Consider the following 110,428-nt stretch of genomic DNA (forward strand, 5'->3'; position numbering starts at 1 on the left):
TCACCCCCACGGCGACAGCGCCTGTTACGAAGCCATGGTGCTGATGGCCCAGCCCTTCTCCTACCGCTACCCGCTGGTGGACGGTCAGGGCAACTGGGGTGCGCCGGACGATCCCAAATCCTTCGCCGCCATGCGTTATACCGAGGCGCGGCTGTCGCGCTTCTCCGAACTGCTGCTCTCCGAGCTCGGCCAGGGCACGGTGGAGTGGACGCCGAACTTCGACGGCACCATGAAGGAGCCTGTGGTGCTGCCCGCCCGCCTGCCCCACATCCTGCTCAACGGGGTGACCGGCATCGCGGTGGGGATGGCGACCGATATCCCGCCCCACAACGCCCGCGAAGTGGCCCACGCCTGCGTGGCGCTACTAGATAATCCCAACGCCGGTTTGAACGATCTGATGGCCCATGTGCAGGGTCCGGACTACCCGACCAATGCCGAGATCATCACGCCCCGCGATGACATCCGCAAAATCTACGAGACCGGCAAGGGCTCCATCAAACAGCGAGCGGTGTGGAGCGAAGAGGATGGCGACATCGTCATCACGGCGCTGCCCCATCAGGCCTCAGGCGCCAAGATCATGGAGCAGATCGCCGCCCAGATGGTGGCGAAGAAGCTGCCCATGGTGACCGATCTGCGGGATGAATCGGACCATGAGAATCCGACCCGTCTGGTGATCGTGCCGCGCTCCAACCGGGTGGACGTGGAGGGGCTGATGGCCCACCTGTTCGCCACCACGGACTTGGAGAAGAACTACCGGGTCAACCTCAACATCCTGGGTCTGGACAACCGACCCCAGGTGAAAGACCTCAAGACCATCCTCACCGAGTGGTTGAGTTTTCGCCGTGAGACGGTGCGCCGCCGCCTGCAGTATCGTCTCGACAAGGTGCTGGCTCGCCTGCACATCCTCGAAGGCTTGCTCATTGCCTACCTCAACATCGACGAGGTGATCGAGATCATCCGCACCGAGGAGGAGCCGGGCCGGGTGATGATGGAGCGCTTCAACATCAGCGAGACCCAGGCCGAGGCGATCCTCGAGCTCAAACTGCGCCACCTGGCCAAGCTCGAAGAGTTCAAGCTGCGCGCCGAGCAGAATGAACTGGCCGAAGAGCGCGACAAGCTGGAACTGATCCTGGGTTCCGAGCGCCGTCTCAGCACATTGCTGAAGAAAGAGATCCTGGCGGACGCCGAGAAGTACGGCGACGATCGCCGCACCCCGCTGGTGGAGCGCGCCACCGCCGTGGCCCTGACCGAGAAGGAGCTCACCCCGAGTGAGCCGGTGACCGTGATCCTCTCCGACAAGGGCTGGGTGCGCGCCGCCAAGGGCCACGACGTGGATGTGGAGGGCCTCTCCTACAAGGCGGGGGACAACTACCTCGCCCACGCCCATGGCCGCAGCAACCAGCAGGCGGTGTTCCTCTCCACCCTGGGGAGAACCTACTCCCTGGAGGCGCACACTCTGCCCTCCGCCCGCAGTCAGGGCGAGCCGCTCACCGGTCGCTTCGCGCTGGGGGCCGGTGAAGAGGTGCGTCATCTGGTGATGGGCAACGAGGGCGAGCCGTATCTGATCTGTTCTGACGCCGGTTACGGCTTCGTCTGCAAATATGACGACCTGATCGGTAAGAACAAGAACGGCAAGGCGCTGCTCACCGTGCCGGAAGGGGGCATCGTCATGGCGCCCCAGAGGATAGGCGCGCCGGACACCGATCTCTGCATGGCCATCTCCAACGAGGGGCGCATGCTGCTGTTCCCGCTCAATACCCTGCCGGTACTCGGCAAGGGCAAGGGCAACAAGCTCATCAGCATCCCGTCGGCGCGCGTGAAGGCGCGGGAGGAGTTTGTGGTGATGGCCGCCGTCATCCCGCAAGGCCAGTCGGTCACCCTGTTTGCCGGCAAGCGCAAGCTGACCCTCAAGCCGTCTGATCTCGACTACTACCGCGGCGAGCGCGGCCGCCGTGGCGCCAAGCTGCCCCGCGGCTTGCAGCGGGTGGATCGTATCGAGATTGAAACCGTCGTCGGCGCCGAGTCGGCAGCCGGGGAAGAACTAGCTTGATAAAAATAAAGTGGTGAAAGCCACTTTATTTTTAAAAATTAAGATGGAATTTAAAAGCAGAGGTTTCATATGGCAAAACCTAAAGTTTTTATTAGCTCAACATGTTTTGATCTACAGCAAATTAGAGATTCTCTTTGCACATTTATAAAGAGTTTCGGATTTGAGCCTGTTTTAAGTGAAAACGGAGATGTATTCTATCATCCTGATTTACATACACACGAAGCGTGTATAAATGAAGTGTCAAATTGTCAGGTTTTTCTTTTGATAATTGGTGGGAGATTTGGTGGGAAATATGTTTATGATAAATCTAAGTCGATAACTAACGCAGAGTATGATGCAGCAGTTAAAGCTAACATCCCTGTCTTTACCTATATTAAAAGAAATGTTTTAGATAATCATCATCTTTATCAGGAAAATAAAGACAAATCATTTATCGCAGAACTGACATTCCCTGCTATCGAGCAAAAAAAGGATGCTTTAAATATATTTGGTTTTATTAATCATGTACGTAAAGCATCTGTGAATAATGCCTATGAACCTTTTCGAGTTGGCAGGTGATATAGAAAACCACCTGCGTAAGCAATGGGCAGCTATGTTCTTTGATTTTTTAAAAAATAGAGAGATATCGAAACAAATAAACCATACATCCAAATCGGTTGACGCTCTAGTTATCACAACAGATAAGCTGGAAGCTCTGGTAACATCACTTTATATGTCTGTTGATAAGAAAAATGCACCAACTGAAATTGATTTAATACAAGCAAATTCAATGGCGAAAAGCTTTCTTGTTGAATATGTATCTGAATGTTATCCTGGAGTGGTTAATGCGGAAACTGAAGATGATTTAATTGCTTTATCAAAAATAGACCCTAAAAAAATGATGTGGCATGAGTATTTGAAATCTATCACTCTGCTAGAAAAAGTGGATGAAACTGGTGGTGTTGAATATCGTATTCCTTCAGAGCTGATTGATTATGAAGATTTTGAAGGCGACAGGTATTATACAGGGCTAGATATTGAGCCAGAAAACAAATATCAACGTGAAGCAGATTATCTGTATAGGAATGGACTGTGTAACCTTAATGAAGAACAAAGATTAAATGTTCTGAAAATGTTTTCAAAATTAAAAACATTTTTCTCATGAAACTTGTAGGGCCGTAGGTTTGATTAGCGAAGCGTAATCAGAAAAGAAGTCCAAGCAACATCCCCCTCATCCCCAACCCTTCTCCCGCGAGGGGAGAAGGGAGTGCTGGTCGTAGATATACCGGCTGGCGGCGACATAAGGGGGGATGCGTGGTTTAGCTGAAGACAGCAAGAGTACTAGAGTGGTGCGATATGTCCCCTCTCCCCTTGGGAGAGGGCAGGGTGAGGGGAGGTAATTGTTGGGTGCAATCAACAAGGTGAATTGCACCGCAGCATCTTAGTTATCGAAATTCCACTCGATGGGCAGCTCAAGATCGAAAACAAGCTGCTCCCCCTCGAGGGTAAATGCCACACTGGTCTGGTGCTGATCGTATTCGTCGATAAGCTGGCAGCTCTCGGCGAAGTTGGATTCGTAGTTAAGGCGTGCACTGCCTCCGGTGCGAGCATCGTCGAGTTCCACCTTCACTACCCGCAGCGGGTCTTTCTGGCTGAGCTTGACCCGGCTGTCTCCCACGTCCACCAGCCGCTCCAGCAGGGGGAAGAAGTCGTGCTTGTGGGCTTCTATCGCCCGGGCGATGGCCTGCTCCAGCTCGGCGCGGCTGGCAAGGGGGCCTGCCAGCTTGTAGCGGGTCTGTATCCTTTCCTGGGTCATGGTCTGCTCCTCTCGGGTGTTGCCTGTGACGGGGATGGCTCCGGCCGTGCTGGCTCCTGTTCACGCTCGGCAGCAAGTAGGGTGCAATGAACAATGTGAATTGCACCGCTATTTATCACCCCTGTATTGCCGGTGCAATGCGCTTCGCTTATTGCACCCTACGTCCTTTCTCTTTTGCCTGCTCGCGACCGGATAACCGGTGCGGCCGATGACGCTTCGCCAATCGACCCTACTTGCCTCTGTTTTATTTAAGGCTCTGTTACTGGTCGATGGCTTCTGCTGTAGTGGCTTGCTCTCCCCTTTGCCAATTGCCGCAGGTCAAGTAAGTGGCGGATTAGGCCCCCGCAAGTTGCCCCTACTCGCTAACCTTGAAGGGAGCAGCACAGTGCCAGGAGGCCAGACATGGATACGGAGAAAGCCATCGGGCTTATCGAGGCCCACGGGGCCTTTCACGGGGATCACTACAGCTTCAACAGTGACGAGTTCGTGCAGTGGTGTCGGGAGGATGCCCACCAGACCCTCAGCTTGGAGCAGGCCAATCACGAGCTTGCCCCTTTCTGCATCCGGGTCGGCTATGCAGAGCCGAGCAGGTCGTGGCGCTACTATCTCACCTGATGCCCATCCGATGCAGGCGAAGGCGAGGCAAGGGCCTCGCCTTTTCTATGGGCTGGATAATGGAAAAAGGAGCCGGCAGGGCTCCTTTCTTGTGATCATACCCCGGCCTGGGCACCATGCAGCAGCACCATGCCGGTAAACAGCAGCCAGTCGTTGATGATGTGCGCGCCGGTCGATACCCAGATGTTTTTGGTGATGATGTAGCCACTCAGCAGCACGATGCGGGCCGTGCCGATCACCAGAAAACATTGCAGAAAATTCCAGTCATAAGTGGGCAGGTGCAGGGCTCCGAAGATTAGAGCCGTCGATAGCCAGGCGATGAGGATGGCGGACTTGCGGGTCAGGCCGAGCTTCTGGTAACAACACCAGAGGATGGCCAGAAAAGGCAGGATGGAGATCACCTCCTCGCCGAAGAGCTGGGGCGCCGTCTTGAGATAAAAGAGGATACGCGCCGTATTGGACGCCTCTGCCAGCATGGCGTTGACCGGGTTTGCATTCAGCTGGAACAGGTGCTGCATGGCCATGGCAACGGCGATTGAGACCAGTATGTTGATGCCGGTAATCGCCAGCATCAAGAGACAATCCCGCCGCGTCGGCGTTCGAAACAGTGAGCGCCACCCTTTTTCCGCCACCATGGCGAGCACGGCCAGAGGAATGAGAGGGAACAGGAGTGCGGGCACAAAGCCCCCTGAGGTGGTCTTGAAAAAGTCGATGGGGGCGGAGAGTGCTGCAAACCCCAGGATGACCCCCAGCAGGATGAGAGCCCAGCCACGGGCAGACGGGGTGTGAGGATCCTGGCGATAGAGGGGGAAATCCCCGGCTCTCTTGCGCTCGAGCCCGAGGCGCTCACTGTCATTCAATACCGGCATTGCTGAAGGTTGATGCTCACCCATGGTGATCCTCGAGATGTCTATCCGTTGCTGTGCAGACAACCCTACACCAGAAAGGGGGGAAAGGGGCGCCGCTGGCTACAACACGCCAGGGGAATGGCACCGCCGCCAATCAGTTGTCGAAGTTCCACTCGATGGGCAGCTCAAGATCGAAAACAAGCTGATCCCCGTCGAGGGTGAAGGCCACGCTGGTCTGGTGCTGGTCGTATTCGTCGATAAGGCGGCAGCTCTCGGAAAAGTTGGATTCGTAGCCGAGGCGGGCAGTGCCGCCGGTGCGAGCCTCGTCGAGTTCCACCCCCAGCACCCGCAGGGGATCCTTCTGGCTGAGCTTGACCCGGCTGTCACCCACATCCACCAGCCGCTCCAGCAGGGGGAAGAAGTCCTGCTTGTTGGCCTCGATGGCCCGGGCGATGGCCTGCTCCAGCTCGGTGGCGCTGGCAAGGGCGGGAACCAGCGTGTAGCGGGTCTGGATGCTGTTCTGAGTCATATTGTGCTCCTTGGGGCAATGAACCTGCGTCGGCCATCAGCACGGTAGGCGGTGAACAAGGTGTGCTGCGACATAAAATGAGGTGGTGATTCATTCTGGTGGATAAAACCATCACAAAAAGCCGATGAAGGCAGCATATTACTTTTCGTCAGGCGGGAATGCGGCCATTGCGCACCAGAGCCCGGCGGATATTCTTGCACATCTTGCCGAAGCGGTTGAGCTCGTCGAAGCTGGGCGGGATGCCGCGATCGATCTGATATTGCCAGTAGCAGAGGTCCGTATCCACCAGCTCCATCAGCTTCTTGGGGCAGCCGATGCAGGTGTTGTCCGGCCCGCATTTGAAGGTATCCGGTTGATAGAGCGGAAATTCCGCCTTCACGGCGTCGATGATCTGCTGCATGGCGGTCATGCGGTCCGGCTTTCTGCTCACGGTCTGGCTCCCCGGCGGCTTGTATGGGGGAGTCATTATATCCCTGACAAAATGTGGGCCAATGACGCTTAGGAGGTAGTCCGCCTTGCGTGCACGCCACCGCGCCCCGGATCCTGCGCCTGCTTCCCCCCTGGTGGTCTCTTTTGTCAGGCGCCGTTTCGGGTCATGATGAAAGCCCCGAACGAACCACTTTTTGACTGACCCCTCTGGAGGTGCGATGAGACCCTGTGCCCTGCTGTTGCTTTTTCCCCTGGTGTGCCAGGCCGAGGCCAGTCCGAGTGAACCCGTGCAGGAAGGTACCCTGGCCAATCAGCAGCTGATCCGGGATGCCATGGTGGGGGTCGCATCCTGGGTGGCCACCAAGGGGTGTGACGCGCCGGAGCGCTTCGTGCCCGTGGTGTTGCAACTTCCCGAGGGGGAGCCGGGCAGTCGCCACTGGCAGGAGCGCTGGACGGTGACGGGCTGTGGCAACGACTATCCCGTGGTGATCGATTTTCGGGAGACCGGGATGCAGAGCGCCATGTGGACCATTGCCCGATAGGGTCGGCGCCGCCATCTGCGAGCTGCAAAAATGACAACGCCCGGCAAGCCGGGCGTTGTAACAGCGTGAAGGGGAAAGCCCGTCATCAGAAGTCGTGGTAGAGGGGCCAGCCGAGCAGGGGGTGGCGGATCCCGGCGCGCATCTCCATGTTGTCGAGCTTCTCCGGCGAGGCGTCCTCTTTTTGCAACTGCTGGTACTGACGCACAAACCCCAGGGTATGCAGCAGGTTGGGCACAAAGCCCGGGCTCAGCTCCTGACGCAGGGCGGCGGCCATGTCGGCGGGCAACGCGCTCAGCATCAGGGTGAGCTGGGCGGCGAGGTAGTCGGTGTCGTACCAGCCCTCGTCGAGCTCAATCTCCCGCGCCAGTTTGCGCTTGAGATCCTGCTTCACCCTGAGGGGGGCGGCGCCACTGCCCTTGCCGCAGAGGATGCGGTAGAGCAGCGCCTCGGCCAGTTTGTCCTCCATGGTGGGGTGGTCGCTCTCGCAGGCGAAGAAGTGCTGGTCGATGAGCTCCATCAGGCGGCTCTTGTTGTGTTCGGTCAGCGCCTTCTCGTACTCCTGCCACCCTTGCCACTCCTCCACATCGGGGGGGCTCGAGATCTTGTCCAAGAGCCGCGCATCCACGTCACCGTAGAGGCTGTTGCCAGCCTGCTTGGGGCTGACGGTGATGAGCATGGACCAGCCCTTCTGGAACGGCTTGATGGGGCCTTCCGGCGCCTGCAGCAGGGCCAGCGCCTTGGCCGGATCCCGCTGGGATAGCTCCTGCAACCCTAAGCTCACCACGCCGATGACGTCGTGGGCGGCCTGCTCCAGCAGGTGCATCTTGTACTTGTTGTAGTACTTGTCTGCGAATTTGAGGCTCATCAGCACCGCCTTGCCCTTGATGGCGGCCAGCTGTTGCTCGCTCAGCCGTTCATTGTCGCGGCCAAAGCGCAGCACCTGGGTCAGAAAGGGGCCCTGGTTGGCATCGCGAATGACTAACTGCATGAATGGGCTCCTTAATCCAGAAAGCTGAACATGTCGTCGACGTCACCGTACTCGTCTTCCTCGACCTTGTTCTTCTCTTTGGCCTGCATCACCAGCTCGGCGGCAAACTTGTTGATGATGCCGTCCCAGGTGGAGTGCTCGTTGCGCAGCAGCGACTTGATGGATTTTTCCACCTCGGGGGCCAGCTCGCGAATGAGCATCAAGAGGCTGCGCGGGTCGTCCAGCGCATAGTCGTGGCTGTCTTCGGCCTGCTGGCGCTCGCTGTAGCGCAGGGATTCTTCGAGATCTTCCTCTTCGGCGTGCAGCACGTCGCGATAGCCTTCGTCCTCTTCATAGCGATCGCCGCGATAGAACTCGATGAAGGGGATGGCGAGGTAGAAGAGACCGGCCGGATCCTCGGCCACGCACTCGAGGATCTCCCGCTGCTTGGCTTCGCTCTCCTGGGTGCGGATCAGGTAGTTGAGGAAGTCGAAGGTGTGCTGTTGCAGTTCGTCGGCGTTGTTCTTGATCGCCTCTTCCCAGTAGAGGGGCTGCTGGCAGACGATGTCGCGGATCCGCTCCGGGGTCATCAGCTCGGAGATGATGGAAGGGAAGGAGATGTCGTGCTGGCCGTTGATCTGGGTCAGGGTAACGATATCAATGTTTTCAATCACTTCTGCTAGCTGGTCGTCAGACATGGTCTTGGCGATCAGCTCGAACTTCTCGCTGGCCTGCTTCGGCTCGATGACGGCCAGCTCTTTGATCTCGATGGCGGTAATTTCTATCAGACTGTTGCTCATGCCTTGCCCCAATTAGAAACGGACTTCGTCGTACATATCCTGATCGCCGTCGTCATCACCATAGCGGTCACTGCCGCCGTGGTAGTCGGCGTCGGCATCTTCCCCGTCTTCCTCTTCTTCGTCCCGCAGCTCGTAATCGTCATCACCGCGGTGGCTGCCGCGGGGCAGCGGGTTGTCCAGGAGGAACAGCACGGCGCAGGCCTCCATCAGCTGATCTTCGCTCTGTGCCCGCACCGCCTTGACCAGCGGCAGGATGGCGTTGTTGAAGCCGACGCTCACCTTGAACTCGTCCCAGGAGGGCTGCTCACCGCTGGCGAGCCACTTGTTCCACTGCGACTTGGCCTTGGCCGGGAACTGCACCCGGCCATAGAGGGCGAGCGGCAGGTATTCGGGCATGAACTCCAGCATGCTCATGTCGGCCAGCAGCAGGGCCTTCATCTGGTCGGTGAACTGCTCGAGCCCCTTGGGGTCGTCCTGATCCCGGTAGGATTCGATGTTCTCGCTGGCATCGCTTTGCAGGGCCTTGAGCCGTGCCTGGTCCCATTTTTTTTGCATAGTCGCTCTTCTTGCCTGGTGGCTCAGGGGTAGAACTGGTCCCACATCTCCTGCATGGCAGCAGCGGGATCGGTCACGATGACGTTGTTGAAATCCTTGATAAAGGCGGCCCGCTGTTTCGGATCGGACAGCACTTCATAAGCCTGCTTTACCTGGTGCAGCCGGGCGGCTGCCTGCTCTTTCTCTTCTTCGCTCGCCCCGTGCAGCTTGTCGGGGTGGTACTGGTTCGACAGCCGTCGATAGGCTTTTTTGATGTCGTTTTCACTGGCGTTGGACTTGACGCCCAACACCCGGAAGTAGTTGTTCATGACGGATCCTGCCTCACTGGCATGGTGGAATTCATCCTGTGTCGACCTGGTGGCGCAATGTCGGCAAACCAGGCTCGGCAAAAACCGGAGATTTTAACGGAAAGCCGGCGCCTCTGCCATGAAAGTGCGGTCTTTCTGTACGAAAAGAGCGGGCGGTGCGAGATGGCGGCGGGGCTACACTGGCAGAGGGGGCTGCAGGCCCCGGCGTTGCCCGACCCCCTCTTGTCCGAACCATCCGGATTCTGCCGTCACAAGGAGTCATCGCCATGGTCAAGTCCGCGTTTTTCGTGCTCGCGCTGGCAGGCAGTGCCGCCTCTGCCAGCGACATATTGCCCGTCTCGCCGCTGATGGGGGATGTCACCAGGGCCCAGTTCATGGAGCGCGCCGCCCAGCGCTTTGCCCTTCAAGACAAAAACGGTGACGGCGTGCTGTCGGTTGCCGAGAAAGAGGCCAACCTGGCAAAGCTGGCTGGCGTGATGCAACAGGCTGGCAAGCCGGTCCCGGAGCGGATGAGCCAGCTCAAGCCGTCGCGGGAGACCACCAGGGCCCAGTTCATGGCGCGGCAGGAGGCGCTCTTCTCTCGCCTGGACAAGAACGGTGACGGGGTGATCGGGGAGTCTGAGCGTCTCGACATCAAGGCCAATCTGGAGAAGCGGGCGATGGAGGCCGCCCAATAGGGCGGGTTGTCAGCCCTCTGATGAAAAAGAGCCCGGTAGCGATACCGGGCTCTTTGCATCTCTGGCATGAAGGGGGCTACCAGCTTGCCCAGAGCAGCCGCAACCTGAGCCCCCAGGCGCTGCTCCAGCCGGTGGTGCTGCTCACCAGAGCCCCATCCTTGATGACGAGGAAGGTCGGCGTCACCCCCACCTGCCAGCGGGCGGCCAGATCCCCGGACTCGTCGTTGTGGGTGGGGAAGGTCAGCCCCTTCTTCGCCATCCCGGCGCGCAACGGTTCATCGCTGCCGGAGCGCAGGGCCACCGTCAGCACATTTTCGCCCTCCTGCCAGAGCTGTTCCACCGTGGGAGTGGTGAAGCGGCACACCCCGCACCAGCTGGCCCAGTAGTAGACCAGCAGGGGCTTGCCGCGGCTCTGCTCGGCCAGCGTGGTGGTGGTGCCGTCCTGCAGGGTGAAGGGAGCCTCCATGGCCCCCGCCGGCAGGGTGGGGCTGCGCCACAGATCCACCAGGATGGTGATGACGAGCGCCATCAGCAGCAGCCAGAGCGCCTCCTTGCCCCAGCGGCGCCAGCGGGGGGCCTTTATGCCTGCATCCTCGGCCATGGCTTAGCTCCGCTTGGCCAGCTCGGCTTTGACCAGCTGCTCCAGCTCGTCATAGGGAATGGCACCCGGCACCAGCTGGTTGCCGATAAGGGTCGCCGGGGTGCCTTGCACGCCGAGCAGGGTGCCGATGCGCAGGCTGTTGCGCAGCTCTTCGGTGGCCTTGCCTGCGGGCTTGAGGGTCAGGTTGTCGGTGGCGGCCAGCGCCTTGTTGATGTCCGTCTCGGTCAGCATCCCCTGCTTGCTCATGAGCTTGTCGTGCAGGGGGAGGAAGCGGGCAGGATCCTGTTGCCACAGGGTCAGGCTGTACTGGGCTGCCTTGGCGGAGGTCTGCCCCTTGAACGGCAGCAGCTTGATCACCAGCCCCAGATCGTCCGGATAGGCCGCGAGCAGCTTGGCGACCGCCGGGTCAAACTGCTTGCAGTAGGGGCAGTTGTAGTCGGTGAACAGCACCAGGGTCAGCTTGGGATGCTTGGCGCCGAGGCGCGGGCTGGTGGGGCTGTTGAACAGCACATCCTGGTTGCCCTTGATGAAGTCACCCATCTGGGCCTGCTGGGTCGCGGCGTTCTGTTTCTCCCAGGATTCGGCTGCCTCGTCGAGGATCCCGGGGTTGGCGATCAGGGTCTCGCGAATGAGCTCCTTGATGCGGGCCTCCTGCTCCGGGGTGAAGGGGGCGGCGTGCAGCGTGGGGGTGCCCAGGGTGGCGGCTACCAGGGCGGTGCAGAGGGTCAGGGTTCGCAGTCTCATGGCATTCTCCTTAGAAATGGGTGGCATCGGCCTGAACGAGGCCAGCCTTGTGCAATTTGGTCAGCAGATCGTCCTTGTCTAGCAGGGGCGACAGCGTGACCCCCTGCGGCAACTCCGGGCCGTAAATCTGGTTGAAGGGAACGGCGGCGGCGCCGCGCTGGCGCAGGAAGGCGGAGATGGCATCGCTCGGCCGGCTCCAATCGCCGCGAAGGGCCACCACGTCCGGGGCCGACAGGGCGCGCTGCACCTCGTCACGCAGCAGCACGTTGTATTTGTTGGCCTTGCAGGTGACGCACCAGTCGGCGGTGACATCCACGAAGACCCGCTTGTTCTGGGCCAGGGCGTCGGCGATGGCCTGTTCGGATAGGGGCTGCCAGGCGATGCGATCGACGCTGCCACCCCCTTTCACCGTGAGGGCGCCCCCCAGCAGCAGGGCGCCGCCGATGAGTGCCGAGAGAGAGAGGGCCAGCGTGAAACCGCGCAGGCCATAGCGCCAGAGGATGCCCATCAGCAGCGCCAGCACCATGGCGGCCATCAGCCAGCCGGTGGCCGTGCTGCCCAGATGGTTGCCAAGCAGGCTCGCCAGCCAGAGGCTGGAGCCCAGCAGCATCAGCCCGAGCAGGATGCGCAGTCGCTCCATCCAGCGCCCCGGTTTGGGCAGCCAGAGGGCGAGGCGCGGCAGGGCCGCCACCAGCAGCCAGGGCAGGCTCATGCCAAGGCCTAGGGCGGTGAAGATGAGCCAGAGCTGGCCGAGGGGCGCCGCCAGGGCAAAGGCCACCGCGGTGCCGAGGAAGGGGGCGGAGCAGGGGGTCGCGAGCAGGGTGGCGAAACTCCCCTGCAGGAAGTGACCGCCGAGCCCCTCGCCGCCGCGGGTGGCGAGGCGAGTGCTGAGATTGCTGGGCAACCTTATCTCGAACAAGCCCAGCAGGTTGGCGCAAAACAGCAGGGTGACCAGCACCATGAAGCCGATGAAACCGGCGCTCTGGAACTGGATCCCCCAGCCGACGGCTCCTTGAGTAGCGCGCAGCAGGCTGCTCATGGCTGCCAGCACCCAGAAGGAGGTGATTATCCCGGCGCTGGCGGCAAGGAACTGCTTGCGCACGTCTCCTTGTTCGCGCTCCTGCTGCTGCAACACGGTGCCGAGTTTCAGGGCCAGCACCGGCAGCACGCAGGGCATCAGGTTGAGGATGAGACCGCCGAGCAGCGCCGCCCCCAGCAGCCAGAGAAGTGGCTGCCCCGGGGCCGGCAGGGCGAGGGGATCGGCGATGGTGGCGCGGGTCTGCCAGGCCTGCTCGCCGCTACCGAGCAGCAGGCCGAGGGATTGGCCGCGCAAGTCTGGGGCATCCCCCTGCCAGCCGTCGCTGACCGGCACCCGGGCGATCAGGGTGGTGCCGCTTACCTCGAGCGCGGGCTTGCCGAACTCGGCCCCCTCCAGCGCATCGATGAAGAGCGCAGGCGTCTGCCAGCCCTCCGCCCGCTCGGCCCGCAGTTGCAGCTGGTTGTGCTGGTAGCCGAGCTCGACCCGGGTGTCGGCGGGCAGCGTCTGTGGCAGGGTGCTCATGGCCCGGGCCCAGGCGAAGTCGAAACCGGTCGGCGCCTGCCCATCCGCCGCCAGGGTGAAGGGGTAGTCGGTCAGGATGCAGACATTGCTGCAGGTGGAGAGGCGCAAGGTGCCCTTGAGCGGCTGCCCGGCCGGGTAGCCCAGGCTCAGGGGGAAGCGTACCTGCTCCTGATAGCCCTGGGTGCTGAGCCCGGCCACCTCGAAGGGACGCGGCGTGGGCCAGTGCCACTGGAAGTCGCCGACCGGCTCATCCCACAGGATCTGGGGCGCTATGCCCCCTTCACCCGGGCTGTGCCAATAGGTCTTCCAGCCTGACTCCAGCTGGACATCGAGCAGGATGCGGGTCTGATCCGGGACGCTGCGGTCGGCTTGCAGCCTGACCTTGGCGTGACTGTTCTGGGGGCGGGTGAGCCACCCCGTATCGCTGGCCAATCCGCTGGATTGCCACAGCAGGCTGCCCAGTAGCAGGGCCGCCTTGAAGAGATTCGACATGTGTTGGGTCTCGCAAAAAATGAGTGACAGCAGGCTGAAAAAGCGCGGCTGAACTCATTCCCGCCAGACGCAGAGGGTGAGGTGCAGTCGCCGCTCCGGCGGCGAGACATTGATGGGGGGAGGCAGTGCCGGCGCGCGCCGTGACAGGGGCACCAGCAGGGCAATCACGAAGGCGATGGCGAAGAAGAGTTGCTCCACGCACAGCAGACTGGCGGCGCTCAGCCACTTGCCGTTGAGCTGGCAGCTGTTGGGCTGCACACTGGCGGGCGTACTCTTGTCGGCCTGGTCGTCGGCTGAGGCGAACTGGGGCAGGGTCTGGCAACTCACGGCGTGATCGAGCAGGGCGAGGCGGGCCAGAGGCTGGGCCGCGCAATTGAGCACCAGCAGGCAGACCAGCAGCAGGAGTCGTGTCGCTGCGCGTTGTTGCAAAATCATGCTCGCCCCGTTCATCAAGATGGCCACATCCTAGCGGGCAATGGCGGGTGGGGCAAGCCGGGGTGGCCGGTGACGTCCGGGGCTGGTCGGTTCTGTCTGGCGAACGCTTGTTCGCTAAAAGGGGGACCAGTATACTGCGCCGAGTCAAATTCCGAGGTGTTCGATGCTCAAACTTGCCCGTGTGCTGCTGCTGGCACTGCTGCTCGTCTTCTGGTTCCTGTTCGGCCTGTTGCTTTGTCTGGTGCGCCCGCGCCACCCGAACAACGTCTATGTCTTCGCCCGCATGTATCATGCGGTCTGCCCGCTGATCGGCCTCAAGGTCCGGGTGACGGTGGCTGACGAGGTCAAATCGGTGGGACCTGCGGTCTACGTCTGCAATCACCAGAGCAACTACGACATCTTCACCGTGACCGGCGCCGTGCAGCCCGGCGTGGTGGCGGTGGGCAAGAAGAGCCTGCTGTGGCTCCCCTTCTTCGGTCTCATCTTCTGGCTCTCCGGCAACGTGCTGATCGACCGCTCCAACCGCTCCCGCGCCATCGGCACCATCGGCCAGGTGGTGGATCGCATCAAGCATCGCGGTACTTCCATCTGGATGTTCCCGGAGGGGACCCGCTCCCAGGGGCGTGGTCTGCTGCCGTTCAAGGCGGGGGCCTTCCACACTGCCGTCCAGGCCGAGGTGCCCGTGGTGCCCATCGTCTGCTCCAGCTACTTCGGTCAGGTCGATCTCAACCGCTGGGACAACGGCGAGGTGCTGCTGGAAGTGATGGCCCCGGTGTGCAGCAAGGAGCACGGCGCCGCCGGCATCCGCGAGCTCTCTGACACCTGCCGGGAGAAGATGGAAGCCAAGCTGGCGGAGCTGGATGGCAAGCTTGGCCATCGGCCGGCGGCCTGAGCCCGGTTGCAGAGAAGAGAGGGAGCCGCTGGCTCCCTTTTTTATTGGTGAAAATCACCATCTTGTTGGTTTTTTTCACCACGCCGTATCCGTTGAACATCCATCGTTAACTTTCATCTAATTGTAAATAAAGGAAAAAAGCATTCTGGCACGGCTCTTGTAATGTCATGGGAAGAGAGTGATACCCCATCAACAAGGAGCCAGACCATGAGCGTATTCAGCCGCCTGACCGACGTGATCAATGCCAACCTGCACAGCCTGCTCGACAAGAGCGAAGAGCCGGAGAAGATGCTGCGCCTGATGATCGAGGAGATGGAGCAGGTCCAGGTCGAGATGAGAACCCAGGCCGCCCGCGTCATCGCCGAACAGAAACAGTTGGAGCGCCATCAGCAGGCGCTGCGCAACCAGATCCAGGAGTGGGCAGCCAAGGCCGAACTCGCCATCCAGAAGGGCCGCGAAGATCTGGCCCGTGCCGCCCTCACCGAGAAGCTGGCGGAGATGAAGCAGTGCGAGCGGCTGGAAGAGGACAAGGCGCGGGTGGCCGAAGTGCTGGCCCAGCTCACCGCCGACAGCGAGCGACTGGCGGCCAAGCTGACCGAGGCGCGGGAGAAGCAGAAGATGCTGACCCTGCGCGAGCAGACCGCCCACAGCCGCATCCGCGCCCGTGCCCAGGTGGACAACCAGCGCATGCACGAGCTGGTGGCCCGCTTCGACGGCTTCCAGAACCGGGTCGATCAGCTGGAAGCCCAGCTGGAGGCGGCGACCCTGGGGCAGAATCCGTCCCTCGAGGCCCAGTTCCGCGAGCTGGAGCTGAACGACGAGATTGAGCGGGAGCTGGCCCGGCTCAAGGGTCAGAAGGTGGAGGCATAACCATGACACCCTGGCCCAAGGATCTCGCCCATCGCAAGCTGACCGGGGTCTGCGCCGGTCTTGCCAGAGGGCTGGGGGTGTCCAGAGTGACGGTGCGGGTGGTGGCCCTGCTCGCCCTGATCCTGATGCCGCCGCTGGCCCTGGCGCTCTATCTGGTGGGGGTGCTCGTCATGCCTCCCCGCCGTGAACTTCAACGCTGGCTGGGGTGATCTCCGGATCGCCCCGTCGGCAAGTGCAAGCCCGTGAGGAGCACAACATGCTGGAATTTATCGTCTTGATCCTGTTGCTGATCGGCATGGCGCTGACCGGATTCACCGTGCTGGCCATGCTGCTGGTGAGCGGGGTCTTCGTGCTGTTTGGCGCCCTGGCCGGCATGTTTGCCCTCATCATCAAGCTGGCGCCCTGGTTGCTGGTGGTGCTGGTGGTGTGCTGGCTACTCAGCAACAGGCGCAAGCAGTCGAACACCTACCGTTAAGCCTCCCTGCTATCGGATCCTTCCTTGGCCGCTGTTCCCAGCGGCCTTTTTTATGGCGCCGGGCTGGCGGGGGCCAAGCGGGTGCTCAGCCAGGGCTGGCTCCAGCCGTGCCAGAGTTCGGGGTCGAGCACCAGGCGCTCCTTGAACGCCTTGCTCTGCTGCTTGAGGCGGTACTCGAGGCGCAGCGCCTCGCGTTTGCCGGGGACCTCCTGCTGCCATACCAGGGAGAGGGGGCCCTTGCCGCGCAGGGCTCTGGCCCCCTTGCCGCTCTGGTGCTGACGCAGTCGCCGCTCGGGATCCGTGCTGATCCCCGCATAGAGTGCCCCGGTGCTGGTGCGCACCAGATAGACAAACCAGCGGGAGGGAGTGGTAGTGGCGAGGGTCACGAGGTGCGCCACCTGGCCCGCTGGCGCCCAAGCCGGTGCAGGGGCAGCAGGCTCACCAGCAGGCCGGCCCAGACGAAGGCAAAGCCCACGGATTTCACCGGATCCGGGATCTCGCCAAACCAGAAGAGGGCGAGCAGGAAGGCGAGGCTCGGCTCTATGTATTGCAGCAGCCCCACCGTGCTCATGGGCGTGCGCGCCACCGCATAGCAGAACAGCCCCACCGGCAGCAGGGTGGCGGGGGCGCTGCCCATCAGCAGCAGGCGATCGGTCCAGTCACCGGCCATAAACTGGCTGGTGCCCTGCAAGGTCAGCCAGCCGATGATGAGAAGGGCGACGGGCAACTGCACCAGAGACTCCAGATAGAGACTGGTACCGGCGTCCAGTCTCACCTTTTTCTTGATGAGGCCGTAGAGGGCAAAGTTGGCCCCCATCACGAGGGAGAACCAGGGTAGCTCGCCGTAAGAGAAGAGCATGTAGGCGAGCCCCGCCAGGGCGAGCGCCACCGCCAGGTGTTTTTGCGGGGTGAGCTTCTCTTTGAGGAAGAGCACCGCAAAAGCGATGTTGAAGAGCGGGGTCATGAAGAAGGCGAGGCTGGTGGCCAGCACCTGGCCCGTGGTCAGGCACCAGGTGAACATGCACCAGCTGATGGACATCACGGGGCCCGCCAGCAGCACGAGGCCGAGCTGCCGGGGATCGCCGCGCAGGGCCCCCCAGGGCACCCGCTGGCCGAGGAGCAGAAGCAGGCCTCCCAGCAGCACCACGGACCAGAGCACCCGGTGGGAAAGCAGTTCCCACATGTTGATCTCGGGCATGAACTGGTAATAGAGGGGCAGCATGCCCCACAGCACGAATGAGAGGGCCGCGCTGCCGGTGCCCATCCAGTTCTTCATCTCTCTCCGTTTATTAAACTAAACAATGGCGGCTGCATGATAAGTATCCGCCGCCCCTTTCACAAGCGGGAGCGGGGAGAAAACTCTGGTACTATCGGGCCCATGAACCGACTCGATCCCCTGTTTGAACAGATCCGGGCCTGCCGCCTGTGCGAGGCCCACCTGCCGCTCGGCCCAAGGCCGGTGATCCGCGGCAACGAGCGCGCCCGTCTGCTCATCATCGGCCAGGCCCCCGGCACCCGGGTACACGCCAGCGGCATCCCCTGGGACGATCCCTCCGGCGATCGGCTGCGCTTGTGGCTCGGGGTGGACAAGGCCACCTTTTACGATGAATCCCGCATCGCCATCATGCCCATGGGGCTCTGTTACCCGGGCAGGGGCAAGTCGGGGGATCTGCCGCCGCGCCCGGAATGTGCCCCCACCTGGCACGACAAGGTACTGATGCTGCTGCCCAACATCGAGCTGACCCTGCTCATCGGCCAGTATGCGCAGGCTTACTACCTGAGGGCGGCGGCGAAAGGATCGCTCACCGAGACGGTGCGACACTGGGCGGACTATGGCCCGGCCTGGTTGCCGCTGCCGCACCCATCCCCGCGCAACACCCTCTGGCTCAGGAAGAACCCCTGGTTCGAGCAGGCAGTGATCCCCCATCTGCAGCAGAGGGTCGCCCCCCTGCTTGACCCGGCAGGCTAGAGCGCCGGCTCGGCCTGGGGCTTGGGCTTGCTGCGGGCCATGGCGACCAGCGGCAGTATGATGCACAGGCACCCCAACAGCAGCGGCAGCCCCGGCTGTTCGTCAAACAGCCAGACCCCGATGGCGACCGCCATCAGCAGCCCGGTGTACTCCGCCGAGGCGATCTTGCTCGCCTCCGCCTTGCGATAGGCCATCACGCACAGCCCCGCGTAGACCATGATGAGCGCCGAGGAGCCGAAGGCGGGCCACCACATCTGCCATTGCCACTCGCCCCCTTCCCACCAGGCCAGCGCCAGGATGAAGGGCATGCTCAGCACATTGGTGAAAAACAGGGTCTGGGCGATGGGCTGCTGGAGCGGGATGCGCTTGATCAGCAGGTTGTTGACCGCCAGGGAGAGCGCCACCCCGAGCGCCGCCAGGGCGGCCCAGTTTACCTCGGTCGGGCGCAGCACGATGAGCACTCCGACGAAGCCGAGCAGCGCCGTCAGCACCTTCTGGCGCGAGAGTGCCTCCCCCGCCAGCCAGACCGCGAGCGGCACCATCAGCAGCGGGGCGGCATAGAAGAGGGCGTTGGCGGTGGCGAGCGGCAGCCGGGTGAGGGCGACCACCATCAGGCAGACACCGACGGCCCAGATATGGGCCCGCAGCAGGTGCCACTTGAGGGCTACCGGCGGGTTGCGCCGCCAGGACCAGAGCAGCCAGGGGGCGAGCAGCAGGGCCGCGGAGAGCTGGCGGAAAAAGACAAATTGGAAGATGGGCTGGTCCGGCTCCAGCACCTTGACCAGGGCATCGGAGAAGACCGCCACCATGTTGCCGAGCACCAGATAGAGGATGCCTATTCCGACTGCATTCATACCACCTCCAGATTCAGATGAGGGGAGGGTAGCCCGCGGCCTGTTATCCAGTAAAATGATAAAAAATCATCACGCATGAGAAATTTGGATAATGAAGCTGCCCCCCCTGCGCGCCGTTCAATATTTCGAGGTGGTTGCCCGCCTGCTGAGTTTTTCCCGCGCCGCCCTGGAGCTCAATGTCAGCCAGAGTGCGGTCAGTCACCAGATCCGTCTGCTGGAGGATTTTCTGGGGGAGCGGCTGCTGCTGCGCCAGGGGCGGCTGCTCTCCCTGACGCCCCAGGGGGAGATCTATTTCGAGGGGATCGCCGCCGGGCTGGTCCAGATTGCCCACAGCAGCGAGCAGTTGCGCGGGGGAGGCGAGATGCGGGTGCGGCTCGCGGTCTACAGCTCCTTTGCGGTGAAGTGGCTGATCCCGCGCCTGGCCGGGCTGCGCCAGCTCTATCCCGAGCTGGATCTCAGCCTGGAGATGGTGGCGGAAGATCCCGAGCTCTCCGACAGGGTGGCGGACGGTTTCATCACCGTCTCCCCCGAAGGGCCGGGCTACATGCACGATCTGCTCTATCGGGAGCGGCTGATGCCGGTGTGCAGTCGCCGGATGTGGCAGCAGGTGGAAGGGGAGTGGCCCGCCACCTTGTGGCAGTTGCCGCTGCTCTCCATCCAGGCTATCTACCGAGAGAAGGGGGAAGATTGGCGGCGCTGGGCCGAAATGGGGGGGCTGACCATTCCCCCCGAGGCGAGGGTGCACCATTTCAGCCATATCCTGCTCGCGCTGGAGGCGGCGAACTGGGACCAGGGAATGGCGCTCATCAATGACTACATGTTGCAGCCGGAAGATCCGCGTCTGGTGCGGCTGCCCCTGCACGCCCTCGAGACCGGCGACAACTTCTATTTCGTCTTCAAGCGCTCGCGCGCCCATGAACCCGCCATCAGCCGGTTGCGTCAGTGGCTGTGGCAGGAGTCGCAGGCGAGCCTGAGACCCGGGGAAAACGAGCCTCTCAGGCGCGTCTGAACGTGCTGGACGCCCTATGCAGAATGGACGACGCAGCCCACGACGGATGGGTCTGCTTCGGAGGGCCTGATGGCACTGGCGAGACCAGGGCCATCAGGAGCGGGTCAGGTGCGCTTGAACTGGCTCAGTACAAAGAGGGTGGTGGCGCAGACTACGACCGAGGGACCGGCCGGGGTGTCTTGATACCAGGAGAGGGCAAGGCCCCCCAGCACGGCGAGACAGCCTGTCAGGGCGGCAAAGCCGGCCATCTGCTCCGGAGTCTGGCTGAAGCGGCGGGCGGTGGCGGCGGGAATGATCAGCAAGGAGGTGATGATGAGCGCCCCGACGAACTTCATGGCCACGGCGATGACCAGGCCTATCAGCAACATCAGCACGCAGCGCAGCACATCCACCCGCACCCCTTCCACCCGGGCCAGCTCTTCCGAGATGGTCATGGAGAGCAGGGGATCCCAGAGTCGCCACAGGGTGAGCAGCACCAGGGCGCCGCCGCCGTAGATCCAGAGCAGGTCCATGGGCTGCACCGAGAGCAGGTCGCCAAACAGGTAGGCCATCAGGTCCACCCGCACGTTGTCCATGAAGCTCAGGGTGACCAGACCCAGCGACAGGGCGCTGTGGGCCAGAATGCCGAGCAGGGTGTCGGTGGCCACCTGCTGGTTGCGGCTCATGATGACCAGCAGCATCGCCATGGCGAGGCAGCAGACCACGACCGCCAGGGTGAGGTCCACCTGCAGCAGGATGCCGAGGGCGATGCCGAACAGGCAGGCATGGGAGAGGGTGTCGCCAAAATAGGCCATCTTGCGCCACACCACGAAGCTGCCAAGCGGCCCGGCCAGCAGGGCGATGCCGAGTCCGGCCGCGAGGGCGTATAACAGAAAGCTGTCCACGTGAAGATCCTAGTTGTTGCGAGAGGGCAGGCGGATGACGGGAGCCTGCGGTTCATGATGATGGTGTTCACCATCGCAGTGGTGATGGTGGGTATAGACCGCCAGCACCTCCCGCTCCGGCCGCCCGAACAGGCGGGCAAATTCCGGGTGGCGGGCCACGCTCTGTGGCTCGCCGTGGCAGCAGACGTGGCGATTGAGGCAGATCACCTCGTGAGTGCTGGCCATCACCAGGTGCAGATCGTGGGAGACCATCAGCACGGCGCAGTGGAACTCGGCGGCCAGCTGGCTGATGAGGGCATAGAGCTCGATCTGGCCGTTGATGTCCACCCCTTGCACCGGTTCGTCCAGCACCAGCAGCTCGGGTTTGACCAGCAGGGCGCGGGCCAGCAGCACCCGCTGCATCTCGCCGCCGGAGAGTTTCTGCATCCGGTTGTCCAGCAGATCCTGGGCACCGACCCGATTGAGCGCCTCCTCGATGGAGAGGCGGCTGTTCTTGCCAAGCTGCAGGAAGCGGCGCACCGTCAGGGGGAGGGTGGGGTCCAGATAGAGGCGCTGGGGTACATAGCCGATCCGCAGATCGCGGCGGCGAACGATGTCCCCCGAATCTGGGCTGAGCAAGCCCAGCACCAGCTTGCTCAGGGTGCTCTTGCCCGCCCCGTTGGGGCCGACCAGGGTGGTGATTTTGCCTTTGTTCAGGGTAAAGGAGACCTTGTCGAGCACGAGTCGTCCGTCAAATGAGAGACAGACCTCTTTCAGCTCCACCAGTTGGGTCATGACAGCTCCGGGGTTTACAGCCTGTGAGAGTTATAATATAACAGCGACGTTGGTTTGTTATATTATCACACACATACTCCCTGACGAGACCTCTATGCGAATTCTTGCTCTGATCACTGCCCTGATGGCGGTGAGTCTGCCTGTCCGTGCCCTCGAGGTGCTGACCACCATCAAACCCCTGGGCTTCATCGCGGCGGCGATCACCGATGGCGTGAGCGAGCCCGGGGTGTTGCTGCCCACCGGCGCGTCTCCCCACGATTTTTCCCTGCGCCCTTCCGACATGCGCAACATCAAGGAGGCCGATCTGGTGGTGTGGGTCGGTCCCGAGCTGGAAGGCTTCATGGCCAAACCCCTGGCCCGGCATCCTCATGTATTGACCCTGACCCAGGTTCCCGGCATGCCGCTGTACAACTATGCGACCCAGGGGGAACATGACGAGCATCACCATGACGACAAGGATCATGACCATGCCGCCCACGACCACGGCTCGCACGACGAGGGCCATGAAGGGCACCACCACGAAGGGGTGGATCCCCACATCTGGCTGGGTCCAACCCAGGCCAAGGTGATTGCCAAGGCGATTGCAACCGAACTGGGCAAGCTGGACCCTGCCAACCAGGCGCGCTATGCCGCCAATCTCGCGGCCTTCGAGGGCAAGGTGAACGCCCTGGACAAGGTGATCGCCGTGCAGATGGAGGCGGTGGATCAGAAGGGCTACTTCGTGTTCCACGAAGCCTATGGATACTGGGAGCGTCACTACGGCATGAGCTCCAAGGGACACTTCACCGTGAGTCCGGAGCGTCGCCCGGGAGCCAAGACGCTGATTGATATCCGCAAGGCGCTGGAAGAGAAAAAGGCGAGCTGCATCTACGCCGAGCCGCAGTTCTCCCCGGCGGTGATCGAGTCGGTTGCCCGCAATACCGGGGCCAAGGTGCTGCTGCTGGACGAAGTCGGCGAGCAGGTGCCGCTCGGTCCGGACGGTTATCCGCAATTCATGCAGCAATTGGCGGACGCCTTCGCCCAGTGCCGCTAGGCCTTGCCCGACATTGACGATAGAGGCGGCGCGGCCAACTATACTGACCTCCAGCATCTGATATGGAGTGTCAGTCATGAAATGGTTGCTCGTCTCTGTCTGCACGCTGACCCTGCTGGGATCCGGCATACAGGCATCCGGTCTTTCCGAACACATCGCCAGCCCGGAACTCAGGGCAAAAATGCAGGCGGTCTATGGCGCCAGAGCGATCCAGCGGTCCGAGGCCTTCTCTCGTCTGCTGACGCCAAGGGCCGGAACGACGGACCAGCAGAAGCTGGAGCTGGTGAATAACTACTTCAACAACCTGACCTACAGCGAGGATCCCAGACTGTGGGGGGATGATGATTATTGGGCCAATCCGCTGGAGTTCATCGGGGCGAGAGGAGGGGATTGCGAGGACTACAGCATCGCCAAGTACTACACCCTGATGGAGCTGGGGGTCGACGAGAAGAAGCTGCGGCTGGCCTATGTGAAGGCAATTCGTTACAACCAGTTCCACATGGTGACGTTGTACTTCCCGACCATCAAGTCAGATCCCCTGGTGCTGGACAACATCAATGGCCGCATCCTGCCGGGGAGCAAGCGCAATGATCTGCAGCCGGTTTACAGTTTCGATGCCAAAAGCATCTGGATCATGAAATCTCGTCGCGAGGGAACCCTGGCGGGGAGCGCCGATCGCCTGGCCCAGTGGACCTCGATGCAGAGCCGCTTCTCCAGCGAGCATTTGCGCTCCCCCCGTCGCCAGCTATAACTTGCCCGCCGCCTTCAACTCCTCGAAATATTTTGCCGCGCCCGGATGCTGTTCGACACTCAGCACCGGGCCAATCTTGTTACGCGCCTTGTGAAACAGGTTCGCATAGCCATAGGTCTGTTCGTTGAAACTGGTTTGCTGGCTCAGCATGGCCCGGGTCAGCCGATAGACCTCGTCATCCGGAGTGGCGGCATTGGTCACCAGGGTGGCGGCGATGGCGAAGGTCGGGGTTGCCTTGAGGTTGCCCGGGTAGATGCGTGCCGGCACCTGGCTGCGCTGATAATACCTGACCCCCTTGAGCAGCTGGTCCCTGACGGGCCCCTCGATCGCCAGGAAGCGCACGGCGCAGCGCTTGGCGGTGTCCAGCACGATGCGGTTGGGATGACCCATGACAAGGCCATAGGCATCGATCTGTTTATTGCACAACGCTTCGGAGAGATTGGCGACGCTCTTCAAATCGAGATCCTGCTCCTTTGCGCCCAGAACATTGAACAGGGCCAATGCCGTTTGACGAGTCCCTGAACTCTTCAGGCCCATGTCGATGGGGGCCAGCTTGAGCTGCTCCAGGGTGGTGATATCCCCATCGGCTCGCACCACTATGGTGAAAGGTTCGGCGTGGGTGGCAAAGAGCGCCCTCAGCTCGGGTTGTGGCTGGGCAGCGAAAGGCCCGGTGCCCTGGCTGGCCTGATAGAGCCAGTCGGACTGGACGAGCGCATAGGGTACCTCTCCCGTTTTCAGCTGGCGGAGATTTTCGATGGACCCGGAGCTGGCCTGTAGTTTGCAGGGCATCGTGGGGTCACTTTTTTTGGCCAGTCTGCAGAACTCCTTGATGACCTGGTAATAGATGCCTTGCTCCCCCCCGGTGCCTATGGTCATGGTGGTCGCGTACAGGGTCGGTTGCCACAGCAGGGCAAGCAGCAGCAGCGGGATCCTCATGATGCATTCTCCTGAGTGGCATAACCATCGATGCCCCAACTGCGCAGCGTGTCCACATCGCTCATGTCGCCGGCTTCCGCCAGCAAGGTGTAGCCGGAAGCATGGAGGCATTGGGAAAGCAGGTTCCAATAAAGGGGGGACTGGGTGAGCTGGCAACTGATGAAGACAGGTCTGATAGGGTCGAGCCTGGCCAGATTGTCGTTGTTCATCGGGATATTGCTGAACGCCAGCTCAATCCCCTGGGACTGGAGTGCAGTCAGTCGCTCCTCGGCCAGGGGAGGGAAGATAGCCAGATCCCAGCGCCAGTCCAGCGTCTTGCCACGAGCGCTGGCCAGCACGTGGGCAAACTGCGCCCAGTCTGGATGGCCGAGCAGGCTGAGAGGTAGCTGGAGCCCTTCCGCCTTCTGGGTCAGCCAGTCGTTGAGCAGCGCCCGAATTTCATCCGGCGAGCTGTCCGTGGTGGGGGGGTGCTTGGGTAACAGGCGGCTGTAGAGCCTGATACTCCCCTGAGTGGAGAAGAAATGCTGCTGATAGGTGTTGTCATTGGTGTCGACCAGACCAACGAGCTTCTGGTGGGTCGGGAGGGCGTCGTGCTTGCCAAGCTGGGTGATCTTCAGCCGTTGTTGCAGCAGGTCCCGTTTGCGTTCGGAGACCAGCTGGTTGATGGAGACGACGACTTCCTGCAATTCGCGAAGCCACGGGGTTGGCAGGTTGCCGCTGAACTGGCGTTTGCGGATCCGGGTTAGCTGCAAACTGACTTGTTCGAGGGGGTGCATCAGGCGGCGGCACACCCAGGTGATCACCAGGCTAAACACCAGCAGGCCGACGAGCAATGCGAGCCCGGTACGACTGATGGCATTCCACAGATGCTGGTAGGCGTAACCCTTGTGCCCCTCGAGCGTGAGGGTACCGAGAATACGCCAGCCGTCGGTCAACTCCTGCTCAATTTTGACCGGCGGCATGTCGATAACAGAGGGGAGCCAGCCTGGAATATTTTGCTGTGCGGTGTGGAACACCTTCTGGAACAGCACCTGGCCATCCGGATCCAGCAGAACGACGGAGTTGACGAAGCCTCCGTCGAACATGGCGTTCACTATGGTCTCGGCAAGGACCTTGTCATCGTTGAGCAGAGTGCCCTGCAGCACCAGCCCCAGTGCGGTGATGGCGGTTTCAAGGTTGGCCGACATTTGGTCGAGAATAGACTGTCGTATCGTCGTGATCTCCAGCACGAGCAGCAGCGCGGCGCCGATGGTGAAGAGGATTAGGATGATTACATTTAACAATTTTGCCAATGACATACCCACTCCATGGAGATGTTTTTGCAACATTTTCTGGGCCGGAGAGCACCACAACCGGACTTGGTTCTTAAAAATAGAAAAAAATGGCTGAAAATGACGATCATTTCTGCCCATGCTGGAAGGTTATGCATAAAATGTGAGTTTCGTGCATGGAGCTATGAACTTTTTGTAAGTATTTAGGTCTAAAAGCCAGATATTCGGTTTTTCATAATAAAAACTCATAAAAACAGACCCACAACCACCACCCTTAGATCTAATAACAGGATAGCGGATGAAACGTCTCCGTCCCTTGGTAGCCCAGGCTGCCAATTGGGAACCCCCGGTTCCCCGCAAGCATTTCTATGCCATGCTATTGCTCACGGCCATGACGCTGTCAGCGGTAGCCGTATTGCCAGCTCCCGGTGACATCCTGGAGCGGCCACTGCGTCTGGAGTTGCCGATCGCCACCACGGGCACCGCAACCAACGAAGACAACACCGACTTCAACGACATTCCGGATCACGAGCTGGTCGAGTCAGCCGCTCCCGAAGACGACATCCCGGCGGATGCCACGCCTCAATGGCAGGATTACCGGGTGCGTAACGGCGAGAACCTGACCACCATCTTCAACAACCTGGGGCTGTCCACCACCACCCTCTACAAGGTGTTGGATGCGGATGCCAAGAACAACCTGGCGCGTCTCAAACCCGGTCAGACCATCGAGTTGCTGATCGATCAGGACAACATTCTGCAGCAGCTGAAGATCCGCCTGAACATCAAGCAGACTCTGGTGCTGGAGCGTACCGACGACACCTATAGCGCCAACATGCTCAATGAAGAGGTGGAGTGGCAGCAGAAGAGCTATGACGGTGTCATCAACGGCAGCTTCTACGTCAGCGCCCGCAATGCCGGGATCCCGGCCAACCACATCCAGAAGATTGCCAACCTGTTCCAGTGGCGCCTCAACTTCGCCAAGGATTTGAAAAAGGGTGATAAGTTCAAGGTGCTGGTCCGTCAGGAGACGGTCGACGGCAAGAGTACGGGCAATACCCAGTTGCTGGGGGTCGAGGTGTTCAGCCAGGGCAAGGCCGTGTCAGCCTGGTTGTCGGAAGATGGCAACTATTATGACGGTCAGGCAAACAGCCTGGAGCGCGGTTTCCGCCGTTATCCGACTCACAGCCGTTACCGGGTCAGCTCCAGTTTCAACCCGAATCGCCGTCATCCCATTACCGGGCAGGTCCGGCCCCATGAGGGGACCGACTTTGCCTTGCCGGTAGGCACGCCCATCATGGCGACCGGTGACGGTGTGGTCCTCAAGGCAACCAGCCACCCGCTGGCAGGCACCTATGTCGTGATCAAGCACGGCCGTACCCTGATGACCCGTTATCTGCACCTGAGCAAGCTGCTGGTCAAGCCGGGCCAGAAGGTGAAGATGGGTGACAAGATTGCCCTCTCCGGCAACACGGGCCGCTCCACCGGTGCTCACCTGCACTACGAGGTGCGCATCAACAACCGCCCGGTGGATCCCATGAAGATCAAGCTGCCGATGGCGGAGCCGCTCTCCGGTAAGGACAAGCGTCAGTTCCTCGCCAAGGTGAAGAGCTACCGCAAAGAGATGGAGGCGGGCTGAACGGCTCCCTCCTGACGAAAAAGGCCCCGCCAACTGGCGGGGCCTTTTCATTGCAGAACGGCTTCAATAACCCTTGTCAAAGTCGATCCTGCCGTCCAGCTGCTGACCATCGATGAAGCGGATGTAGTTGCGGATGAAGATCTGGGCCACATCTTCCGGGAAGCTGTAGGCGCTGTTGTGGGGCGTCACGATGAGATTGGGCTGGAGCCAGAGCGGGCTGTCAGCGGGCAGGGGTTCCTGCTCGAACACATCGAGCACCGCCATGGCGGGCTTGCCGGTTTGCAGTGCCGCCAGCAGATCCCCCTCATGGACGGCATTGCCTCTGCCGACGTTGAAGAAGATGGCGCCCGGTTTGCAGTGGCTGAAGCGTTCGGCGGTGAAGAGATGGCGTGTCTCGCGGGTGGCGGGCAGCACGCTGACGATGACATCGGCCTGGGCCAGCATTTTGTTGAGTGCCGGCAACTGGTACACCTGATCGAACCCGGCACGTTCACGGCCACTGTGGCTGATGCCGAGCACCCTCATGCCAAAATGTTTGCCGGTGTGGGCGATATGCTGCCCGATGCTACCGGTGCCGAGCAGCAGCAGCGTCTTTCCCTTCAAGCCCTGATAGGGATGGCTCTGCCAGACGCCCTGTTGCTGCTGCTCGCGATAGAGTGGCAACTGGCGGGTCAGGCTGAGCAGATGGCCGAACACATACTCACTCATCAAGGGGCCGAAGATGCCGCGGACATTGGTGAGCAGGTAGTCGCGGCGGCAACTGGCGTCCAGCAGCACATCGACCCCGGCATAAGTCGACTGGAGCCAGCTGAGCTTGCCGGCCTTGGCCAGCAGCGGCTTGGCCCGGGCAGGCTCGGCCATCAGGATATGAGCGTCACCGATAAGCTGTTCGGCCTCGGCCTGATTGTCGGCCCGAAGAATGTGCAGATGGGGAAGATGGGCCGCCTTGAGCAGGCGTTCATAGTGGCTGTTGTCCTGACTCAACAGCAGCAGGGTACGTTGGCTCATACTCTTGTTCCTTATCGTGTTTATGGCAAGGCGAGAGGGATGCTGTCTCCATCTTACCCCAGTTGATCGGGCAAGATAGTCGAGCAGGGCGCTTTTTCATTTTTAGACGGGGCCCTCGTGGGCTACAATCTGCCCCACATTTTGCAAAGGATCCGACTCCAGTGTTTGGTGACAAGTTTTATAAGCGACTGGCCGAGCTGCAGCCCTGGCAGCAAACCGTCTATACCCTGGCGCTGGCAGAGCGCATGTACCCCAACTATGTGCTCTTTACCCAGGCCTCCGGTTTCGGGGATGCGAGGGCATTCCGTCACGCGCTGGATCAGATGTGGAACTACCTGACGGTCAAGGGATCCCGCGTCAATCTTGGTGCCATTCTGGAAGCGTTTGAAGTCTACATTCCCGATCCACGCAAGTTTGAATCCTACGGCGCCTATCCGGCACTGGACGCCTGCGTGGCGCTGGGTTGTGCCTACAACTCGGTGATCTGCCGGGTGGGGGAAGAGGCCAACGACGCCAGCCATGCGTCTGTCGGCACGGTCGCCGGCTTCATCGAGATGCTGGAAGAGCGGGATCTCAGCGATGAGGAGCTCTATGAGCACGAGTACATGGAGGCGGAGCTGGAGTTCCAGGTCGAACTGCTCAAACGGGTGGCCCATGAACGGGACAGCGATCGCATCCTTGCCATCCGCGCCTTCGCGGCCCAGGACGGCGTCTCCAACATCGGCATCAGCCTGGAGGCGTAATGCCATCGCGTTCTACCCATAAAAAAAGCTCCCGGTCGGGAGCTTTTTTTATGGGTGCGGTTCAGGCCCGCTCTTCGGTCAGGGGGCTGACACTCAGCACGGGGGCAGCATCGATACCGTCGGCATTCATCATGGCGGAGATGCGTTGCAGGGAAGAGAGCAACAACCCCTGCTCCCAGTTCTCCAGCGCCTGAAAGCGTTGAATGAAACTCTCCTGCAAGGGGGTCGGAGCCTGGGCAAGCAGGGCGCGTCCCGCGTCAGTGAGCGTCGCATGCACCTTGCGTTTGTCGGTTTCGCTGCGAATGCGCTGCACCAGCTGGCGGCTCTCCAGCCGGTCCATGATGGTGGTGGCGGTGGCCTGGCTCATGTTGGTGTGATCCGCCAACTGGCGCATGGAGATCTGGCCAAGCTCGTCGATACCCTTGAGCAGCAGGAGCTGGGGCGAGGTCAGGCCGGCTTCCTTGATCAAGCGCTTGGAGTGCATGTCGATGGCACGGATGATCTGGCGCAGGGCGATCAGCACTTCATCATGTTTTTCCATGGGGTCTGGGTCATCGCAGGGCTGTGGAGAGGCGCGAAATTCTCCGCCTAATCCATAACAAGGTCAATATGGTTTTTGATGTAATGATTTCAGCTCTAATGAATATTGTGTTAGGTTATCGGACAATTGCCCCATTCCAACCCGATATTTGAGGAGTGAAATCATGCATGACGACCTGGATATCAAGTCCCTGGTTGCCGACCTGCGTGTGGTCAGAGTTCGCTATGAACTGCCGGACACCGCGGCGTTTGTGCGTTATCAACCTGCTTATGACGAGGACCCCAACAACCTCAAGGTACACCACTACGATGGCGAGCTGCCGCTCTCTTGCAGCAACACAGGTTCTTTCAGTCTAAAGGAGTTGGTCAATGAGCTGCGCTATGCCTATGTGCTGGTTCACCTCTTCCCCGACGAGAGTGCCATGAACTTTTATCTGGCGGGTCTGGACAATGGGCTGGCACAGCTGGAGTTCATCGGTGGCTCCTATGACTTCAACCGCCTCTGGATAACCAGTGGTGTCTCCAATCTGGGGGTGCCCATGGCTATCTTCCTTGGCAAACGCCACGCAGTGAACGGCCAGCCGTCGGTGACCCTGGTGGATCACCGTGAGCAGGTGGCTGGTCGTCTGGCCTATCGCGCCATCGGCGGTGCCGGCGATCACGTGGGTGAAGACTTTTTCAACAACGACTAAGGAGGCCCGATGCGAGCAACCAAAGGGCTTTTGAAAGGCCTCAATCCCACCATGGCCATGACGGCCCTCACCGTCGTGACCCTCTTCCTGCTGTTCGGCGTCTTTGATCCGGATACCGCAGGCACCTGGTTTACCGGGGCCAAGGACACCATCATTGCTGGCTTCAAGTGGTATTACATCCTGGTGGTCGCCCTGTTCCTGTTCTTCGCCGTCTACCTGATGTTCAGCCGCTTTGGCAGCATCCGGCTGGGCGACGACGACCAGGTACCGGAGTTTGGCTACTTTGCCTGGTTTTCCATGCTGTTCAGCGCAGGCATGGGCATAGGCCTGGTGTTCTGGAGTATCGCCGAGCCCATGTATCACCTGCAGGGCAACCCCTTCATCACCGAAGGTATGACGCCGGAAGCGGCCCAGATCGCCATGCGCCTCACCTTCTTCCACTGGGGTCTGCACCCCTGGGCCATCTATGTGATCGTCGGCCTGTCGCTGGCCTTCTTCAGCTACCGGCGCAAGTTGCCGCTGGCTATCCGCTCCGTGCTCTACCCCATTCTTGGCGATCGTATCTACGGCTTCTGGGGCCATGCCGCCGACGTGCTGGCGGTGTTCGGTACCGTGTTCGGGGTGGCGACCTCCCTTGGGCTGGGCGTCTCCCAGATGAACACCGGCCTCAATCAGATGTTCGGCATGGGCGTGTCACAAGCGAACCAGCTCTGGCTCATCGGTGGCATCAGCCTGATTGCCACCCTGTCGGCCATCTCCGGCGTCGGGCGCGGGGTGAAGATCCTCTCCGAACTCAATATCTGGTTGAGCGTGTTCGTGCTGGGCCTCTTCCTGGTGCTGGGGCCGACCACCTACATCCTCAACGCCTATGTGCAGAACATCGGTGATTACCTGCAGAACATCGTCAAGCTGAGCTTCTGGACCAATACCGAAGCCAACGGTACCTCGGCCTGGCAGTCTAGCTGGACCGCATTTTACTGGGGCTGGTGGATCGCGTGGGCACCCTTTGTCGGCATGTTCATCGCCCGCATCTCCAAGGGCCGCACGATTCGTGAATTCGTGCTCGGTGTTCTGCTGGTGCCCTCCCTGCTCGGCATGTTCTGGCTCACCGTGTTCGGCGGGACTGCCATGAACCTGGAGCTGTTCGGTGGCGGCGGCGTGGTGGAAGCGGTCAATCAGGATGTCACCATGGCGCTCTACAAGACGGTGGAACTGCTGCACTGGGAGACCTTCGGCTGGATTGCCAAGGGGGTGCTGACCCTGCTTATCTGCACCTACTTCATCACCTCCAGCGACTCGGGCACGCTCGTGATTACGACGCTGCTCTCCATCGGCGATCAGGATCCCCCGGTGCTGCACCGCGCCATCTGGGGGCTGGGGCAGGGGCTGGTCGCGGCCATTCTGCTGGTCTCCGGCGGGCTTGCCGCCCTGCAGGCCGCCAGCATCATCGCCGCGCTGCCCTTCTCGGTCATCATGCTGGCCATGTGCTACTCCCTGATGCAGGGGCTCAAACAGGAGAGCCAGCACCAGTTCGAATACAGGCAGAAGCTCAAGCGTCATCCGGGGTCGGTCAATCTGAGCCTGATGGATCGCATCGGTCCGGGCTGATGACAGGTTCGGTCAAACGAAAGGGGAACCTCGCGGTTCCCCTTTTTCATGCCTGTTCGGCGGTCGGTAGCTACAGCATCTGCTTGAGTCGATAGAGCAGGTCAAGGGCCTGTCGCGGGGTCAGCTCGTCCGGGCGAACTGCTGCCAGCTCCTCCACCACAGGATGGGGTTGCGGGGCGAGAGTGACCGGAGCCGGACGGCTTTCGCCGGCGGCTACCGGAGTGGCACTCTCCAGCTCGTGCAGTTTGTGGCGGGCCTGGTGGATCACCGATTTCGGCACCCCGGCCAGCGCCGCTACCTGCAGGCCGTAGGATCGGCTGGCCGCACCTTCCTGCACCGCGTGCATGAAGGCGATGGTGTCGCCGTGCTCCACCGCATCCAGGTGGACGTTGGCCAGCCCGCTCATCAGCTCGGGCAGGCGGGTCAGCTCGAAGTAGTGAGTGGCGAACAGGGTGTAGGCGCCAATCTTGCTAGCCAGCTGCTCGGCGCAGGCCCAGGCCAGCGAGAGGCCGTCGTAGGTGCTGGTGCCGCGGCCAATCTCGTCCATCAGCACCAGACTGCGGGCGGTGGCGTTGTTGAGGATATTGGCGGTTTCGGTCATCTCCACCATAAAGGTGGAGCGGCCGGAGGCGAGATCATCCGACGCTCCGATGCGGGTGAAGATGCGGTCGATGGGGCCGATGCGGGCGCTGTCGGCGGGCACGAATGCGCCGATATGGGCCAGCAGCACGATGAGTGCGGTCTGGCGCATGTAAGTGGATTTACCGCCCATGTTGGGGCCGGTGATGATCAGCATCCGCCGCTCCCGCTCCAGCCGTATCGGGTTGGCGATAAAGGGGTCGGTCATCACCTGCTCCACCACCGGATGGCGGCCCGCCTCGATGAGGATCTGATCCTCGTCGATGAGTGTGGGGCAGCGATAGTCGAGGGTCTCTGCCCGCTCGGCCAGGTTGGCCAGCACGTCCAGCTCCGCCAGTGCGGCAGCAGACTCCTGCAGATCGCCGAGGTGCGGCAGCAGGGCGTCGAGCAGCTCTTCGTAGAGACGTTTTTCCAGCGCCAGCGCCTGGGCCTGGGCGGTGAGCACCTTGTCCTCGTACTTCTTCAGCTCATCGATGATGTAGCGCTCGTTGTTTTTCAGCGTCTGGCGGCGGATGTAGTGGGCCGGCACCAGGTGGCTGTTGGCGCGGCTCACCTCGATGTAGAAGCCGTGCACCTTGTTGTAGCCCACCTTGAGGGTGTTGATGCCGGTGAGCGCCTTCTCCCGCTCCTCGATGCGGGCCAGGCTGGCGGTGGCGCCATTGGCCAGATCCCGCAGCTCGTCCAGATCAGTGTTGAACCCTTCACGGATGACGCCGCCATCGCGGATGAGCACCGGCGGCACCTCCATCACGGCACGCTCCAGCAGATCGAACAGCTCGGGGAAGGTACTTGCCCGCTCGCGCAGCTGCTGCACCGCCTCGTGCTCGCTCTCCGCCAGCAGACGCTGCAACTCGGGCAGCTGAGCAAAAGCCTGCCGCAGCCGGGTCAGATCGCGCGGACGGGCCGAGCGCAAGGCAAGGCGCGCCAGCACCCGCTCCACATCGCCGACCTGGCGCAGCAGGCTCCCCAGCTCGTCATAGAGGTTCTGCTCGATGAGCTCCTTGATAGTGCTCTGGCGACCTTTGAGGATCACCCGATCGCGGATCGGCTGGTGGATCCAGCGCTTGAGCAGGCGGCTGCCCATCGGCGTGGCGGTGCAATCGAGCACGGCGGAGAGGGTGTTGTCGTGACCGCCGGCCAGATTCTGGGTCAGCTCCAGATTGCGGCGGGTGGCAGCATCCATGATGACCGCATGATCGGGCTGCTCCAGGCGCACGCTGCGAATGTGGGGCAGGGCGGTGCGCTGGGTGTCTTTCACGTACTGCATCAGGCAGCCGGCGGCGCACAGGGCGGTCTCGCTCTGCTCGACCCCAAAGCCCACCAGATCCTGGGTGCCGAACTGCTGGCACAAGAGCTTGCGGGCGGTGCCGAGCTCGAACTCCCACTCCGGGCGGCGGCGCAGACCGCGGCGACCCTCGACATGGTGCAGGAAGGCGAACGATTCGGGGTAGAGCAGCTCCGCCGGATTGGTGCGTTGCAGCTCCGCCAGCAGGGTCTCTTCTTTCTCGAACTGGTTGATGAAGAAGCGTCCGGAGCCGATGTCCATGGTGCCGTAACCGAAGCGGCGGCCATCGTGGTAGACGGCGGCGATCAGGTTGTCCTGCCGCTCGCTGAGCAGCGCCTCGTCGGAGACGGTACCCGGGGTGATGATGCGAATGACCTTGCGCTCCACCGGCCCCTTGCTGGTGGCGGGATCCCCCACCTGCTCGCAGATGGCGGCCGATTCGCCGAGCTGTACCAGCTTGGCGAGATACCCCTCGATGGCGTGATAGGGCACCCCGGCCATCGGGATGGGGCTGCCGGCCGACTGGCCGCGCTTGGTCAGGGAGATGTCGAGCAGCTGGGAGGCCTTGCGGGCGTCGTCGTAGAAGAGCTCGTAGAAGTCACCCATGCGATAAAACAGCAGGATCTCCGGGTTCTCGGCCTTGAGAGTCAGATACTGCTGCATCATGGGGGTGTGGGCGCTCAAGTTGGCGCCTGGCGCTTGGTATTGTGCTGTCATGTGCTATTCCAGAAGGTGCTCTTGCGGGCAAACGTCTGCCGTCATGGGTCTGAATCTGGGGGCCATTCTACATGCTCGAGGCAAGATGGTGAGGAGGAATCTCCGTCTTGGGGGCAAAGCCGGCATCCCGTCGCGGATCTGTGCATCCGGATGATGCTGACCAGAGTGGCCTGGGGGGAGCCTGGCCCAGAAGAGGCATGGGGGAGGAGAAATAGCATCCCCGCACGGATGCGGGGATGGGAGAGACGGGGAGAGTGTCGCCCTCAGTACATGGCTTCGTCGCCACTCAGCATCTCGTGCAGTTTGGCTTTCTGCTCGGGCGTCAGCACCCGGCTCACCTCAAACAGGTAGTGGGCGCGATGGTAGCGGACCTCGGCCTGTACGTCGCTGATGGTCTGCAACTGCTTTCTCGCCGCCACTTCATCCCATTTGCCGGACTTGATCATGTTGACGATGACGTCCTGGCCGATTGCGTCGAGCTTGATTGAGCCCAGCTCCCTGGTGGCCTGCTCGCGCAGCCCCTTGATCTGCTCCACCTGCGCGCTGGAGAGGTTCAGCTCCTGGGCCAGGGTGGTCTCGCTCTGCAGCTCTGCGGTGCCCTCGGTGGCAAAGGCATGGGTGGCGATACACATTGCGAGGGCGGTCATGGCGACGTTGAACGGATGCTTCATCCGGCTTTCTCCTTGGTCTGATGGGATGGAAACCGCATGCATGGCGGTGTTGGAACATGATAACGAGCAGCCATGTACTGGAGCTGAAGCGACGACAACTTGCTGACGCAGTGGCCCCGGGGTCGGTTGCCCGAGGAGCGGGGCAACTGCATAATGAGCGCCATATTTCGCCTGGAAGAGGCCGGAAGAGGACGCGATGATGGGACTTGAAGCAGAGATCTCCCGCTTATCCCGGGAATTGGGCGAGGCACTGCTGGCCAGAGGCTGGCTGGCCGCCACGGCAGAATCCTGCACCGGCGGCGGGGTTGCCACTGCCATCACGGATACTGCCGGCAGCTCTGCCTGGTTCGATCGCGGTTTCGTGACCTACACCAACGAAGCCAAACAGCAGATGCTCGGCGTCAGCATCGACAGCCTGTTGCGCCACGGCGCCGTCAGCGAACCCGTGGTGTTGGAGATGACCCGGGGCTGCCTGGCTCGCTCCGATGCGGGTATCTGCGTGGCCATCAGCGGTATCGCCGGGCCTGGTGGTGGCAGCGAGGAGAAACCGGTCGGCACTGTCTGGTTTGCCTGGGCAGATCGTACCGGTCGTCACCACTCCCTGCTTGCCCGTTTCGATGGGGATCGCCATCAGGTGCGCCAGCAGGCGGTCAGACAGGCCTTGTCCGGACTCCTGGCACTGCTCAAATAAATTGGGCTTGATACTGTATGCATAAACAGTATACTTAGCCCAACTTCACTTCTTACTCACGATTCCCAGCGGAGATTGGCATGGATCAGAACAAACAGAAGGCACTGGCGGCTGCGCTGGGCCAGATCGAAAAGCAGTTTGGCAAAGGCTCCATCATGCGTCTGGGCGACAGCAAGACCATGGATATCGAAGCCATCTCCACCGGCTCTCTCTCTCTGGACGTGGCGCTGGGGATCGGTGGTCTGCCGTGCGGTCGTATCGTCGAGATCTACGGTCCGGAATCGTCCGGTAAAACTACGCTGACCCTGCAGGTGATCGCCGAAGCCCAGAAGAAGGGCAAAACCTGTGCCTTCGTCGATGCGGAGCACGCACTGGATCCTATCTATGCCGCCAAGCTGGGCGTCAACGTTGACGACCTGCTCATCTCCCAGCCGGATACCGGTGAACAGGCACTGGAGATTTGCGACATGCTGGTGCGCTCCAATGCCGTCGACGTCATCATCGTCGACTCCGTGGCGGCCCTGACCCCGAAAGCGGAAATCGAAGGCGAAATGGGTGACTCCCACGTCGGCCTGCAGGCCCGACTGATGTCCCAGGCGCTGCGTAAATTGACCGCCAACATCAAGAACGCCAACTGCCTGTGCATCTTCATCAACCAGATCCGGATGAAGATTGGTGTCATGTTCGGCAGCCCGGAGACCACCACCGGTGGTAACGCTCTGAAGTTTTACGCCTCCGTGCGCCTGGACATCCGTCGTACCGGCGCCATCAAGGAAGGGGACGAGGTGGTCGGCAACGAAACCCGCGTCAAGGTCGTCAAGAACAAGGTGGCGCCACCCTTCAAGCAGGCTGAGTTCCAGATCTTCTATGGTGCCGGTATCTCCAAGGAGGGCGAGCTGGTGGATCTCGGCGTCAAGCACAAGCTGATCGACAAGGCGGGCGCCTGGTACAGCTACAACGGCGAGAAGATCGGCCAGGGCAAAGCCAACGTGATGAAGCTCTTCTCCGAAAACAAGGCACTGGCTGCCGAGGTGGAAGTGAAGCTGCGCGAGCTGCTGCTCTCCGGCACCGCGCCGGTGGAAGAGAAGGCCACGGCTGCCGAGTACGACGAGTTTGAAGCCGAAAACGAACAAGAGTTCGAATAAGGAATGAGGAAAGGCCGGGTTGATACCCGGCCTTGTTGTTTATGGCGGATGAATCTGTGAACGGAACGGGCGAGCCCGTCGAATTGACCTTTGAAGAGCAGCTGGCGGCCGCCCGTGCCTTTGCCATGCGCAGTCTGGCTCGCCGCGAAAGTGCGGAGTCCGAGCTGGCCAGACGCCTGCGTCAGAAGGGATTCGAGGAGGAGGTGGTCGCCGTTGTACTCGACCATTGCCGTGGCTATGGCTGGGTCAATAACGATCGTTACGGTGCCATGGCGGTGCGGGCCGGTGCGGCCAAAGGCCATGGTCCGCTCAGGATCCGCTTCGACCTGCGTCGCAAGGGGCTGGATGACACCCAGATCGAGGCGGCCCTGGATCAACCCGAGCTCGACTGGTTCGAACTGGCGCTTGCGTTGTTGTCGCGTCGGGCAAAGGCGACCGACTTTGCCGACTTCAAACTGCGCATGAAGTGGCTCAAATATCTGATGGGGCGTGGTTTTACCCAGGAGCAAGCCCGTTACGCCCTCTCAGCCATGCAAGGTGAGCAATAGTGGCGCGCCGAGGTTGGACCTATGGGCAGGATTTCCCTTGGTGTGCGGTGCGGCTGGAGGGGAATATCAGCCCTTCGCCGGGTCTGTCAATGATGGCCCTGTGGTCGAGCGAGGCATCCCGAAGCCCCGCTGTTGCGACGTGCTTGCGGGTGCTGCTGCCAAACGCTGGCCCCTTGGGGTCTATTTCACCCGCCAAGGGTCCCCACGTTTTACTTTACCCTGCAGAAAACTTACATTAATGCGGTTAAAAGTCCGTATTCGAATCAAGCAGGATTTTCCATGTACATGTCCACGTCAGAGATTCGCGCTGCGTTTCTCGAGTATTTCCGCACCCAGGGACACCAGGTTGTCTCTTCCAGCTCGCTGGTACCGCACAACGATCCGACCCTGCTGTTCACCAACGCAGGGATGAACCAGTTCAAGGACGTGTTCCTTGGCGCCGACAAGCGTGCCTATCACCGTGCCACCACGGCCCAGCGTTGCGTGCGGGCTGGCGGCAAGCACAATGACCTGGAAAACGTCGGCTATACCGCCCGTCACCATACCTTCTTCGAGATGCTGGGCAACTTCAGCTTCGGTGACTACTTCAAACAGGACGCCATCCGGTTTGCATGGGAATTCCTGACCGGTACCCTCAAGCTGCCCAAAGAGCGCCTGCTGGTGACCGTCTACGCGACTGATGACGAAGCCTTCGACATCTGGGAAAAAGAGGTCGGCGTGCCAGCCGATCGCATCGTGCGCATCGGTGACAACAAGGGTGCTCCTTATGCATCCGACAACTTCTGGGCCATGGGCGATACCGGCCCATGCGGTCCCTGCACCGAGATCTTCTACGACCACGGCGATCACATCTGGGGTGGCCCTCCCGGTTCACCGGAAGAGGATGGCGACCGCTTCATCGAGATCTGGAACGTGGTCTTCATGCAGTTCAACCGTCAGGCTGACGGCACCATGGAGCCGCTGCCCCGTCCGTCCGTGGATACCGGCATGGGTCTGGAGCGTATCTCCGCCATCATGCAGGGGGTGCACTCCAACTACGAAATCGACATCTTCCAGGCGTTGATCAAGAAGGCGGCCGAGATTGTCGGCACCACGGATCTGAGCAACCAGTCCCTGCGCGTCATCGCGGACCACATCCGTTCCTGCGCCTTCCTAGTGGCTGACGGAGTCATGCCCTCCAATGAAGGTCGCGGCTACGTGCTGCGCCGCATCATCCGCCGCGCCGTGCGTCACGGCCGCAAGCTGGGTGCTACCGACGTCTTCTTCTACAAGCTGGCTGCCGAGCTGGCCGTGCAAATGAAGGATGTGGCAGCGGAACTGATCGCCCAGCTGCCGCTGGTCGAGCGAGTGTTGCGCATCGAGGAGGAGCAGTTCGTCCGCACGCTGGACAGAGGTCTGCTGCTGCTGGAAGACGCCCTGGCCAACCTCGGTGATGCCAAGGTTATCCCGGGTGAAGTGGTGTTCAAGCTCTATGACACTTACGGCTTCCCGGCCGACCTGACCGCCGACGTGGTGCGCGAGCGCGAGATCGGCATCGACGAAGAGGGCTTCAAGGCCGAGATGGAGAAGCAGCGCGCCCGCGCGAAAGAGGCTTCCAGTTTCGGCGTGAACTACAACGACGTGCTGAAACTCGATTTCGAGACCCCCTTTACCGGTTACAAACAGCTGAGCCAGAGCACCCAGGTGGTCGGTATCTACAAGGATGGTGTCGAGGTCAATGGCCTCATCGCTGGTGAAGAGGCCGTGATCGTGCTGGCGGAGACCCCCTTCTATGCGGAGTCCGGCGGTCAGGTGGGTGACAGCGGCATCCTCAAGGTGGATGACGGCATCTTCGCCGTCACCGACACCCAGAAAGCGGGCAAGGCGATCATCCACAAGGGCTATCTGGAACTGGGTACCCTGGAGAAGGGAGCCGAGGTCGAGGCCGTGGTCGATGGCGACCGTCGTCAGGCCATCGCCCTTAACCACTCCGTGACTCACCTGCTGCACGCGGCCTTGCGCCAGGCGCTGGGTGAGCACGTGACCCAGAAAGGATCCCTGGTGGGCGCCGAGCGCATGCGCTTCGACTTCTCCCACTTCGAAGGGCTGACCATGGCGACCATTCGCCGGATCGAGGAGCTCGTCAACGCCCAGATCCGTGCCAACCACGAGGTGGCCACCCAGCTGATGGGGCTGGAAGAGGCCAAGTCAGCCGGTGCCATGGCGCTGTTTGGCGAGAAATATGAAGACGATGTGCGTGTGGTACGCATGGGCGACTACTCCACCGAGCTGTGCGGCGGTACTCACGCCAAGCGCACCGGTGACATCGGCTTCTTCAAGATCATTGCCGAGAGCGGCATCGCGGCTGGCGTGCGTCGTATCGAAGCGGTCACCGGCAAGAGCGCCATCGATCTGATGCACCAGCTGGGTGAACAGATCGAAGAGGCCGCCGCGTTGGTGAAGGGCGATCAGTTCTCCATCGCCGACAAGGTGCGCCAGGTACTGGACAAGGCCAAGATGATGGAGCGCGAGCTGGAACAGCTCAAAGCCAAGCTGGCGGCGCAGGCGGGTAACGACCTGCTGAGCCAGGTCATCGACATCAATGGCCAGAAGGTGCTGGTTGCCGCCCTGGAAGGGGTCGACCCCAAATCCCTGCGCGGCATGCTGGACGAGTTGAAGAACCAGATGAAATCCGGTGTCGTGCTGCTGGCAACCAGCAGTGATGGCAAGGTCAACCTGATCGCGGGCGTGACCAATGACCTGACCGGCAAGGTCAAAGCTGGTGAGCTGGTCAATCTGGTGGCCCAGCAGGTGGGTGGCAAGGGCGGTGGTCGTCCCGACATGGCACAGGCGGGTGGTACCCAGCCTGAGGCGGTGCCGGCGGCGCTGCAATCCGTTCACTCCTGGCTGGAAGAGCGCCTGTAAGCGGGCGAGGTGATCTGTGGCACTCTATGTACAGAAGTACGGTGGCACCTCGGTCGGCACGCTGGAGCGGATCGAGGCAGTTGCTGAGCGGGTTCAGCTGACCCGTGCCCAGGGACATGACGTGGTGGTGGTGGTCTCCGCCATGTCGGGCGAAACCAACCGGTTGCTGGGCATGGCCCAGCAGCTGGACCAGGATGCCAACCGGCGCGAGATGGATGTGCTGATCTCCACCGGTGAGCAGGTCACCATTGCACTGCTGGCGATTGCGCTCAACAAGCGCGGTTGCCCCGCAGTCTCGATGACCGGTGATCAGGTCCGCATCCACACCGATTCCGCCTATGGCAAGGCGCGCATCACCCGTATCGACACCGAGCAGGTGGAAGCCGCACTCGGTGCCGGCAAGGTGGTAGTGATTGCCGGTTTCCAGGGGCGCGATGAGCACAATGCCATCACTACCCTGGGCCGAGGTGGTTCGGATACCACCGCGGTGGCCGTGGCTGCGGCCATCAAGGCCGATGAGTGCCAGATCTTTACCGATGTGGACGGGGTGTATACCACGGATCCGCGCATCGAGCCCAAGGCGCGTCGCCTCGATACCATCACCTTCGAGGAGATGCTCGAGATGGCGAGTCTCGGAGCCAAGGTGTTGCAGATCCGTTCGGTCGAGTTTGCGGGCAAGTACCGCGTGCCGCTAAGGGTGCTGTCGAGTTTCGTCGACGGAGAGGGAACCTTAATCACATATGGAGGTGAGAGGATGGAAGCACCCCTGGTATCCGGCATTGCGTTCAATCGCAACGAGGCCAGCCTGACCATTCTGGGTGTGCCGGACAGGCCGACCGTGGCCGCGCAGATCCTGAATCCGATCAGCGACGCCAACATAGATGTCGACATGATAGTGCAGAACACCATGGGGGATGGCACCGCCGATTTCACCTTCACGGTGAATCGCGATGATTATCGCCGGGCCCGCGCCTTGCTGGAGGAGACCGCCAGCGAGCTGGGGGCCGCCTGTGTGCAGGGCAACGGAGAGATCGCCAAGGTCTCCATCGTCGGGGTCGGCATGTGGAATCATCCTGGTGTAGCGCGCACCATGTTCAAGGTATTGGGTGAGGAAGGGATCAACATGCAGCTGATCTCCACCTCTGAAATCAAGATATCCGTGGTGATTGACGAGAAGTACCTGGAGCTGGCCGTGCGTTCGTTGCACTCGGCGTTCGGGTTGGATCAAGAGCCTCATGAGCAGCCCTTGGGAAACGATCCCTGATTGATTTAGTTTCAACCATTTACCATATCGGTATCTTTGTAAGATAATGGCGCATATCGATATAAATACAAAACAGGATACAGGAGCAAGCGAATGCTTATTTTGACTCGTCGTGTAGGGGAAACCCTGATGATTGGTGACGAAGTAACCGTTACCGTACTGGGCGTAAAAGGGAACCAGGTTCGTATCGGTGTGAATGCACCGAAAGAGGTTTCCGTACACCGCGAAGAGATCTACATGCGGATACAGGCCGAGAAAGTCCCGGGCCAACCGAATTTCTAAGCCATTTCATGGCTGCCTGAAGGCGACATCCCGGATGTCGCCTTTTGTTTTTCAGGGGCCTGCAAATCGGCTTGCAGAGCGCGAAACTACTGGGTAAGTGTCGATATTGCTTGAATATTCCACTCTTTGGCCAAATGCTGAGCGAACGCTCTGTTTTCTCCAAAAAAGTGTTTGACTAAAAATCCCTGTGAAGTATTATCAGCCCCGCAAACGGAGAGGTGGCCGAGAGGCTGAAGGCGCTCCCCTGCTAAGGGAGTATGCGGCTTATACCCGCATCGGGGGTTCGAATCCCCCCTTCTCCGCCATTTTGCGCCCGTAGCTCAGCTGGATAGAGTACCTGGCTACGAACCAGGTGGTCAGAGGTTCGAATCCTCTCGGGCGCACCATATTTGACTATTGGAGTCATGTGTTGACCATCAGCAAGTCGGCACTAAAGAAGGCTTACTGTTGAGTAAGCTTTTTTTATCGTTTGAAAACAGGGCGCCCGTAGCTCAGCTGGATAGAGTACCTGGCTACGAACCAGGTGGTCAGAGGTTCGAATCCTCTCGGGCGCACCATTTCAAGTAATACAATGATTTATGAGCGCCCGTAGCTCAGCTGGATAGAGTACCTGGCTACGAACCAGGTGGTCAGAGGTTCGAATCCTCTCGGGCGCACCATGTTTAAAGCAGTGCAACAATTTATGAGCGCCCGTAGCTCAGCTGGATAGAGTACCTGGCTACGAACCAGGTGGTCAGAGGTTCGAATCCTCTCGGGCGCACCATATTTCAAGCAGTGCAACAAATTGTGAGCGCCCGTAGCTCAGCTGGATAGAGTACCTGGCTACGAACCAGGTGGTCAGAGGTTCGAATCCTCTCGGGCGCACCATACAGACAGCCTCGACGTCAGTCGGGGCTGTTTTTTTATGGGCGATATCCTCCTCCCCATCATGGGGTTGCCTCTCTCGTGTCCTTCTCCCTGACGCTCCCACGGGGGACGGTTCCCCCTTGCTGCACGTGCCCCCGGGTCACCACTCTCCACGTGTCTTGCCTGGCAGGCTGCTGACGCATCCCGTGGCCGTGCCTGTGGCGACCTGGGGGCCCGAACCATGCGCATCTATGCTGTACGGGGCTGGCGCCCTCTGGCGGCCTGCTGAGGCGTTTGGCTGGCAATAAAAAAGGATGCCGCGGCATCCTTTCATGTCTTCGTGGAGAGAATCAGCTTTTCAGCCACTTGCGGATGCGGTTGGCATCCCCGACAGGGGTGCGTTTGCCCACCGAGTTGAGCAGTACGATGGCGAGCTCCTGACGATCCGGTTTGGCACGCATCAGCAGGCAGCGGCCCGCTTCGTCGGTATAGCCTGTCTTGGAGAGGCGTACATCCCAGTCCGGGTTCTTCACCAGGGGGTTGGTATTGTTGAACATCAGGCTGTAGGCCGGCTTGCGAAAGCGCATCTCCCTGCTGGTGTCCTGGGTGAATTCACGGATCAGCGGCTGTCGATAGGCCGCAGAGAGGAGCTTGGCCAGATCCTGGGCAGTGGAGACGTTGCGGGTGGAGAGACCGGTGGAGTCATAGTAGCGGGTGTTGCGCATGCCGAGCTGTCTGGCCTTGTTGTTCATGGCGCGGATGAAGGCTTGGCGACCCCCCGGGTAGTGGCGGGCAAGCGCCGATGCCATGCGGTTCTCGGAGGACATCAGCGCCAGATGCAGGGCGTCGCGGCGGCTGACCTGGGTGCCCATGCGCACCCGTGAATAGGTGTGCTTGATGTTGTCCCTGTCGTTCTGATCGATGGTCAGTGTCTGATTGAGGTTCTGGCGGGCATCCAGCACCACCAGCGCCGTCATCAGCTTGGTGAGGGAGGCGATGGGGCGCACCCGGGTGGGGTTTTTCTGATACAGGGTCTTGCCGGTGTTGACGTCCATCACCAGGGCACTGCCCGATTTGAGCTGCAGCTTGGCCGGGTTGGGGGTCGCCAGGGCTGTCTGCGAACCCAGCAGCCCCATCAATCCACCTACCAGCGCGATTGCGCGAATCCAACACCCCATACAACCAACTCCATCCACAGCGAAAAAAGGCGCTAGATTCACTCATTTTTGCCCCTGCTTTACAAGAGCGAGCTGGGGGAATTCGCCACTATTTTCCATAAAAAAGGGCCGCCTGTGGGCGACCCTGTGGTTTGTCTCACTCTCTGGAGACGCCGGGCTTGCGTTTGCTCCACCAGCGCCAGACCAGAGCGATGAGGCCGCCCACCAGCAGCACGACCGGCAGGTAGAGAATGACGCTGAGAAATTGGGACTCATACTGCGCGGCCAGCTTGGTGTGGCTCAGGTAGTAACCCAGCCCGACCAGCGGGCAGATCCACATGATGGAGCTGATCAGGTTGACCACGAGGAAGCGCCCCTGGGGGATCTCGTTGGCGCCGACGATATAGGGGTAGGCGGTACGCACGAAGGCGATGTAGCGGGCGGTGATCAGGGTGATGATGCCGTACTTGTTGAGCAGGTAGTGCACCTTCTCCTTGTGCTTGTCATCGAGGTGGGACATCAGCCTGTGATACATCCGGGTGTGGCCGAGGAAACGCCCCTGCATGTAGCCAAGCCAGGTACCGACGAAGGTTGCCATGATCAGCAGCGGGACCACCGCCATCGGCAACACCCCCTGATAGATCAGCACGCCGGTCAGGATCAGCAGGGTATCCCCTGGCAGGAAGGCGGTGGGGATAAAGCCATTCTCGAGCACCAGGAAGGTCAGCAGGACGACATAGACCATGAAGACCATCTTGGGATCAGAGAGTGTCGCCAGATCCTGATGCATAAAGGCGTGAGCCAGGTGGTAAAACTGCTCCATACATGCAAACTCCGCAGGTTAGCTGGGTTGGTCGGTCAAGGGCATGGCAAGTACCTTGTCGATGCGCAGGCCGTCCATATCCACGATTTCCAGTTGCCACTGTTCCAGGGTGACCAGGTCTCCGGTCTGGGGAAGGCGGCCAAGGAGCAGCATGATAAGCCCTCCAAGGGTGTGATAGTGATGTTTTTCTTCTTCCGGCAGACGAACCAGCTCCAGACAGTCCTTCAATTCTGGCAGTGGAATGAGGCCGTCGAGCAGCCAGCTGCCGTCGGCACGCTGGAAGGCCCAGTTGTCTTCCCCATCTTCCTGCTGGAAGTCGCCGGCCAGGGTTTCCAGCAGATCCTGCTGGGTGACCAGCCCCTGCAGCTCGCCATATTCGTCCACCACCAGCACCATGTGCTCGGAGTGGGTACGGAAGTGGTTGAGCAGCTCCAGGCCATTGAGGGTCTCCGGCAGCAGGCTGCCGTCCTGGGTCAGCGCCGCCAGATCGATGGGCTCTCCCTTGATGTAGGCGTGCAGCACCTTGCTGACGTTGAGGATGCCGACGAGATCCGACAGGCTGCCGTCACAGACAGGGAAGAAGCTGTGGCGATACTCCACCAGACGTTGGAGGTTCACTTCCAGCGGCAGTGACAGGTCCAGATAGCGGATGTCGCTGCGCGGCACCATCAGGGAGGCCAAGCTGCGTTCGTCGAGGCGGAACACGTTGCGCAACATAGTGTGCTCATGGTCCTCGATCACCCCCGCTTCGGAGCCCTCCACCAGCATGGCGTGGATCTCCTCCTGAGTGACGTTGTTGCTGCTGCGCTGATCGACCCGCAGCAGCCGCAGGCTGGCGTTGGTGGAGGCGGAGAGCAACCAGACGAAGGGACGGGTCAGGGTCGCCAGCCAGAGCATGGGGCGGGCTACCAGACAGGCAATGCGCTCGGCGCTGAGCTGTCCGAGGCGTTTGGGCACGAGCTCCCCTACCACGATGGAGAGATAGGTGACCAGCACGACCACGATGACGGTGGCGAGCAGGCTGCTGCTCTTGGGGGAGAGCCCCCACTCCTGCAGCCAGAGAGCGAAGGGCTGGGCCAGCAGGGACTCGCCATAGATACCGTTGAGCAGGCCGATGCTGGTGATGCCGATCTGTACGGCGGAGAGGAAATGGGTCGGATCTTCCCCGAGCTTGAGGGCGATGGCGGCGGAGCGGCTCCCTTCGCTCGCCATTTTGGCGAGGCGTGCCTTGCGTGCCGTCACGATGGCGATTTCCGACATGGCGAAGACGCCATTGAGCAAAATCAATCCAAACAGGATCAATATTTCCATACTGCAGCAGCACTCCCGATAGAAAAGACCGCTGGCAGTGTAATGAATTTGCGGGCTCTGCGCTTGTGAAAGGAGGTGATTTGGCTCGTGAATTTTTGAATATCGCCCCGGCGCGAGGGATAAAACTGCGGGGCAGGAGAGGGAGCACTGAACCCCTGACATGAAAAAGCCCCCGATAAACGGGGGCTTGTCATGTTGCGCTGTGGCTTAGAGCGCGGCGATCTCGGCCTGCTGGGCTTCCAGCTTGGTCAGCTGGAGACGGTAATCTTCCAGCTTCTCGCGCTCCTTGATGATGACCGCTTCCGGCGCCTTGGCGACGAAGGCTTCGTTGCCGAGCTTGCCTTCGATGCGACCGCACTCGCCCACCAGACGGGCCACCTCTTTGGCCAGACGGGCCAGTTCGGCGTCCTTGTCGATGAGACCGGCCATCGGGATCATCAGCTCGGTGGCACCGATCAGCTTCTTGACCGACAGCGGGGCGGTTTCACCTGCGCCAAGCACGCGAATGGATTCCAGACGGGCCAGCGACTTGAGGAAGGCCTCGTTGTCAGCGGCGCGCTGGGCATCCTTGGCATCGCACTGGAGCAGCACGTTGAGGGGCACGCTCGGCGCCACGTTCATCTCGGCGCGGATGTTGCGGATGCTGACGATGAATTCCTTCACCCACTCCTGATCCGCCATCGCGGCTTCGTCCACCTTGGCGGCGTCGAACTCCGGGAAGGCCTGAATCATGATGGTGTCGGCGTGTACGCCAGCCAGCGGGGCGACCGATTTCCAGATGGTCTCGGTGATGAACGGGATGATCGGGTGGGCCAGACGCAGCAGGGTCTCGAGGACGCTGACGAGGGTGTGGCGGGCAGCGCGCTGCTCGGCCTCGGAGCCCTTGGTCAGTACCGGCTTGGTCAGCTCCAGATACCAGTCACAGAACTGGTTCCAGATAAATTCGTACAACACGCCTGCCGCGATGTCGAAGCGGTAGGTATCGAGGGCGGTGCGGAAGTCACGGATGGCCACTTGCAGCTGGGACTGGATCCAGCGATCCGCCAGGCTGAACTGCATCTCGCCACCATTTCCTTGCGAAGAGAAGCCGCAATCCTGATCTTCGGTGTTCATCAGCACATAGCGGGAGGCGTTCCACAGCTTGTTGCAGAAGTTGTTGTAGCCATCCAGGCGCTTCATGTCCCAGTTGATGTCACGACCGGTGGAGGCCAGCGCCGCCAGGGTGAAGCGCAGGGCGTCGGTGCCGTGGGCATTGATCCCTTCCGGGAACTGCTTGGCGGTGCGCTTGGCGATCTTCTCGGCCATCTGCGGCTGCATCATGTTGCCGGTGCGCTTCTCCAGCAGGTCTTCCAGGGAGATGCCGTCGATCATGTCGAGGGGGTCCAGCACGTTGCCCTTGGACTTGGACATCTTCTGGCCTTCTTCGTCACGGATGAGGCCGGTGATGTAGACGGTCTTGAACGGGACTTGCGGCTGGCCGTTCTCGTCCTTGATGAAGTGCATGGTCATCATGATCATCCGGGCAATCCAGAAGAAGATGATGTCGAAGCCGCTCATCAGCACGTCGGTCGGGTGGAAGGTCTTGAGTGCCTCGGTGTTGTTCGGCCAGCCCAGGGTGGAGAAGGTCCACAGGGCGGAGCTGAACCAGGTGTCGAGCACGTCTTCGTCCTGACGCAGCACGGTCACGGACGGGATGCTGTGCTTGGCGCGCACTTCCTCTTCGTTGCGGCCCACGTAGACGTTGCCGGCATCGTCATACCAGGCCGGGATGCGGTGACCCCACCACAGCTGACGGGAGACGCACCAGTCCTGAATGTCGCGCATCCAGGAGAAGTACATGTTTTCGTACTGCTTGGGCACGAACTGGATGCGGCCATCTTCCACCGCCTCGATGGCGGTCTTGGCCATCGGTGCCACGCGCACGTACCACTGGTCGGTCAGCATGGGCTCGATGGGGACGCCACCGCGATCGCCGTAAGGCTGCTGCAGCACGTGATCCTTGATCTCGGCCAGGAGGCCCAGCTCGTCCAGCTTGGCGACGATGGCCTTGCGGGCGGCGAAGCGCTCCATCCCGGCGAACTCGGTCGGCAGGGCGGCGTCATAGGCGGTGCTGGGGTTGCCATTGGTATCGACCACTTCGGCCTCGGCACGCACGTGGGCGTCCAGGGTGAAGATGTTGATCATCGGCAGGTTGTGGCGCTTGCCCACTTCGTTGTCGTTGAAGTCGTGGGCCGGGGTGATCTTCACGCAGCCGGTGCCCTTCTCCATGTCGGCGTGCTCGTCGGCGACGATGGGGATCAAACGATTCACCAGCGGCAGCAGGATGTGCTGACCGATCAGCGCCTTGTAGCGGGGGTCTTCCGGGTTTACCGCGACGGCGGTATCACCCAGCATGGTCTCCGGACGGGTGGTGGCGACGATCAGGTGATCCTGGCCTTCGGCAGTCTTGGCGCCGTTGGCCAGCGGGTAGCGCAGGTGCCACATGTGGCCCTTGATCTCGCGGTTTTCCACTTCCAGGTCGGAGATGGCGGTGTTGAGCTTGGGATCCCAGTTCACCAGACGCTTGCCGCGGTACATCAGGCCGTCTTCGTACAGGCGCACGAACACTTCCTGGACGGCGCTCGAGAGGCCCTCATCCATGGTGAAGCGCTCGCGCTCCCAGTCCACGGAGTCACCCAGACGGCGCATCTGACGGGTGATGGTGCCGCCGGACTCTTCCTTCCACTGCCAGATCTTGTCGATGAAGGCTTCCCGGCCGTAATCGTGGCGGGTCTTGCCCTCTTCTGCGGCGATCTTGCGCTCAACCACCATCTGGGTGGCGATACCGGCGTGGTCGGTACCCGCCTGCCACAGGGTGTTCTTGCCCTGCATGCGGTTGTAGCGGATCAGGGTGTCCATCAGGGTCTGCTGGAAGGCGTGGCCCATGTGCAGGCTGCCGGTGACGTTCGGCGGCGGGATCATGATGCAGAAGGAGTCTTTGCTGGTGTCGCCGTGGGGCTTGAAGTAACCCTGGGCTTCCCAGTGCTGGTAGAGCGCCTGTTCGATGGCGTTGTGATTAAAAGTCTTTTCCATGGTCTCGCCGTATTCTGGATGGATGGATGGATTCTGGTGTTGATTCGTCGTGGATCGAGGGTGGCACAGTCAGGGCTGCGCCGGATCCGGTGCGGCAAGGACGGGCTGATCCCTCATCTCGAGGGTATGGCCCGCCTGGCGATAGTGCTTGTAGCGCTCGCGGGCTTGCTGCTTTTGCGTTTCGTCAGTGGGGACAAAATCTACCACTTGAGCGAAGTGTCCTGCAAACAAAGGTGTCTGCCGGGCCAGGTTGATGAGGCAGGCATAGCGCCGCCGTGGCGGCTGATGGCCTATCTCCACCGGGGCCTGACCGCTCTCCCCCTGCAACTGGTGCGGCACGAAGCGATCGGGCGGCAACTGCCACAACAGCTCGTCCAGACGCAGGGCCTGGGCCTCGTCCTCGCACAGCAGATAGAGGTGACCTGCGCTCCAGCCATCGGCCGCAAGCTGGCAGGCGAGGCGCTCGACGGCGGAGGCATCCGCATCATCGGGCTGGCTCATCAGGTAAAAGGTCACTTGGCTCATCAGGTCGGTCCCGTTTGGCTGTGACGGACAGCGATTGGCCGTCTTCGGGAGCCGCGTCTGGCACGGACTTCCCGGATTCACTCAATGAAACAAGGAAGAGGCAGGCCTCTTCCTTGTGATACAGGGTAACGCCTTCTCGCATCGCTCTTCGAGTCGATGGGGAAGGGGATCACTCCTTGTCTTCGACGTCCGCCACGCCGGCCCGGTTGAGCAGGAACTGGGTCAGCAGTGGCACAGGACGGCCGGTGGAGCCCTTCTCCTTGCCGCTCTTCCAGGCGGTTCCTGCGATATCCAGGTGGGCCCAGTTGTACTTCTTGGTGAAGCGCGACAGGAAGGCGGCGGCGGTGATGGTACCGGCCGGACGGCCACCGATGTTGGCCATGTCCGCGAACGGGCTTTCCAGCTGCTCCTGATACTCGTCGAACAGGGGCAGGCGCCAGGCGCGATCGCCGGCCTGTTCGGAGGCGTTGAGCAGCTCGTGGGCCAGGGGGTTGTGGTTCGCCAAGAGGCCAGAGGTATGGTGGCCAAGGGCGATGATGCAGGCACCGGTCAGGGTCGCTACGTCGATCACAGTCTCGGGATCGTAGCGGTCCACATAGGTGAGGGCATCGCACAGCACCAGGCGGCCTTCGGCGTCGGTGTTGAGTACCTCGACGGTCTGGCCGGACATGGTAGTGAGGATGTCACCTGGGCGGTAGGCGTTGCCCCCCGGCATGTTCTCGCAGCCCGCCAGCACGCCGATGACGTTGATGGGTAGCTGCAACTGGGCCAGGGCGTGCATGGTGCCGAGCACGGAGGCGGCGCCACCCATGTCGTACTTCATCTCGTCCATACCGTCTGCCGGCTTGATGGAGATGCCGCCGGAGTCGAAGGTCAGCCCCTTGCCCACCAGCACGATGGGCTTGGCGTCGGCGTTGCCCTTGTATTCGATGATGGCCATCATGGCTTCGTTCTCGGAGCCACGGGCCACTGCCAGGTAGGAGTTCATGCCGAGCTCGGCCATCTCCTGCTCCCCCACCACCCTGGTGGTGATATTGTCATAGGCATCCGCCAGACGGCGGGCCTGGGAGGCGAGGTAGGCGGGATTGCAGACGTTGGGCGGCATGTTCGCCACGTCGCGGCAGATGCGCACCCCTTTCGCCACGGCCAGGCCGTGGTTGATGGCGCGCTCGCCTATGGTCAGTTCCCGACGCGTCGGCACGTTGAAGACCAGCTTGCGCAACGGACGGCGCGGTTCGGCCTTGTTGGTCTTGAACTGATCGAAGCTGTAGAGGCCCGCCTTGGTGGTTTCCACCGCCTGACGCACCTTCCAGTAGGTATCCCGACCCTTGACGTGCAGCTCGGTCAGGAAGCAGACCGCTTCCATGGAGCCGGTTTCGTTCAGGGTGGTGATGGTCTTGTTGATGATCTGCTTGTACTGGCGCTCGTCGAGTTCGCGCTCCTTGCCGCACCCGACCAGCAGTACGCGCTCGCTGAGCACGCCCGGTACTTGATGCAGCAGCAGCATCTGGCCCGGTTTCCCTTCCAGGTCGCCACGGCGCAGCAGCGAGCTGAGGTAGCCGTCGCTGATCTTGTCCAGCTGTTCGGCAACCGGAGAGAGGCGGCGGGGCTCAAAAACGCCGACCACGACGCAGGCACTGCGTTGCTTCTCAGGACTGCCACTCTTTACACTGAACTCCATGGAATCTCCTACATCCTAAAGACAAAAGGCACCATTTATTGAATAATGCGGTGCTTGTTGGGGTATCAGAGGCGGAGCGAACAGTCACAGGCTCCGCAGTTCAAACTGGTAAAAATCCAATATAGGGCCCTATTTTTCAGGCATTCGACTAAAAACACAAGTTTACTTGGGAATGACTGTGATCGTTTTCCGATATTTGTTCAGGGAGACCCTGAAAACCCAGCTGGCGGTGCTGTTCGTGCTGCTGCTTATCTTCGTCAGCCAGCAATTTATCCAGATCATTGGCGATGCCGCCGATGGTGAGGTGCCGACGCGCCTGGTATCCACCCTCCTGCTGCTCAACCTGCCGAATATGGCGTTGTTGATGCTGCCTATCAGTCTGTTTTTAGCCATTCTGTTTGCTCACGGTCGTTTGTACGCGGAAAGCGAGATGACGGTGATGCACGCGGTGGGTTTCAGTCACCGTTTCATCATGGGCAGCGCCCTGGTGCTGGCCTTGCTGACCGCCGCCGTCGCGGCGTTCAACACCGGCTGGGTCGCCCCCCAGGCCAAGGAACGGGAGTACCAGGTGATCGACGAGTTCAAGGCCGATCCCGGTATCTCTTTCCTGCAGGCCGGCCGCTTCATGGAGCTCGACAAGGGGCGCCTGGTGGCCTACATCCAGGATCTGAACGACAAGGGGTCGGAGTTGCAGAAAATCTTCGTGCTGCAACGGGCCGAGGGGGGCTCACCCCCGTCAGTGGTGGTGGCCAACGAGGGGCAGGTGACCGCCGACAGCAACGGCTTGCAGTGGCTGACCCTTAAGGATGGCTCGCGCTACGAGGGGCATTTCACCGGCAAGCAGTTCCAGGTCTCGGAGTTCCGTGAATACAGCCTGGTGATCCGCCAGCAGGAGATGGAGCGATCCAACCGCAAGGCGGCGGCCAAGCCGACCCTGGCATTGCTCGGCACCCAGGACAACCAGCTGATGGCCGAATTGCAGTGGCGCCTGTCGCTGCCCCTCTCCATCCTGGTGCTCACCTTCCTGGTGGTGCCGATGGCGCGGGTCAATCCCCGTCAGGGGCGTTACGCCAAGCTGCTGCCGGCCATCCTGCTCTATCTCTCCTATTTCCTGCTGCTCAGTGCCGCCCGGTCGGCCATCGACAGCGGGCGTCTGCCCCACTGGCCCGGGATGTTCCTGGTGCCCCTGGTCTATCTGCTGCTGATAGGGTTGCCTCTCAACCTGCAGGGCACCAGCTGGTGGAACGGGGTCAAAGGGCAATTGTTCAAGAGAAAGTCAGCGTGATGCTGCAACCTGGGAGTCTCTGCTGATGTTCGGCATTCTCGATAGATACATAGGCAGGGTCATCTTCATGTCGATCCTGCTGTGCGAGCTGACCCTGGTCGGGCTCGCCGCGCTCATCAAGTACGTGGAGCAGTTGAAGGCGGTCGGGGAAGGCAACTACGACATGCTCAACGCCCTCTACTACGTGCTGCTCTCCATGCCCAAGGAGGCGGTGCTCTTCTTCCCCCTGGCGGCCCTGCTCGGTGGCCTCATCGGTCTGGGCCAGCTCGCGACCAGCTCCGAGCTGGTGGTGATGCAGGCGGCGGGACGCTCCAAGATCAGCATCGTCATGGCGGCGCTCAAGACCGCCATTCCCCTGATGCTGCTGGTGGGGCTGATGGGAGAGTTCGTCGCACCGGCCGCCAAGCGGATGGCGGATGACATCAAGGCGGGGGCCATGTCGGAAGGGCGGCTTACGGTCTCGGCCTACGGGGTCTGGGCACGGGATGGCAACAACTTCGTCAACATCAACGGGGTGCGCAACGATGGCGCCCTGACCGGCATCACCCTCTACCGCTTCACTCCGTCCCGCAACCTGATCGACGTGGTGCAGGCGAAGGAGGGGGTGTTCGAGGATCACCACTGGCTGCTGAAACAGGTGCACATCACCCGGTTTGACGATCCCACCCGGATCCAGGACGAAGAGCATGCCCAGATGGCCTGGCAATCCGAGCTGACCCCCAAGCAGCTCGGGGTGGTCAGCATCGATCCCGAGAACCTGCCCATCTCGGGGCTGCGGGACTACATCGGTTATCTGGATGCCAACAAGCAGGATGCCGGACGCTACAAGCTGGAGATGTGGCGCAAGCTGCTCTCACCGCTCTCCGTGGTGGCCATGATACTGCTCGCCTCCTCCTTCATCTTCGGCCCGCTGCGTTCGGTGAGCATGGGGGCGCGGATGCTGATGGGGATCATGACCGGCTTCGCGGTCTATGTGAGCGACAGGGTGTTCGGCCCGGTCAGCCTGGTCTATGCGGTCCCGCCCATCCTCGCGGCCATCGCACCCAGCCTGCTGTTTGGCGGCATCTCCTTCTATATCCTGAGCCGCAAGCAGTAGCGGCCTGAAGGACGGCGGGTTGCTGACAACAGGCGGCCATTGCTCTCGATGCACCGTTTCCGTCAAGGTTCTGGGCTGCAAGCCGTCAGTTCTGGTCAACAAAAAGGGCACCTCGGGGTGCCCTTTTTCGTTGCCGTCTTGGGATCAGCGATTGAGCTGCTCCAGGTTTTCCGTCTTGCCGAGCACCACCACCTCGCACTCGGCCCAGATGTCCTGGAAGGCGCGGGGGCGGGCGCGATTGAACACACACAGCAGGTTGCCCAGGCCAAAGGCCGAGGTGGCGAGCCGGATCAGGGCCTGGGTGACGCGAATGTTGCTGCCGTCCAGGTTCTGGATGCGCAGGCGCCAGGCCCGCATTCCAATGGTCTGGCCGGCGCGGACCCAGAACCAGGTGTAGAAACCGCAGATGACGAAGGCCAGCCAGGCGCTGTAGAGGGGGCTGGTGAGCAGCCAGGCGGCATCCTTGCCCTCGGGAACGTGCGCCATGCCGGTGGCCAGCAGCAGGTGGGCCACTCCCATGCCGATGAAGCCGGCGATGATCAGCAGGGCAATCACCACCAGATAGTCATAGAGCAGGGCGCCGAGACGGCGCAGCAGACCGGCGGACGGATGCCGGGGAGTAGGCTGGAGAGGGGAGGGGGTCTTGCGCTTGGCCATGATGATTATTCCATTAATATGATGCGGGCATTCTATGTAACTGGCCTGGCATCGGCAAGGCGTTGAATAAATGAGCAAACAACGGTGGGGGCAAGAAAAACACCTTGCATGGCCAAGCGCCATTCGTATAATCCCTCGCAGCTGCCCGGGTGGCGAAATCGGTAGACGCAGCGGATTCAAAATCCGCCGTTGCAAAACGTGTCGGTTCGAGTCCGACCCCGGGCACCATTATTAAACCCTGTTTGGTCAACAGGTTAACGTGGCAGATGCGGCGTTATGTCTCCTGAGTCCTGCGGTTGAAAACCAAAACTTCGTGCAATTTCGTGCAAAGGGTTTCAACCATGGCAAACATTCAAAAAATCACCGGTAAGCGTGGCAGTAGCTATCGCGTACAGTTCATGAAAAATGGCCGTCGAATCGGTCAAACTTTCAACACCAAAAAAGCCGCCGAAGCCTTTATGGCGCAGCTCATTGTTTACGATGACATGGCCGATGCTTTGACGCACTCCAGCCTTTCCACAATCCTCATTGATTCCGCAATAACGGCATTTCTCGATCAGTACAAAGGCCGTGATCGTTCGATCATCCAACGTCTTAGTTGGTGGGCCGAGCACCTCCAAGGGAAGCCTGTCGGTAAGGTCACGCGCCAACATATCAAGTCTGCCCTAGATGTGCTGTCAAAGGGCAAGAAGTCCCCGGCTACCCTTAATCGCTACAAGGCGGCTATCTCCAGCTTGTTCGAGTGGTTCAACGAGCAGTACAACACCAAACACAATCCTGCCCGCGAAGTTCGCCAGAAGGCTGAAAACAATGGCCGTACCCGCTTTTTATCTGATGATGAGCTCTCCCGCCTGCTGAAAGCTGCCAGTGTTAGCAGATGGGAGCGGCTGCATCTGCTCATCCACATGGCGATAGCAACCGGTGCTCGTAGGAGTGAGTTAATCAACTTGAAATGGTCAGATCTTGATTTTCAGAGTAGGACTGCGCACTTGCCACGCACGAAGAATGGCTCGCAGCGCGTTTTGACGCTGACAGTCGCCGTTATTCAAGAGTTAATGCCGTTCCGTCAGGTGGGGGATGTCTATTTGTTCCCCCACACTGCGGCATTGCATGGACCGTTTGAACACTTCGATCACCACTGGAAAGCATGTCGAAAAGAGGCAGATATCACCGACTTCCATTTTCACGATCTGCGCCATACCTGCGCCTCCCTTCTCGCCAAGAATGGCGCCACCCTGTTGGAGATTGCCAACCACTTGGGGCACAAGACTCTTACGATGGTTATGCGATACGCCCACCTGTGTGTAGAGCATAAGGCTGCTTTGACTGAGCGCGTTTTCGGTGACATTGCGAGCATTCAAAAATGAAAAATGATTTATTGACGTTGGCACAAAGTGTACGAGAAGAGATGATATTGAATGGGAAAGACCCTCGGAGAGATAACTTACTGTTGTTTACTTCCGATAGAAACGATATCTCCATGAGTCGCGCGGCTCTTACCAACTACATCAGTCTTAAAAGTGAAGGCGCTTACATACCAGAGTGGCTTGATGACTTCATTAACCAGATAATTTTGAGAGTATATGAAAAGAGAGAGGCGTTGCCGACTTACGGTAAGCGCAGTAAGTGTCCCCGTGTGGCGGCTTTGGTGAAGGTAACTTATGAGCGTTGCTATATCGTGGATGGGCAGCGCGATACTAAACTTCGAGGTCTCATCGCTGCATGCTTGGAATGTGATCCACGAACGGTAAGTAACTATAAAGCTATGACTGGGTATGAAGTCGATATTTTTACCCATATCTTTAGGGACTCGTATCCTGAAAAGCGCACAAAGGTTGGACGCAATGCTATGCGACAGGAGATGCTCGATACCCTTGCAGAGCTGGCCAAGAAGAACTTCAATGTTGAACTAGCAGAGCTTGATCCTTCGCTTATTAGCCTTTTCTATACATTTCACCCATCGGCTAGGCCACGGCGAAAGGCACCTTGGATGCTCGCTCAAGAAACACTTGTGCGACCGCAGGAACAGTCAGGACTCCTTGAGTCAACCCTGCGATCTATTCAACCCGTTTTCCTCGAATTGATGGACTCGTATAAATCTTTTTCAGAAAAGTTATCCAAATTAGAAGAAGTTATTCTTGAGGCAGTTGAGAATGTAAACAAGCATCTATAGCACAATATGCTGAGAGGCTAAGACCGAAGTAAGATAACCATCCCGGGCACCATTAGGTGAGGTGTTTAATGGCGAGTTGACAGAGCTCATTTAATGCCCGGTTCAAACTGGAAGCCGCATCCCTAGTGATCGACTAGGGATATTCAGTCCACAAAGCTAGTCGTTCACTGGATGTTGGTGAAAGCGTACTTCGCCACTGGTTCAGCGTCGTCAGTTCGAACCCTGTAGGACTAATCCCGTCAGCAAAGTTGCCCACTACAATTCCATAAAATTCGGAAAAAAATCAGATTTCATTTCTTTCCAAATGGTTAGCTGATTTGTTGCATCCTGCATCTGACCAAACCGCAGTGACTCAAGACAACAAATTTAGGGGTATGAGATGACTAATCTCGAGCTTATTAGCATGACGCAGAACTTGGATAACTGGGTTCCGATGAGGCAATTGCCGAAAATCTATAAGCAATTTGGCTATTCGACACTTAAGACTCTTTTCTGGAAACGCGCCGACCGCCCCGGTCTGGAAAGGTGTAGCCGTCTGGTGGGGAAGCGCCTTTTTGTTAACGTGCCGTTGTTCGGCCTTTGGCTGGCAGGTCAATTGCCTGAACAGCAGTAGGTGACGGATGACGGAACCCACTGAAACCCAAGCACAGCGTGGCCCCCGTGCCAATGGCGTGCAGAATGTCGTGCAAATGACCTCCTTCACCAAATTTTCGGACCTGGAGAGCCTTCGCACCATCGTTATCCATACCGGGCATCAAGCAGACCCTAACACCGAACACCGCGAAATCTGGCAGCGCACCAATAACGTATCCATCCATGCCGCCGACCCTATCACCGGAGAGCAGGAGCCAGTCCAGAGTCTATACGTGAGCAACAAGCAACTGGAGGAAGGGGGCAAACTGTTTCAGATGGCCGATGGCGACATGACGACCAAGGTAATCATTCATATTCACGGCGCCCTCCCAGTCCAGAAGCTTCAACGGCTGGCCTCCGAGCTGCGCAAGCAGGCTCCCCATGCAGCCATCTATCGTGGGAACGATGGTGACACCGCTACCCCTTGGGACAACATGGTGAATGCCGTGCTGGCTGCCAATGATGAGGTTCATCAACTCGAGTCATTCCCGTTGGTTGCTGGTTATACCGGGTTTGATCGGCAATCTGCGTATCTGATCAAGGGTCTTCTGCCTGCCGAAAGCATGTGTTCTATCTACGGCCCGTCCGGCTCGTACAAGTCGTTTGCTGCCGTTTCGCTGGCTTGCCATGTTGCGACCGGCAAAGAGTGGGATGGCCGCCGTGTCGAGGAGGGCGCTGTGCTCTATATCGCTGGTGAGGGTGGCCCAGGTGTGTCACGGCGCATCCGAGCTTGGTGCGACCAGTACAACAACGGTCAGGATGTGCCCAACTTCTACCGCATTGATATGCCGGTATTCATGGCTGATGGCGCCCAGATAGCCCGCCTGAATGCTGCCGTCAATCAGGTGAAGGAGGCTACCGGTCAGCCCGTGCGGCTCATTGTGGTTGATACCGTGGCTCGCTGCTTTGGTGGTGCCGACGAGAACAGGGCGGCGGATATGGGGGCCTTCATCAATGGTTGCGACACAATCAAGGCGCTGACTAAGGCCGTTATTCTTCTGGTTCACCACACAGGCAAGAACGAGGACAACGGGGCTCGTGGCTCCAGCGCGTTCCGTGCTGCCCTAGATGCTGAATTTCTTCTCAAGCGCGAAACGACAGACGCCCAGGCGTTCACCCTGCTCTGTACCAAGATGAAGGACGGCGACGAGCCCCGCCGCCGTGCATACGACTTGCGCACCCGTGTCGTTTGTTATGACGACGACAACGACGAGGTCACGAGCTTGGTGGTTATCGCTGATAGTCGCGACCCGGCAGACCCTGACGAGATGGAGGGCGCTGGCAACTTGACTGTGAACCACAAGGCGTTGTTCCAAGTCATCCGAGAGGCTTGCGAGAAGCAGGGGGGGCCAGCCAGGCGGCCAACCATCATAGAGCAGATGAAAGCCGCGGGCACTTGGCACCCTGCCAACGGCTCGCGATGGTTCAAGAAGCTGATCGATGAGGGGGTTATCGGTTTCGACGCCCAAGAAAAGACAGTCTGGGTGATGAGGGGAGCCGAGGATTAAAAATGATAGATAGGTGATGGCTAGTGATGGCCATCACTGAAAACAACCAGCCACCATCACTTTTCTTGCTTATACGAAAAAAGTGATGGTGAAGGGGATAAATTGACCTGAAACCCTTGCTGTTACTGGGATAAGGCAGCTTTCACTTGGTCTGCTTTTTCAGGGGGTTGTGATGGCGAGTAAAAGTGATGACCTAGCGATGGCTGGTGATGGCGAAGTCAACGGAGCACAACGTCTTTGCTCACGATTTTCCTCGCTGCTGGCCGCAATGCCTTGCCCTGAGGAGCCCCGCGCCGGATGCGTGATCCACTGTTTCAGCTAAGGAGGGCAGGCTGATTTAATCCCGCACATCCGGGCAACGATTATCATCCTCCCCCTGTAGGGCTGGAACCAGTCTACCTCCCTCGTAAATACTGGTCGTCGATGACCAATTTGACCCATTCTCCTATGCATACACAAGATTCCCCAGACTGGCACGGTATCGAACTCGCGTACTGTGCTGGCCGCCAGAGTGTGCGCCAGATAGCGATAGAGCACAGGATTTCACATACCGCCATTAACAAGCGGGCCAAGACGCACAAATGGTCAAGAGTCACAACACCAGCTAACGCTACCTCATCTTCAGGTATGCCTACGTCCCCTATAAGTGGCGCTGATCATGTGAACGCCACAACTCAGGTTATGATCCCAGGTTGCACTCCTCAGGATTCCACTGTGGAAACCAATACGTCGAATTCCCAGTCGGTAACTAGAGGTCGTCGGAGTGCATACACGAACGAGTTGGGGGAGGCCATATGCAGCGCCATTGCTGATGGGATGAGTCTACGCGCAGTGCTTGCTCGTCCTGGCATGCCGTCCAAATCCATGGTGATGCGCTGGTTGGCTGATGAACGCTACAAAGAATTTAGGGACCAGTACACGTGCGCGCGCGAGGATCTGGCCGACAAACTGGCCGACGAGATCCTCCAGATTGCCGATGACGGCAGCAATGACACCTTCCTCGACGTCAACGGGAACGTAAAAGTTAACCATGATGTGATTGCTCGTGCCCGCCTGCAGATCGATGCTCGTAAATGGCTGGCCGCAAAGCTGGCTCCCAAGAAGTACGGCGATGGGGGGCTGCGAGAAAATTCGGGCGTTAACCACGGGAGCATGCAGGTAAAATCGACAGTCACGTTTGTGGATCCACCCAACTGCGACGAAGATGGCGAGGTTTCTAAAGACAACTGAATTTCTAAAAGTGAATGAAAGCTCAAGAGCCTGCGCGGCAATCTTGTTCGGGACGAAGGGGTCGGAGGTTCGAATCCTCTCACACCGACCAAATTCAACAAGGGCTTAGCTTCGGCTAGGCCCTTGTGCTTTTCCGGTCCCCCAGTTCTGTGGGGCATTTGTGGGGCATTTTGATTTGCCGCCCTGCTTACCACATCTGTAATTGCCAGTTCTTGGCTCCTCATCAGCAGTTTCCCCTTTCAGGGAAACGTGCTAACTATTTCCTTCCATACAGATTGCCCGACTCGTTGCGGGCCTCAAATGAGCGGCTGATTTCAATCTCTTTGATTATCAAGGTTCGACGGCAGGAAAAGGATCACCAGATATGCAAGGCCAGGAACGGCAATGCCAGGAGTTTTACCAGACTCGTTTTGCTGGATATGCACAGCAGCTTGCCCCATTCGCCGCACTTGATGAGTGCCTTCACGACTTTCTGGATCAACGTCCGAGCGGCAAATACACAACTCGCAATCGTACTGCCGGACTGGCTGCCGCATCCTTTTGGTGGGCGCCAGTCAATCTTGAAGGTGCTCAACTGGCAAGCTTGGCACTGGGGCGTATTTTACATTTTGAGGATGCTATTAGCACTGCGCTGCTGGATCATCTGGCCGCTCGTCATCCAGATGTATTGCGTTGGGCGATTCGTTACTCGAAGCTGTTTACACGCAGCGATTCACCGATCTGGCGGCATCTTCGGGACAATCTCGTCAGCAAGGATTGGTGCGAATTTTTCGGCGTCTGTGATCGCTTGCTTGAGCAACTCGAACCATTCGATAAAGCCATCGCACTGGCTGAGTCCCACCTGAAGTCGCTTACGCTATTAGAGCTGCTTTCCTATTTGAGCGTGACAGCTTATGGGCAACTTGGTGCCGCTAAGGATAGAGACAGCAGTGCGGAAGATTGGGATGTCTATGATCGGATTATCGCGCGCAAACTGTTGAATTGTTCCGAGCGTGATTTTCAACTGACAGAGGAGGTTCTCGGCCGATCTCTCAAGCGTCATTTGTCGCCACTCCTTTTTCCACAGTCAGGTGTGGGGCGAGAGTGTGTTGCCAACCTCGAATCGGTTGCCCTGCTTATTGCCGCTATGCGCGAACGAATCGACTACGATAATTCCATCAATTGGTTCTGTTTTGACAGCGATTGCGGTTACCAGCTCAAGCCGGGACAACCGGTCATCTTCAATAAAACTGATTTGGGCTCACAGCGCTGGCAGCGTACTGAGAGAAAAAGCAGGTTGCTTTGGCACTACTGGATGTACCGCGCGATTGAGCAATTCGCAGCGTCCGATATGGCTGGCGCAATCATAGGGAGGCCGGAAAACCACGAAGCGAATCAGCTTGCTTACATAAAAGCCATTCGCAGTCAGCTCTACTTGCAGACCATTTTCGGATTGGGTGAACGGGTCAGACTGAACGATGGAGCTGAGGTAGCCCTGCACCACGCGATATTAGCCAGTGAGCTGACAACCGTGTTCTTCGAGCAGGCATTTCTCCAGCCTTTTCTGCGCTATATGGATGACTCAGGTGTAGCAGTGAAGGCTCTGGGTCAATTGGCTTTTGAAGGACTTGTGCATGGTGAGAACCGCTTTCCCATCACCTGGTCGGAACCGAAAGATAAGATCCGTCGTATTTGTGGTTGGACCGTCAGCCCTGAGCATCCCAAGGGCGACCCCGAGGCGGCCGAAGCCATCCTGAAGTTCTGGACCAGTGATCTGCAGGCTCTATCCGCGCAGATAAGGCAAGCGCCAAGCATACCGTCACCACGACTGTACGAGCGGCCGTTCTACAAGATTGGCCGCTACAGTTTTCAGTTCCCCTGGGTTGCCGGTCAACAGAACAATCTGACCGCTGCGGTGAATAACCTGCGTCGTGTTGAACAACGCAGGCCAGCTTTGCGCAGCGAAACGGAGCGTATTGAACATACCCTTGCCGAAGTGCTAAGGCAGAGGGGATTCCACGTCGTGGTGGGCTACCAACCGCCACTGAGTGATGAGCGCGATGCTGGCGAAGTGGACCTGATCTGTCACTTGGATGGGGTTGCGTTGCTGCTGGAGGTCAAGTCTGGCTTCATTCGTTCAACTCGCCATGAAGTCTGGCTGCATCGAACCAATACCCTGCGCAAGGCGGCGAGGCAGTTAAAGCGCAAGCAACCGGTTGTGCTTCAAGCACTGCAAAATGACCAAGGGTTGCGTTCAGCTCTATTGCTGAGTGATGTTAATCCTCTGCCAGCCCTGCATGCCTGGGTTGTGGATACGTCGATTGAATTTGATGGTGAGGTTGTCGATGGGTTCCACGTCGTCTCCCGCGAGATCATGGAGATCGCTTTGCGCGATGAACCGCATTATCTGCGGGAGTTTGAAGAGATGGATGAGGCTGAGGCTGGGAATGAGGTAGAGACTCTGTATGCCGAGGGATTCAGTGCGCAAGCTCTTGTTAGGTTGATCGAGTCCGATGGGGTCTGGAGTGACTTGCTTTAGATATCAAGATCACTCAAATATGCTTGCCATTCATTGGCGACGTCACCATATGTTGATCGGAACTAGTATGGGTTCCAGCGTTCATTCATAAAGCCGCCACCATGTTCGCGGCGATATTCTTCTCTGCGCTGCTCCTCTTCTGGGTCTGGGCGGTCGTACTCACTGTCGAGACTATCGTGGTTTTCCCAATACTCCCGCTCGGCCTCTTCCTCAAGAGTTTCTTCTATCTCGTCCTCGTCGCCGAAATCGTCGATAAGGTCATCATTGTCATTGCCCATTGTGTTCTCTCCCAGTAGGTACAATGCAGAGTGCATTCATAATACTACAGCTAACATTGAATATTTTAGTGTGTTGAGGAGGCACGGGACTAAGACTAACTATCTTTATGGTGGCTCATATTGTGTACCTTTTGATCCAGTCAGTCTCCCCTCCCAAGTCACTGGCTCAAATCTGTTGTATTTCCTATGAGCCACACCTACATTTAGAGCCATAGATAATGAGCCATCAAAGGGGGGTATCATGGCGGTGATAGGGTATCTTAGAGTCAGCACCGGCGAGCAGAGCATTGGGGCGCAGCGTCACAGCATTGAACAGACTCACAATGTGGAGACCTGGTTTGCTGACGAGGGAGTATCAGGGGCAGTAAAGGCGCTACAGCGTCCTGGGTTCGCCGAACTGTTCAAGTTCATACGCAAGGGGGACACGCTGATCGTACCCGCAGTCGACCGCCTTGGACGCAATACCATTGATGTATTGAATACAGTTGAGGCACTGCAAGGTAAGGGCGTTTCAATCATCAGTCTGCGGGAGGGATTTGACCTGTCCACGCCCATCGGCAAAGCCATGCTCACCATGTTGGCAGCTGTTGCAGAGCTGGAGCGCTCGAACATCAAAATCCGTCAGATGGCCGGGATTTCCAAGGCGAAGGCAGAGGGCAAGATGCTCGGACGTGAAAAGACAATTGACGATGCTGCCGTCGCTACTTGGCGTAAAGAGAACTCAGCAAGCATTAAATTGACCGCAGAACACTTTGGGATCTCATCCGCCAGCGTGAAACGCGCTTGTCGGTCAGCATAAAGGGAGGGGCGACCATCCTTTAACGTCTAGTTGGCCTCAAGGTCTGGCTGGCCATACTGACAACCAGACCTTGGCTGAACAGCGGGCGGTACGACCGGATTGTCCCTATTGTCACGCCTCCCATGTCATTCATTGGGGGAAAGCCCATGAACAACAGCGTTATCGCTGCCGCGCATGTGGCAAAACATTCTATCGGTTACACAACCCCCTGGCTGGGTTGCACCACAAGTACAAGTGAGCTGACTATGCCGACTATCTCAGTCAGAGTTTCTCGTTGAGGAAGGCGGCCAAGGCCTGTGGCATCAACCTGAAACCCCCTTTTCGCTGGAGACCCCGGTTCTTGCACTACTAGACCTCCCGGTTGGCCGGAATTGTAGAAGCGGATGAGGTGTTTACCCCGGAGTCGTTCAAGGGGCGTCGCCAGATGCCGCGACCAGCGAGATGGCATGGTGGCCGGGGCCACAGGCACGTACCTCTGGTGCCTGCCCTGATAGCGCTGGACAGATATGGGCGAGAGAGCTACGCGGTGCTGCTGCCTTTGCTGGCGTAGGGCTCTATCCTGTGTAGCGATGACATCCAGATGTTATATCAAGGTGGTGGCAGTGGGCACGGGGATTATTCATAAGCGGCCAGCCGGCTGGGCAACTCAACTTGCCCCGATCGCCCGTGCCGAATCCAGCTTGCGATGTAGCATGGACAACAGAGTGAAATAGTCTGCAGCATCATCCTCGCCTTGCCAGAGAATCTTAGGCTCATGGGCCGTCGGGTTGCGGATGGCGGCAAAGGCTCCTTTCAGCAGCAGCGCAAATCCTTTATGTTCCGAACGCTCGGTCTCGGTCCGCAACGTATTGATCCAAATCAGTGGCTGGCTTTCAGCAAAGCACTTGTCAATCAAGGCTGCTCCATCAAGCGGTAAACCGGTCATATCGCGCAGGCGCTGTGCAAGGCTCTTCACGGCTTCGAAGACCGCGTGAAAGTAGTTCTCCTGCATCAGCTCTTCGCGGCAGTAACGCAGAATTTCCGGATGAATATCCCGGCCGCGCAATCGGGATGCAATACCGTCGGCACGGCGCTTGGCTTCGCTGATCGTGTTTGCTGCGTTTACCTGTCTGAACTGACCATTTTCACCCAGTTGCAGGCCGTCAAAAATCAGCACCTTGTTTAGCGCACCGCGAGCTGTTTCATAGCGCACCTGATCATTCACATGTCTGCCAGGTGCCATTACCGCCATGATGAATGCGGCTACGTTGTTGCCGCAGCGATCTGCTTCCTGTCTAGCCAATAGGCTGATTTGAATCCGCCGCCATTTGGTTGATTGGCCAGAAATATCCGTAATACCACGCGTATCAAACAACTGATCCAGCTGCGTCTGTTACCAGTTCACCCAGCTCGCGCGCAATCGATTCGAAGTGCTCAGGCGTGAACGACGGGAATGCAGCCATGTCAGTCTTCCTGCCTTGCACGTAACGCGTCGACCAGTTCCTGTACCTCATCCTTGAATGGATTAGTGTCAAACTCACTCAGGTCACAGGCCAAGCAGGCTTCTATGTCCTTACGCGACAGATAATGCTTGTGCAGAAAGTTCATCTCGACGTGATCATTGATATCAGCGATCTCACGCTCGTCGGGGTTTGCACTATCGCGCATGAATTGGAGCAGGCAGTTGTGCAGCACGGGCGATATATGTGCCTGAATGCCACGAATCTGCTGCATCACTTCTTCAATACGTTGGTCTGCTGTAGCTTGATTGTTGAAGAAAATGTTGCCGTTGGGGTGAGCGATTTCATTGCGTTGATCGACCAACCTCTGAAATTGACCGATGTGCTGGTTCTCGCAGCCAGCTAGGCGTAAAAATTTGAAGATGCTGCGCTCGTTGACTTCGCTGAAGGTGAAAGGGGAGCTGGCATTTAGCAGCTCCTTTTCCTTTTGCAGGAAGAGCACAGCATGGGTGAAGGCTTCGGGTTTGGCCTGTTTGATTTGCCACACCGAGAAATATACGTAGCTCATGTAGAGCATATGGAAGGCGAGCATGGCAAACTGGTACTTGCCAGTAGTGTAATTGCTCTCGAACGCCTCCCAAACGAACCGCATGTAAGCGCCTTCACAGGCCGACGGGTAGCCCAGAGGCAAGTATTCGTGGATTTCTTGAGCGGCCTCCATGGTCACCCTTCCCAGACTCGACCAATCGCATCCTGAATGCCCTTCTCAAGCTCAGTGACTTCCCGTTTCAAATCCTCAATGCGTTGCTGATAACAATCAATCTCAAAAACAATTTCACGCTGGATATCGATGGGGGGAACAGGAATTTCGATATCCCTAATAATCGTTTGAGAAATATTTGGCTGAGCTCCGCCGGTGCTAAGAGAGACCAAATAGTTCTTCTTTGACTTGAGTATATAATAAAGAAATTCAGGGACGATTTCCGGAGAGGGCAAAATTCCACACACAGCTTGATTTGTTGCAGATGGAAACTTGAGCAAACCAACCTGCCCTGCCGTAGCGCCATACATGGCAACTAGGACTGTGTTGACCGGAAAAATTTTAGCCGATGAGTTATCCAATCCAGACTGAGTGATGAACTCCTCCGTTTTTGTCACAATGCCCTGAGAGACCTCGCCACTCTTTAGCCAAGGGATGGTACCTTCTGCGTAATATTCTAAAACAGCCTTCGAGGGAGTTCCGCCGGAAGATGTTTTTAGAAATTCTCCTATTTTCTTATGTGGATATTTAGATGCCCTAGTTTCAGTAATTACATGCCGCTCACCATTCAAGCTGACATCACGTGTTTGTAATATGTCTGCTCGTGGAACAAGGATTCCCGAGAGAGATTCAGCACCGTCACCCGGATTGGAAAAAAATGCCGCAAGAGTTGCTTCTGCTTGAGGTAAATCGCTTTGATCAATTTCTCGCCGCTGAGCCCCCAATGCAAAGCCATCATTGTTCACTTTAACAAAGAGAATTTTGTCCGTTTGTTTGGCGAGTCGCTTGTCGAGAATGAGGATTGAAGTCTTGACACCGCTATACGGCTGAAATATGCCAGCAGGCAATGAAACAACGGCAACAAGCGAGGACTTAACTAGGGCTTTGCGTAATGTTTTATATGCTGTTCCATTTTGAAAAATGATGCCTTCCGGCACGATGACACCAGCCCGGCCATTGGGGCTCAGGTGCTCATGGATGTAATCAACGAACAGCACTTCGGAGCGTGAGGCCTGGATTGAAAAGCGCTTGTGTGGCTTGATGCCCCCCTTTGGCGACATAAAGGGCGGATTGGCGAGGATGACATCTGCGTGCTCGTTCCAGTTCTCTTCGCTGGTGAGGGTATCGTATTCAACTACATGCGGGTTGGTAAAACCATGCAGGTAGAGGTTCACTAGGGACAAGCGCACCATGTCTGGCGAGATATCGTAGCCATGGATGTTGGCCGCGAGTTTTTGGCGCTCATCTGGCGTAAGCCTGTCACCCGGCTTGTGCTCTTGGTTCTGGGTAAGGATGTGCTTCCAGGCAGAGATCAGAAAGCCCGCCGTGCCACAGGCGGGGTCAAGGATGCGCTCGTGCTTCTGTGGGTTAATGACTCGAACAACGAATTCAATGATATGCCTTGGAGTTCGGAATTGACCCGCATCACCTTGGCTGCCCAATACGGACAGCAAATATTCAAAGGCGTCGCCCAGCCGCTCGGAGTGGTCATAGGAAAAACCGTCGATTTCTTTCAGGAATGCTTTCAGAGTCTCAGGGTCACGGTAAGGCAGGTAAGCATTCTTGAAGATGTCCCGGAATAGCGCGGGAAGATGCGTGTTCTCGGTCATCTTGCCGATGGCCTCGGAGTAGAGATTCAACGTGTCCTGACCGCCCATGTTGGGCGCCAGCAGTTTGCTCCAGCCGTATTTCTTGAAGCCATCGACGAAGAAGCTGCGTTTGCCGCCGAACTCTTCGGACTGGGCGTCCATGTCATCCATGAACTTATAGATAAGGGCAATGGTGATCTGCTCGACCTGGCTCTTGGGGTCGGGTACCTTGCCCACGAGGATGTCGCGGCAGGAGTCAATGCGGCGTTTGGTATCCGTGTCCAGCATGGTGTTGTTTTTCTCGCTCGGCCGTCAATGACGGCCATAAAAATTGGTTACATGAATTGGTTTAGGGGCACGTAGTCTTTGACGTACTCCGGTATGTCTTCACGCCATTCTGGCGGGACGGCTTGCAAGTCGCTTACGCCAAAGGCCGGGTTGACGTTCAACTCCCCAAAGCGTTTATCATCGACAATGGCACGCAGATCTGCATTAGTGGCATAGGCCTTGAAGAAGTACTTCATCGCCAGCACGGCCGCGCCTTGGTCTTCGGCAAGTTTGCTCTGGTTGGCCAGCAGGAATTCCTGGAACTCGTCCTCGAGCAGCTCATCTTTGCTTTTGAAGTACGGGAGCAGGCCAAAGATTTTTTGCAGGATTTCCTTCAGGCTCAGACGACGATCCACGCCAGCGGCATGGCGCAACTTGTCGAGATTGAAGTATTCATTGGGCTTATCGAACAGGTGGCTGGTCACGTAGTTGATAGCTTGCTCCCATTGCCCGTTTTCGACCTGTTGTCGCAGCGTCGGAACTGCTTTGACCTGCTCCTCGAATTTCTCGAAAAACATCCGGTCGATCTTCATGCCCTCATAGCCGATGTGCTGCTCGGACAAATGGTAAATGGCATCACTACCGGTGTGCTCGTACTGGCCGCTGTTGGATGTTGGTGGTGGCTCACCGCCTTGACCATCGCCCTCGCTGCTGCGGGCTGGGAGCTTGAGCACTTCGTCGTAGTCAAATTTTTCTTCGAAGTATTCGCAATTGGCAAAGAAGTCGAAGAATTTGAACCGTGCTTTCTCGGGTTCGTTGATCAGCGGCTTCAGGTCTTCTTCGAACAGTTGTTCAAGGAAGTTGTGCTTGCGCGTCCCGCGGCCTTTAATCTGCACGAAATCGGAAGGTGAATACACCGGGCGCATTAAAGCGAGGTTCAAAATGTCCGGGCAATCATAGCCGGTGGTCATCATGCCCACAGTGACACAGACGCGCGCCTTGCTGGTCTTGTAAAGCTCATTGAAGTTGGCGGAGCCTAGCAGGTTGTTGTTGGTGAAGTTGATGGTGTACTGCTGGGCATCGGGCACTGTGGACGTTACTTGCACCGCAAAGTCAGACTGGTATTTACCTGGCCACCGCTTGTCTGCCTGCTCATTCAGGATCTGGGTCAGGTTGGCGGCGTGGAACTGGCTAACGGCGAATACAAGCCCCTTGCCAAACTCACCAGTCACGGGATCCAGGAAACCGTTCTTGATAAAGGTCTGACAAAAAAGCTCGTTGGTTGCCGGTGAGAAAAACTTCTTTTCAAAGTCTTTGGAGACAAAGCTCTGCTCTTGTTGGCCATCCTCGCCAACAGGCATCAACACTGCATAGCCTTGCTCGGAGAGTAGCCTGGTAGTGATATCTGTTCGTGCATCCACCACCACCGGGTTGATTAGAAAACCATCTTTGACGCCATCCAGCAGTGAATAGCGGAAGGTTGGCTGTCCAGTCTCGCATCCAAAGGTGCGGTAGGTGTCCAGCAGCAGGCGGCGCTCCTGCTCACGTGGATCGCGAGTGGTTGGCTTGCTGGTATCAAAGCTCTTCAGGTAGTCACGAGGCGTTGCAGTCAAACCCAACTTGTAGCCAACGAAGTACTCAAACACGGCGCGGGCATTGCCACCAATGGAGCGGTGTGCTTCGTCGGAGATGACCAGGTCAAAGTCAGTGGGTGAGAACAGTCGCTTGTACTTGTTGTTGAAGAGCAGTGACTGCACCGTTGTGACCACGATCTCGGCTTTGCGCCAGTCGTCTCGGCGTTCCTTGTAGATGGCAGTTGCATAATCATTCTTGAGATAGGCTTTGAACGCTTTGGCGGCCTGATCTTCCAGCTCCAGGCGATCTACCAGGAACAGCACCCGGCAAGCATTTCCTGTGCGCAGGAACAGCTTGATCACTGCGGCTGCGGTCAAGGTCTTGCCGGTACCAGTGGCCATCTCGAACAGGAAGCGAGTGGAATCTTCTGCAACGGCATCCTGAATTGCGTTAAGTGCCTTCTTCTGGTAGTCGCGGAGGAACCGGAGCTTGTTCTTGGCTATGAATGCTGGGCGCTCGTTGGTATTCAGCCAGCCAGCTTCCTTGTCGTAGCCAGGCAGTTGAGTCTGAACTATGTAGTCTCGCCCGATGATTTCTGTGATCAGGCGCTTCTGGTCGGGTTCGAACTTTTGGTAGCTCTTGAGCGAGTCAGGCGTCGGGAAGACCGTAATGACGTGCGGATTGCCCTGCTGCAGATCCCAGAAGTAGTGCAGGTTACCGTTAGAGAGAATGACGAATCGGCAGTTAAGAGACTTGGCGTATTTACGTGCCTGTTCCTTGCCTACCAGCGGGTTCTTGTCTTCAGACTTGGCTTCAAGAATGACCAGTGGGAAGCTCTTGTCATCGAGTAATAGGAAATCGACGAAGCCATTCTTGGTCGTCTCAAAATTTTCACCGAGATCATTGACCTGATCCAGCCTCAACTTGACGTTAGGCTCCAGCGCTATATTGGCTTTACCTTTGGTATCGTCGAAAAATCGCCAGCCAGCTGATTCCAACAACTTGTTGATCTTGATACGTGCTTGCGCTTCCTTAGCTGTTGCCATCTCAGACTCGTCCCTTATCTGCTTCTTCTGATCTGCTACTTTGATGTTCCAGCTTCAGGTCATGCGCACGGGCGTATTCTAGAACAAGAATCTCGACCATGGATGCGACCGAGCGCCGCTCGCGTTCAGCAGCCAAGCGCAAGAGTTGCTTGATGTCGGAAGTAGTGCGAATGGAGAGAGTTTCGGCCTTTAGGCGTGACATGGCGGAGTCTCGTTAGTTGTATGGTGCAAATGTACTGCCTTTTGCGGTAATTCCGCAATGCAAATCTGAGTCTTATGGGTCTAGGTCAGATGTGGTAGAGGAAGAGGGGGTTCGCAGGCGTGATGGCAGTGGATGCAGTCCAACTCTAGTACAGGATCGTCTACGGGGGGGGGGGCAGTCCATGTCTAAACCTGAGAAATTTCCGAGGCTGCCAGTTGAGCAATTGCTCCGCTCGTCTAACCTCCTCGTCCGTGATCTCTCGCAGGTCTGTTCACTTTGGGATGAGCACGTCCTTGGTCTTTGATTTGATATGCTGGGAACCCCGATTCGAGCCCCTATTTTGCTTCCCGTTTTCGTGCAGTTTCGTGTAATTCAGTGCAAACCACCAGAAACTGTACACAACCAAAAATAACCAAATCGCCTTGAATCAACGGCTTATAACTGCCACAGTTATATCTCAACCGTTGTTTCGGGATTCAAAATCCGCCGTAGCAATACGTGTCGGTTCGAGTCCGACCCCGGGCACCATCAGATTCCATGACAAAAGGCCATCCTCGCGGATGGCCTTTTGTTTTTCCGGGCGGTGCGAAGAGGTGTACCCTCAGACCCTCAGACCCTCAGACCCTCAGACCCTCAGACCCTCAGACCCTCAGACCCACAGACCCACAGGCTCTCAGGCCATCAGCCTCTCGGACTGCCATCCCCTCAGTCGATATTCTGCGCGATGCGCCACAGCACGCCTGAGGGGTCGTACAGACAGAATTCTTTCATGCGCCACGGCTGGGTGACGAGCTCCGTGACCCGGACGCCGTAGCGGGCGGCGACCTGGCACGCCTCCACTTGGGCCTGCCAAGCGGCCACGTCCTCCACCAGGAGGTGCATCATGAGCTGCTCGGCCAGCCCCGGGGGATTGCCATCCTGCAGCAGGAAGCTTGCGTTGCCGAGATGAAAATAGGCCACGCCGTCGCCATCGGAGGCCAGGGTAAAGCCGAGATCCTGATAGAACTGCTTTGACAGCGGGAAATCCCGGGCAGGCACGAAGGCCTTGATTTCGGTGACGTTGAGATTGGGCATGGGCTCCTCGCAGCGCTGGGAACAGGGGATGATGGCTTGCCAGTATGACCGGGCATTTCGGGGCAAGCCAGACGAATGGCGCGCGTTTGCACTCTTATCGTGCTTGTGCCCCTCGGGTGGGGGGATATTGGCCGTCAGCCTCATTTGATTTCACCATGGTATGGCCCATTTCATTTATTTCATAAATACCTTAGCGGGATAGATAAGCCTGCCAGGGTGACATCACCACGGGTTCGCCCCGTCATTGTGAGGCGATTGGGTCATCCTGGTGCATTTTCCCGGCAATGCACAGCCAAAGTGCGATTTTCCCCCTGTAACCGGGCATCGTGCGCCAAGATGGTGCGTGTTGAATGTGATGAAAACATAACGCCATGAAATAAAAGGATTATTTTTCTTGGCCTGCTTTATGCTTTCCCTATGTCATGTCGCCATGATGTCTCCGTGAGCCACACAGGTGCGGTGGGCAGGTGGCCAGGTTGGAAATGCATATCAGGAAATGGACCCGGATGCCGGGACGACAAGGAGAGGGCTGTATGTTCAAGAGACTCGTAATGACTGGCCTGCTGGCGCTGGCCGCCACCATGGCCGCCCCGGGCTGGGCCGAAGAGGTGGCCGCGCAGGCCGATGTGGTACAGGCGGCCGCGACCGTGACCATCAACAAGGGGGACAATACCTGGCTGATGGTGGCAGCGGCCCTGGTGATCCTGATGTCCGTGCCGGGCCTCGCCCTCTTCTACGGCGGCCTGGTGCGCGCCAAGAACATGCTGAGCGTGCTGATGCAGGTGTTCACCCTGTTCTGCCTCATCACCGTCCTCTGGGTGGTCTACGGCTACTCCCTGGCCTTCACCGAGGGCGGCGCCTTCTACGGCTCCTTCGACAAGGTGCTGTTGATGGGGGTGACGCCGGATTCCATCGCCGCCACCTTCAGCAAGGGGGTCGGGATCAGCGAGTTCATCTACGTGGTGTTCCAGGGCGCCTTTGCCGCCATCACCTGCGGGCTCATCGTCGGCGGCTTTGCCGAGCGGATGAAGTTCTCGGCGGTGCTGCTGTTCGCGGTGATCTGGTTCACCTTCGCCTATATCCCGATGGCGCACATGGTGTGGTACTGGGCGGGTCCGGATGCCTACACGGATGCGGCCGCCGCCGAAGCGGCCGGTGCCACCGCAGGCTATCTGTTCCAGCACGGCGCTCTGGACTTCGCTGGCGGCACAGTAGTGCACATCAACGCCGCGGTGGCCGGTCTGGTTGGGGCCTTCATGGTGGGCAAACGGGTTGGCTATGGCCGTGACCCCATGACCCCCCACAGCCTGACCATGACCATGATCGGTGCCGCCCTGCTGTGGTTCGGCTGGTTCGGCTTCAACGCCGGCTCCTCCCTCGAAGCCAACGGCACGGCGGCCCTGGCCTTCGCCAACACCTGGATCGCACCGGCCGCTGCCGCCCTCTCCTGGACTTTCGCCGAGTGGGCGATGAAGGGCCGTCCCTCCCTGCTTGGCGCCGTCTCCGGTGCGGTGGCGGGTCTGGTCGCCATCACCCCTGCCGCCGGTTTCGTCGGTGTGGGGGGCGCCCTCATCATCGGCCTGCTCAGCGGTGTGGCCGGTCTGTGGGGCGTGCACGGTCTCAAGCGTCTGCTGGGGGCCGATGACAGCCTGGACGTGTTCGGCCTGCACGGGGTGTGCGGGATCCTGGGTGCCGTGCTGACCGGGGTGTTCGCCAGCCCGGATCTGGGCGGCACCGGGGTGTGGGACTATGTGACCAACCAGGTGGCCGAGGGGTACTCCATCCTGGCCCAGGTCAAGGTACAGGTCATCGGCGTGGGGGTGACCGTGGTCTGGACCGCCCTGGTCTCGGCCGTGGCCTACAAGCTGGTGGACCTGCTGATCGGTCTGCGGGTGAAGGAAGATGCCGAGCGCGAAGGGCTGGACGTGACCAGCCACGGCGAGAAAGCCTACAGCCATTGATCCTGCTGCCATGAATGTCATACCGCCGGCCCCGTCCGGCGGTTTTTTTATTGGGGCGGGCTGGCCAGGCTGCCCGGACCGGGCCGCTGGTGGCCGGGGTCGCTATTTGTGTTTGCAGGGTCTTTTATGCCTGCATTTTGGGCGGATCTCCGCTAAACTCTGCCACCCTTTATTCGGGGTCGTCGGGTCTGCCCCGTCGTCACCCTCTCTTTCATGCCTTCGGAGCCGCTCATGCCGTTAGTGGGACACCAACATCAGATCGATATTCTGGAACTGACCGACAAGGGGGATGGCAAGGGTCGCCTGTTCGATCGCCCCCTGTTTGTCGAGGGTCTGCTGCCCGGTGAGCAGGCGCTGGTCGAGTTGACCGAGGTCAAACTGAACTACCTGCACGGCAAGCTGGTCGAGTTGACCCAGCCGTCCGCCGACAGGGTGCCGGATTTCTGCCCCAACACCGAATGCGGTGGCTGCCAGGTGCGCCCGCTGGCCTATCCGGCCCAGCTTGCCCTCAAGCAGAGCCTGGTGCAGAGCGCACTGGAGCAGGTCGGTCTGGGTGAGGCCGTGGTCAACCCCATCCTCGGCATGGAGACGCCGTTTGCCTACCGCAACAAGGCCCAGTACGCGGTGCGTGGCAGCGAGGCGGGCGCCGAGATCGGCTTCTACCGCAAGCACTCCCATGACCTCATCACCGCCGATGATTGCGCGGTGCAGGACTCGCTGCACGTGGAGCTCAACGCCCGGGTACGCAACTGGATGCGCGAGCACGACATCGCGGCCTATGACGAGGTGGCCCACACCGGCTGCGTGCGCAACCTGATGACCCGCAAGGGCTTCAAGAGCGGCGAGCTGATGGTGGTGCTGGTGACCCTGGGCGAAGCGCTGCCGTTCGAAGCCGAGCTGCTGGCGGCCCTGGCGGATCTGCCGGTCACCACCCTGGTGCAGAACATCAACGAGGTGCGTACCAACCGCATCCTGGGTGACAAGAACCGGGTGCTGCTGGGCAGCGGGGTGATCCGCGACAAGATCCACGAGCTCGAATTCGAGATCTCGCCCCTCTCCTTCTTCCAGAACAACCCGAGCCAGACCGACGTGCTCTACTCCAAGGCGCTGGAATATTGCGAGCTGACCGGCAGCGAGACGGTGTTCGACATCTATTGCGGCATCGGCACCATCTCCCTGTTCCTGGCAGGCAAGGCCGCCAAGGTGGTGGGGATCGAGTCGGTGGAGAGCGCCATCAGCGACGCCCGTCGCAATGCGGCCCTCAACGGCATCGAGCAGACCGAGTTCCACGTGGGCAAGGCGGAGCAGCTGATGCCTGCCCTGCATGCCGACGGGGTGAGTGCCGACGTGGTGGTGATGGATCCGCCCCGCAAGGGCTGTGACAAGGCGGTATTGCAGACCCTGGTGGCCATGGCGCCGCGCCGTCTGGTCTATGTCTCCTGCAACCCCCAGACCCTGGCCCGGGATCTCGCCTGGCTGGTCAAGCAGGGCTTCGTGCTGGACGAGGTGCAGCCGGTGGACATGTTCCCGCACTCCATGCACGTGGAAGCCGTTGCTCGCCTGAGCCTGCCTGCCAAGGCCTGATCGTCGCTCGGGATCTTCCCCTCGCGCGATGCAGGTGGAAGCGGTCGCCTGCCTGAGCCTGCCAGCGAAAGCCTGATCGGGCCGAGGGCGTGGCGTTAGCCATATGGCTCTGATAAAAACGACTCCTGAGGGAGTCGTTTTTTTATGGTCGTGGTCGGCAGGACTACCAGGCAGGGAGAGCAGGCTGATGATTCGTATGGCAGGGGTGGAGGATGCGGCGGTGCTGGACAGCTTCTTCGGGCAACTGGACAGGGAGACCCGCTTCATGCTGTATGAAGCGGGAGAGCGCCCCTCGGACATCGCGGGGCAGCGCAGGCGGCTCGAGGCCATGGCTGCGGCCCCCAATCAGGCCATGTGGTTGCTGGAGCTGGCGGGGGAGGTGCAAGGGTTTGCCGCGCTCCTTGGTGGCGGCCTGGCACGCAACCGCCACTGCGCCCTGGTGGTGATGGGGCTGCGTTCGGGGGCGCGCGGGCAGGGATGGGGTGAACGGTTGCTGCGCACCCTGATCGCGACCGCGAGGGATCTCGGTATCCACCGGCTGGAGCTGGGAGTGATGGCCCACAACGAGGTGGCCCACGCCTTGTATCGCAAGTGCGGGTTCGTGGAGGAGGGGGTGAGACGGCAGGCCTATCGGCTGGACGAGGGCTATGTGGACGAGATTGCCATGGGGCTGTTGCTGCCGCTGGACAGGCCATGACGCCGCTGGCCCCGAGATGCTGGTCTGGGGCGCTGGATTGGGGCAGGCTTGTGGGGAAACCATCGAGACAAGGAGGCGCCCATGAAGGGGATATTGCTGCGTTGGCTGGCTCGCTACGATGCCTGGTGCCAGGAGTGGGGACTCACACCGGAGAACCGGCGCTGTTGCGCGCCGGTACGCCATGATGAAGACGAGAAGCGCCCGGAGAAGGGCGACGACCTCACTGGAACTGGCGGGTCACGGCGCCAGTGACGCTGTTGTAGTCGAACGATAGCCCGTCGGGGTATGCCGGGAAGCGGCCAACGGAGCTGCGCAGGGTATAGCGGCAGTTGTCGTGACGAAGGGCGCCGTCAGCCTGAGCGTCTGCCGGGATGAGCCGGGAGATGTAGTCACTGTCTGAATCCTGGTGCAACTCATCGGCCACCGTCAGATCGGTATCGAGCAGGGCGCCAAACAGGCTCTCGCAGTCGTCCCGGCTGCTGACGGAGATCTGATCGCTGTCGCCACCGGGGAAGACGGTATCGGGCCCCTGACCTCCCTGGTCCTCCTTGGTGCCCACAGGCCAGCCATGGCTGTTGATGTCGAGATCCTGCCTGCCCATGCCGCTAAAGTTGTAGAGTGCCAGGGGCTCCCCCTTAACCTTGACCGCCCAGCCGGCGTGGGCGAGCCGGGCGGCACTGGCAAAGCTGCCCGCCGTGGCCGAGACGCTGCTCTTGAGCCCGTCATCCTGGATGTTGATGAAGCGGGGCAGGGCGGTCACGGCCAGGATCCCCAGCACGATGATGACCAGCACCAGTTCTATCAGGGTAAAGCCTCGGGAAACGTGTGTTGGCATGGAATGAACCCATTGAGTACGACAGACAGGTAAGCGCGACATGGAATTGATAGACACCCACTGCCACCTCGATTTTCCGGTCTTTGACGCCGATCGGGAGGCGCTGCTGACCCGGTGGCGCCAGCTGGGGGTGGGCGAGTATATCATCCCCGCCGTGGGAGAGGAAAACTGGGGGCGGGTAATGGCGCTGGCCGAGCGCCACGACGACATCCGCTATGGCCTGGGGATCCATCCCTGGTATGTGGGCAAGCAACCTCGGGATGCACTGACCCGGTTGGAGACCCTGCTGGCGAGTCGGCCCCGTGGGCTGGTGGCCGTGGGGGAGTGCGGGCTGGATCTGCGCTCCCATGTGCCGCAGGAGGGGCAGGTCGAGATGTTCGAGGCGCAGGTGCGGCTGGCCATGGCGCATGAGCTGCCCCTCATCGTCCACTCGGTGCGTGCCAACGACACGGTCGCCAAGATCCTGCGGCGCTTCACTCCGCCACAAGGGGGGGTCATTCACGCCTTCAGCGGCTCCCTGCATCAGGCGGAGGTGTTCTGGCAACTGGGTTTCAGGCTGGGGATCGGGGGGGTCATCAGCTATGAGCGGGCCAACAAGACCCGGGAGGCGATACGCCAGATGCCGCTGGAGGCCTTGCTGCTGGAAACCGACGCTCCCGACATGCCGCTGCAAGGCCAGCAGGGGGAGGTGAACACGCCGGCCAGCCTGCCGACCATAGCCCGCTTGTTGGCACAATTGCGGCAGCAACCGCTGGAGGATGTTATTTCGGTGTTACATGACTCCACCCGGCGGCTGTTCCCCCCGGGAAATCATGAAATTAACATTTGATTATCAAATGATGACCGAGTGATAAAAAACAGGGCCCATAAAAATCGTTTGCGGTCTAATTAAACGATGTTCAGGCCATTTGTGGCTTATAAAATGTGACCAGTATTCTATTTTGTCGCACCGTAATTAGTATAATGCGCACCCTTGATTAGCGGCTTCAATACACAAATCGTTAACAAGCTGGCAGGTGCTACTAAAGAGGAAGTGTTAATAATGAATCTGATAATGGGTCTGGTAGGGATGGCGACGCTCATCCTTATTGCGGTGCTGTTCTCCAGCAACCGCAAGGCAATCAAAATTCGTACCGTAGGTGGCGCCTTTGCCATCCAGGCCGGTCTGGGGGCCTTCGTGCTCTACGTGCCGGTCGGTCGTGACATCCTGGTGGGCGTGTCCGACGCCGTTTCCAGCGTCATCGGTTATGGCCAGAACGGCATCGAATTCCTGTTCGGTGGTCTGGTTGGCAACAAAATGTTCGAAGTGTTCGGTGGCGGTGGCTTCGTCTTCGCCTTCCGCGTCCTGCCCGTCATCATCTTCTTCTCTTCCCTGATCGCGGTACTCTACTACCTCGGCATCATGCAGTGGGTGATCAAGCTGCTGGGCGGCGGTCTGCAGAAGGTGCTGGGCACCTCCCGTACCGAATCCCTCTCCGCCACTGCCAACATCTTCGTCGGTCAGACCGAAGCCCCGCTGGTGGTACGTCCCTTCATCTCCAAGATGACCGACTCCGAGCTGTTTGCCGTCATGTGTGGTGGTCTGGCTTCCGTTGCCGGCTCCGTACTGGCCGGTTACGCCTCCATGGGTGTCAAGATGGAATACCTGATCGCCGCCTCCTTCATGGCTGCCCCGGGTGGTCTGCTGTTCGCCAAGCTGCTGGTACCGGAAACCGAGACCCCGAGCTACGACGAGAACACCGCAGAAGGTGAGCTGGACGACAAGCCTGCCAACGTGATCGACGCCGCTGCCGCCGGTGCCTCCGCCGGTCTGCAACTGGCCCTGAACGTGGGTGCCATGCTGCTGGCCTTCATCGGCCTCATCGCCATGATCAACGGCATCTTCTCCGGTGTGGGCGGCTGGTTCGGTTACCCGCAACTCTCCCTGGAGCTGCTGCTGGGCTGGCTGTTCTCCCCGCTGGCCTTCCTGATCGGCGTGCCCTGGAGCGAAGCGGTCGTGGCCGGTTCCTTCATCGGTCAGAAGCTGGTGGTCAACGAGTTCGTGGCCTACCTGAACTTCGCTCCCTACCTGAAGGATGAAGTGCTGATCAACGGTGTGGCCATGTCCGAGCACACCAAGGCGATCATCTCCTTCGCCCTGTGCGGCTTCGCCAACCTGTCCTCCGTCGCCATCCTGCTGGGTGGTCTGGGCTCCATGGCACCGAACCGTCGCGGCACCATCGCCAAGTTCGGTCTGAAGGCCGTGCTGGCAGGTTCCCTGTCCAACCTGATGTCTGCGACCATCGCAGGCTTCTTCCTGGCGCTGTCCGGCATGTAACATCGCCTGACTGACAGGATAAAGACGAACGCCACAGCGATTTGCTGTGGCGTTCTCGTTTGGGGTGGTGACAACCGTTTTCCTGTCAAGACTAATAATAAAGTGAGTCAAATCGGAGGTTCTATGAATGAAGTGCTACTGGCTATGGCGGCCGGCTTTATCGTTGGGGTGTTGTTTTCTTTCCTCAAGTTGCCGATACCGGCGCCGCCCGTCCTCTCCGGCGTCATGGGGATCGTGGGGGTCTATCTGGGGGGCATTGCCTACTCCTGGATCCTGACCCGCTTCTTCTCTTAAGCGCCTTCCAGCGCTGGATTTGCCGGGTGTGAGGTACCTCTGAAATTGGCAAATCCGGCTTGCAAACACGGGGTATCTCGGCTGAAATAGGCGATGCCAGCAGGGTGCTGGCATTGACTAATGCCCGGTGAATCCGGGTGTTGGCGGTCAAATGGAATTGATTGGGAAGTCGGGTCTGCGTAGTCGGCCTTTCTCAAGTCTTCATGGAACCAAGTCCGCACTTTTGTAAGAAAGTGACAGGGCTCTTGCCTTATTTGCAGCCGTATTGCCTGTGCATTTGCGCTGCAATTCCATATCCCGTTGCTCCGGGAACGTCTCTGCCGACCCTTGGTGTTCGGTGAAGCCGATCGCGGGTGATGGGGCTTAACAAGACTTTGGAGACATAGCATGACTGATCTGAAAGTGGCCGCCCAACGCGCCCTGAACCTGATGGACCTGACCACCCTGAACGATGACGACACCGATCAGAAGGTGATCGACCTGTGCCACAAGGCCAAGTCTCCGGCCGGCCTGACCGCCGCCGTCTGCATCTACCCCCGTTTCATCCCCATCGCGCGCAAGACCCTGCGTGACATCGGCGCCGCCGACGTGCGCATCGCGACCGTGACCAACTTCCCCCACGGCAACGACGACATCGAGATCGCCGTGGCCGAGACCTGTGCCGCCGTGGCCTACGGTGCCGACGAGGTTGACGTGGTCTTCCCGTACCGCGCCTTCATGGCCGGCAATGAACAGGTCGGCTTCGATCTGGTCAAAGCATGTAAGGAAGCCTGCGGCGCCAAGGTACTGCTGAAAGTGATCATCGAGACCGGCGAGTTGAAGGAAGAGGCGCTGATCCGTCGCGCCTCCGAGATCTCCATCGACGCCGGTGCCGATTTCATCAAGACCTCCACCGGCAAGGTGCCGGTCAATGCGACCCCGGAAGCGGCCCGCATCATGATGGAAGTGATCAAGGCCAAGAACCCGAAAGTGGGCTTCAAGCCGGCTGGTGGCGTGAAAGACGCCGCCGTGGCGGGCCAGTACCTGGCCATGGCTGAAGAGATCCTGGGCAAGGACTGGGTATCCGCCCGCACCTTCCGTTTCGGTGCCTCCAGTCTACTGGCCAGCCTGCTGGCGACCCTGGGGCATGGCGACAAGCCTGCCAATACCAGCGGTTACTAAGCGGTGGCAGGGGGCGGTGCGCCGCCCCCTTCCGGATCTGGTTCGGTCTGTGTTCGTGCGTGATGCACGGAGGGAATGAAAGATGTTTTTGCCTCAAGAAATTATTCGCAAGAAGCGCAACGGTGAAGCGCTCAGTACCCAAGAGATTCAATTCTTCGTCCAGGGCATTACCAACAACACCATCGGCGAGGGGCAGATCGCGGCCCTGGCCATGGCGGTCTACTTCAAGGACATGACCATGGATGAGCGGGTTGCCCTGACCTGCGCCATGCGCGACTCCGGCATGGTGCTGACCTGGGACCACCTCAACCTGGGCGGCCCCATCGTCGACAAGCACTCCACCGGCGGCGTGGGTGACGTCGTCTCCCTGATGCTGGGCCCCATGGTCGCCGCCTGTGGCGGTTTCGTGCCCATGATCTCCGGCCGTGGTCTCGGCCATACCGGCGGTACCCTGGACAAGCTGGATGCCATCCCCGGCTACCAGACCTCGGTCGACAACGACCGCTTCCTGAAAGTGGTGAAAGAGGCGGGTGTCGCCATCATCGGCCAGACCGGCGATCTCGCCCCGGCGGACAAGCGTATCTATGCGGTACGGGATATCACCGCCACCGTCGAGTCCATTGCCATGATCACCGGCTCCATCCTCTCCAAGAAGCTTGCCTCCGGGCTCGAAGCGCTGGTGATGGACGTGAAGGTGGGCTCCGGCGCCTTCATGCCGACCTTTGAAGCCTCCGAGGAACTGGCCAAGAGCATCGTCGCCGTGGCCAACGGTGCCGGCTGCCGCACCTCTGCACTCCTGACCGACATGAACCAGGTGCTGGCCTCCAGCGCCGGCAACGCCGTGGAAGTGCGCGAAGCGGTGCGCTACCTGACCGGTGAGTATCGCAACCCGCGCATCCACGAAGTGACCATGGCCCTGTGCGCCGAGATGCTGATCTCCGCCGGTCTTGCCAGCGATGACGGCGATGCCCGCACCAAGCTGCAAGCGGTGCTGGACAATGGCAAGGCAGCCGAGATCTTCGGGCGCATGGTGACCGGCCTCGGAGGTCCCGCCGACTTCATGGAGCGCTACGACGCCTACCTGCCCAAAGCCGCCATCGTGCGCCCCGTCTACGCGGCCCACAGCGGATTCGTCACCGCGATGGACACCCGTGAACTGGGTCTGGCCGTGGTGGCCATGGGCGGCGGTCGCCGCGCCGCCGCCGACAAACTCGATTATGCCGTCGGTCTGACCGACTTTATCCGCCTGGGTCAGAGCGTCGATGCTGACAAGCCGCTCGCCCTGATCCACGCTCAGACAGAAGCTCAATTTGCCGAGGCTGCCCGCATGGTGCAGGCTGCCGTGAAGATCGGCGACACCCGACCAGAGGCGCTGCCCGAGGTTTACCGTCGCATCGGTCTGGCTGATTTGTAACAAGGGGAAGTCCCATGAAACGTACCTTTATTCTGATGATGGACTCTTTCGGTATTGGTGCTGCCGCCGATGCCGACAAGTTCGGCGACGTGGGTGCCAATACCCTTGGCCATATCGCCAAGGCGTGCGCCGCCGGTGAGATCGAGGGCCGTGGCGCTCTCAACCTGCCAAACCTCAGCAAGCTGGGTCTGGGCCACGCGGGCGAACTCGCCAGCGGCACCTTCCCGGCCGGACTGAACAAGGATGTCGAGGTGATCGGTGCCTACGGCTTTGCCCAGGAGCTCTCCTCCGGCAAGGACACCCCGTCCGGTCACTGGGAGATTGCCGGCGTGCCCGTCTTGTTCGAGTGGGGTTATTTCCACGACCATCACAACAGCTTCCCGCAGGAGCTGCTGGATGCCATCGTCGAGAAGGCCGGTCTGCCCGGGTATCTGGGCAACTGCCACGCCTCCGGCACTCAGGTGCTGGACGATCTGGGCGAAGAGCACATGCGCACCGGCAAGCCGATCCTCTACACCTCTGCCGACTCCGTGTTCCAGATCGCCTGCCACGAAGAGACCTATGGCCTCGAGAAGCTCTATGAGCTGTGCCACATCGTGCGCGAGCTGCTGGAGCCCTACAACATCGGCCGCGTCATCGCGCGTCCGTTCGTGGGCAGCGGCAAGGGCAACTTCAAGCGCACCGGCAACCGCCACGACTACTCAGTGCTGCCGCCGGCGCCGACCGTGCTGGACTACATGAAGGAAGCGGGTGGCCAGGTGGTCTCCATCGGCAAGATCGCCGACATCTATGCCCAGCAGGGCATCACCAAGCAGGTGAAGGGGACCGGTCTGACCGAGCTGTGGGACAGGACTCTGGAAGAGGTGAAAGCGGCCGGTGACCAGACCATCGTCTTCACCAACTTCGTGGACTTCGACTCCTCCTACGGTCACCGCCGTGACGTCAAGGGCTACGCCGATGCGCTGGAGTACTTCGACTCCCGCCTGCCGGAGCTGTTCGACCTGCTGCAGGATGGCGACGTGGTGGTGCTGACCGCCGACCACGGCTGTGACCCGACCTGGAGCGGTACCGACCACACCCGCGAATACATCCCGGTGCTGTTCTACGGCAAGCCGGTCAAGGCGGGCTCCGTCGGTCGTCGCGAGACCTTCGCCGACATCGGCCAGAGCATCGCGGCCTACCACGGCCTGCCCAAGCTGCAATACGGTACCAGCTTCCTGTGATGGTGACCCCGGGCCGGTTCGCCTGCCCGGGGTGCCACAGGGCCCCGGTTTCCTGTAATGTACCGCCGCCGCGCAGGCAGCGGACAATCCATAAAGACAATAAAACTCAACCTAGTGTGAAGGAATAAAGAGAATGGCAACTCCTCATATCAATGCGAAAGATGGCGCCTTTGCTGATACCGTGCTGATGCCGGGCGACCCCCTGCGTGCCAAGTACATCGCCGAAACCTTCCTGGAGAACGTCGAGCAGGTGTGCGACGTGCGCAACATGTTCGGTTTCACCGGCACCTACAAGGGTCGTCGCATCTCCGTCATGGGCCACGGCATGGGCATCCCGTCCTGCTCCATCTACGCAAAAGAGCTGATCACCGACTACGGCGTGAAGACCCTGATCCGCGTGGGCTCCTGCGGTGCCGTGCGTGAAGACGTGAAACTGCGTGACGTGGTGATCGGCATGGGTGCCTGCACCGACTCCAAAGTGAACCGTCTGCGCTTCAAGGACCACGACTTCGCCGCCATCGCCGACTTCGACCTGGTGGCCAATGCCGTTCAGGCTGCCAAGAACAAGGGCGTGGCCGTGCGCGTGGGCAACATCTTCTCCGCCGATCTGTTCTACACCCCCGACCCCTCCATGTTCGACGTCATGGAAAAATACGGCATCCTGGGTGTCGAGATGGAAGCCGCCGGTATCTATGGCGTGGCCGCCGAGTACGGTGCCAAGGCGCTGACCATCTGCACCGTCTCCGACCATATCCGTACTGGTGAGCAGACCACCTCCGAAGAGCGTCAGCTGACCTTCAACGACATGATCGAAATCGCGCTGGACTCCGTCCTGCTGGGTGACAACTGATCCCCCTCGCGCATAAAAAAACGGCGGCCCTCGGGCCGCCGTTTTGCATTTTTGCGAAGCACGGTCAGAGATCGAGGGCGAAGCGCCCCTTGCCCGACTGCTTGGCCTGGTACATGGCGGCATCGGCCCGGTGCAGCAGATCATCGATGTGACAATACTGGCCCGAGTGGCAGAGGGCGCCCCCTATGCTGCCGGCAAGGGGCAGCCGATGACCGGCCACGTCTCCAGGAACCGCCATGGCCGCCAGCAGCCGCTCGCACAGGGCGGGCAGCTCCTGCGCCGGTTGGCGCAAGGCGGGCAGTATGATGGTGAACTCGTCGCCGGCCAGGCGCGCCACCATGTCCCCCGGGCGCACCTCGGCACTCAGCACCTGGGCGAAGCGTTGCAACAGAGCATCGCCGACGTGGTGTCCCAGCCTGTCGTTGATCCCCTTGAAGCCGTCGAGATCGAGGAACAGCAGGCCCAGGGGTTCGGCATTCTGACGCACCCGCTCCAGCTCCCGGGAGAGGCGCAGGGTGAAGGCGCGCCGGTTGGGCAGGCCGGTGAGGGGGTCGTGAGCCGCCTCGTGTTCCAGCTGGCTTTGCAGCGCCTTGAACTCGGTGATGTCGCTGCCGAGGATGTAGACCCCGGGCTCGTCGCCCCGGCTCGGGATCATGGTGATCCTGAGGTCGCGTCGGCCTATGGGGAGATCGAAACGGTGCTCGAAACTCACCTGCTCACCGGCGAGGGCTTTTGCCACATAGGCCATGGCCCTGCCGTGGGCCTCCTCGCCGATGACGTCCCGCACGCTCATTTCCCGCATCTGTTCGGTATCGATCCCGAAGTAGCGGCAATAGGCCTGGTTGGCGAACAGGTAACGCCCCTCGGGCGACACCATGCTGATGGTGACCGGCAGGCCATCGGTGATGGCCCGCAGTCGGGCACGGCCACGCTCGATCTCCGCGAGCACCTGGCGGCGGGCCGTGATGTCGTGCAAAAACAGGGCGATGCGCACCTTGCCGTCGAACTGGTAACGCTCGGCAATCACCTCGACCGGGATGTGCCGGCCTGTGCGGGTGATGATGTCGCACTCCAGCCGCCGTGGCGGACTCTGCGGGTTGCCTGACAGGCTCAGCAGGGGATGCTCGGCGCCGAGCAGCCCGAAGAGGGGACGGCCCAGCATCTCGTCGGCGTACCAGCCGAGCAGGGTGGTGGAGGCCGGGTTCCAGCCTGTGATGATGAAATCGGCATCGAGCTCGAGGAAGGCATTGCTGGTGTGCTCCAGCATGTGCTGCAAGCGGCGCTGCTCCTGCCACAGCTGCTGCTGCATGGCGCCGCGCTCGCGCATCTCCTGATGCAGCTGTTCCACCGTGCGGGAAAGCTCCCTGGTCCGTGACTGCACCTGCTGCTCGAGCCCTTGCTGCAGCCGCACGAGTTCGGCCTCGGCCTGTTTGCGCTCGGTGAGGTCGGCAAACACGGCGATCATGTGGGGGGCCATGGTGCGGCTCTGGCAGAGGGTCACGCTGAGCTGGACCCAGCACTGGGTGCCATCGGCCCGGATCATCCGCTTCTCCAGCCGGTAATCCTGCCGTTGCCCCGCGATCAGGGCATCGAACAGGGGCTGCTCCCGTTGCAGATCTTCGGGATGGGTCATGGCGAGCCAGGTCCGGCTCAGCATCTCGTGCTCGCTGTAACCGAGCAGCCGCTCCAGCCCCGGGTTGGCTCTCAGCCATTTCCCCTCGAGGGAGGAGAGGGCCATGCCCACCGACGACTGGTTGAAGGTGAGGGTGAAGAGATGCTCCTTGTCTTCCAGCACCTGGTTGAGGGTGCGCACCTGGTGGCGCCGCTCCAAATCGTGCAGGGTGTTCTCCACCAGGCGGCCGAAGTCGTCGAGATCCCGGCAGGCATCTTCGTCGAGATGGCGCGGCACATGGTCCACCAGGCAGAGGGTGCCGAGCACCACGCCATCGAGGGCGCGCAGGGGTCGGCCAGCGTAGAAGACCACACCGGGATCATCGGTCACCAGCGGATTGTCGGTAAAGCGGAGATCCCGTCTGGCATCCGGTACCTGCATGATGTCGGGGCGCAAAATGGCATGACCGCAGAAGGAGTGCTCCCGGTTGATCTCGCACATATCGATCCCGGTGCGGGCGAGAAACCACTGCCTGTTCACGTCGGTCAGGGAGACCATGGCGATGGGGAGTGCGAAATGCCGGGTGATGAGCCGGGTGAGGCGATCAAGCTGATCGATGGGCTCGTGGTCGAGCAGGCCGAGGATGCGCAGTCGTTCCAGTCGACTGTGTTCATCCCGCGGCAAGGGGGGGGCAATCATGTGGCTCTCCTGCCAGTGATCTTGCCAGTGTTATATACAAGCCGGAGGATGTGATCCACTCCCGCTTATTGCGGAGCGGCGGGTTTGCTCTGTTTCTTGTGCTTGCGCACCCGCATGTAGTTGCGACGCACCCCGTAGGAGATGAGCAGGCCGGCCAGCAGCATCACCAGCAGCATCAGGCGCTGTTTCTCCTGGTTGACCTTGAGATGGGTATCTTGTGCGGCCAGCAGTTTCTGCTCTTCCAGGGTGATCCTCAGATAGCCCAGGGTCAGGTTTCCGTCCTGGATCTCCTGGACGAACTGGATGCGCCCCTTGCCCTGCTCCGGCAGGGATTTGTTGTCGCTGCCGATGGGCAGCAGACTGTCCAGCGGCAGGGCGTTGTCCGACTGGGCGAGGGGAATGCCGCGGGCGTCATAGAGGGTGACGTCCAGAATGTCAGGCTCGGCGGCCAGATCCTGCGCCAGTCTCTCCAGTTCGCTCTCCTTGTCCTCCTTGATCCAGCGGCGCATGTCCCGGGCGGCATAGGCGACCAGCGCCTGTGCCCTGTCCCGTGCCGCCGCGTGCAGGGCGGCCTGGCTCTCTCCCTGCATGTGAATGAGCAGCACCAGCACCCAGAGACCGAGCAGGACTCCCGCCGCCAGGCTGACAACACGTTTGATGGGAAGATGACGCACAGAACCGGGCCTCTGGTAATGGATGAGCGGGGCTGGCTGGTGCCCCGGTGCCGCGAAGCGGGAAACAGGGTGGTCTGTTTCCATGTCTGCCCGCACCGCAGGCGGGATCTTGGCGCTTGCCTGTACAAAAAGCAATACGCTACTCTGGGCCCGCATGATGAACCCCATGATTTCCAAGGAAGGCGTCTCTCTTATGTTGTTGTCCCAACTTTCCCGCTCCCTGCACGACTGGTCCGGGGCCCTGAGCTGTGCCCCCTGCTGGCAGCTCACCAACGAAGCCCTGCTGCCCGCGGCCAACGCCCATGACAGCGCCTGGATTGTCCTGTTTGGCAAGGGGCTGGAGGCCGGTCATCTGGCCCGCCTGGCCCAGCAGCTGGATGCCCGGGGGCTCGAGGCCAGCCTCTATCCCGCAGGGGAGCAGGCCGGTATTCCACTGCTGCTGCTTGGCACCAACCGCTTCTCCCCCGAGCTGGTGCAGGCGCTCAAAGCCCAGGAGTGGGACATCGACCTGTGTCATCTGGCCGCCCTGCCTACCCTGAGTGAGCCCGGTCTGCTGGTGATGGACATGGATTCCACCGCGATCAGGATAGAGTGCATCGACGAAATCGCGCGGCTGGCCGGGGTCGGTGAGCAGGTGGCGGCCGTTACCGCGGCGGCCATGCAGGGCAAGCTGGAGTTTGCCGACAGTCTGCGTGCCCGGGTGGCGCTGCTGGAAGGGGCGCCGGTCACCATCCTCGACGAGGTGGCGGCCGACATGCCCTGGATGCCGGGCCTGCCACTCATGGTCGATATCCTCAAGCAGGCTGGCTGGAAGGTGGCGATCGCCTCCGGTGGCTTCACCCGCTTTGCCGGCGAGTTGCAGCGTGCTCTGGGTCTGGATGCCATTTTCGCCAACGAGCTGGCTGTGGAAGGGGGCCTGCTGACCGGCAAGGTGAGCGGCCCCATCGTCGATGCCGCCGCCAAGGCCGAGGCACTGCAACAGCTGGCCTCGGAGTACGGGGTGGTTGCATCCCAGACGGTCGCGGTCGGCGATGGTGCCAACGATCTCAAGATGATGGCGGTGGCGGGGCTTGGCATTGCCATTCATGCCAAACCCCTGGTACGTGCCCAGGCGGCGGCGACCCTCAATCACCACGATCTGGAAGGGGTGCTCTGCCTGCTCGGCGCCCTGGCTTGTCGCGACCGACGCTGGTGCTGATCCCGCTCAAGGAGGAGCCGATCACGAGATGGAACTGTTACAGCAATCCCTGTTTGTCCCCTGCGGTGAGCATCGACTCCATGTGCGCCATATCCAGCCCGGTGTCGCGGTGCATGCCGACCCCATCCTGATGGTGCACGGGGCCATCGAGAACGGCCGCATCTTCTACACCGAATCGGGCAAGGGGCTTGCCTGCTTTCTGGCTCGCCACGGGTATCAGGTCTATGTGGCGGATCTGCGTGGTCGGGGTCTGAGCACACCGACCATCGCCGAGCGGGCCGGCCACGGCCAGCATGAGCTGATCACCGAGGATCTGCCCGCCCTGCAGCGCTGGGTATCGACCCGCCATGCCGGTGCCCGGGTGCACTGGATGGCCCACTCCTGGGGCGGCGTCATCATGGCCTCGACCCTGGTGCGCTTCCCCGAGCTGGCGGAGCAGGTTGCCAGCCTGGTGTTCTTCGGCACCAAGCGGGGGGTCTCGGTGCAGAACCCGGAGCGCTGGTTGAAGGTGGATCTGATCTGGAACCGGCTCGCCCCCTGGCTGGCGCGCCGCCAGGGGTTTCTGGCCGCCCGCCGGTTGAAGATAGGGGCCGATGATGAGCCCCTGCGCTACCTGCAGGAGACCATCCCCTGGGTCAAGTGCGGGCCCTGGCAGGATCCCTTTGACGGTTTCGCCTATGACGAGGCGGCGAGCCGGGTCAACTGGCCCCCGCTTTGGATGATCTCCGCCAAGGCGGACAAGGTACTTGGCCACCCCGTCGACGTGCGCCGCTTCAGCGACGAGATGGGCTCGGCCGCCCGCCACACCCGCCTTGGGCGGGACAACGGCAACCGGCTCGATTACGACCACATCAACATGTTGACGGCCCCCCAGGCACAGGAGGATCACTTCCCCGACATCCTCGCCTGGCTGCGCAACCCCCAGGCTGCCTGATAGACAAAAAAACGGGCACTTGCGTGCCCGTTTTTTGTTGTCTCCCTGCCCTGCTGGCTAGCGGGGCCCGGATGGTATGCCAAGGCGGAACAGGGTCGCCTCGGTGGTATCGGTCAGTTCACCCACGCCCACGACACTCCAGAGCTCCTCTTCCAGCTTCTTGGCCTTGTGAATGGCGAACTTGGCGATGTAGTCCAGTTCACCCGCGATGAAGCTGGTGTCCGGGCGGCCGGTGCGCGAAATACCCACCAGTACCGAATAGAACTCGCCCTGTTGCCGGGCCAGCTCGATGAAGCGGCGCTTTTGATCCGGTGAGCTGAAGCTGCTGGCCAGGTGGCTGCGAAACAGGGGTGTTCCCCCCTGGGAGTGGAGTGCGGCGATGTAGACCTCCTCCTCTTCCGGCTTGTCTTCCCGCTCGATGGCGCGCAGGGGATTGAGCAGCAGGGCCTTGAGCAGTGCCCCCTGGAACAGGGGGTACAGGTTCAACTGCTGATCCTGCTCGGCACAGATGCGCAGCAGACGGGAAAGGCTGCGTGGCTGTGGCGAGAGGCCGGCCGCGGCCAGTTTCGGGGCGGCCTTGAGCTTGTTCACATAGACGGGGGTGTTGAACAGGTGGTGGGTGTAGAGGTTGCGCAGCGCCCTGGCCATGCCGCGATAGCGATTGAACTCCCGGGTGGTCTTGAGCTTGTTCTGGTTGCTTTCGATAAGCAGGCTGAAGAACTGGTGGCCGGTATGGCGCTCAGCCGTCCCCTCGATGCACAGATGCAGCACGGTTCTGCTCAGGTTGAGGCTGACCAGCCGATAGGGCAGGCGTTGCAGGTCCATGTTCCTGGCGAGCTCCTGCAAGCGGGGCAGAGCCACCGTGATGATGTCTCCCTTCTCCCCGTCGAACGGCTCCTCCAGCTCGATTTGCATGCCGTGGGCCGAGATGTCTCGGGTCCAGCCGACCCAGGATCGCTCCTTGTGATGCAAGACGATGGCCGTCTTGTGCATGTAGCGCGCCTCCTTGCGCAGTTGCACATAGTGCAGCGTCTCTATCTCGAAGGGGGCGGCATGGATGTCATGGCCAAAGCGCTGCAAGGCGTTGGCGTTGAGCGGCTCCTGGCTGGTCTCTCGCTGGAACTCGTCACGCTGGTTGTCCAGGTTTATCTCCTGCAGCATGCCCACGTATCCGAGCTGGGCCAGGCGCTCGCGCAGCAGCCTGTCCTGCAACTGGCTCGCCCCGCCCTGGGGGTTGTCGAGGTCGGCCTCCCGCAGGGTGCAGGCTTCCATGCTGAACTTGTACACCCGCCAACTGGGGCGGCGGGCGCCGATCTGGAAGAAGAGCGCGGTCAGTCCGCTCTGTTCCAGCTCCTCCCGGGTCGCGGAGAAGAAGTAGAGGTGGCTGCGTACCGCATGGGTAAAGCTGTAGATCAGCGTCTCGCGCAGCCCCTCTTTGCCTGGGAGCAACGAGGGCATGCGGGCCGCAGTGAAGAGGCTGGCGAGCATGTCGCGGTTCTTGGCGTCGCGCCAGTATTCGAGAATGTGCTGGTTGTTCTCGGTGCGCAGGGCGATCTCGAGGGCGGGGACGCTGCCCTTGCCGAAATAGAGGGGCATGCCGGTCATGCGCGGCAGATAGAACTGCTCATACCCCTTGATGACGGCGGCGGAGAGCAGGTAGTCGACGCTGACGCGATAGCGGCTGCGGTTGCGCTCGATGAAGTCGCGCAGGAACTCGTCAAACACCGGATGCTCGCCGTTCTTGAGCAGCCTGAGCCAGAATTTGTCCTCTTTTCTCTCCTCCCCCAGGATCTGGTAGCTGACCGGGTCACGCAGCAGGGGATGGGGATGATCGCGTTCCAGTCCGGTGAAGAAGACGGCTATCAGGTCGCCTGTCTGGTAGTCGGGCAGATAGGGCACGGATACCCGGATGCCGCCGAGGGAGATGTCGGAGCTCTTGGCGAGGATCTTCTCGCCGTTGGCGAGCTGGAGCACCATGGGAGAGCTGAAGTGCATGCGCTCTTCCTGTCGCCCGTAATGGCTGGCGAAGGGGATGGCGCTGACATCGAACGGACGAAACGGGCTGATGGGCAGCGCCAGATTGTCGCTGCGCCCCTGGTTGAGTTTGTACCAGGCTTGCAGCGCCTCGTAGACCCCCAGGGTGTAGCTGTCCCGGTAGAGGTAGCACTGGGATTGAAACAGCTCGATGGCCTCGGCGGGCATGAAGTGGGTCACCCCGTCGAACTCATGCACCTGACAGAGGGTGCCCAGCTCGTTGCGCATGTCGATGACGCGCCGACAGGGGGTGCACTTGCGCTTGAGTTCCATCTTCAGCAGGAACCGGCTGTTGGTATTTTCGTTCTGGGTCAGGCGGTTGAAGATTTCGTCGAAGTCCTTTTCCCGGAGCAGGGGGACAAGTTGTTCTATCAGATGTAGTGGTTGTTCTGAATCCATGTATTCCTGCCGCGGAAAGTCACTTTTCCGATTCTGGGTTTGATCTGCCGGTCGCAAACAAGTATATCAAGCAGGAATTCATCCTGTCCCCGAGTTATCCATGGCCAAAAACAAAACCGCCTATGTTTGTTCCGAATGTGGAGCCGACTTCACCCGCTGGCAAGGCCAGTGCAGCGAGTGCAAGGAGTGGAACACCATCACCGAGGTGCGACTGGGGGTGACGACACCCGGCAAGAGCGCTCGCTATACCGGTTATGCGGGCGCCGTCGGCAGCCAGGTGCAGACCCTCGCGGAGATCGCCACCACGGAGATCCCCCGTTTCAGCTCGGGCTTCAAGGAGCTGGACCGCGTACTCGGTGGCGGTGTGGTCCCCGGTTCGGCCATTCTCATCGGCGGCAACCCCGGGGCCGGCAAGTCGACCCTGTTGCTGCAGACCATGTGCGGCCTGGCGCAGCGCATGAAGACCCTCTATGTAACCGGTGAGGAGTCACTGCAACAGGTGGCGATGCGGGCCGGTCGGCTGGGTCTGCCCACGGACAAGCTGCGCATGTTGTCCGAGACCAGCGTAGAGCAGATCTGCCTCATCGCCCAGCAGGAGCAACCTCAGATCATGGTCATCGACTCCATCCAGGTGATGCACGTGGCGGATGTGCAGTCTGCGCCGGGGTCCGTCTCCCAGGTGCGGGAGTCGGCGGCGCTGCTGACACGCTATGCCAAGCAGAATCATGTGGCCATCTTCATGGTGGGCCACGTCACCAAGGACGGCACCCTGGCGGGCCCCAAGGTGCTGGAGCACTGCATCGACTGCTCCGTGCTGCTGGATGGCGGGCACGACTCGCGTTTTCGCACCCTGCGCTCCCACAAGAACCGCTTCGGTGCGGTCAACGAACTGGGGGTCTTCGCCATGACCGGGCAGGGAATGAAGGAGGTGAGCAACCCTTCCGCGATTTTCCTCAGCCGCGGGGAGGAGCAGGCTCCGGGCTCCATCGTCATGGTGATCTGGGAAGGCACGCGCCCCCTGCTGGTGGAGTTGCAGGCGCTGGTGGATTACTCCCAGCTCTCCAATCCGCGCCGGGTGGCGGTGGGGATGGACCACAACCGTCTCGCCATGCTGCTGGCGGTGCTGCATCGTCACGGCGGGTTGCAGATGGCGGATCAGGATGTGTTCATCAACGTGGTGGGTGGCGTCAAAGTCGAGGAGACCAGCGCGGATCTGGCGCTGCTGCTGGCCATGGTGTCGAGCTTCCGGGATCAGGCCCTGCCCAAGGATCTGGTGGTCTTTGGCGAGGTGGGGCTCTCTGGTGAGATACGGCCCGTGCCCTCGGGTCAGGAGCGACTGCAGGAGGCGGCCAAGCACGGTTTCCGCCGAGCCATCGTCCCGCATGCCAATGCGCCCAAACATCCCATCGAGGGGATGGAGGTGGTGCCGGTGAAGAAACTCTCCGATGCCCTCGAGGCCCTGTAATCGACCATGAAAAAGGAGCGTATGGACGCTCCTTTGTTTTTCTGCCCGCCCGCTCAGGATTCGGGGGGGACGTGGTCTCGGTGCTCTTGCAGCAACTGCTCCAGCTCGCGATGGAGCAGTTGTTCCTCTCCGATGTTCAGCTCGATCATCCGCTTGAGGTGAGTGGCGCTGTCGATGTCGATGTGGTGGCAGTAAAACCCCAGCTTCTTGCTGGCTTCGTGGGTCAGCTCGACCTGCATCTTGATCTCGATGTCGCTGCCCCCGAGCACGAAGCAGATTTCGTACTCCTTGTCCTCGCTGGCGACCCAATCCTCGGGTCTGAGCAGCAGGGCTCCCTGCAGGGAGACATCGACCAGCTGGGTGCGCCACTGGTGTTCACCCTGGGTGAGCTTGGCGGCGGTCAAATAGAAAATCCGAGTAAAGTGGCGGCGCTCGGCCATGGTCGTCTCCGGTCTGCGTGCGAGCAAGATGCTCATCCTTCATGTTGCAGAGTGTAATCCAGCTGGCACGCCAGGATATTGAACTGGCTCCGATATTGAATATCAGACCTGCTGATGGCTGAGGGATTCCACCACCTGCAGCGCCTTGACCAGCCGATCCTCCTGTTTGAACCTGTCCTCCAGCACGGGGCCGAGTTGGTTCAGATCCTCGTCCAGTTGCAGCAACTGGGCTTCGTCGGCGTTGCTGTACTTGTCGTTGAACTCCAGCGCGAATTCGGTACAGGCCCGGATATGGGGGTAGATACGCTTGGCCAGCTCCAGTTTGTCGCCGCTGGCTTGCTCAAAGGCGGTGACGACGTGGTTGTAGATCTCGAAATGGCCTGCGCTGACGTAGTCGACCAGTTGTTCGCAAAAACGTTGCAGTTCTACATGGCCTGGGAGGGTGCGTTGCTTGCACTTGGCGGGCATGAGGCCTGCCAGTCGCATGTACTCGACCAGCAACGCCTGTCTGGCATCCAGCCAGTCATCTATTGCTCTGTGCTTGCCTGCCAGCGCGCGCTTGGTTTTTTCCAGTTCAGTTAACATAGTCCCTCCATGGGCATGGCATGCGGCACTCGGGTCGCACGCCTCCGGTCATTCTCATCGACTGACGACACTCCTATAACTAGGGAAAATCCAGTTGACCGTCAATAGGAGTGTAGGGATATTGTTACATCAGGCGGGGATTTGCATGCCTCTCCCCACCGGTACTTCGCATCCTGTCGCCCATCCAGGGGACAAGGGGGCGATATATGTGACTATTTCCGCAGATCTTGATGAAAACCCCAGCATTCAAGCCAATCCGGCTGATAAAGCCTTTGCCTGAGTGTTTTTTTTTGAATAGAGTGGCCCGGTGCTAAATGCCCGATCATAAAGGAAATGTTATGAACAAAGCTCAACTTGTCGATGCAATTGCCGCCAAAGCAGACCTGAGCAAAGCTCAGGCCAAAGTCGCTCTGGAAGAGATCATCAATGGTATTACCCAGAGCCTGAAAGAGGGCGATGCCGTTCAGTTGGTGGGTTTTGGTACCTTCAAGGTCAACCATCGCGCGGGCCGTACCGGTCGCAACCCGCAAACCGGTAAAGAGATCCAGATTGCAGCTGCCAATGTGCCGTCCTTCGTGGCTGGCAAGGCGCTGAAAGACGCCGTCAAATAAGGTCGTCTTGTAATCAAATGAAACCCGGCTTGTGCCGGGTTTTTTCTTGCCATCTTCGTCAAAATTTGTTTCAGATACACTCAGGATATGGCATGCGCTGTAGCGAGGTGGATATGGAACAGAAAAATGCCATTCGGCAGGTAGCCGTCCCCTGGGCTCCCTCTCGTCAACTCCCTCCCGGCCTGGTCGTGGCCGAACTGCATCAGGATATCTGGAGCGACACCCTGACCGTCATGCTGGGGCGTGCTCGCAGCATCGATCTGCCTCCGTTGCCCCTGTGCCGGGTGAGTTTTCGCCACATCTTCGCGGTGCGGGTGATGGAGGATTGCGATCTGGCGGAGGGGCGTGACAGCCACGTCATCGAGGAGCAGATCCAGCTCATCACCCCGTCCCGTTTCGCCAGCTGGTTCCATCAGGAATCCGATGGACTGCACCTGGATGAAGATTTGCAGCACTACCGCATCTCGACCTGGGATTACTGCGCCGATGTGCTGACCTCTTCTCCCCCTGAACTCCAGTTCATGGTTCAGGAGGAGTAAGCCAGACTGTCGGGTCGCCTCCGTGGTGACAAAAAAGCCGGCGCAGGGGCGCCGGCTTTTTCTTGTTCGGGAGAGGTGGCGTTCAGCCCAGGGTCTGGTCCCGGTGCAGCCCCAGCACGATCAGCAGCCCGATGAAATAGAAGGCGCTGAGCTTGATGCCGAGAATGGTGAGCAGGCCGGCGCACAGACGCACCAGGGCCTTGTGCAGCCAGGATCCGGTGAAGCGGTACGTGATCACTCCACCGCGTCGGCCGGCGCGAACTCCGGCACCTTGGCCATGGCGTCCAGCACCACTTGGATGTCGGCCCCCGGCTTGCAGGCATTCTCGCTCAGATGGCGACGCCAGGCGCGCGCCCCCTGCATGTTCTGGAACAACCCCAGCATGTGGCGGGTCATGTGGGAGAGGTAGTTGCCCTTGGCCAGCTCCTGTTCGATGTAGGGCAGCATCATCCGCACCACCTCGTGGCGGCTTGGCACGGCATGGTTCCCGCCGAACACCAGATTGTCCACCTGGGCCAGAATGTAGGGGTTCTGGTAGGCTTCGCGGCCCATCATGACCCCGTCGAGGTGCTGCAGATGTTCAAGAGTCTGTTCCAGACTGGTCACCCCGCCGTTGATGGCAATGGTCAGATCCGGGTAATCCTGCTTGACCTGGTAGACGCGAGGATAATCGAGGGGCGGGATCTCGCGGTTCTCTTTCGGGCTCAGGCCGCTCAGCCAGGCCTTGCGGGCATGGACGATGAAGGTATCGCAACCGGCGTCCCTTACCTGCTCGATGAAGGCCTGCAAGAACTCGTAGGAGTCTTGATCGTCGATGCCGATACGGGTCTTCACGGTGACCGGAATGTCGACTACGTCGCGCATCGCCTTGACGCAATCAGCCACCAGCGCGGGTTCGCCCATGAGGCAGGCGCCGAAGCGGCCGTTTTGCACCCGATCGGAAGGGCAGCCGACGTTGAGGTTGATCTCGTCATACCCGCGCTCCTCGGCGAGCCTGGCGCAGCGGGCCAGGTCTGCCGGGTTGCTGCCACCCAGTTGCAGGGCGAGAGGGTGTTCCTGCTCGCTGTAACCCAGATAATCCCCTTTGCCATGGATGATGGCGCCCGTGGTCACCATCTCGGTATAGAGCAGGGTCTGGCGGGTCATCAGACGGTGGAAATAACGGCAATGCCGATCGGTCCAGTCCAGCATGGGGGCGATGGAAAAGCGCTGCGCCTGCATAAAATTCATCCGGGTTGGCCAAACAAGGGGCGGGATTCTATCACAACGTGAGACAGCCCCAGAAAATGAATTTTGTCGCCGCGCACTGGGGGCCCTGTGATAGTATCCGGCTAATTGACAGGGTATCTGCGTGAACATGAATCAAGACCAACTTCTACAACGAGCGGAACGCCTCTGCGAGCAGCGCGGGATCCGTTTCACCCCGACACGGCGCCAGGTGCTCCGGCTGCTTGCCGCCCACGGCAATGCCATCAGTGCCTATGATTTGCTGGCCCAGTTGCAGCAGACCGAGGCTCATGCCAAACCGCCTACCGTCTATCGGGCGCTCGACTTCCTGCTCGAACAGGGCTTTGCCCACAAGGTGGAGTCGCTCAACGCCTTCATCTTCTGCTGCCACTTCGACCATGCCCACCCGATGCAACTGCTGATCTGCGATCGTTGCGGTGAGGTAGTGGAGCTGCACGATCCCGCCATCGACGGCGCCTTTTCCGAGCAGGCTCATCAGCATGGTTTTACTATTACCAACAAGACCATAGAAGCCCATGGTCAATGTGCCCGCTGTTCCGCTACCGTAGGAAGTCAAGATGAAGGCTGATTTTGTAAACCCGTTCCTGCTCTCCCTGCTCAACGTGCTCTCCACCATGGCACAGCTGGAACTCAAACCGGGCGCGCCCAAGCGCAAGACGGACGAGCTGGCTCGGGGAGATGTCTCCGGCCTGATTGGCATGGTGGGTCCGCAGACCCGGGGTTCCCTCTCCATCAGCTTCGAGAAGGGGCTGGCATTGGAGATCATGCGTCGCATGCTGGGGGAGGCGCCGGCCACCATCAACGAGGAAGTGACCGACATGGTGGGCGAGATCACCAACATGGTGACGGGCGGCGCCAAACGCATGCTGGGGGAGAAGGGCTATGAGTTCGACATGGCGACCCCGGTCATCGTCTCCGGTCCCAATCACACCATCACTCACCGGGCAGACGGCGCCAAGATCATGATGCCGTTCGAATCGGAGTATGGCCGTGCCACCATCGAGATCTGCTTCGAGTAATCGCCATGTGGAAGATGCTGAAATGGAGTGTCATCGGTGGGGTGGTGCTGCTTATCCTGTCGGATATCGAGATCAGCACCTCTCTCTACAAGTACGAAGACAACCGCGTGGAGATCAACTTCCCGCGCTGGCAGGCTGACCAGCCCTGGGGCACCCTGAGCTGGCATGCGGGCCGGTTTGAGCATCACTGGTACGGTCTTGCAGGCAAACCCAAGCCAGCAACCGTACTCTGACGAGCGCTCTCCACAACGGATGGATCAGATTGCACCAACAAAAAAGAGGCCAGCGAATGCTGGCCTCTTTATTTGGTCAAGATCTGTTATCAGGCCGCTTCTGCTGCCAGCTTGCCATTGCCACGCACCATGACACCGAGGCCACAGGCCAGCAGGGTCGGCAGCAACCAGGCCAGGCCCTTGTCAAACAGCGGCAGGAAGGCGAACGCATCCATCTTCATGCCGGCGGCGCCCAGGCCGTCCAGGCAGCCGAACAGGAAGGCGACCAGCAGCACGGAGCGGAACACCAGGCGGGGGCGACCGAAGTAACCCTTCAGGAAGGTGACCAGCACCAGCGCCACGGCAACCGGGTAGATGGCGACCAGCACAGGAATGGAGAGGCTGATGAGCTGGCTCAGGCCCACGTTGGCCACGACGCCGCAGATGACACCCAGCAGCACGACCAGCTTCTTGTAGCTCATGCCGGTCAGGTTGTGGAAGAAGTCGGAGCAGGCGGAGATGAGGCCTACGGCCGTGGTGAAGCAGGCCAGGGTGATGATGGCAGCCAGGATGAACTGACCCGGTTGGCCGAACAGGCTCAGCACGTAGGCGTTGACGATGGCACCACCGTTGCTCACGTCGGTGGCGACGCCGGCAGCGGTGTTGCCCAGCTGGAACAGGGAGACATAGACCACGGAGAGACCGATGGCGGAGATGATGCCCGCGATGGCCAGGTACTTGAACTGGCTCTGGTAGTCATGGATGCCTTTCTGGCGCAGCAGGTCGACGATCAGGGCGCCGAACATCAGGGACGCCAGGGTGTCCATGGTGTTGTAGCCTTCCAGAATGCCCTTCACGAAGGGGGTGCTCTGGTAGTCACCGGATGCGGCAGGCATGCTTCCTTGCGGTGCGACGAAGACACCGATGGCCAGGGTCAGCAGCAGCAGCATCAGCAGCGGGGTCAGGTACTTGCCGATGGCATCCATCAGCTTGCCCTGGTTGAGTGAGACCAGGATGGCCACGCCGAAGAACAGTACTGTGTAGGCAGCCAGACCGGATGGTCCCATGTCGCCAAGGAAGGGCTTGAGGCCCATCTCGTAGGCCACCAGGCCGGTACGGGGGGCGGCGAAGGCCGGGCCGATGATGATGTAGATGGCGACGGCCAGTGCGGTGGCCACGCCGACCGGCAGCAGCTTGGTCATGCCGGCCCAGCCGTTGCCAGCCTTGGCGACGGCGATGATGGTGATGAGGGGCAGGCCCACGGCGGTGACCAGGAAGCCCAGCATGGCCAGGGAGAGGTGCTCACCCGCCATGAAGCCGGCCAGGGGCGGGAAGATGATGTTGCCTGCGCCCAGATAGAACGCAAAGGTCATGAAGCCCAATCCGAGTACATCGGACAATGTGAGTGATTTCGTCAAGTTCAACCTCGTCTGTCTTGTAAACTATTGCTTGTTATAGTTTTTTATTTGTCAGTGACCGGCACTTTCCGGGGGTAAAAAAAAGAGCCCCGCTGGTTTTTTCATCGCGACCAGTGGTTTGAACTGGTCTTGAGCGGGCGCTCATTTAGCAGTCAGCATAATGATGTGAAAAAATAGTTCAAGGCAAAATTTACATCTTCAAATAGAAGGGGCTGGTTAGTTGGATATATCTGTCGGAATAGCCTCCAGTGGCAGAATGGATCACAATTTCACCCCTCTCACACTTGTTTAATCCTCTGCCAAGCAGCAATAAAACACGATTTGCCTCTTTCCCCTCTCTGGTAGTAACAGCCAGATAACAACGCTCATACAGATCATAACTCGACGAAATGCATAAAATTTCATCCGCCATCGCCGTGGGCAGCACCAGGGCCAGTTGCCCGGTACGGCTCAGCAGGCGATCGCTGGCGGCCAGCAATCCCCTGGGGTCGAGCCCCCCGGTATGACGGGCCAGAGCCCTGGCCGGATCGCGAAGTGTCTGGCCTGCCGGGAAATAGGGCGGGTTGGAGACGATGAGATCGTAAGGGGGGGCGAGGTGATCCTGAATGGCGCTCTCTATGATGGTGACCCGCTCACGCCAGGGGGAGGCCGCCACATTCTCCTTGGCCTGCATGGCTGCATCCATATCCAGTTCCACCCCGTCTATGTGGCAGTCGTTCGTGCTGCGCTGGGCCAGCATCAGGGCGATGAGGCCGCTGCCGGTGCCGATGTCCAGCACCCGGCGGGCGCTGTCGACCGGCGCCCAGGCTCCCAGCAGAATGCCGTCCGTACCGACCTTCATGGCGCAGCGGTCGTGATCGATGTGAAATTGCTTGAACGTGAAACCGTTGTTGCGCCCCATTCGGCCCTCCTCCTGTGCCTGCCCGCGGAAAATGGCCGGCGATTATAGCGGCTAAGCCACAGTCACCATAGGAGCCGGCGGCATAATCGCCTATAATCTGCCGCTTCCTTAATGACCGAGTATTGCCATGAGCCAGTCCTTTGATGATTTCGACCTGAATCCAGCCCTCAGTCGGGCCTTGGCCGAGATGGGATTCACCCGCCCCACCACCATCCAGCAGATGGTGCTGGAGCCAGCCCTGGACGGCCGCGATATTCTGGCCTCTGCGCCGACCGGAACCGGCAAGACCGCCGCCTTCCTGCTGCCCGCGATGCAGCACCTGCTGGACTTCCCGCGCCGCAAGCCGGGTCCGTGCCGCATGCTGATCCTGACTCCGACCCGCGAGCTTGCGCTGCAGGTGAGTGCTCACGCCAAGGCCCTGGCGGTGCACACCCATCTCAGCATCGAGACCATCATCGGTGGTGTCAGCCATGAAGAGCAGCTGCCTGCCCTGACCAAGACCACCGACATCGTGGTGGCCACCCCGGGCCGTCTGCTCGAGTACATCGAGAAAGAGGAGTTCGAGAGCCACGACATCGAGGTGCTGGTGCTGGATGAAGCGGACCGGATGCTGGACATGGGCTTCATCAAGGATGTGAACCGCATCGTGGAAGAGGCGCGCTACCGCAAGCACACCATGCTCTTCTCCGCCACCCTGGAAGGGGCCGGCCTCGAGAAGTTTGCGAGCGAGATCCTCAAAGACCCGGTTGAGCTGCACGCCGAGCCGCCCCGCAGCGAGCGCCGCCCCATCACCCAGTGGATCCACCTGGCCGATGATGCCGCCCACAAGCTGGCTCTGCTGGTGCACATCCTGAAAAACCCGGAAACCCAGAAGGCCATCATCTTCGTCAAGACCCGTGAGCGACTGGCGGAGCTTTCCGGCCAGTTGCAGGCGGCAGGCGTGCCCTGCGCCTGGATCCGTGGCGAGATGGAGCAGGCCAAGCGCATCGAGTCTATCCGCAAGTTCCACGAAGGGGAGGTGCCCTTCCTCATCGCCACCGACGTGGCCGCCCGCGGCATCGACCTGCCGAACGTCAGCCATGTCATCAACTACGACATGCCCTACGGCGCGGATGTCTATGTGCACCGCATCGGTCGTACCGGCCGTGCCGGCAACCGTGGCTGCGCCATCAGCCTGGTGGAAGCCCACGACATGGCCATGGTCGCCAAGATCGAACGCTACACCGAGGAGCGCCTCAAGCGCCGGGTGATCGATGAGCTGCGCCCCAGACACAAGGAAGCGCGGGTGCCGGTGAAGAAGAAAAAGCCGAAGGATGCCAAGAAGTCGGCAAAGAAGAAAAAGAAGTAATGCCCCCGAGCACAGTTGAAACGGCCATCCCAGGATGGCCGTTTTGCTGTCTGCTGCCTGGGGAGTGGCCTGAGAGAGGCGCAGAAAAAAGCCGACGCAAGGACGTCGGCCAACAAAAAGTGCTTACAACAGAGGATTCACAGAGTCAGACCCGAGGATCTCCGACTTGGTTCCCTTGAATGTGTAATTAATTTTCAGCGCGCTTGAACATCAGGGTATTGGCGTCGGACTCTTCCGGTACAAAGTAGTAGCCGTCGGCATTGAAACCGGTCAGCTGTTCCACCCGGGTGAGCCGATGCTTGATGATGTGGCGTGCCATCATGCCGCGGGCCTTCTTGGCGTAGAAGCTGATGATCTTGAACTGGCCGTTCTTCTCGTCCTTGAAGACCGGGGTGATGATGCGCCCCTGCAGGGCTCTCGGGCGCACCGACTTGAAATACTCGTCGGAGGCGAGGTTGATCAGCACGTCGTCCCCCTGGGCCGCCAGCGCCTTGTTCAGGTGCTCAGTGATGATGTCGCCCCAGAACTGGTAGAGGTCCTTGCCGCGCGGGTTCTCAAGCCTAATCCCCATCTCCAGGCGGTAGGGCATCATGAGGTCAAGCGGCCGCAGCACGCCATAAAGGCCGGAGAGCATGCGCAGGTGGGCCTGGGCGAAGTCGAGGTCGGCCTCGCTGAAATCTTCTACGGCCAGACCGGTGTAGACGTCCCCCTTGAAGGCCAGCAGCGCCTGGCGGGCGTTGGCCGGCGTGAAGTCAGGCTGCCACTCGGCAAAGCGGGCGGCGTTGAGGCCGGCGAGCTTGTCGCTGATCTTCATCAGGCTGGCGATCTGGTCCGGGCTCAGTTGACGAGCCCGGGTGATCAGTGCTGCGGAGTGGTCCAGCAGTTCGGGTTGGGTGAAACGGGAGGTCACCAGGGGTGACTCGTAATCCAGCGTCTTGGCCGGGGAAACCACAATCAGCATAACGGTCCTTTACTAGCGGTGACGCACGCCCCTCATTCATCCAGGGTCACGTTGTCGAGAGTGCCTGCACCCAGCTGCTCGCGACCCGACAGCTTGATGAGCAGTCGCAGGTCGTTGGCGGAGTCGGCATGGGCAAGGGCCTCACTGTAGCCAATTTGGCCGGCGCAGAACAGGGTGAACAGCGCCTGATCGAAGGTCTGCATGCCGAGCTCGCCGGATTTGGTCATCACCTCCTTGAGTCTGTGCATCTCTCCCTTGCGGATGATGTCGGTGACGAGCGGGGTGTTGAGCAGGATCTCGAAGGCGGCGACCCGGCGCTGCCCGTGAGCGGAGGGGAGCAGCTGCTGGGCGACGATGGCGCGCAGGTTGAAGGAGAGATCGAACAGGAACTGGCGGTGCTTCTCCTGGGGGACCAGATGCAGGATGCGATCCAGCGCCTGGTTGGCATTGTTGGCGTGCAAGGTGGCGAGGCAGAGGTGCCCCGTCTCGGCGAACTGGATGGCGAACTCCATGGTCTCCTGAGAGCGGATTTCACCGATGAGGATGACATCCGGGGCCTGGCGCAGGGAATTTTTGAGGGCGACATCGAAGGATGCGGTGTCGATCCCCACCTCTCGCTGGGTCACCAGACAGCGATCGTGCTGATGGACGAACTCCACCGGATCCTCCACCGTCAGGATGTGGCCGTCACCGTGCTGGTTGCGAAAGCCGATCATGGCCGCCTGGGTGGTGGACTTGCCGGCGCCGGTGGCGCCGACGAAAAGCACCAGCCCGCGTTTGGCCATGGCGACCTCCTGCAGGATGGGGGGCAGCACCAGCTCGTCAAAGGTGGGGATGCGGGTCTCGATGCGGCGCAGCACCATGCCCGGCATATCCTGTTGCCAGAAGGCGCTGACCCGAAAGCGCCCCAGCGAGCCCCGCTGGATGGCGTAGTTGGCCTCGCGGGTGTGCAGGAAGCGCTCGAAGTGGGTCTCGTCCAGGCTCTCCCTGATCAACGCCTGCGCCGTCGTCTTGTCGAGGGGGGCTGGTCCGAGCGACACCAGACGCCCGTTGACCTTGAGGGTCGGGGGAGCATCGACCGTGATGAAGAGATCCGAGCCCTTTTGTTCAACCAGTGCGGCGAGCAGAACATCCATGTTCATGGCGACTCCTTGGGTGTGCGAGCTTAAATGGTATTGGGATCGACCGCCTTGGCCTTGGCATCGAGGGAGGCGACGACCCCCCGGTTGACCAGCTGCTTGAGGCTCTGGTCCATGGTCTGCATGCCGTGGGTCATCCCGGTCTGGATGACGGAATAGAGCTGGGCCACCTTGTCTTCCCGGATGAGGTTTCGCACCGCCGGGATCCCCAGCATGATCTCGTGGGCCGCCACCCGGCCGCCACCGATACGCTTGAGCAGGGTCTGGGAGATGACCGCCCGCAGGGATTCGGAGAGCATGGATCGCACCATGTCCTTCTCCGAGCCGGGGAAGACGTCGATGATACGGTCGATGGTCTTGGCAGCCGAGGAGGTGTGCAGGGTGCCAAATACCAGGTGACCGGTTTCGGCGGCGGTCATGGCGAGGCGGATGGTTTCGAGGTCCCGCATTTCACCTACCAGGATGATATCCGGGTCTTCCCGCAGGGCCGAGCGCAGGGCGTTGCTGAAGCTCTTGGTGTCGCGGTGTACTTCCCGCTGGTTCACCAGGCAGCGCTTGTTCTCGTGCACGAATTCGATGGGATCCTCGATGGTGAGGATGTGGTGGTGGAAGTTGTCATTGATGTAATCGACCATGGCGGCCAGGGTGGTGGATTTGCCCGAGCCGGTGGGCCCAGTCACCAGCACCAGGCCGCGAGGGTACTCCGCTATCTTGCGAAATATCTCCGGCGCCCCCAGATCGTCCAGGGTCAGAACGGTGCTCGGGATGGTACGAAACACGGCGCCCGAGCCGCGCGCCTGCTGGAAGGCATTGACCCGAAAGCGTGCCATGCCGGGTACTTCGAAGGAGAAGTCCACCTCGAAGTTCTCCTCCAGCTCCTTGCGCTGGTGGTCATTCATGATGTCGTAAATGAGAGCATGGACTTCCCGGTGATCCAGGGCGGGCAAATTGATCTTGCGAACCTCCCCATCAACCCTGATCATCGGGGGGACCCCGGCCGAGAGGTGTAGATCCGAGGCCTTATGCTTTACACTGAATGCCAATAACTCTGTGATATCCATAGATTTGTTATTCTCCCATCACAAGATTACGAACGAAATATGAGCCAGATTGCCCAGCACCTGCTTCAGGTAAAGGAACGTATTGTAGAGGCTGCCCGGCGTGTTGGCCGCAGCCCAGATCACATCCAGTTGCTTGCTGTCAGCAAAACCAAGCCGCTGGGGGACATTCAGGCTGCCTATGCCGCCGGTCAGCGGCGCTTTGGCGAATCCTACGCCCAGGAGGCCGCGCTCAAGATTGATGCCTTGCGCGAGCAGAACGCCTGTACAGACATAGAGTGGCACTTTATCGGCCCGCTGCAATCGAACAAGTCCAAGCTGGTGGCGGAGCGGTTCGACTGGGTTCAAAGTGTCGATCGCGACAAGCTCATCGAACGCCTCAACAATCAGAGACCGGGTGGGCTCGCGCCGCTAAATATCTGTCTGCAAATCAATATTAGCGGAGAGAGCAGCAAATCCGGTACGTCGGAGCAAGAGATTTTCCGCCTGGCCTCCCTGGTGGCCCAAAGCGAGCGGCTGCGGTTGCGCGGCCTGATGGCCATCCCCGAGCATACCCGCGACGAGGGGGTGCTGGCGGCCCAGATGGCGCGCATGCAGGCTCTGTTCACCGAGCTTGCGCAACAATACCCGAGCGTCGACACCCTTTCGATGGGGATGACCGAGGATCTCGAGCCGGCCATTGCCCATGGCAGCACCATGGTGCGGGTCGGGACCGCCATCTTCGGGGCCCGTGACTATTCATGAGCAAGAGCCGGGGCGAGAAACACCCCGGTCGTGCTTTTTTCAGGTAAACAGGCGCGTGTGATGCTGTCAGCCTGCACAGGCTGGGTCGGCATCCGCTGCGATGTCAGTAACAGGAGTGTTTGATGCAGCAGAGAACCCTCGCCTTCATCGGGGCAGGCAACATGAGCCGCAGTATCATTGCCGGCCTCATCCAGGCGGGTTACCCGGCAGAGCGTATCATCGCCGCCAATCCCAGCCGCCCCAAGCTGGACGAACTGGCCAGCCAGTTCGGCATCCGTATCACCCAGGACAACGCCGAGGCGGCCCGGGAGGCCGAGGTGATCGTGCTGGCGGTCAAGCCCCAGCTGATGGCGGGCATGCTGACGGCGTTGGTGGCCGAGCTTGGCTCGCTGGATGGCAAGTTGCTCATCTCCATCGCTGCCGGCATTCGCGTCGCGCGCTTGCAGGAGATGGCGGGTGGTCACGATCGCATCATTCGCACCATGCCCAACACCCCCTCCTTGCTGGGGCTGGGGATGACCGGGCTCTATGCACCGCCCGCCATCGGGCAGGCCGATAGGGCGGTGGCCGAACAGATGATGCAATCCGTGGGCAAGACCCTCTGGGTGGATGAGGAGGCCGGCATCAACGGCGTCATTGCGGCGGCGGGCAGTGCCCCGGCCTACTTCTTCCTGTTCATGCAGGCGATTGCCGAGGAGGCCGAGGCCATGGGCTTTACGCCGGAGCAGGCTCGCCTGCTGGTGCAGCAAACCGCCCTGGGGGCGGCCGCCATGGTGGAGCAGAATCCCGAGCTGTCGCTGCAGACCCTGCGCGAGCAGGTGACCAGCAAGGGCGGGACCACGGCCGAGGCCGTCAAGACATTCCAGGAGCAGGGGCTGATGCCGCTGACCGCAAGAGCCATGCAGGCGGCCGTTACCCGGGCCGGCGAAATGGAAACCCTTTTCTGAATCCCTTTTAGCAAGGAGCCCGGATGAACACGGCTTACTTTTTAATTAACACTGTCTTTGATCTCTACCTCATGGTGGTGCTGCTGCGGGTCTGGCTGCAGTGGGCGCGGGCCGACTTCTACAACCCCATGAGCCAGATGGTGGTCAAGCTGACCAACCCGCTGGTGGTGCCCCTGCGCCGCGTCATCCCGGGTTTTGGCGGGCTGGACATGGCCTCTGTGCTGCTGGCGCTGCTGATCGCCTTTGGCAAATTGGTCCTGCTCAAGAGCATGAATGTGCTGCAGGCGGACTGGCTCACTCTCTGTCTGTTTGCGACGCTCACCGTGCTGAAGAAGGCGGGTTCCATGATCTTCTGGATCCTGCTTATCCGCGCCATCCTGAGCTGGGTCAGCCAGGGTCGCAACCCCATTGAATACGTGATGCACCAGCTCACTGAACCCTTCCTGGCCCCCATTCGCCGCATCCTGCCTGCATTGGGCGGGCTGGATCTCTCCGTGCTGGTCGCCTTCATCGCGCTGCAGGCCATCAACTACCTGATGGGGGATCTGTTCGGCCAGTTGTGGTGGATGATCTGATGCCCGCCGTCCTGCTGGAAGGGGACGAGCTGGTGTTGCATCTGATGATCCAGCCCAAGGCGAGCCGGGATCAGATCATCGGATTGCACGGTGACGAGTTGAAAGTGGCCATCACGGCGCCGCCGGTGGATGGTCAGGCCAACAGTCACCTGATCAAGTACCTGGCCAAGCAGTGCAAGGTGGCCAAGGGGCAGGTTCGCATCCTGCGGGGGGAGCTGGGTCGGCACAAGACGGTCGCCATCGACGCGCCAAAGCAGATCCCCGCCGAGATTGCCGCTCTGCTCGATAATCAGGATTGATACGAGAGGGATGACATCATGAAAACTGCCTGGATGAGTTGCCTGCTGGCACTCCTGATGACGCTGCCGCTGCGGGCTGAGCAGATGCAGGAGCTGGGCCCCTGGAAAGTGCACTACAGCGCGTTCAACTCCAGCTTCCTCACCCCCGAGGTAGCCAGGACCTATGGCCTGGAGCGCAGCCGCTATAACGGCATCGTCAATATCGCGGTGCAGAACAAGCAGGGGGTGGCACAGGCGGTGGGGATCAGCGGCGAAGCCCGCAATCTGACCGGCACCCTTCGCACCCTGAATTTTCAGGAGGTGAAAGAGGGGAATGCCATCTATTACCTGGCAGTGCTGCCCTATCGCAATGAGGACACCTACCAGTTCACCCTGAAGATCATGGGGGAGGGGCAGCAGCAGACGCTGACCTTCCAGCAGACCTTCTACGTCGACTAGATTGCAGGATGAATGCAGATGCCCTGCCCCCACGGGGGCGGGGCATTTTTTTGCCCGGTGAACCTGTGCTCGACGTCAGTGGCTGGCCAGGGGATAGGTAAACAGGGCCAGGTGGGCGAAGTTGAACAGGAAGTGGAGCAGGATGGCGACACTGAGGCGCCCGCTCAGCTGGAACGCCAGGCCATAGCAGGCCCCCGCCAGCACGGCGAACAACACCAGCAACGGGCCACCGGCAAGATGGGCTGCGCCGAACAGCAGGCTGGCGACCAGGAGACCTGCCCAGGGCGTGCTTCGGCTTGCCACCCCTTGCTGGATGCATCCCCGGAACAGCGCTTCTTCCGCCACACAGGTGAACAGCAGGTTGTTGAACGCGAACAGCCACCACCAGTGGGGCAGTCCCGCTTCGGGTTTGAGGGCGCCCAGTTGCCAGGCGGTGATGAGCAGGGCCGCGAGCGGCAGGATGAGCAGGGCCAGCGGCCGCCAGCGCATCGTTCCACCCGGGCCGAGCAGGCCGGGGATGGCCAGCAGCAGGGCGAAGAAAATGAGCGGCTTGTCCAGATTGAGGTAAAGGGTGAAGGGCCCGCTGGCCGGGCCCGCCTGTACCTTGTCGAGCACCCTGAGATTGTCAAAGCCGGGCACCAGATGCAGCGTCAGGGCGAGGGACCACAGCAGGACCAGCGTCAGTGCGACGCCGCGCCAGGGTGGGGGCTGGGTGGGGGTACGCCAGGCCAGCAGCAGACCGGCGAGGCTGACAAGAGCGGCGAAGGGCGCGAGTCGCTCAAGCCAGAGGGCGGTGAGCAGGGCTAGTCCCAGCAGGAGCATGCCGGGCCTGGTCCGGCAGGCGAGGCAGCAGAGTACGGCCAGCCCCAGGACGAGCCAGATGAGGATATCGGGGAGTGGTAACATCGAGTCTCCTTGTATGAATGAAGGGCGCACCTTAACGATCCCCATGGTCTGGTTCAAGGAAAAGGGGGTGGCCGGGACTGGCCGGCAGAAGACGCGCAATGAAAAGCCGGAGCTGGGCTCCGGCTTGGGCGGCGGCAAGATGCCACCGAGAGAGGCGATGGCCTTCCCGTATCAGCGACCGGACTCGGCGATGACCCGGGCGATGATGTCGGCGCGTTTGCTGGCTTCCAGCTCGCCCAGGGCGATGAGACCGGCCTTGAAGATGACGTTCTTCGGCAGACTGACGTCATCCAGAGTGGTGATGGCCTCGACGTGCATGCCGTTCAGGCGGCTGGCATCGCGCGGGCTCAGGTTGACCTGGGTGTTCAGCACCTGCTTGCCCTTCTTCTTGGGCTGGGCGGGTTTCTTCGGTTGATCCAGCTCGTCTTCCGGCAGTTCGTCATCAAAATCGTAAATGGACATAGTCAATCCTGTTGGGTTGCAAGGGGCATGCTCGCCCGAATGGGGGTAATCAGCCCATATCCTCGTTGCGGATAAAGGCGCGCCAGGAGCCGAGTACCTGGGCAAAATCTTCCAGCCCGCACATGGCCAGCTGTTCATCATCGTAGTAGGCGAGATCGTCGAGATCCTCATCCTGCTCGATATTGAGGACATTGGCCTTCACCTCGGCTTCCTCGTGGGTCAGCAGCAGGGAGTAGTCGCCCCCCAGCAGCCGGTATTCGGTGCGGGCCCGGCTGGAGAGCTGGTCGATGATGGCGAACAGCTCGTCGAGCTTCTCCTCGTCCTTGCCCACCTCGTCGATCAACCACTGGCCGATGGCTTCATGGCCCATGGAGAACCGGGCGCGATAGCCACCGAACGGGTCGCGGCGAAATTCATAATCCATAGCGGAGTCCATATCGGAGGGTGAAACCACCACGGCGCAAAGCGGCATGATGCCGGATCCTTGATCCATGGTGGGGCACTGATAGCGTAAAGTGACCTATTCTAGCGATCCCCCCCGCGCTTGTCTTGATGATGTGGGATCTTTAACGGGTGATCCCGGTGATGGCGCACGCCGGGGACCCTGTCAACGAATGGTATGGAGAGGCAATGCAGCTCAACGACGCGCTCGCGCATCAGATAGTCAGCCGGGCGATGAAGATCCTCTCGTTCTCGGTCAACGTCATGGATGAGCGGGGACTCATCATTGCGTCCGGCAATCCGGAGCGGCTGCACCAGCGCCACGAGGGGGCCGTGCTGGCCCTGACCGAGAACCGGGTGGTGGAGATAAGCGAGGCCACCGCCCGGGAGCTCAAGGGGGTGAGGCCCGGCATCAACCTGCCCATCGCCTATCAGGGGGAGCTGCTCGGGGTCATCGGCATCTCGGGCGATCCGGACGAAGTGCGTGCTTACGCCGAGCTGGTGCGCATGACCGCCGAGCTCATCCTGGAACAGGCGGCGCTCACCGAGCAGTTGCAGTGGGACAAGCGCCACAAGGAGGAGCTGGTGTTGCAGCTCATTCGCGGCGAAGGGCGGGCCGATCAATTGCAACAGGTGGCCCGCTTCCTCGAGCTGGATCTCGCCCAGCCCCGGGTGGTGGCCGTGCTGGCGCTGGAGGAGGCCGAGCCCGCCCAGGTGAGGGAGCTGGTTCACCTGCTGGAAAACCCGGAGCGGGACAACCTGGTGGCCATCAACGGCCTGGACGAGATAGTGGTGCTCAAACCCGCCCAGCTCAGCGACGGCGTCTGGCAGTCGGCGCAGGAGCGCAGCCGGATCCGGCTGCTGCTCTCCCGTATTCCCCATTTCAAGGTTCGCATCGGGGTGGGTGATTACTTCGCCGGCATCCCCGGGCTGGCGCTCTCCTACCAGACGGCGCGAGACACCTTGCGCCGTGGCATGCGCCAGTCGCCCCGCAAGCAGGTCTATTTCTTCGAGGATTACCGGCTCTCAGTGCTGCTCGGCACCCTGGCGGACTCCTGGCAGGCGGATCAGCTGCGGGCTCCGCTGCAAAAGCTGGCGCAGGAGGACACAAAGGGAACGCTGCAAAAGACGCTGCGCCAATATTTCTTGCAGGATTGTGATCTGCATCCCTGTGCCGAAGCCCTGTTCATTCACCCCAACACC

The 110,428-nt window shown here is 60.2% G+C and carries 111 protein-coding genes and 7 tRNA genes (2 of these 118 running past the window's edge); 65 read left to right on the plus strand and 53 right to left on the minus strand.

The window, feature by feature from the left end; translation table 11 throughout:
- From parC to AB5Y53_RS01410, 3 genes are all read left to right on the plus strand, one after another.
- Positions 1-2,050: the 3' portion of a DNA topoisomerase IV subunit A gene (gene parC / locus AB5Y53_RS01400; RefSeq protein ID WP_368181002.1), read on the plus strand. Its footprint begins 242 nt before the window's first position; 2,050 of the gene's 2,292 nt are visible here — the last part of the coding sequence; its start codon lies off the left edge, out of view; its stop codon occupies positions 2,048-2,050.
- A gap of 69 nt (positions 2,051-2,119) precedes the next feature.
- Positions 2,120-2,608: a DUF4062 domain-containing protein gene (locus tag AB5Y53_RS01405; protein WP_368181003.1), complete on the plus strand. Its 489-nt coding sequence runs from the start codon at positions 2,120-2,122 to the stop codon at positions 2,606-2,608.
- Positions 2,583-3,194 (plus strand): hypothetical protein, encoded by a 612-nt coding sequence (locus AB5Y53_RS01410; protein WP_368181004.1) that lies wholly within the window; start codon positions 2,583-2,585, stop codon positions 3,192-3,194. The genes AB5Y53_RS01405 and AB5Y53_RS01410 overlap by 26 nt, the downstream gene beginning before the upstream one ends.
- 276 nt (positions 3,195-3,470) lie before the next feature.
- Here the strand turns inward: AB5Y53_RS01410 and AB5Y53_RS01415 are convergent, their stop codons facing one another.
- Positions 3,471-3,845: a hypothetical protein gene (locus AB5Y53_RS01415; protein WP_368181005.1), complete on the minus strand. Its 375-nt coding sequence runs from the start codon at positions 3,843-3,845 to the stop codon at positions 3,471-3,473.
- A 402-nt stretch (positions 3,846-4,247) separates the two neighbouring features.
- Between AB5Y53_RS01415 and AB5Y53_RS01420 the strand changes: the two genes are divergently transcribed.
- Positions 4,248-4,460 (plus strand): hypothetical protein, encoded by a 213-nt coding sequence (locus AB5Y53_RS01420; protein ID WP_368181006.1) that lies wholly within the window; start codon positions 4,248-4,250, stop codon positions 4,458-4,460.
- 95 nt (positions 4,461-4,555) lie between these two features.
- Here AB5Y53_RS01420 and AB5Y53_RS01425 read toward each other — a convergent pair whose 3' ends face one another.
- The 3 genes from AB5Y53_RS01425 to AB5Y53_RS01435 all read right to left on the minus strand — a co-directional run bounded on the left by AB5Y53_RS01425 (position 4,556) and on the right by AB5Y53_RS01435 (position 6,237).
- The gene (locus AB5Y53_RS01425; protein WP_368181007.1) at positions 4,556-5,353 is read right to left on the minus strand and encodes a CPBP family intramembrane glutamic endopeptidase; all 798 of its coding nucleotides are present in this window, start codon (positions 5,351-5,353) and stop codon (positions 4,556-4,558) included.
- A gap of 109 nt (positions 5,354-5,462) precedes the next feature.
- Complete coding sequence (locus tag AB5Y53_RS01430) at positions 5,463-5,837, minus strand: hypothetical protein (protein WP_368181008.1); 375 nt, start codon at positions 5,835-5,837, stop codon at positions 5,463-5,465.
- Between the two features lie 148 nt (positions 5,838-5,985).
- Positions 5,986-6,237, minus strand: coding sequence for a hypothetical protein (locus AB5Y53_RS01435; RefSeq protein WP_039039818.1), 252 nt, complete (start codon positions 6,235-6,237; stop codon positions 5,986-5,988).
- Between the two features lie 247 nt (positions 6,238-6,484).
- Here AB5Y53_RS01435 and AB5Y53_RS01440 point away from each other — a divergent pair, with 247 nt between their 5' ends.
- Positions 6,485-6,808 carry a hypothetical protein gene (locus tag AB5Y53_RS01440; protein WP_045523112.1) on the plus strand — a complete coding sequence of 108 codons (324 nt, stop codon included), beginning with the start codon at positions 6,485-6,487 and terminating at the stop codon, positions 6,806-6,808.
- A gap of 85 nt (positions 6,809-6,893) precedes the next feature.
- Here the strand turns inward: AB5Y53_RS01440 and AB5Y53_RS01445 are convergent, their stop codons facing one another.
- The 4 genes from AB5Y53_RS01445 to AB5Y53_RS01460 are packed head-to-tail and all read right to left on the minus strand — an operon-like array spanning position 6,894 to position 9,438.
- Positions 6,894-7,796, minus strand: coding sequence for a hypothetical protein (locus AB5Y53_RS01445; protein WP_368181009.1), 903 nt, complete (start codon positions 7,794-7,796; stop codon positions 6,894-6,896).
- An 11-nt stretch (positions 7,797-7,807) separates the two neighbouring features.
- On the minus strand, positions 7,808-8,575 hold the full coding sequence (locus AB5Y53_RS01450) for a hypothetical protein (RefSeq protein WP_010672787.1): 768 nt from the start codon (positions 8,573-8,575) through the stop codon (positions 7,808-7,810).
- Between the two features lie 12 nt (positions 8,576-8,587).
- Positions 8,588-9,130, minus strand: a complete 543-nt coding sequence (locus AB5Y53_RS01455; protein ID WP_045523116.1) for a hypothetical protein — start codon at positions 9,128-9,130, stop codon at positions 8,588-8,590.
- A gap of 23 nt (positions 9,131-9,153) precedes the next feature.
- The gene (locus AB5Y53_RS01460; RefSeq protein ID WP_024943298.1) at positions 9,154-9,438 is read right to left on the minus strand and encodes a DnaJ domain-containing protein; all 285 of its coding nucleotides are present in this window, start codon (positions 9,436-9,438) and stop codon (positions 9,154-9,156) included.
- Positions 9,439-9,704: 266 nt separating this feature from the next.
- Here AB5Y53_RS01460 and AB5Y53_RS01465 point away from each other — a divergent pair, with 266 nt between their 5' ends.
- Positions 9,705-10,115 carry an EF-hand domain-containing protein gene (locus tag AB5Y53_RS01465; RefSeq protein ID WP_041212307.1) on the plus strand — a complete coding sequence of 137 codons (411 nt, stop codon included), beginning with the start codon at positions 9,705-9,707 and terminating at the stop codon, positions 10,113-10,115.
- A 76-nt stretch (positions 10,116-10,191) separates the two neighbouring features.
- Here the strand turns inward: AB5Y53_RS01465 and AB5Y53_RS01470 are convergent, their stop codons facing one another.
- Genes AB5Y53_RS01470 through AB5Y53_RS01485 form a run of 4 tightly spaced genes read right to left on the minus strand, consistent with a single transcriptional unit; the run spans position 10,192 to position 13,948 of the window.
- On the minus strand, positions 10,192-10,716 hold the full coding sequence (locus AB5Y53_RS01470; RefSeq protein ID WP_104451938.1) for a protein disulfide oxidoreductase: 525 nt from the start codon (positions 10,714-10,716) through the stop codon (positions 10,192-10,194).
- Between the two features lie 3 nt (positions 10,717-10,719).
- Entirely contained in the window at positions 10,720-11,460 is a 741-nt protein-coding gene (locus tag AB5Y53_RS01475) for a DsbA family protein (protein WP_010672791.1), read from the minus strand.
- 10 nt (positions 11,461-11,470) lie between these two features.
- A complete protein-coding gene (locus AB5Y53_RS01480; RefSeq protein ID WP_368181010.1) occupies positions 11,471-13,513 on the minus strand; it encodes a protein-disulfide reductase DsbD family protein in 2,043 nt (680 codons plus the stop codon).
- Positions 13,514-13,567: 54 nt separating this feature from the next.
- Complete coding sequence (locus AB5Y53_RS01485) at positions 13,568-13,948, minus strand: hypothetical protein (protein ID WP_103244692.1); 381 nt, start codon at positions 13,946-13,948, stop codon at positions 13,568-13,570.
- A 163-nt stretch (positions 13,949-14,111) separates the two neighbouring features.
- On the opposite strand from AB5Y53_RS01485, the gene AB5Y53_RS01490 reads away from it, so the two are divergent.
- From AB5Y53_RS01490 to pspG, 4 genes are all read left to right on the plus strand, one after another.
- Positions 14,112-14,840 carry a 1-acylglycerol-3-phosphate O-acyltransferase gene (locus AB5Y53_RS01490; protein ID WP_039039739.1) on the plus strand — a complete coding sequence of 243 codons (729 nt, stop codon included), beginning with the start codon at positions 14,112-14,114 and terminating at the stop codon, positions 14,838-14,840.
- A gap of 207 nt (positions 14,841-15,047) precedes the next feature.
- Positions 15,048-15,710, plus strand: a complete 663-nt coding sequence (pspA, locus tag AB5Y53_RS01495; protein ID WP_010672795.1) for a phage shock protein PspA — start codon at positions 15,048-15,050, stop codon at positions 15,708-15,710.
- Positions 15,711-15,712: 2 nt separating this feature from the next.
- A complete protein-coding gene (locus AB5Y53_RS01500) occupies positions 15,713-15,919 on the plus strand; it encodes a PspC domain-containing protein (protein WP_010672796.1) in 207 nt (68 codons plus the stop codon).
- A gap of 47 nt (positions 15,920-15,966) precedes the next feature.
- Positions 15,967-16,185 carry an envelope stress response protein PspG gene (gene pspG / locus AB5Y53_RS01505; protein WP_368181011.1) on the plus strand — a complete coding sequence of 73 codons (219 nt, stop codon included), beginning with the start codon at positions 15,967-15,969 and terminating at the stop codon, positions 16,183-16,185.
- A gap of 50 nt (positions 16,186-16,235) precedes the next feature.
- On the opposite strand, the gene AB5Y53_RS01510 is transcribed toward pspG, so the two are convergent.
- Together AB5Y53_RS01510 and rarD are read right to left on the minus strand one after the other, a co-directional pair.
- A complete protein-coding gene (locus AB5Y53_RS01510) occupies positions 16,236-16,571 on the minus strand; it encodes a GIY-YIG nuclease family protein (RefSeq protein ID WP_368181012.1) in 336 nt (111 codons plus the stop codon).
- Complete coding sequence (gene rarD / locus AB5Y53_RS01515; RefSeq protein ID WP_151027198.1) at positions 16,568-17,461, minus strand: EamA family transporter RarD; 894 nt, start codon at positions 17,459-17,461, stop codon at positions 16,568-16,570. Before rarD ends, AB5Y53_RS01510 begins: the two co-directional genes overlap by 4 nt.
- A gap of 102 nt (positions 17,462-17,563) precedes the next feature.
- Between rarD and AB5Y53_RS01520 the strand changes: the two genes are divergently transcribed.
- The gene (locus AB5Y53_RS01520) at positions 17,564-18,154 is read left to right on the plus strand and encodes a uracil-DNA glycosylase family protein (RefSeq protein ID WP_010672800.1); all 591 of its coding nucleotides are present in this window, start codon (positions 17,564-17,566) and stop codon (positions 18,152-18,154) included.
- Here AB5Y53_RS01520 and AB5Y53_RS01525 read toward each other — a convergent pair.
- On the minus strand, positions 18,151-19,008 hold the full coding sequence (locus AB5Y53_RS01525) for a DMT family transporter (protein ID WP_010672801.1): 858 nt from the start codon (positions 19,006-19,008) through the stop codon (positions 18,151-18,153). The genes AB5Y53_RS01520 and AB5Y53_RS01525 overlap by 4 nt on opposite strands.
- Before the next feature lie 91 nt (positions 19,009-19,099).
- Here AB5Y53_RS01525 and AB5Y53_RS01530 point away from each other — a divergent pair, with 91 nt between their 5' ends.
- The gene (locus AB5Y53_RS01530; RefSeq protein ID WP_010672802.1) at positions 19,100-20,017 is read left to right on the plus strand and encodes a LysR substrate-binding domain-containing protein; all 918 of its coding nucleotides are present in this window, start codon (positions 19,100-19,102) and stop codon (positions 20,015-20,017) included.
- A gap of 104 nt (positions 20,018-20,121) precedes the next feature.
- Here AB5Y53_RS01530 and znuB read toward each other — a convergent pair whose 3' ends face one another.
- The gene (gene znuB, locus AB5Y53_RS01535) at positions 20,122-20,901 is read right to left on the minus strand and encodes a zinc ABC transporter permease subunit ZnuB (RefSeq protein ID WP_010672803.1); all 780 of its coding nucleotides are present in this window, start codon (positions 20,899-20,901) and stop codon (positions 20,122-20,124) included.
- Positions 20,902-20,910: 9 nt separating this feature from the next.
- Complete coding sequence (gene znuC / locus AB5Y53_RS01540) at positions 20,911-21,675, minus strand: zinc ABC transporter ATP-binding protein ZnuC (protein ID WP_368181013.1); 765 nt, start codon at positions 21,673-21,675, stop codon at positions 20,911-20,913.
- 94 nt (positions 21,676-21,769) lie between these two features.
- Between znuC and znuA the strand changes: the two genes are divergently transcribed.
- Complete coding sequence (znuA, locus tag AB5Y53_RS01545; protein WP_201969693.1) at positions 21,770-22,708, plus strand: zinc ABC transporter substrate-binding protein ZnuA; 939 nt, start codon at positions 21,770-21,772, stop codon at positions 22,706-22,708.
- 76 nt (positions 22,709-22,784) lie between these two features.
- Positions 22,785-23,459 carry a transglutaminase-like cysteine peptidase gene (locus AB5Y53_RS01550; RefSeq protein WP_042878306.1) on the plus strand — a complete coding sequence of 225 codons (675 nt, stop codon included), beginning with the start codon at positions 22,785-22,787 and terminating at the stop codon, positions 23,457-23,459.
- On the opposite strand, the gene AB5Y53_RS01555 is transcribed toward AB5Y53_RS01550, so the two are convergent.
- The gene (locus AB5Y53_RS01555; RefSeq protein ID WP_368181014.1) at positions 23,454-24,395 is read right to left on the minus strand and encodes a TAXI family TRAP transporter solute-binding subunit; all 942 of its coding nucleotides are present in this window, start codon (positions 24,393-24,395) and stop codon (positions 23,454-23,456) included. The two genes, AB5Y53_RS01550 and AB5Y53_RS01555, sit on opposite strands and share 6 nt — an antisense overlap.
- Positions 24,392-25,693 carry a LapD/MoxY N-terminal periplasmic domain-containing protein gene (locus AB5Y53_RS01560; protein ID WP_368181015.1) on the minus strand — a complete coding sequence of 434 codons (1,302 nt, stop codon included), beginning with the start codon at positions 25,691-25,693 and terminating at the stop codon, positions 24,392-24,394. Before AB5Y53_RS01560 ends, AB5Y53_RS01555 begins: the two co-directional genes overlap by 4 nt.
- Before the next feature lie 271 nt (positions 25,694-25,964).
- Here AB5Y53_RS01560 and mepM point away from each other — a divergent pair, with 271 nt between their 5' ends.
- The gene (gene mepM, locus AB5Y53_RS01565; RefSeq protein WP_041212320.1) at positions 25,965-27,302 is read left to right on the plus strand and encodes a murein DD-endopeptidase MepM; all 1,338 of its coding nucleotides are present in this window, start codon (positions 25,965-25,967) and stop codon (positions 27,300-27,302) included.
- Positions 27,303-27,365: 63 nt separating this feature from the next.
- Here the strand turns inward: mepM and AB5Y53_RS01570 are convergent, their stop codons facing one another.
- Positions 27,366-28,310 (minus strand): D-2-hydroxyacid dehydrogenase, encoded by a 945-nt coding sequence (locus tag AB5Y53_RS01570; RefSeq protein WP_368181016.1) that lies wholly within the window; start codon positions 28,308-28,310, stop codon positions 27,366-27,368.
- 161 nt (positions 28,311-28,471) lie between these two features.
- On the opposite strand from AB5Y53_RS01570, the gene AB5Y53_RS01575 reads away from it, so the two are divergent.
- Positions 28,472-29,053 carry a YjaG family protein gene (locus tag AB5Y53_RS01575; protein WP_042864483.1) on the plus strand — a complete coding sequence of 194 codons (582 nt, stop codon included), beginning with the start codon at positions 28,472-28,474 and terminating at the stop codon, positions 29,051-29,053.
- A gap of 61 nt (positions 29,054-29,114) precedes the next feature.
- Here the strand turns inward: AB5Y53_RS01575 and AB5Y53_RS01580 are convergent, their stop codons facing one another.
- Positions 29,115-29,594 carry a MarR family winged helix-turn-helix transcriptional regulator gene (locus tag AB5Y53_RS01580; protein ID WP_010672813.1) on the minus strand — a complete coding sequence of 160 codons (480 nt, stop codon included), beginning with the start codon at positions 29,592-29,594 and terminating at the stop codon, positions 29,115-29,117.
- 163 nt (positions 29,595-29,757) lie between these two features.
- Between AB5Y53_RS01580 and AB5Y53_RS01585 the strand changes: the two genes are divergently transcribed.
- Entirely contained in the window at positions 29,758-30,285 is a 528-nt protein-coding gene (locus AB5Y53_RS01585; protein WP_010672814.1) for a hypothetical protein, read from the plus strand.
- 9 nt (positions 30,286-30,294) lie between these two features.
- Positions 30,295-31,893, plus strand: a complete 1,599-nt coding sequence (locus tag AB5Y53_RS01590) for a BCCT family transporter (RefSeq protein WP_049636524.1) — start codon at positions 30,295-30,297, stop codon at positions 31,891-31,893.
- 70 nt (positions 31,894-31,963) lie between these two features.
- Here the strand turns inward: AB5Y53_RS01590 and mutS are convergent, their stop codons facing one another.
- Both mutS and AB5Y53_RS01600 read right to left on the minus strand, forming a co-directional pair.
- Positions 31,964-34,534, minus strand: coding sequence for a DNA mismatch repair protein MutS (gene mutS / locus AB5Y53_RS01595; RefSeq protein ID WP_048209017.1), 2,571 nt, complete (start codon positions 34,532-34,534; stop codon positions 31,964-31,966).
- Positions 34,535-34,797: 263 nt separating this feature from the next.
- Positions 34,798-35,205: a Spy/CpxP family protein refolding chaperone gene (locus AB5Y53_RS01600; RefSeq protein WP_368181017.1), complete on the minus strand. Its 408-nt coding sequence runs from the start codon at positions 35,203-35,205 to the stop codon at positions 34,798-34,800.
- 199 nt (positions 35,206-35,404) lie between these two features.
- Here AB5Y53_RS01600 and pncC point away from each other — a divergent pair, with 199 nt between their 5' ends.
- The 12 genes from pncC (at position 35,405) to AB5Y53_RS01660 (ending at position 42,906) form a co-directional block, all read left to right on the plus strand.
- Positions 35,405-35,896, plus strand: coding sequence for a nicotinamide-nucleotide amidase (gene pncC / locus AB5Y53_RS01605; protein ID WP_029313644.1), 492 nt, complete (start codon positions 35,405-35,407; stop codon positions 35,894-35,896).
- Positions 35,897-35,976: 80 nt separating this feature from the next.
- A complete protein-coding gene (gene recA / locus AB5Y53_RS01610; RefSeq protein WP_161646699.1) occupies positions 35,977-37,041 on the plus strand; it encodes a recombinase RecA in 1,065 nt (354 codons plus the stop codon).
- A gap of 41 nt (positions 37,042-37,082) precedes the next feature.
- Positions 37,083-37,589, plus strand: a complete 507-nt coding sequence (locus AB5Y53_RS01615; protein ID WP_368181018.1) for a regulatory protein RecX — start codon at positions 37,083-37,085, stop codon at positions 37,587-37,589.
- Between the two features lie 279 nt (positions 37,590-37,868).
- Positions 37,869-40,493 (plus strand): alanine--tRNA ligase, encoded by a 2,625-nt coding sequence (gene alaS / locus AB5Y53_RS01620; RefSeq protein WP_319900606.1) that lies wholly within the window; start codon positions 37,869-37,871, stop codon positions 40,491-40,493.
- Positions 40,494-40,509: 16 nt separating this feature from the next.
- Positions 40,510-41,757, plus strand: a complete 1,248-nt coding sequence (locus AB5Y53_RS01625) for an aspartate kinase (RefSeq protein ID WP_368181019.1) — start codon at positions 40,510-40,512, stop codon at positions 41,755-41,757.
- 93 nt (positions 41,758-41,850) lie between these two features.
- Positions 41,851-42,039: a carbon storage regulator CsrA gene (gene csrA, locus AB5Y53_RS01630; RefSeq protein ID WP_005315760.1), complete on the plus strand. Its 189-nt coding sequence runs from the start codon at positions 41,851-41,853 to the stop codon at positions 42,037-42,039.
- Positions 42,040-42,251: 212 nt separating this feature from the next.
- Positions 42,252-42,344 (plus strand) — tRNA-Ser (locus AB5Y53_RS01635).
- A 4-nt stretch (positions 42,345-42,348) separates the two neighbouring features.
- Positions 42,349-42,425, plus strand: a tRNA-Arg gene (locus AB5Y53_RS01640).
- 94 nt (positions 42,426-42,519) lie between these two features.
- Positions 42,520-42,596 (plus strand) — tRNA-Arg (locus AB5Y53_RS01645).
- Positions 42,597-42,621: 25 nt separating this feature from the next.
- Positions 42,622-42,698: transfer RNA gene (locus AB5Y53_RS01650), tRNA-Arg, on the plus strand.
- A 27-nt stretch (positions 42,699-42,725) separates the two neighbouring features.
- Positions 42,726-42,802 (plus strand) — tRNA-Arg (locus AB5Y53_RS01655).
- A gap of 27 nt (positions 42,803-42,829) precedes the next feature.
- Positions 42,830-42,906, plus strand: a tRNA-Arg gene (locus AB5Y53_RS01660).
- 329 nt (positions 42,907-43,235) lie between these two features.
- On the opposite strand, the gene pbpG is transcribed toward AB5Y53_RS01660, so the two are convergent.
- The 6 genes from pbpG to pepA all read right to left on the minus strand — a co-directional run bounded on the left by pbpG (position 43,236) and on the right by pepA (position 51,454).
- Positions 43,236-44,063 carry a D-alanyl-D-alanine endopeptidase gene (gene pbpG, locus AB5Y53_RS01665; RefSeq protein WP_214003110.1) on the minus strand — a complete coding sequence of 276 codons (828 nt, stop codon included), beginning with the start codon at positions 44,061-44,063 and terminating at the stop codon, positions 43,236-43,238.
- 136 nt (positions 44,064-44,199) lie between these two features.
- Entirely contained in the window at positions 44,200-44,865 is a 666-nt protein-coding gene (locus AB5Y53_RS01670) for a DedA family protein (RefSeq protein WP_134997883.1), read from the minus strand.
- A gap of 18 nt (positions 44,866-44,883) precedes the next feature.
- Entirely contained in the window at positions 44,884-46,176 is a 1,293-nt protein-coding gene (locus AB5Y53_RS01675) for a hemolysin family protein (protein ID WP_029313724.1), read from the minus strand.
- A 207-nt stretch (positions 46,177-46,383) separates the two neighbouring features.
- The gene (locus AB5Y53_RS01680) at positions 46,384-49,248 is read right to left on the minus strand and encodes a valine--tRNA ligase (protein WP_368181020.1); all 2,865 of its coding nucleotides are present in this window, start codon (positions 49,246-49,248) and stop codon (positions 46,384-46,386) included.
- A 69-nt stretch (positions 49,249-49,317) separates the two neighbouring features.
- Entirely contained in the window at positions 49,318-49,773 is a 456-nt protein-coding gene (locus tag AB5Y53_RS01685) for a DNA polymerase III subunit chi (RefSeq protein WP_010672959.1), read from the minus strand.
- Positions 49,774-49,942: 169 nt separating this feature from the next.
- Positions 49,943-51,454, minus strand: a complete 1,512-nt coding sequence (gene pepA / locus AB5Y53_RS01690; RefSeq protein ID WP_010672960.1) for a leucyl aminopeptidase — start codon at positions 51,452-51,454, stop codon at positions 49,943-49,945.
- A gap of 172 nt (positions 51,455-51,626) precedes the next feature.
- Here pepA and lptF point away from each other — a divergent pair, with 172 nt between their 5' ends.
- The gene (gene lptF, locus AB5Y53_RS01695; protein WP_029313726.1) at positions 51,627-52,739 is read left to right on the plus strand and encodes an LPS export ABC transporter permease LptF; all 1,113 of its coding nucleotides are present in this window, start codon (positions 51,627-51,629) and stop codon (positions 52,737-52,739) included.
- A gap of 25 nt (positions 52,740-52,764) precedes the next feature.
- Positions 52,765-53,835, plus strand: a complete 1,071-nt coding sequence (lptG, locus tag AB5Y53_RS01700) for an LPS export ABC transporter permease LptG (protein ID WP_368181021.1) — start codon at positions 52,765-52,767, stop codon at positions 53,833-53,835.
- A gap of 144 nt (positions 53,836-53,979) precedes the next feature.
- On the opposite strand, the gene AB5Y53_RS01705 is transcribed toward lptG, so the two are convergent.
- Complete coding sequence (locus AB5Y53_RS01705) at positions 53,980-54,492, minus strand: RDD family protein (protein ID WP_368181022.1); 513 nt, start codon at positions 54,490-54,492, stop codon at positions 53,980-53,982.
- Between the two features lie 143 nt (positions 54,493-54,635).
- Between AB5Y53_RS01705 and AB5Y53_RS01710 the strand changes: the two genes are divergently transcribed.
- From AB5Y53_RS01710 to AB5Y53_RS01740, 7 genes are all read left to right on the plus strand, one after another.
- Positions 54,636-54,720, plus strand: a tRNA-Leu gene (locus AB5Y53_RS01710).
- A gap of 113 nt (positions 54,721-54,833) precedes the next feature.
- Positions 54,834-55,859: a site-specific integrase gene (locus AB5Y53_RS01715; protein ID WP_194759465.1), complete on the plus strand. Its 1,026-nt coding sequence runs from the start codon at positions 54,834-54,836 to the stop codon at positions 55,857-55,859.
- The gene (locus AB5Y53_RS01720) at positions 55,856-56,665 is read left to right on the plus strand and encodes a hypothetical protein (protein WP_309563235.1); all 810 of its coding nucleotides are present in this window, start codon (positions 55,856-55,858) and stop codon (positions 56,663-56,665) included. The genes AB5Y53_RS01715 and AB5Y53_RS01720 overlap by 4 nt, the downstream gene beginning before the upstream one ends.
- 379 nt (positions 56,666-57,044) lie before the next feature.
- On the plus strand, positions 57,045-57,278 hold the full coding sequence (locus AB5Y53_RS01725) for a hypothetical protein (RefSeq protein WP_194759463.1): 234 nt from the start codon (positions 57,045-57,047) through the stop codon (positions 57,276-57,278).
- Positions 57,279-57,285: 7 nt separating this feature from the next.
- Entirely contained in the window at positions 57,286-58,806 is a 1,521-nt protein-coding gene (locus AB5Y53_RS01730) for a helicase RepA family protein (protein WP_368181023.1), read from the plus strand.
- A 714-nt stretch (positions 58,807-59,520) separates the two neighbouring features.
- On the plus strand, positions 59,521-60,036 hold the full coding sequence (locus AB5Y53_RS01735; protein ID WP_368181024.1) for a terminase: 516 nt from the start codon (positions 59,521-59,523) through the stop codon (positions 60,034-60,036).
- 364 nt (positions 60,037-60,400) lie between these two features.
- Entirely contained in the window at positions 60,401-62,554 is a 2,154-nt protein-coding gene (locus tag AB5Y53_RS01740; protein ID WP_368181025.1) for a nuclease-related domain-containing protein, read from the plus strand.
- 62 nt (positions 62,555-62,616) lie between these two features.
- Here the strand turns inward: AB5Y53_RS01740 and AB5Y53_RS01745 are convergent, their stop codons facing one another.
- Entirely contained in the window at positions 62,617-62,832 is a 216-nt protein-coding gene (locus tag AB5Y53_RS01745) for a hypothetical protein (RefSeq protein WP_130632757.1), read from the minus strand.
- Between the two features lie 241 nt (positions 62,833-63,073).
- Here AB5Y53_RS01745 and AB5Y53_RS01750 point away from each other — a divergent pair, with 241 nt between their 5' ends.
- On the plus strand, positions 63,074-63,631 hold the full coding sequence (locus tag AB5Y53_RS01750) for a recombinase family protein (RefSeq protein ID WP_368181026.1): 558 nt from the start codon (positions 63,074-63,076) through the stop codon (positions 63,629-63,631).
- Positions 63,632-64,277: 646 nt separating this feature from the next.
- Here AB5Y53_RS01750 and AB5Y53_RS01755 read toward each other — a convergent pair.
- From AB5Y53_RS01755 to AB5Y53_RS01780, 6 genes are all read right to left on the minus strand, one after another.
- The gene (locus tag AB5Y53_RS01755) at positions 64,278-64,985 is read right to left on the minus strand and encodes a TIGR02391 family protein (RefSeq protein WP_316286863.1); all 708 of its coding nucleotides are present in this window, start codon (positions 64,983-64,985) and stop codon (positions 64,278-64,280) included.
- Between the two features lie 89 nt (positions 64,986-65,074).
- Entirely contained in the window at positions 65,075-65,791 is a 717-nt protein-coding gene (locus tag AB5Y53_RS01760) for a hypothetical protein (RefSeq protein WP_316286864.1), read from the minus strand.
- 2 nt (positions 65,792-65,793) lie between these two features.
- Complete coding sequence (locus AB5Y53_RS01765) at positions 65,794-67,707, minus strand: N-6 DNA methylase (RefSeq protein ID WP_368181027.1); 1,914 nt, start codon at positions 67,705-67,707, stop codon at positions 65,794-65,796.
- Positions 67,708-67,754: 47 nt separating this feature from the next.
- Positions 67,755-70,307, minus strand: coding sequence for a DEAD/DEAH box helicase family protein (locus AB5Y53_RS01770; protein ID WP_316286866.1), 2,553 nt, complete (start codon positions 70,305-70,307; stop codon positions 67,755-67,757).
- Position 70,308: 1 nt separating this feature from the next.
- Positions 70,309-70,509 carry a hypothetical protein gene (locus AB5Y53_RS01775; RefSeq protein WP_316286867.1) on the minus strand — a complete coding sequence of 67 codons (201 nt, stop codon included), beginning with the start codon at positions 70,507-70,509 and terminating at the stop codon, positions 70,309-70,311.
- Positions 70,510-71,214: 705 nt separating this feature from the next.
- Positions 71,215-71,583, minus strand: coding sequence for a VOC family protein (locus tag AB5Y53_RS01780; protein ID WP_368181028.1), 369 nt, complete (start codon positions 71,581-71,583; stop codon positions 71,215-71,217).
- A gap of 533 nt (positions 71,584-72,116) precedes the next feature.
- Here AB5Y53_RS01780 and amt point away from each other — a divergent pair.
- The 3 genes from amt to AB5Y53_RS01795 all read left to right on the plus strand — a co-directional run bounded on the left by amt (position 72,117) and on the right by AB5Y53_RS01795 (position 75,825).
- A complete protein-coding gene (gene amt / locus AB5Y53_RS01785) occupies positions 72,117-73,544 on the plus strand; it encodes an ammonium transporter (protein ID WP_010673021.1) in 1,428 nt (475 codons plus the stop codon).
- A gap of 231 nt (positions 73,545-73,775) precedes the next feature.
- Complete coding sequence (gene rlmD / locus AB5Y53_RS01790; protein ID WP_368181029.1) at positions 73,776-75,128, plus strand: 23S rRNA (uracil(1939)-C(5))-methyltransferase RlmD; 1,353 nt, start codon at positions 73,776-73,778, stop codon at positions 75,126-75,128.
- Between the two features lie 187 nt (positions 75,129-75,315).
- Complete coding sequence (locus AB5Y53_RS01795; protein WP_368181030.1) at positions 75,316-75,825, plus strand: N-acetyltransferase family protein; 510 nt, start codon at positions 75,316-75,318, stop codon at positions 75,823-75,825.
- Positions 75,826-76,045: 220 nt separating this feature from the next.
- Here AB5Y53_RS01795 and tppF read toward each other — a convergent pair whose 3' ends face one another.
- The gene (gene tppF / locus AB5Y53_RS01800) at positions 76,046-76,660 is read right to left on the minus strand and encodes a type IVa pilus pseudopilin TppF (RefSeq protein WP_029313748.1); all 615 of its coding nucleotides are present in this window, start codon (positions 76,658-76,660) and stop codon (positions 76,046-76,048) included.
- Positions 76,661-76,700: 40 nt separating this feature from the next.
- Between tppF and AB5Y53_RS01805 the strand changes: the two genes are divergently transcribed.
- From AB5Y53_RS01805 to deoD, 7 genes are all read left to right on the plus strand, one after another.
- Complete coding sequence (locus AB5Y53_RS01805; RefSeq protein ID WP_161653085.1) at positions 76,701-77,489, plus strand: TatD family hydrolase; 789 nt, start codon at positions 76,701-76,703, stop codon at positions 77,487-77,489.
- A gap of 213 nt (positions 77,490-77,702) precedes the next feature.
- On the plus strand, positions 77,703-78,977 hold the full coding sequence (locus AB5Y53_RS01810) for a NupC/NupG family nucleoside CNT transporter (RefSeq protein WP_010673026.1): 1,275 nt from the start codon (positions 77,703-77,705) through the stop codon (positions 78,975-78,977).
- Positions 78,978-79,100: 123 nt separating this feature from the next.
- Complete coding sequence (locus AB5Y53_RS01815) at positions 79,101-79,271, plus strand: XapX domain-containing protein (protein WP_010673027.1); 171 nt, start codon at positions 79,101-79,103, stop codon at positions 79,269-79,271.
- A gap of 387 nt (positions 79,272-79,658) precedes the next feature.
- Entirely contained in the window at positions 79,659-80,432 is a 774-nt protein-coding gene (gene deoC / locus AB5Y53_RS01820; RefSeq protein WP_368181031.1) for a deoxyribose-phosphate aldolase, read from the plus strand.
- A gap of 82 nt (positions 80,433-80,514) precedes the next feature.
- Complete coding sequence (gene deoA / locus AB5Y53_RS01825) at positions 80,515-81,846, plus strand: thymidine phosphorylase (RefSeq protein WP_043153005.1); 1,332 nt, start codon at positions 80,515-80,517, stop codon at positions 81,844-81,846.
- Between the two features lie 14 nt (positions 81,847-81,860).
- Positions 81,861-83,069: a phosphopentomutase gene (locus tag AB5Y53_RS01830; protein WP_039039948.1), complete on the plus strand. Its 1,209-nt coding sequence runs from the start codon at positions 81,861-81,863 to the stop codon at positions 83,067-83,069.
- Positions 83,070-83,202: 133 nt separating this feature from the next.
- Positions 83,203-83,919, plus strand: a complete 717-nt coding sequence (gene deoD / locus AB5Y53_RS01835; protein ID WP_005341325.1) for a purine-nucleoside phosphorylase — start codon at positions 83,203-83,205, stop codon at positions 83,917-83,919.
- A 64-nt stretch (positions 83,920-83,983) separates the two neighbouring features.
- Here deoD and AB5Y53_RS01840 read toward each other — a convergent pair whose 3' ends face one another.
- Both AB5Y53_RS01840 and AB5Y53_RS01845 read right to left on the minus strand, forming a co-directional pair.
- Positions 83,984-86,230 (minus strand): PAS domain S-box protein, encoded by a 2,247-nt coding sequence (locus tag AB5Y53_RS01840; protein WP_368181032.1) that lies wholly within the window; start codon positions 86,228-86,230, stop codon positions 83,984-83,986.
- Positions 86,231-86,295: 65 nt separating this feature from the next.
- On the minus strand, positions 86,296-86,904 hold the full coding sequence (locus AB5Y53_RS01845) for an AhpA/YtjB family protein (protein ID WP_010673032.1): 609 nt from the start codon (positions 86,902-86,904) through the stop codon (positions 86,296-86,298).
- A gap of 193 nt (positions 86,905-87,097) precedes the next feature.
- On the opposite strand from AB5Y53_RS01845, the gene serB reads away from it, so the two are divergent.
- Positions 87,098-88,102 carry a phosphoserine phosphatase SerB gene (serB, locus tag AB5Y53_RS01850; RefSeq protein WP_368181033.1) on the plus strand — a complete coding sequence of 335 codons (1,005 nt, stop codon included), beginning with the start codon at positions 87,098-87,100 and terminating at the stop codon, positions 88,100-88,102.
- 28 nt (positions 88,103-88,130) lie between these two features.
- Positions 88,131-89,036, plus strand: a complete 906-nt coding sequence (locus AB5Y53_RS01855; protein WP_103260861.1) for an alpha/beta fold hydrolase — start codon at positions 88,131-88,133, stop codon at positions 89,034-89,036.
- A 57-nt stretch (positions 89,037-89,093) separates the two neighbouring features.
- On the opposite strand, the gene AB5Y53_RS01860 is transcribed toward AB5Y53_RS01855, so the two are convergent.
- Positions 89,094-91,469, minus strand: a complete 2,376-nt coding sequence (locus tag AB5Y53_RS01860; RefSeq protein ID WP_368181034.1) for a PilZ domain-containing protein — start codon at positions 91,467-91,469, stop codon at positions 89,094-89,096.
- A gap of 100 nt (positions 91,470-91,569) precedes the next feature.
- Between AB5Y53_RS01860 and radA the strand changes: the two genes are divergently transcribed.
- Positions 91,570-92,934, plus strand: coding sequence for a DNA repair protein RadA (gene radA / locus AB5Y53_RS01865; RefSeq protein WP_010673036.1), 1,365 nt, complete (start codon positions 91,570-91,572; stop codon positions 92,932-92,934).
- A 53-nt stretch (positions 92,935-92,987) separates the two neighbouring features.
- On the opposite strand, the gene AB5Y53_RS01870 is transcribed toward radA, so the two are convergent.
- Together AB5Y53_RS01870 and AB5Y53_RS01875 are read right to left on the minus strand one after the other, a co-directional pair.
- Positions 92,988-93,374 carry a PilZ domain-containing protein gene (locus AB5Y53_RS01870; RefSeq protein WP_029313755.1) on the minus strand — a complete coding sequence of 129 codons (387 nt, stop codon included), beginning with the start codon at positions 93,372-93,374 and terminating at the stop codon, positions 92,988-92,990.
- 102 nt (positions 93,375-93,476) lie between these two features.
- Positions 93,477-93,959, minus strand: coding sequence for an Rsd/AlgQ family anti-sigma factor (locus AB5Y53_RS01875; protein WP_029313757.1), 483 nt, complete (start codon positions 93,957-93,959; stop codon positions 93,477-93,479).
- Positions 93,960-94,297: 338 nt separating this feature from the next.
- On the opposite strand from AB5Y53_RS01875, the gene hupA reads away from it, so the two are divergent.
- Entirely contained in the window at positions 94,298-94,570 is a 273-nt protein-coding gene (gene hupA, locus AB5Y53_RS01880; RefSeq protein WP_005305063.1) for a nucleoid-associated protein HU-alpha, read from the plus strand.
- Positions 94,571-94,683: 113 nt separating this feature from the next.
- The gene (locus AB5Y53_RS01885; RefSeq protein ID WP_029313758.1) at positions 94,684-95,109 is read left to right on the plus strand and encodes a hypothetical protein; all 426 of its coding nucleotides are present in this window, start codon (positions 94,684-94,686) and stop codon (positions 95,107-95,109) included.
- Between the two features lie 82 nt (positions 95,110-95,191).
- Here the strand turns inward: AB5Y53_RS01885 and AB5Y53_RS01890 are convergent, their stop codons facing one another.
- Positions 95,192-95,347: a hypothetical protein gene (locus tag AB5Y53_RS01890; protein WP_368181035.1), complete on the minus strand. Its 156-nt coding sequence runs from the start codon at positions 95,345-95,347 to the stop codon at positions 95,192-95,194.
- On the minus strand, positions 95,344-96,330 hold the full coding sequence (gene dusA, locus AB5Y53_RS01895; RefSeq protein ID WP_368181036.1) for a tRNA dihydrouridine(20/20a) synthase DusA: 987 nt from the start codon (positions 96,328-96,330) through the stop codon (positions 95,344-95,346). The genes AB5Y53_RS01890 and dusA overlap by 4 nt, the downstream gene beginning before the upstream one ends.
- 136 nt (positions 96,331-96,466) lie before the next feature.
- On the opposite strand from dusA, the gene zur reads away from it, so the two are divergent.
- Genes zur through AB5Y53_RS01910 form a run of 3 tightly spaced genes read left to right on the plus strand, consistent with a single transcriptional unit; the run spans position 96,467 to position 97,609 of the window.
- A complete protein-coding gene (zur, locus tag AB5Y53_RS01900) occupies positions 96,467-96,925 on the plus strand; it encodes a zinc uptake transcriptional repressor Zur (protein ID WP_010673042.1) in 459 nt (152 codons plus the stop codon).
- Positions 96,915-97,376 (plus strand): chemotaxis protein CheX, encoded by a 462-nt coding sequence (locus tag AB5Y53_RS01905; RefSeq protein ID WP_010673043.1) that lies wholly within the window; start codon positions 96,915-96,917, stop codon positions 97,374-97,376. The genes zur and AB5Y53_RS01905 overlap by 11 nt, the downstream gene beginning before the upstream one ends.
- A gap of 5 nt (positions 97,377-97,381) precedes the next feature.
- On the plus strand, positions 97,382-97,609 hold the full coding sequence (locus AB5Y53_RS01910) for a hypothetical protein (RefSeq protein WP_109112049.1): 228 nt from the start codon (positions 97,382-97,384) through the stop codon (positions 97,607-97,609).
- 89 nt (positions 97,610-97,698) lie between these two features.
- Here AB5Y53_RS01910 and brnQ read toward each other — a convergent pair whose 3' ends face one another.
- Together brnQ and AB5Y53_RS01920 are read right to left on the minus strand one after the other, a co-directional pair.
- The gene (gene brnQ / locus AB5Y53_RS01915) at positions 97,699-99,006 is read right to left on the minus strand and encodes a branched-chain amino acid transport system II carrier protein (RefSeq protein WP_041211055.1); all 1,308 of its coding nucleotides are present in this window, start codon (positions 99,004-99,006) and stop codon (positions 97,699-97,701) included.
- Positions 99,007-99,196: 190 nt separating this feature from the next.
- Entirely contained in the window at positions 99,197-99,907 is a 711-nt protein-coding gene (locus AB5Y53_RS01920; protein WP_113069592.1) for a tRNA1(Val) (adenine(37)-N6)-methyltransferase, read from the minus strand.
- Between the two features lie 127 nt (positions 99,908-100,034).
- Here AB5Y53_RS01920 and srmB point away from each other — a divergent pair, with 127 nt between their 5' ends.
- On the plus strand, positions 100,035-101,255 hold the full coding sequence (gene srmB, locus AB5Y53_RS01925) for an ATP-dependent RNA helicase SrmB (protein WP_041210934.1): 1,221 nt from the start codon (positions 100,035-100,037) through the stop codon (positions 101,253-101,255).
- 187 nt (positions 101,256-101,442) lie between these two features.
- Here srmB and yaaA read toward each other — a convergent pair whose 3' ends face one another.
- The 3 genes from yaaA to tapT are packed head-to-tail and all read right to left on the minus strand — an operon-like array spanning position 101,443 to position 104,416.
- Entirely contained in the window at positions 101,443-102,216 is a 774-nt protein-coding gene (gene yaaA / locus AB5Y53_RS01930) for a peroxide stress protein YaaA (RefSeq protein WP_368181037.1), read from the minus strand.
- A gap of 32 nt (positions 102,217-102,248) precedes the next feature.
- Positions 102,249-103,358 (minus strand): PilT/PilU family type 4a pilus ATPase, encoded by a 1,110-nt coding sequence (locus tag AB5Y53_RS01935; RefSeq protein ID WP_368181038.1) that lies wholly within the window; start codon positions 103,356-103,358, stop codon positions 102,249-102,251.
- Between the two features lie 23 nt (positions 103,359-103,381).
- Positions 103,382-104,416, minus strand: coding sequence for a type IVa pilus ATPase TapT (tapT, locus tag AB5Y53_RS01940; protein WP_010673050.1), 1,035 nt, complete (start codon positions 104,414-104,416; stop codon positions 103,382-103,384).
- A 39-nt stretch (positions 104,417-104,455) separates the two neighbouring features.
- Here tapT and AB5Y53_RS01945 point away from each other — a divergent pair, with 39 nt between their 5' ends.
- From AB5Y53_RS01945 to AB5Y53_RS01965, 5 genes are all read left to right on the plus strand, one after another.
- The gene (locus tag AB5Y53_RS01945; protein WP_049636471.1) at positions 104,456-105,157 is read left to right on the plus strand and encodes a YggS family pyridoxal phosphate-dependent enzyme; all 702 of its coding nucleotides are present in this window, start codon (positions 104,456-104,458) and stop codon (positions 105,155-105,157) included.
- Positions 105,158-105,279: 122 nt separating this feature from the next.
- The gene (proC, locus tag AB5Y53_RS01950) at positions 105,280-106,104 is read left to right on the plus strand and encodes a pyrroline-5-carboxylate reductase (RefSeq protein WP_041210938.1); all 825 of its coding nucleotides are present in this window, start codon (positions 105,280-105,282) and stop codon (positions 106,102-106,104) included.
- Between the two features lie 23 nt (positions 106,105-106,127).
- Positions 106,128-106,679, plus strand: coding sequence for a YggT family protein (locus tag AB5Y53_RS01955; protein ID WP_010673053.1), 552 nt, complete (start codon positions 106,128-106,130; stop codon positions 106,677-106,679).
- Entirely contained in the window at positions 106,679-106,978 is a 300-nt protein-coding gene (gene yggU / locus AB5Y53_RS01960) for a DUF167 family protein YggU (protein ID WP_041210939.1), read from the plus strand. Before AB5Y53_RS01955 ends, yggU begins: the two co-directional genes overlap by 1 nt.
- A gap of 18 nt (positions 106,979-106,996) precedes the next feature.
- The gene (locus AB5Y53_RS01965) at positions 106,997-107,416 is read left to right on the plus strand and encodes a DUF4426 domain-containing protein (RefSeq protein ID WP_029313762.1); all 420 of its coding nucleotides are present in this window, start codon (positions 106,997-106,999) and stop codon (positions 107,414-107,416) included.
- Positions 107,417-107,491: 75 nt separating this feature from the next.
- On the opposite strand, the gene AB5Y53_RS01970 is transcribed toward AB5Y53_RS01965, so the two are convergent.
- The 3 genes from AB5Y53_RS01970 to AB5Y53_RS01980 form a co-directional block, all read right to left on the minus strand.
- Positions 107,492-108,322, minus strand: coding sequence for a lysostaphin resistance A-like protein (locus AB5Y53_RS01970; protein ID WP_368181039.1), 831 nt, complete (start codon positions 108,320-108,322; stop codon positions 107,492-107,494).
- 171 nt (positions 108,323-108,493) lie between these two features.
- On the minus strand, positions 108,494-108,784 hold the full coding sequence (locus AB5Y53_RS01975; RefSeq protein WP_039039963.1) for a hypothetical protein: 291 nt from the start codon (positions 108,782-108,784) through the stop codon (positions 108,494-108,496).
- Positions 108,785-108,833: 49 nt separating this feature from the next.
- Positions 108,834-109,208, minus strand: a complete 375-nt coding sequence (locus AB5Y53_RS01980) for a YacL family protein (protein ID WP_039039964.1) — start codon at positions 109,206-109,208, stop codon at positions 108,834-108,836.
- Positions 109,209-109,414: 206 nt separating this feature from the next.
- Between AB5Y53_RS01980 and AB5Y53_RS01985 the strand changes: the two genes are divergently transcribed.
- Positions 109,415-110,428, plus strand: partial view of a sugar diacid recognition domain-containing protein gene (locus tag AB5Y53_RS01985; protein ID WP_368181040.1) — the 5' portion only. 102 nt of this gene lie beyond the right edge of the window; the window shows 1,014 of its 1,116 coding nt (coding positions 1-1,014); the start codon lies at positions 109,415-109,417; the stop codon falls past the right edge of the window.

The sequence above is a fragment of the Aeromonas sp. R7-5 genome, from assembly GCF_040908015.1.
Lineage (GTDB): Bacteria > Pseudomonadota > Gammaproteobacteria > Enterobacterales > Aeromonadaceae > Aeromonas > Aeromonas caviae.

Excerpts from the sequence above, each read along its gene's own strand:
- AB5Y53_RS01420 (WP_368181006.1), top strand. The coding sequence starts at position 4,248 with ATGGATACGGAGAAAGCCATCGGGCTTATCGAGGCCCACGGGGCCTTT.
- AB5Y53_RS01770 (WP_316286866.1), bottom strand. The coding sequence starts at position 70,307 with ATGGCAACAGCTAAGGAAGCGCAAGCACGTATCAAGATCAACAAGTTG.
- AB5Y53_RS01490 (WP_039039739.1), top strand. The coding sequence starts at position 14,112 with ATGCTCAAACTTGCCCGTGTGCTGCTGCTGGCACTGCTGCTCGTCTTC.
- AB5Y53_RS01705 (WP_368181022.1), bottom strand. The coding sequence starts at position 54,492 with ATGGCCAAGCGCAAGACCCCCTCCCCTCTCCAGCCTACTCCCCGGCAT.
- AB5Y53_RS01500 (WP_010672796.1), top strand. The coding sequence starts at position 15,713 with ATGACACCCTGGCCCAAGGATCTCGCCCATCGCAAGCTGACCGGGGTC.
- zur (WP_010673042.1), top strand. The coding sequence starts at position 96,467 with ATGAATCAAGACCAACTTCTACAACGAGCGGAACGCCTCTGCGAGCAG.
- amt (WP_010673021.1), top strand. The coding sequence starts at position 72,117 with ATGTTCAAGAGACTCGTAATGACTGGCCTGCTGGCGCTGGCCGCCACC.
- AB5Y53_RS01585 (WP_010672814.1), top strand. The coding sequence starts at position 29,758 with ATGCATGACGACCTGGATATCAAGTCCCTGGTTGCCGACCTGCGTGTG.
- deoD (WP_005341325.1), top strand. The coding sequence starts at position 83,203 with ATGGCAACTCCTCATATCAATGCGAAAGATGGCGCCTTTGCTGATACC.
- dusA (WP_368181036.1), bottom strand. The coding sequence starts at position 96,330 with ATGCAGGCGCAGCGCTTTTCCATCGCCCCCATGCTGGACTGGACCGAT.
- AB5Y53_RS01910 (WP_109112049.1), top strand. The coding sequence starts at position 97,382 with ATGTGGAAGATGCTGAAATGGAGTGTCATCGGTGGGGTGGTGCTGCTT.
- AB5Y53_RS01885 (WP_029313758.1), top strand. The coding sequence starts at position 94,684 with ATGGAACAGAAAAATGCCATTCGGCAGGTAGCCGTCCCCTGGGCTCCC.
- AB5Y53_RS01530 (WP_010672802.1), top strand. The coding sequence starts at position 19,100 with ATGAAGCTGCCCCCCCTGCGCGCCGTTCAATATTTCGAGGTGGTTGCC.
- deoA (WP_043153005.1), top strand. The coding sequence starts at position 80,515 with ATGTTTTTGCCTCAAGAAATTATTCGCAAGAAGCGCAACGGTGAAGCG.
- AB5Y53_RS01560 (WP_368181015.1), bottom strand. The coding sequence starts at position 25,693 with ATGTCATTGGCAAAATTGTTAAATGTAATCATCCTAATCCTCTTCACC.
- AB5Y53_RS01600 (WP_368181017.1), bottom strand. The coding sequence starts at position 35,205 with ATGAAGCATCCGTTCAACGTCGCCATGACCGCCCTCGCAATGTGTATC.
- recA (WP_161646699.1), top strand. The coding sequence starts at position 35,977 with ATGGATCAGAACAAACAGAAGGCACTGGCGGCTGCGCTGGGCCAGATC.
- AB5Y53_RS01675 (WP_029313724.1), bottom strand. The coding sequence starts at position 46,176 with ATGGAAATATTGATCCTGTTTGGATTGATTTTGCTCAATGGCGTCTTC.
- AB5Y53_RS01870 (WP_029313755.1), bottom strand. The coding sequence starts at position 93,374 with ATGGCCGAGCGCCGCCACTTTACTCGGATTTTCTATTTGACCGCCGCC.
- AB5Y53_RS01685 (WP_010672959.1), bottom strand. The coding sequence starts at position 49,773 with ATGAGCCAAGTGACCTTTTACCTGATGAGCCAGCCCGATGATGCGGAT.
- radA (WP_010673036.1), top strand. The coding sequence starts at position 91,570 with ATGGCCAAAAACAAAACCGCCTATGTTTGTTCCGAATGTGGAGCCGAC.
- AB5Y53_RS01980 (WP_039039964.1), bottom strand. The coding sequence starts at position 109,208 with ATGGATTATGAATTTCGCCGCGACCCGTTCGGTGGCTATCGCGCCCGG.
- AB5Y53_RS01730 (WP_368181023.1), top strand. The coding sequence starts at position 57,286 with ATGACGGAACCCACTGAAACCCAAGCACAGCGTGGCCCCCGTGCCAAT.
- AB5Y53_RS01615 (WP_368181018.1), top strand. The coding sequence starts at position 37,083 with ATGGCGGATGAATCTGTGAACGGAACGGGCGAGCCCGTCGAATTGACC.
- tapT (WP_010673050.1), bottom strand. The coding sequence starts at position 104,416 with ATGGATATCACAGAGTTATTGGCATTCAGTGTAAAGCATAAGGCCTCG.
- AB5Y53_RS01740 (WP_368181025.1), top strand. The coding sequence starts at position 60,401 with ATGCAAGGCCAGGAACGGCAATGCCAGGAGTTTTACCAGACTCGTTTT.
- AB5Y53_RS01485 (WP_103244692.1), bottom strand. The coding sequence starts at position 13,948 with ATGATTTTGCAACAACGCGCAGCGACACGACTCCTGCTGCTGGTCTGC.
- AB5Y53_RS01470 (WP_104451938.1), bottom strand. The coding sequence starts at position 10,716 with ATGGCCGAGGATGCAGGCATAAAGGCCCCCCGCTGGCGCCGCTGGGGC.
- hupA (WP_005305063.1), top strand. The coding sequence starts at position 94,298 with ATGAACAAAGCTCAACTTGTCGATGCAATTGCCGCCAAAGCAGACCTG.
- proC (WP_041210938.1), top strand. The coding sequence starts at position 105,280 with ATGCAGCAGAGAACCCTCGCCTTCATCGGGGCAGGCAACATGAGCCGC.
- AB5Y53_RS01760 (WP_316286864.1), bottom strand. The coding sequence starts at position 65,791 with ATGGAGGCCGCTCAAGAAATCCACGAATACTTGCCTCTGGGCTACCCG.
- AB5Y53_RS01450 (WP_010672787.1), bottom strand. The coding sequence starts at position 8,575 with ATGAGCAACAGTCTGATAGAAATTACCGCCATCGAGATCAAAGAGCTG.
- AB5Y53_RS01440 (WP_045523112.1), top strand. The coding sequence starts at position 6,485 with ATGAGACCCTGTGCCCTGCTGTTGCTTTTTCCCCTGGTGTGCCAGGCC.
- deoC (WP_368181031.1), top strand. The coding sequence starts at position 79,659 with ATGACTGATCTGAAAGTGGCCGCCCAACGCGCCCTGAACCTGATGGAC.
- AB5Y53_RS01815 (WP_010673027.1), top strand. The coding sequence starts at position 79,101 with ATGAATGAAGTGCTACTGGCTATGGCGGCCGGCTTTATCGTTGGGGTG.
- AB5Y53_RS01430 (WP_368181008.1), bottom strand. The coding sequence starts at position 5,837 with ATGACTCAGAACAGCATCCAGACCCGCTACACGCTGGTTCCCGCCCTT.
- AB5Y53_RS01875 (WP_029313757.1), bottom strand. The coding sequence starts at position 93,959 with ATGTTAACTGAACTGGAAAAAACCAAGCGCGCGCTGGCAGGCAAGCAC.
- AB5Y53_RS01570 (WP_368181016.1), bottom strand. The coding sequence starts at position 28,310 with ATGAGCCAACGTACCCTGCTGCTGTTGAGTCAGGACAACAGCCACTAT.
- AB5Y53_RS01745 (WP_130632757.1), bottom strand. The coding sequence starts at position 62,832 with ATGGGCAATGACAATGATGACCTTATCGACGATTTCGGCGACGAGGAC.
- AB5Y53_RS01750 (WP_368181026.1), top strand. The coding sequence starts at position 63,074 with ATGGCGGTGATAGGGTATCTTAGAGTCAGCACCGGCGAGCAGAGCATT.
- yggU (WP_041210939.1), top strand. The coding sequence starts at position 106,679 with ATGCCCGCCGTCCTGCTGGAAGGGGACGAGCTGGTGTTGCATCTGATG.
- AB5Y53_RS01445 (WP_368181009.1), bottom strand. The coding sequence starts at position 7,796 with ATGCAGTTAGTCATTCGCGATGCCAACCAGGGCCCCTTTCTGACCCAG.
- mutS (WP_048209017.1), bottom strand. The coding sequence starts at position 34,534 with ATGACAGCACAATACCAAGCGCCAGGCGCCAACTTGAGCGCCCACACC.
- AB5Y53_RS01780 (WP_368181028.1), bottom strand. The coding sequence starts at position 71,583 with ATGCCCAATCTCAACGTCACCGAAATCAAGGCCTTCGTGCCTGCCCGG.
- rlmD (WP_368181029.1), top strand. The coding sequence starts at position 73,776 with ATGCCGTTAGTGGGACACCAACATCAGATCGATATTCTGGAACTGACC.
- AB5Y53_RS01670 (WP_134997883.1), bottom strand. The coding sequence starts at position 44,865 with ATGGAGCAGTTTTACCACCTGGCTCACGCCTTTATGCATCAGGATCTG.
- AB5Y53_RS01435 (WP_039039818.1), bottom strand. The coding sequence starts at position 6,237 with ATGCAGCAGATCATCGACGCCGTGAAGGCGGAATTTCCGCTCTATCAA.
- AB5Y53_RS01590 (WP_049636524.1), top strand. The coding sequence starts at position 30,295 with ATGCGAGCAACCAAAGGGCTTTTGAAAGGCCTCAATCCCACCATGGCC.
- tppF (WP_029313748.1), bottom strand. The coding sequence starts at position 76,660 with ATGCCAACACACGTTTCCCGAGGCTTTACCCTGATAGAACTGGTGCTG.
- znuC (WP_368181013.1), bottom strand. The coding sequence starts at position 21,675 with ATGACCCAACTGGTGGAGCTGAAAGAGGTCTGTCTCTCATTTGACGGA.
- AB5Y53_RS01725 (WP_194759463.1), top strand. The coding sequence starts at position 57,045 with ATGACTAATCTCGAGCTTATTAGCATGACGCAGAACTTGGATAACTGG.
- AB5Y53_RS01525 (WP_010672801.1), bottom strand. The coding sequence starts at position 19,008 with ATGAATGCAGTCGGAATAGGCATCCTCTATCTGGTGCTCGGCAACATG.
- AB5Y53_RS01795 (WP_368181030.1), top strand. The coding sequence starts at position 75,316 with ATGATTCGTATGGCAGGGGTGGAGGATGCGGCGGTGCTGGACAGCTTC.
- AB5Y53_RS01945 (WP_049636471.1), top strand. The coding sequence starts at position 104,456 with ATGAGCCAGATTGCCCAGCACCTGCTTCAGGTAAAGGAACGTATTGTA.
- AB5Y53_RS01475 (WP_010672791.1), bottom strand. The coding sequence starts at position 11,460 with ATGAGACTGCGAACCCTGACCCTCTGCACCGCCCTGGTAGCCGCCACC.
- csrA (WP_005315760.1), top strand. The coding sequence starts at position 41,851 with ATGCTTATTTTGACTCGTCGTGTAGGGGAAACCCTGATGATTGGTGAC.
- AB5Y53_RS01955 (WP_010673053.1), top strand. The coding sequence starts at position 106,128 with ATGAACACGGCTTACTTTTTAATTAACACTGTCTTTGATCTCTACCTC.
- AB5Y53_RS01580 (WP_010672813.1), bottom strand. The coding sequence starts at position 29,594 with ATGGAAAAACATGATGAAGTGCTGATCGCCCTGCGCCAGATCATCCGT.
- AB5Y53_RS01410 (WP_368181004.1), top strand. The coding sequence starts at position 2,583 with ATGAACCTTTTCGAGTTGGCAGGTGATATAGAAAACCACCTGCGTAAG.
- pepA (WP_010672960.1), bottom strand. The coding sequence starts at position 51,454 with ATGGAGTTCAGTGTAAAGAGTGGCAGTCCTGAGAAGCAACGCAGTGCC.
- rarD (WP_151027198.1), bottom strand. The coding sequence starts at position 17,461 with ATGAAGAACTGGATGGGCACCGGCAGCGCGGCCCTCTCATTCGTGCTG.
- AB5Y53_RS01405 (WP_368181003.1), top strand. The coding sequence starts at position 2,120 with ATGGCAAAACCTAAAGTTTTTATTAGCTCAACATGTTTTGATCTACAG.
- AB5Y53_RS01720 (WP_309563235.1), top strand. The coding sequence starts at position 55,856 with ATGAAAAATGATTTATTGACGTTGGCACAAAGTGTACGAGAAGAGATG.
- yaaA (WP_368181037.1), bottom strand. The coding sequence starts at position 102,216 with ATGCTGATTGTGGTTTCCCCGGCCAAGACGCTGGATTACGAGTCACCC.
- AB5Y53_RS01840 (WP_368181032.1), bottom strand. The coding sequence starts at position 86,230 with ATGATTGCCCCCCCCTTGCCGCGGGATGAACACAGTCGACTGGAACGA.
- lptG (WP_368181021.1), top strand. The coding sequence starts at position 52,765 with ATGTTCGGCATTCTCGATAGATACATAGGCAGGGTCATCTTCATGTCG.
- AB5Y53_RS01965 (WP_029313762.1), top strand. The coding sequence starts at position 106,997 with ATGAAAACTGCCTGGATGAGTTGCCTGCTGGCACTCCTGATGACGCTG.
- AB5Y53_RS01455 (WP_045523116.1), bottom strand. The coding sequence starts at position 9,130 with ATGCAAAAAAAATGGGACCAGGCACGGCTCAAGGCCCTGCAAAGCGAT.
- AB5Y53_RS01460 (WP_024943298.1), bottom strand. The coding sequence starts at position 9,438 with ATGAACAACTACTTCCGGGTGTTGGGCGTCAAGTCCAACGCCAGTGAA.
- AB5Y53_RS01830 (WP_039039948.1), top strand. The coding sequence starts at position 81,861 with ATGAAACGTACCTTTATTCTGATGATGGACTCTTTCGGTATTGGTGCT.
- AB5Y53_RS01765 (WP_368181027.1), bottom strand. The coding sequence starts at position 67,707 with ATGCTGGACACGGATACCAAACGCCGCATTGACTCCTGCCGCGACATC.
- AB5Y53_RS01425 (WP_368181007.1), bottom strand. The coding sequence starts at position 5,353 with ATGGGTGAGCATCAACCTTCAGCAATGCCGGTATTGAATGACAGTGAG.
- AB5Y53_RS01935 (WP_368181038.1), bottom strand. The coding sequence starts at position 103,358 with ATGAACATGGATGTTCTGCTCGCCGCACTGGTTGAACAAAAGGGCTCG.
- AB5Y53_RS01555 (WP_368181014.1), bottom strand. The coding sequence starts at position 24,395 with ATGAGGATCCCGCTGCTGCTGCTTGCCCTGCTGTGGCAACCGACCCTG.
- AB5Y53_RS01975 (WP_039039963.1), bottom strand. The coding sequence starts at position 108,784 with ATGTCCATTTACGATTTTGATGACGAACTGCCGGAAGACGAGCTGGAT.
- AB5Y53_RS01415 (WP_368181005.1), bottom strand. The coding sequence starts at position 3,845 with ATGACCCAGGAAAGGATACAGACCCGCTACAAGCTGGCAGGCCCCCTT.
- AB5Y53_RS01680 (WP_368181020.1), bottom strand. The coding sequence starts at position 49,248 with ATGGAAAAGACTTTTAATCACAACGCCATCGAACAGGCGCTCTACCAG.
- AB5Y53_RS01775 (WP_316286867.1), bottom strand. The coding sequence starts at position 70,509 with ATGTCACGCCTAAAGGCCGAAACTCTCTCCATTCGCACTACTTCCGAC.
- srmB (WP_041210934.1), top strand. The coding sequence starts at position 100,035 with ATGAGCCAGTCCTTTGATGATTTCGACCTGAATCCAGCCCTCAGTCGG.
- pspG (WP_368181011.1), top strand. The coding sequence starts at position 15,967 with ATGCTGGAATTTATCGTCTTGATCCTGTTGCTGATCGGCATGGCGCTG.
- AB5Y53_RS01860 (WP_368181034.1), bottom strand. The coding sequence starts at position 91,469 with ATGGATTCAGAACAACCACTACATCTGATAGAACAACTTGTCCCCCTG.
- pbpG (WP_214003110.1), bottom strand. The coding sequence starts at position 44,063 with ATGGGGTGTTGGATTCGCGCAATCGCGCTGGTAGGTGGATTGATGGGG.
- pspA (WP_010672795.1), top strand. The coding sequence starts at position 15,048 with ATGAGCGTATTCAGCCGCCTGACCGACGTGATCAATGCCAACCTGCAC.
- pncC (WP_029313644.1), top strand. The coding sequence starts at position 35,405 with ATGGGACTTGAAGCAGAGATCTCCCGCTTATCCCGGGAATTGGGCGAG.
- AB5Y53_RS01480 (WP_368181010.1), bottom strand. The coding sequence starts at position 13,513 with ATGTCGAATCTCTTCAAGGCGGCCCTGCTACTGGGCAGCCTGCTGTGG.
- alaS (WP_319900606.1), top strand. The coding sequence starts at position 37,869 with ATGTACATGTCCACGTCAGAGATTCGCGCTGCGTTTCTCGAGTATTTC.
- AB5Y53_RS01905 (WP_010673043.1), top strand. The coding sequence starts at position 96,915 with ATGAAGGCTGATTTTGTAAACCCGTTCCTGCTCTCCCTGCTCAACGTG.
- AB5Y53_RS01855 (WP_103260861.1), top strand. The coding sequence starts at position 88,131 with ATGGAACTGTTACAGCAATCCCTGTTTGTCCCCTGCGGTGAGCATCGA.
- AB5Y53_RS01920 (WP_113069592.1), bottom strand. The coding sequence starts at position 99,907 with ATGGGGCGCAACAACGGTTTCACGTTCAAGCAATTTCACATCGATCAC.
- AB5Y53_RS01465 (WP_041212307.1), top strand. The coding sequence starts at position 9,705 with ATGGTCAAGTCCGCGTTTTTCGTGCTCGCGCTGGCAGGCAGTGCCGCC.
- AB5Y53_RS01550 (WP_042878306.1), top strand. The coding sequence starts at position 22,785 with ATGAAATGGTTGCTCGTCTCTGTCTGCACGCTGACCCTGCTGGGATCC.
- AB5Y53_RS01970 (WP_368181039.1), bottom strand. The coding sequence starts at position 108,322 with ATGTTACCACTCCCCGATATCCTCATCTGGCTCGTCCTGGGGCTGGCC.
- mepM (WP_041212320.1), top strand. The coding sequence starts at position 25,965 with ATGAAACGTCTCCGTCCCTTGGTAGCCCAGGCTGCCAATTGGGAACCC.
- AB5Y53_RS01715 (WP_194759465.1), top strand. The coding sequence starts at position 54,834 with ATGGCAAACATTCAAAAAATCACCGGTAAGCGTGGCAGTAGCTATCGC.
- AB5Y53_RS01520 (WP_010672800.1), top strand. The coding sequence starts at position 17,564 with ATGAACCGACTCGATCCCCTGTTTGAACAGATCCGGGCCTGCCGCCTG.
- serB (WP_368181033.1), top strand. The coding sequence starts at position 87,098 with ATGTTGTTGTCCCAACTTTCCCGCTCCCTGCACGACTGGTCCGGGGCC.
- lptF (WP_029313726.1), top strand. The coding sequence starts at position 51,627 with ATGACTGTGATCGTTTTCCGATATTTGTTCAGGGAGACCCTGAAAACC.
- znuA (WP_201969693.1), top strand. The coding sequence starts at position 21,770 with ATGCGAATTCTTGCTCTGATCACTGCCCTGATGGCGGTGAGTCTGCCT.
- AB5Y53_RS01810 (WP_010673026.1), top strand. The coding sequence starts at position 77,703 with ATGAATCTGATAATGGGTCTGGTAGGGATGGCGACGCTCATCCTTATT.
- AB5Y53_RS01805 (WP_161653085.1), top strand. The coding sequence starts at position 76,701 with ATGGAATTGATAGACACCCACTGCCACCTCGATTTTCCGGTCTTTGAC.